The organism is Xenorhabdus budapestensis (assembly GCF_002632465.1).
GTDB lineage: Bacteria > Pseudomonadota > Gammaproteobacteria > Enterobacterales > Enterobacteriaceae > Xenorhabdus > Xenorhabdus budapestensis.
Genome location: NZ_NIBS01000007.1, coordinates 57,672 through 173,014 on the forward strand (window position 1 = coordinate 57,672; position 115,343 = coordinate 173,014).

The following is a 115,343-nucleotide window of genomic DNA, read 5'->3' on the forward strand; positions in this document are numbered from 1 at the left end:
AGGAGAGGCATAAACACGTAAATATCAAACCCGATGCAGGCACCGAGCGCCGGGAAAGACGGCTGAACTGTTTTGGTGCATCCCCTTCTTTTGCCAAACCAAATAACATCCGGCTAGTGGAGAAAACCCCACTGTTTGCCGAGGAAGCAGCAGAAGTCAGAACCACAAAATTCACAATACTGGCTGCTGCCGGTAATCCAATCAGAACGAATAATTCCACAAATGGGCTTTTATCTGCCACAATCGCGCGCCACGGTGTAACCGACATAATAACAGTCAAGGCTAACACGTAAAATGTGATAATTCGGATCGGAATGGCATTAATTGCTTTTGGCAGGGATTGCATTGGATTTTTGGTTTCCGCAGCAGCGGTTCCTACCAATTCAATTCCAACAAAAGCAAATATAGCGATTTGAAAGCCCGCAAAGAAACCACTCAGCCCCATTGGAAACATACCTCCGTCATTCCAAACGTTGGTAAGGGAGGCAATGTGCCCCGCAGGTGATTGGAAATGGATGCCAATCAGTACTCCCCCTGTCACAATCAGGGCAACAATGGCAACAATCTTAATCATCGCAAACCAAAACTCCAATTCTCCGAACAATTTTACTGTCGCGAGATTCAGAGTCAGCAATACCAAAACACATAGAAGTGAAGTGGCCCATTCAGGAAAATCAGGTGTCCAATATCCGACATAAGAGGTAATAGCGACAACATCAGCGATACCGGTAATCACCCAGCAGAACCAATAAGTCCAGCCTACAAAAAAACCGGCCCATGGCCCAAGTAGATCTGCGGCAAAGTCACTGAATGACTTATAATGCAAGTTGGAAAGTAATAACTCTCCCATTGCACGCATCACAAAAAACAGCATAAATCCAATGATCATATAGACAAAAATGATCGATGGCCCCGCCAGAGAGATAGTTTTACCTGATCCCATAAACAGACCAGTTCCGATAGCTCCTCCAATAGCAATAAGCTGTATATGTCGGTTAGTCAGACTTCGCTGAAGGTGCGAGCCCTCAGTTTCAGGTGGGTGTGTGAGTTGTATTTTTTCTTCCATAGTTGTATCCAGTTTATTCTCACAGCATGACCTCAATAGCAGCAAGCTGTGTTTAAGGAGCCATTGTGACATAGACAACTACAGTATTAACAGAAGGAATTTACACGAAAAACCAATAGGTTGTATTTTACGCTACTCACAAAATTAGATGTTGTATTTATTTTATTCATTTACTGAAAGTGTATATAGAGATAGAGCATTGACTAATTAATTGCCAGGGGACGATAATCAATATATTGGGTCGTTAGCTCAGTTGGTAGAGCAGTTGACTCTTAGACCCACCAGAATTATCAAGGAATTGCGTTAATTTTGTGAGTCCTTTGTTTTTTCTAGGATACCTCTAGGGAGTAATAGAAAGTATAAATGATTAACTTTTTTCCATTAAATGACTTACGGCGCTGCTGTTGCTCTTCACTTAATACCACAACTACAGACAAAGTAAGGACAAAGCAGCTTGTCCCTAATACCGACAGAAGGCGGGAGAGTTATTTTGAGTAGAAAATAACAAAAGGGGCGTTAAAAACCGCCCCAATGAAGTGCCTCGAAAATTAGGTATCTAGCAAATGCAATTTTTTTATTCTAATCTATACCATCCCATCAGAATAATATAACTATTGGTAATATTGATTACTTCCCTGTACCCAGTACTTGATGTTGTTCCAGAAACAGTATGGTTATGGGCACCAATATTTACAGAATGAGAATGATTGCCCTGAGTATCTGTATATGCAACTTTATAATTATCTGTATATTTAGCTCCGATAATTGATACTCCTTTCTGAACATATCCACCCCATATAGGTTCCCGACTTTGATCATATGATAATGCCGTAGCATGCTGATGATCACCCGCAACACTGGTTGATTTTATTCCATAATCAAATGAATCTGTTGTAGCTGAAAATGAGTGATTATGAGGAGGGAGTTGTGAAGCTTTCAATGTGATAGTGTCATTTCCTCCTATTGATAAAATGTCGGAACCATCTAAAGCTCCTAGTCTGATAGTTTTATTTTCGCCAATATATTCCCAGACTGTGTCAGGGAATAGGATGTTTGGATTTTTACTTTGAGCAAAAAATGTAACAATCCCAACAGGATATAATATATCAATGGTTACAGCATGTTTTTCCCGTTCTAACGCTAATTCATCTTCAGTTAACGTTTTTATTGTGCGCTTCTTATTTTGAATGCTCATATTGATTCCTCATGTATTAACAACGTACATTGCTAGTTAATTAAGCCAAAGAGGTTTAATTGAAAATATCTTTGGCAATATGAGGCGGTAGGATACTTCTCCGCCTGTGAACATCAATAAAATCAGTTCATCAATACTGGAGAGTACGGCTTGGATAAATTCAGCTGGTTAATATTTGGTAAATTGTATGCTTTGATGGCAGAATGGCACAAAATAACAAATAGTAAATAATAAAATTTATCAAATAACTGATAACACTTGGTACTATAAAAATGAGATACTCCATAAAGATGGTTGAAATAGCGACCATCATAGTTCATTGATTATTAATAATTTCTTCTCATTGATAGAAGCAAGTAAAGTCCATTAATTAACTAAACGCTGTCAAAGTTAGCCAATCGCTGCTGTTGTTTATAACTCAAAGTAAACGCAAATTCTTCATGCTCAATCTGCCATGTACCAAACTCTTAACCGTTAACAAAAGTCATTTAATAAAAAATCTTACCTCAAGTAAATTTATACCATCGTTTCTTCTGCAAAAAGGATAAAGTACATAATTGACAATTAAATAAATTGGCTAAATATCCGAGGTGATTATGGAAAATATTTCTTCTCAGGAATTAAAGCAAAGAAATACTATCAAAAAAGATAAAATAAAATCAGGTAATATACAGGTACAGGATGTCATTAATATAGATAAAATATTAGAAGATGTGAAGCGATTTAATTTAAACACCGTAAATGTTCCTGTTGAAATAGATATTCCAGAGGTAACATCTTCTAAATTTACTGTGAACCAATATCAAAAACAGCATGCTATTAATCTGATTAAAGAATTATTAAAGCATGATATAAAAATTATCGTTGAACCGTTCCCATTCATCCAGCAAGGTTCCATCGGTGAAACGGAATGGAACCCAAACGATATTAATGAATTTTTCTGGAATTGGAAAACAGTTGTATTACAAGATATTTTTGATTCAATAACTAATAAATATAATATTTATGGATTAAAAATTGCTTCTAATTTTATTTATATGGAGTATGCAGAAGGGTATTGGAATGATGTTATCGATTTTACCCGTAAGCAATATGATGGTAACGTTATATATCAGATGAATTCGTGGATAACGGCGGTTTGGGATCCTTCCTATGAAGCTAAATTTATACAGAGGATAAACCGACCTTATTTAAAGAAGGTGGATTTTGTTGGCATCGACTGCTGGTTTGAACTTTCAGACAAGAAAATTCCATCTTATGAAGAAGTAATAGAATGTTTGTTTTCAACGACTATTTATAGTCGTGCTCAAGAAGTTATCTACCAAATTGAACGGTTACATCGTTCAACTAAAAAAATGGTATATTTTGGTGGGTTTAATATTCCTGCATGTGAATATGGACTGCGAACTCCGTGGAATCCTCATACATCAGATACATTCTCAGCAGAAATACAAATTAATGGATGGCGTGCTTATAGAGAAATAATGGAGCCAAAATCCTATTTTAAAGGTTTCTCCATATGGTTTATTGGATCTTGTGATAAAAAACATCCATATCAAATCCATAGTAAAGAAGCGGAAATAATTATTAATGAGTGGTACAAGGAATAGTTTTAGTTATTCGACATTAAAATATAATGGTTAAAGAAAATACCGTAGTTTAAAAAACATGGGTAGTTTAAGAAAAATAAGTAGTTCAAGCTTGCTATTTTCTTCTGTTAATTACCAGAAAGAGCTTGAACTACGTTATAGGGCTGAAGATTATGGAATTATTGCAAACGAACGTACTGGAAATCCCGCAGCCTTTTCTGGTTTAGCAACAATATTAAAAATAACCGCTCCACGAGTTGGCACTTGATCTAAATTGGTCATTACTTCTATTTGATAAGTATCTTGTGCCAATACATAATTCTCGCTGAGTAACGCACTATTCTTTCTGGAGTCTTTGGCTGAATCAGTATCAAAAGTCTCGTGCCCGATAGCTTTTATTTTTCTTTCTTCAAAGAGAAAATTGAGAGCATCTAATCCCCAGCCGGGTGTCTGGTTATTTCCGTTGATATCTTTATTATCCATTTTTTCCTGAGATGGCCAGCGTTTACTCCAGTCTGTTCTTAGTGCGACAAAAGTGCCTGCTTCAATAATGCCATGTGTGGCTTCAAACTGGAGAATATCATCTTTAGACAGTGAGAAATTAGGCTCTTGTTTTGCCCGTTCTGACTGGTCAATGACAATTAATGGTAACACTAGTTCTTTTAATTCCAATTCATTCAAGAAACGAGCATCAGGTATAAAATGGCAAGGGGCATCAATGTGAGTACCATATTGACCAACAAAGGTAAATTGTTGGGCGAAAAATCCATCTGGATAACTAAACAGTGTTTTAATTTGAGCAGGGTTAAACATAAAAAAATGGGGTGAGTCTTGATCAAAACTATGTGTCAAATCGATCCATTTTTTGGATTTTAATAAAGTGAGTGCCTGTAAGATATCGTTTGTCATAACAGCCTCATCTTGTTTAATTGTAGGGGCGTTTTTGAGAAAGACAGGGTACATTTTCAATGTAGGTGACTGCTTAAGCAGTCACCAAGACCTGTCTGTTTGTGAATATTAATATCTTCCAAGAGTGATATCAATATAGGTGAGATTGGTAAATGAACACTCCTACTCTGAGATAATTAATGAGGTAATAATAACCATTGGAGATTTGTCATTATCGATAAAAGGGTTAGTAACTGCTATTGTTTGGTAATAAAGTGGTTCCCATTCTGAATAGGTTATTGGTAACTTATTTTTTACCAGTGGATGCCTGCCGATTAATAGCATAAAATTAAAAAAAATTTTCATATCATTCCGTTGAATATCTGGTTTTTAATTAATAATAAATTTTTATTATTCTTCCATCTGCTTATTGTCTGAAAAATCCATTATCATCATCCATGAGTTAATTTTTTGTTTTGAAAATGTTTGTGTTTTTATATTTATTGTTTGCAGGTTATGCATACAATATAATGCCGAATTAGACTACCCGAAAAAGGGATGGTGACTAAATGACACCACCTGAAATGAATATGAATAAACGATACCGCTAATTAATATTATATTAATAAAATATCATGGTGTTGTTGTTATATTTATGTCTTATCTGTTGTAGATGTCAGCTCCATTTCATAATCACTGATAGGGAATTGCCCATAAGTATCATGTAATAATTGCTTACAGCTTTCCTGTTTAATCAGGTCGCTAAGTTCATCTAATCGTTTTTGCAATAATCTCCTAGTTTCTTTTTCATTATCTAAGACAGTCTGCAAAATTTTGGTTAATTTCTGCTGCAATGAAATAGGAGCATCTGAATCTTTTGATAATAAAGTAACCACTTCCACTGCTTTCAGGTAGGTGATTTCCATATCAACAAGTGCATCCCACTTTTCATTTCTAGCTAAATCAAGCATCTGCTCACTTAAATTAAGGATCTGCTGGTAAGCTGACAAAAGATCCAGATCATTTTTCATCAAACAATATCCTGACTGGCGTTGTAATGAGGACCTATTTGCCGCCAAGAATCTGAAATCTCGGAAAGTAAATCAATCACTTCGGTAATAGCCTTCTCATCGTTGCGTAAATTAGCATGGAGTAAACGACGACTCATATAATCATATAAAGCAAAAAGATTCTGGGCAATCTCTCCGCCTTTTTCGAAATCAAGTCCCTCTTTGAGACCATTATCAATGATATTTATCGCCTTTGAAATAGCTAAACCTTTTTCCGGAATATTCCCCTGCTGCATCAGAATAATTGCACGACGCAGGGCGCTGAGCGCCCCATTGAACAATATCTGAATCAACTGGTAAGGAGAGGCATTCATAATTTCGCTCTCAAGATCTACCTGAGCGTATAACTGGCTTGCCGAACGTTGATACATAATATCCTTTATTATTTTAAAAGCTGGGCCAAGGATAAACCTGATTGGTTCATTGAACTGATAAGCTTATCCAGTGCTGTAAATTGTTTTTTATAACGCGCCATCGTAGCATCAATATTTCTGTTGGTCTGTTCTACTTGCCTTTCTAGTGTTTTCAGACTTTTATTGATACCTTCGGTTACTGTTGCGATAGTTCCTTCATGGCTATCCAACGTTTTTTTCAATAAATTATAGGTCTGGGTTGCAAAACCAGTTTTTTCTCCATCCCCCATAAAGAAAGCTTTAACGTTGGCAGGTTTTTCTTTCAGGTTTTTTTCCAGTTTTTCGTTGCTGATTTCCAACGTACCATCCAATTTCTGTTTGATGCCCAATTTATTCAGGGTAGCAATATCAACGACTTTTTGTGCTGCAAACAATTGTTGCCTTAGTTGGCTTTGAATACCTTTTAAAGTACCGTCACCCAATAAGGGACCATTGTCTTTCGAAGCCGCTTCACCTTTTCCAACCTTTTTAAATTTGGTCAGTGAATCAAAAGTGGTTTGTACTTCATTATAAGCATCAACCCACTTTTTGATCGCCTCTTTCATTGGTTCGATATCACGGGATATAACCAAAGTTTCTGGTTTAACCACTTCTTGAGTTTCGTCACTTTTTCCCGGGACTTTTTCTGTGACTTTTTCCGAGACTTTTTTCAGGCTTAGGGTAATGCCTTCCGGGGCATCTTTTATCTCATTAGTTTGGCGTTCAATTTCAATGCCATTGACTGTTAATTTCGCATTGGTCGCTTTCACTGTTTGTGTCATTGCACTAGTGCCGCCACCTTTGCCGCCAGATGTATAGTTCAGCAAATTACCCAACTGATCATCACCTTCAACTTTGATGGTCATGACGGATTTTGTGCCGGCTTTTTTCGAAGTCAGGATCAGATAGTTTTTATTATCTTCTGCTTTGATGATGCTGGCATTAACGTTACCCTCTTTTTTATTGATGACATCACGGATTTCAACCAGAGAAGTTTCATTATCTTTCAGGGAAATAGAAATGCGCATTGGCTCTTTTTTACTTGGTTCACCTGGCTGATCGATAATAATGGTACGAGTACCTTTACCTTGTTCTCCTTGCAGGGCTTTTACATCAGCAACTTCCGTAGAGCGCAGAGACTGGGCCTTCGCAAGTTGTTTTATTTCAATAACATAGTTACCCGGACTGGCTTTAGAATCCGTACTGGGCGTAAATGTTTTATGATCTTCGCTGGTTTTGGTCGTATTGAGTTTATCGAATTTTTTGAGTTCTTCGGATGCGCTCTTTAACTTTTCCAAACTACCTTTTAATGTGCCAAAACCGGTTAGCTTAGCTTTATAGCTGCTTTGTTGTTGTGTTAATGGTTGTAAACGTTTTCTTTCATTTGCTTCAAGTTTATCCAGTAAGTTTTGATCCATCATCCCAGATCCGATTCCTACTGAGGAAATGCTAGCCATATTGACTCCTTTTAATAAAAAGCATCACTGGACTTGTTATCGGATTAATTTGTGAAAAGTTTACTGACAAAATGATTTTTTTGATTGACAGAATAATTGATGAGAACAGGCGCTGTTTGGGTTATCGGGGAAAAGGGAGAAAAAAATAAAAAAGTTTTTTCAAGAAATATTAAAGGTTCTTTTTAAGGGGCCGATAAAACTGTTGGCGGTGATGAACACCGTGAGCGAATAGGCTCAAACTAATTATATCGACTTGATTTTAAAAGGAACTCTACTATGGCATCAGTCATTAATACTAACTATTCATCTCTGCTGGCTCAGAACAACTTGACCAGATCTAAAGGCGTTTTAGGCTCTGCTATTGAGCGTCTGTCTTCTGGTTTACGTATTAACAGCGCGAAGGATGATGCTGCTGGTCAAGCGATCGCTAACCGTTTCACTGCTAATGTTAAAGGCTTGACTCAGGCTGCTCGTAACGCAAACGACGGTATCTCCATTGCTCAGACTACCGAAGGTGCTCTGAACGAAATCAACAACAACCTGCAACGTATCCGTGAACTGACTGTTCAGTCTCAAAACGGTAGTAATTCTAAAAGTGATATCAAATCAATTCAGGACGAAGTTAAACAGCGTTTGGACGAAATTGACCGTATCTCTGAACAAACTCAGTTTAACGGCGTGAAAGTACTGAGCAAAGATAGCAAAATGACTGTTCAGGTTGGTGCAAACGATAATGAAACTATCACCATCGATTTGAAAAAAATCGACAGTACTGTTCTGAAACTGGATAAGTTCGATGCAACTAAAGCTTCTACTTTTGGTGAGCAATTAACCGAAGTTAAAGGTAAAGTAGATGATGGTACTGGTAAAAAAGTTGACGGCAAAGTGAAAGTTGATACTTCTGCTCTTAAAGATATCTCTGAAGCTAAGGTCTTTCAGAAAATGAAAGAAGATGGCAAAGCTGACGGAGATAATCTCCTGATGTCTTACAAAGATGATAAAACAGGTGAGACTAAGTATGCTGAAGTAAAAGCCGATGAAAATGGAAAAATAACTATTAGTAAAGAATACCCTCCAAAAGTTAACGATCGCCCTCTGGATGCTCTGGACAGCGCTCTGGCAACAGTCGATGGCCTGCGTAGCTCCCTGGGTGCAGTTCAAAACCGTCTGGAATCCACTGTTAACAACCTGAACAACACTGTTAACAACCTGAGCGCTGCTCGTAGCCGTATCGAAGACGCTGACTACGCAGTTGAAGTTTCTAACATGAGCCGTGGTCAGATCCTGCAACAGGCTGGTACTTCTGTTTTGGCTCAGGCGAACCAGATTCCACAAACTGTTATGTCTCTGCTGCGTTAATTTTTATTTTCCAGCTAAGGATTTATGCAGGGCAACCTACATAGCTCCCGCTTATAAAATAAGGATCGGCTTGCCGATCCTTATTTTTTAGCCTCTGTTTTACAGAAACTGTTTAATAAAAACGATTTTAACGTTCGTCAGGGACAGCCTGAAACTTGCGATGCATTCGGGCGGACAACAAAAATTTCGCATAGGTGAAAAAGAAGCGCTTTTACTTCATTGTTCAAACGATTGTACCGATTAGGTGATTGGATAATGGTATCCAGTCTCTTATCCAAAGGTGTCTGTTGTTGTGAGCGATTTGTATACCGCCGAAGGCGTGATGGACAAAAATAGCCTCTGGAAGCGCTATGTACCACTGGTTCGCCATGAAGCACTGAGGCTACAGGTAAGATTGCCTGCCAGTGTAGAGCTTGATGACCTGCTTCAGGCCGGTGGCATAGGGTTACTGAATGCGGTGGAACGTTATGATTCCTTACAAGGAACGGCGTTTACCACCTATGCGGTGCAGCGCATCAGAGGTGCAATGCTGGATGAGTTGAGGAGCCGTGATTGGGCGCCGCGTAGTGTTCGACGCAATGCACGGGAAGTCACGCAAACCATCCGTAAACTTGAGCAAGAGTTAGGCCGTCCAGCCAGTGAGCAGGAAGTTGCTAAAGAATTAAAGATTAATCTGATAGAATATCGGCAAATACTGTTAGAAACCAATAACAGTCAACTATTTTCTTATGACGAATGGCACGAAATTCATGGTGAAAGCTGTGAGCCGGTAATTGAGGAAGAGCATGAGACAAACCCTCTCCAACAGTTACTGGAAGGTGACCTCCGTCAACGGGTTATCGATGTCATTGAGTCGTTGCCTGAAAGGGAAAAAATGGTTCTTACGCTGTATTATCAGGAAGAACTTAATCTTAAAGAGATTGGCGCGGTACTTAATGTGGGGGAATCTCGCGTGAGTCAGCTCCACAGCCAGGCAATAAAAAGGCTGCGGGCGCGTTTGAATCCAGAGAAGTAACTTTTTGCTTATTTGTTTTTTGTTAAGACTACACACAGGGCTTTATCTCTTATGTCTGTTACAACACAAAAGAAACGGCCTCTTAGCCGTTATATTAAGGATTATAAACATAGTCAGACTCATTGTTTGCATTGTCATAAGACTCTTGACCGTATTTCCCTTGTTTTTAACGGTCAGGTCATCAATAAAGAAGCAATTTCTGAGATGACTGAACTGGTTGATGACAAAACATGGAATGAGTTACAGGGTAAATTTGTAGCGCTGTGCCGCTTCTGTAGTGAAATTTATTGCAATAGCCAAACTGATTACTTCGACATAATGTCATTTAAACAGTATCTGTTTGAACAAACAGAGATGAGCCATAGCACAGTACGTGAATATGTGGTTCGTTTGCGGAGACTGGATGAGTTACTGACATCAAGTAATTATCCTGAAGAAGAGTTCACACCAGAAAAAATTCAGGAAAAATTGAGTGAGAAATTGTCTCAGTCCGCTTTCAGTAACTACAATATCGCGCTGCGTAAATATGAACAATATCTGAGCTGGCAACAGAACGGACATTGTTAATTAGACAAAGACATAACGTCTGTTGGGCTGAACAATTTAAGAGGGGAATGTGATAATAACGCATTTCCCTCTGCTTTTTTAACCCGTCTTTTTTAACCCATCTTTTTTAACCAATAGTCATTAAGCTGGCATTACCACCTGCCGCCGCAGTATTAATGCTTAAAGAACGCTCGTGCAATAAACGCTCCAGTAGCAGATTAGTTTCACCACGGGCAAAGCCTTGTACAGAAATAATCGGCCCTTTACGTTGCGCGACAGTTTCACAAACATAGCGAAGTTGATCACAATCACCATGATAAATGACCGCTTCCATTGCTGTGTCTTCATTCTGCCAGTCATTGACCAAATGAATAGAATAACGAATTTCATCCGGTAACTGTTGCAGCAACTGTTGGTGCAGATCATCTTTTTCCCAAATAGCTTGGCAGCCGACAGAAAGCACCGCCGCCAATTGGATCAGCGCATCCTGCTCATTATCCGCAAGACAAAGGACTTGACCACGCGGTAACAGGGTATAGGTATTACGTTCTCCCGTAGGTCCCGGTAATACACGCGTTGTTCCTCCCTGAGCCAGTAAACTATATTCCTGAATAACCTTGTTCAGTTCTGAATGATTACATACTGTTGCCCATTCAGCCAGTGTGTTGAAAGGAGAATGTAGGGCAGTTCGGGCTTTGGCATCCAGTGAATACTCTTCATCCTGTCGCGCCAGTGTTTGAGTAGCAGCATTGACTGGACGTTGGGACAACAGACGATAAAGATAGAGTGGCCCGCCTGCTTTTGGCCCTGTTCCCGATAATCCTTCACCACCGAATGGCTGTACGCCGACGACAGCCCCTACCATATTGCGGTTGACATATAAATTTCCGACTTTCGCTTTACTGGTAACTTGAGCGATGGTTTCATCGATACGAGTGTGAATACCCAATGTTAAACCGTAGCCGGAGGCGTTAATCTGATCCAACAACTTATCCAATTCATCCCGTTTAAAGCGCACAACATGCAGAACCGGGCCGAAAATTTCTTTTTTTAATTCATCAAAGCTGTCCAGTTCGATAAGTGTTGGTTTGATGAACGTACCTTGTGACCATTCTTGGCTGTCTGATGCATTTTTAGCCTGATAAATCGTTCTGCCTTTGGTACGCATGGTTTGAATGTGGCGTTCGATATTTGCTTTCGCTTCAGCATCAATCACCGGGCCGATATCTGTAGCCAAGTGTTCCGGGTTGCCCATCCGGCATTCAGTCATAGCCCCTTTCAACATAGTGAGTGTTCTGTCGGCTACGTCATCTTGTACACAGAGAATGCGCAAGGCAGAGCAGCGTTGACCAGCACTGTCAAAGGCAGACGCAATAACATCGGTAACAACCTGTTCTGTCAGGGCAGAAGAATCGACAATCATCGCATTCATGCCGCCTGTTTCTGCAATCAATGGCGTTGGACGCCCTTGTGCATCAAGGTGACCGGCTATATTGCGTTGTAACAGGCTGGCAACTTCGGTAGAGCCGGTGAACATCACACCACGTACGCGCTCATCACCTACCAGCATTGCGCCGACGGTTTCCCCTTGTCCCGGTAGCAATTGCAGGACGTCGCGGGGAATGCCTGCCTGATGTAGCATTTTAACGGCAACTGCTGCAATCAACGGTGTTTGCTCTGCTGGTTTTGCCAATACACTGTTACCAGCGGCTAATGCTGCGGCAATCTGACCGGTGAAAATTGCCAGAGGGAAGTTCCATGGACTGATACAAACCACAGGTCCCAGCGGGCGATGTGTATCATTGGCGAAATCCTGACGAACTTGATCCGCATAATAATAGAGGAAATCCACCGCTTCACGGACTTCTGCAATAGCATTGTTAAACGTTTTACCCGCTTCACGCACCAGAATACCAAGCAGGGATTGCAGGTTGTTTTCTATCAACTCCGCAGCACGCACTAAGATAGCCGCTCGCTCTGATGGTGGTGTTGCAAACCAGATTGCTCCTGCATTAGTGGAAACTTCCAGCGCATGGTTGACTTCCTGCTCAGTGGTTTCACGAACATAACCAACGGTATCAGAAGATTTGGCCGGGTTATTGACAGGTTTGGCTACAGGTAACTCTCCGGTATGGGTGTAATCACCACCCAACAGCGGTTCACTATTCCATGTTTCCATTGAAGAACTCAGCAGGGCGCTGGAAAGTGAAGCCAGACGGTGTTCATTGGAAAGATCAAGCCCCGATGAATTGACGCGGGTTTTACCATACAAATCAATTGGCAATGGGATTTTCGGATGCGGCAGGCCGATTTGCCCTTCGGATTTAGCCAACTCTTGTACCACTTTCACCGGATCGGCAACCAATTCATCAATCGGCAGGGATGTATCTGCTATGCGGTTGACAAACGATGTATTAGCCCCATTTTCTAGCAAGCGGCGCACCAGATAGGCTAATAACGTCTCATGTGTTCCGACTGGCGCATAAATGCGACATGGTCGATTGAGCTTACCATCAGCAATTTTGCCAACCACTTGTTCATAAAGCGGCTCACCCATACCATGCAGGCACTGGAATTCATATTGACCAGGATAGTAATTTTGCCCGGCGAGATGGTAGATAGCAGACAGAGTATGAGCATTATGAGTAGCAAATTGTGGGTAAATAAGATTAGGAACGAAAAGTAACTTGCGGGCGCAGGCAAGGTAAGAAACATCGGTATACACTTTGCGGGTATAGACCGGATATCCTTCCAGCCCATCGATTTGGGCACGTTTGATTTCGCTGTCCCAATATGCGCCTTTTACCAAACGGATCATCAACCTGTGACGGCTACGTTGTGCCAAATCGATAATACTGTCAATCACGAAAGGACAGCGTTTCTGGTAAGCCTGAATCACAAAGCCAATTCCGTTCCAGCCTTCCAGTTGTGGTTCAAAACAGAGTCTTTCCAGCAAATCGAGAGAAATTTCCAGGCGATCAGCTTCTTCTGCGTCGATATTGATACCAACATCATACTGGCGAGCCTGTAAGGTCAGCGCAAGTAAGCGCGGATAGAGTTCATCTATAACACGCTCATACTGGGCACGGCTAAAACGGGGATGTAGGGCAGAGAGTTTGATGGAAATTCCCGGCCCTTCATAAATGCCACGCCCGTTTGATGCCTTACCAATCGCATGGATAGCTTGTTGATAAGAAACCATATAAGCCTGTGCATCTTCTTCAGTCAGAGCGGCTTCACCAAGCATGTCATAAGAGTAACGGAATCCTTTTTCTTCCAGCTTGCGCGCATTGGCGAGAGCCTGAGCAATAGTTTCCCCTGTCACAAACTGTTCGCCCATCAGACGCATTGCCATATCTACGCCTTTGCGTACTAATGGTTCACCGCTCTTGCTGATGATCCGATTTAAGGATTTAGAGAGTTTGGCTTCATTGTGGGTAGAGACCAGTTTACCTGTAAACAACAATCCCCACGTAGCAGCGTTAACGAACATGGACGGGCTTTGACCAAGATGTGAATACCAATTGCCGTTACTGATCTTGTCACGGATCAGGGCGTCACGGGTTGCTTTATCGGGAATGCGTAGCAGCGCTTCGGCAAGGCACATTAATGCAACACCTTCCTGTGAAGAAAGTGAAAACTCTTGCAATAACCCCTGAACCAGACCGGAACGACCAATACCATGTTTCTGTTGGCGTAATTTCTCTGCGATGGAATAAGCAAGTTTATGGGTTGCCTTAGTTTGTTCTTCTGATAATTGAGCCCGTTGCAGCAACATAGGAACTGCTTGTGTTTCAGGCAGACGATACGCAGCAGTAATTGCGGAACGTTTCACCGATTGGGGTAAAATATGTTCGGCAAAATCCAGAAATGGTTGATAAGGGGCCTCAATCTGTGATTCTTCTTCGGAAATCTTTTCTTCTTTGTTATTCTGGGCGGCTGATATTTCTGGGATCTTTTCCTCATTTTCCAGACGTTCGAGATAATTAAAGATGGCTTGCTTAATCAGCCAGTGTGGTGTGCGTTCAATTCGTTGTGCAGCAGTTTTAATACGATCACGCGTTGCTTCATCGAGCTTCACGCCCATAGTGGTACTACCCATTCTCACTCCTTAATAGGTAAGACTAATCAAGTTACAGAACAATATCTTCCATGTTGCAACTTTGTGCAACCATGTTAAAAGCTGTTGTTTGGAATTTGTGAAATTAATCTGATTTTGATGAATGTAGTTGGTGAGCTTATTATTAATGAATTATCTATATGATACATAATATATTTTTATCATATTTATGAATCAAATCATAATCGACCGTTTTATAAAAGGTACAACTTCTGGAGCATAAATGTGACTTGGCAAGCGTTTCTTGTAAAAAATACCGTTAATAAGTTGTTAAAAATGTTTTAGCTAATCTAGGATAGAGAGTGATTTAAAAACAATTACAAATATAAACTATACATACCGGAATAACTCCACCTTCAGTAAAATTATCTTCGGGTACAACTCTGGTATAACCGGACAAGTGGATACTTGCTTTGAAGATATATTGGGCTGATAGGGGAATTTTAAATACAGATAACATCATTGACGCAAATCAGACCGTCTGAATAAACAGGATTTGCAAAAAAATACTATGGAGAAGAACCTGCATGACAGTAAATTCACCAATGCTAATTACCTTTATTGTCTATATTGCTGCGATGCTGCTAATAGGCTTCATGGCTTACCGTGCCACCAAAAATTTCGATGATTATATTCTAGGTGGCCGGCGATTAGGCAGTGTGGTAACAGCATTATCTGCTGGCGCTTCTGATATGAGTGGCTGGTTATTAATGGGGCTACCGGGTGCGATTTTTTTAGCGGGTATTTCCAAAGCTTGGATTGCATTAGGTTGTCTGCTTGGTGCATATCTGAACTGGCGATGGGTTGCAGGGAGATTGCGTGTACATACTGAAGCTAATAATAACGCCTTAACATTACCGGATTATTTTACCAATCGTTTTGAAGATAAAAGTAAACTTCTGCGCATTATTTCCGCATTAGTCATTTTGATTTTCTTCACAATTTATTGCGCATCTGCTGTTGTGGCTGGCGGATTGTTGTTCGAAAACACATTCGGTATGAGTTATGAAAAAGCGATTTGGATTGGTGCATTAGCTACCATCGCTTATACCTTTCTCGGTGGTTTTCTGGCTGTAAGCTGGACCGATACAGTTCAGGCATCTTTAATGATTTTTGCTTTGATTCTGGTGCCTGTTTTGATCCTTTTTAAACTTGGTGGATTTGAATCAGCTATTGATATTATCAAAGCAAAAGATCCTGCTTATCTGGATATGTTTCAGGGTGTACAGACCATCACTATTATCTCCTTATTAGGGTGGGGATTCGGTTATTTTGGTCAACCACATATTCTGGCTCGCTTTATGGCGGCTGATTCTCATCAGACTATCCATAAAGCCCGTCGTATCAGTATGACCTGGATGTTTTTATGTCTCGCAGGAACAGTTGCCGTTGGCTTCTTCGGTATTGCCTATTTTGAGCAAAATCCAGCACAAGCTGGGAATGTTATGCAAAATAGTGAACGTATTTTCATGGAGTTGGGGGTCATTTTATTCAATCCGTGGATTACTGGGGTATTACTGTCTGCTGTTCTGGCTGCGATTATGAGTACCTTGAGTTGTCAATTGCTGGTTTGTTCCAGTGCATTGACAGAAGATCTTTACAAAGCATTTATACGGACTAAAGCAAGTCAAAAAGAACTGGTGTGGATTGGTCGTTTGATGGTTCTGGTGGTCGCAGCTATCGCGATAGCGATAGCGACCAACCCGAACAACAAAGTATTGGCTTTGGTCAGTAATGCCTGGGCTGGCTTTGGCGCTGCATTTGGCCCGGTAGTGTTAATTTCAGTGCTCTGGAAACGGATGACACGTGATGGGGCATTGGCTGGTATGGTGGTGGGTGCAATCACGGTACTGGTATGGATGGAATACCAATGGTTTGGTTTGTATGAAATCATCCCAGGGTTTATTTTTGCTTCTTTTGCGATTGTGGTAGTGAGTTTGTTGGGTAAAGCTCCAAACCAGACTATTCAGCAGCGTTTTACTGAAGCAGAAGCTCTGTATAAGACTAAATAAATTCTACTAAAAAGCCTCTGATATTTCGGAGGTTCATTCATTCATTAATTATCCCCTGTATCTTTCAAATTACAGTTTTGTTGAATGCAACTTGAAAGGTGGAGGGGTTATTATCAATTAATCCCTTCATGTCCAATTTCAATCAAACAAAGCTGGTCTCCAAAAATTTATTGGAGAACCAGCTTGCCTAAGTTTTAATTAGGACTCTGATGCAGATCCAGACATGGATGCAGGATAAAGATAAGCAGACCACTCATTATACTGACAAACAAATATAGAAGCATGTTTTGATGACAATGGATTAGCTAAATTAAAAACTTTGTTTCTTAAATCAGTAGCAGAACTTAGTGATTTTCCAATATAAGTTCCGGCAGGTAAAACCATAATTTCGCCATTGTTGTATCTGACTGTTCTATGAAAATCAATTATTTTCATAGATTCATTAAGAGCATTATGTTCTCTTGGACCTGCACCAAAAATTTCAATACGAATCAGATAATTATTCATATATCGTCTCTCTTTTATTTAAGAAAATATCAGTTATCCACTTTTTTTGACCACAGAACGTTATAATTACATCCAATCTCTTTCCGAGGCTGGTGTGCCGGTGAATTTAACAGGTATTAATGATATTTTGCCATATCAATAATTCACAGTTATTTGAGGAAATAGTCATGTAATCGGAAATAGCAAAGTATAGGAAAGGAAATAGTATTTTTTGCGGATTTTAATATTCTGAAAAATGAATATTTAATTATAGAGTTAAGAAGTAAAGTAGCTTTGTAATAATGAGAAAATAAAAGTTATGAAATTATTTGTTGTCTGATAACGTTTGTAAGAGTACAGTTTTCAAATTGGGGTAATGACTTTTATTTATTGATAGTGATGAATATTTAAATAATGACGACACTGTTTCAAGTCATGTATTAAATAGTTAGTTGTTGTGATATGCTTCCCGCCTTTTAAGGGTAAAGCATGGTCAAAGTTGACGTCTATTGCCGTTATTGTCACAAATCAGAACAGGTCAAAGGACATGGAATACACTTATCAAGCCTGCAAACCCGGCGTTAAAGAGCAGATTGTCGACATAGCGATGAATAACGGGGGAATTCGTGACACCGCTCGAATCCTGAAAGTCGCAACAGCCACCGTCATGAAAACGTTAAAAACCTCACGCCCCGAAACGTAACGACGCTGCCCCTTGATGGAAATAACATTCAGCTTATCGGTGAAATAGACGAGCAATGGTCATTTGTGGGGAACAAGAAAAATCAACGCTGGCTTTGGTATGCTTGGGAATCCCGCCTAAAACGAATAGTGGCCCATGTTTTTGGCGATCGCAGTAGAAAAACGTTAGACAAGCTACTTGCTCTCTTATCGCCCTTTAATATTCGGTTTTACTGCACAGATGATTATGTTGTTTATGATAACCTTCCCGAGTAAGATCACCTGACTGGAAAGACGTTTACTCAGCGTATAGAGAGAACGAATTTAACTCAGCGTACTCGAGTAAAAAGACTGAATAGAAAAACTATCAGTTATTCAAAATCCGAAGAAATGCACGATAAGGTGATAGGGACTTTTATTGAGCGTGAGTACTATTTTTGATATTCAATCTAACTATTTAACACATGACCTCCCCCCGAACTGAATAATTACCCGCAGGCTGATAACTTCCAGCAGGTTGATAATTCCAGCGCGGCTGATATTTATCGTCCGATTCCGGTTTGGTGTAACTTTCTCCCTTTGAGGCATAATTGCCAGCTGGTGCATAGTTGCCCTTTAGTTGATACTGTCCGTCACTCTCCTCTTTGGAATAGCAGTAACCGGCAGTCAGATAATTTCCCATCGGCTGATATTTAGCATCGGATTCAGGTTTGGTATAACTCTCCCCTTTCAATGCATAATTCCCGGCAGGCGCATAGTTGCCTTTTGGCTGAAAACGTTGATTGGCCTCTTCTTTGTTGTATGCCCCCACTTCACCGGCAGTCAGGTCGGCTTTTAACTCTATTCAGGCATTGCCTGCGGCGGGGGCTTCCTTATTGTTCTCAATGCGGGATTGCCAGAGCTTTTGGTTGTGGTACACCAACGCCCGCAACGGGTACGGTTGTACATCGGTTAACCATTGCGCCGCGCCGAACGTCTAGATTTCCCCCACAGCTTCCGTGATATCGTGGAAAATCCCGCTCATTTTCTCGCGTTCGATATCTTTCGCTGCCGGATCGATGTTCTGGTCACGCTCGTAATCGTAGCCATAGCCCTGCGTATAAGATACTGCGCCATCTGGCTGGACTTCATTAGGAATAGCCACTCTGTCCCCTTACGCGGCAAAGGGCGTTTTAAAGATTTTAGTCATGGATTTAAGTTCCGAAATTACTGCTTAAGTAATTGGTGTGTTTTTTGCCCAGTGGTCAGTTGCAGGATGTAATCACTGTTACGCCGGAAGTTGCCTTTAAAGTTTCGTTTCTTGTCAAAACCAATGCCTGTCTTAGTCTTGTCACTGGGGGCAACGTCGATCCCCAGCGACACATCCAGAATGCGTGCCCAGACTGCTAGCCCAAAATCATTAGCAGTGTCGATATTGAACACGTCTCGATACCAGTGGTGCCAGAATGCCACATTGCTGTGCTCAAAATCGGCAGCTTTGCGATGTGCTAGCGTATTCAGCTTCGGGGCGTTTTCGTACTGCCAGAGAATGGCGCGCAGCAGGTCAGAATGAAAATCAAACGCTTGTATTTTCATGTCATCACCACCTGCACTGAGCCGCGATGCAGCCGGGCGACTTCGTTAAGTTTGATGGGGATCGTGCCCATCAGCCAATTCTGACCATCCCTTGACAGCTCCACTTTGGTGATAAACAATCGGGCCTCAATGCTGTTAATCGCTGCTGAGATTTCAAACGGTGACACTTCCCGCCCGACCACCAGACCGCTGTCGCCGTCCAGTTCCCCGCGTACCCACTGTTCAATGGCAGCAGGGATCAGGCTTTGGGCGTCCATCGTGGATTTTTTCACCGTTACGCGACAGAAGATGATTTTTTCACTAGGGCGATCAAAGCGAATTTCATATTCCTGCCCGTTCAGTGACGGTCACCACTTCTTGCCCATTATAGGCCGCACCGATGGTTTTACCCTCCTTGCCGATAATCAGGGTGCTGATAGTTTCAAACCGCGCCCCAGTTACTGACTCGGCCTGTGCACCTTTCGGGATTATCGTATCGGGCACACCGCCGAATTCGACATTGCTGAGGTAAGAACGCGTGGCGGCAAAGCGGCTGCCGCCCATCAGCTTTGAGATGGTTGAGTGTTTTTTTTGAAGGTGATCTTAAACCGTTTCAACGCGTCATGAATAGCAGACTGTGAGACACCTAAGCGTTTTGCTCTTTCCCATTGATAGTCATCAGGGAAATGTTGAACATCCGCGATAAGTGCTTGGTGGGCGGTTTATCACGAGTCATACAAGGCGCTATTTTATGACTCCAGCGAAATAAGGTACGCATAGAAATGTCAAAATGGGCCCTCGTTTGTTCGAAATTCAACGAATGCTTGTCTTTGTACGCCAGTATTCTCTTTCGAAAATCCAAACTGTAGCCCATCTTACTTTATCCCTTGCTATTTGAATCCAGATATTATGCCATATTAATATGATTCTGCTATATAAAATGCACAATACACAAGAAAGTGTGATTTGTGCGGAAGAAGGAGAACGGAAATGTCAATCTTCCGTAGAGGTGAGCATTGGTACGCCAGTTACTCATTCAATGGTAAAAGAATTAAGGAATCGCTTGGGACAACGGACAAAAAGCAAGCGCAGGAGTTGCACGATAAGCGAAGGGCAGAACTGTGGCGTATAAGTGCTTTGGGCGAAACACCAAAAGTGACGTTCGAAGTGGCTTGCACAAGATGGCTGGAAGAAAAGGCAAATAAAAAATCCCTTGATGACGACAAAACCAAAATTCTTTTTTGGTTGGATCACTTCGAGGGGGTCTATTTGTCAGAGATAGATGAAACCAGTATTTATAATGCCGTCAGTAAACTAACTAACCAGAAACAGGCCGAGAACTGGGAAAAGCATGTTTCTGGTAAAAAGCGCAGGCAGGTAACGCAAAAAATCGCGCCGGTCTCTGTTGCAACTAAGGCTGCGTACTTGGCGTTTATCAAATCGCTGTTGCGTTCGGCCGAACGTGACTGGAAGTATTTGGATAAAGCACCGAATATCAAAGTACCGAAGCCAAAGAATAACAGGATCCGCTGGCTTGAACCACATGAAGCGAAGCGATTAATAGAGGAATGCAGTGAGCCGTTAAAATCTGTTGTGACTTTTGCCTTGGCTACTGGCCTTTGTCGGTCAAACATTGTGAACATGGAATGGTCACAGATAGACATGCAAAGAAAAGTTGCCTGGATACATCCCGATCAGACCAAATCAGGGAAGGCATTGGGTGTAGCATTGAACGATATGGATTGTCGTGTGTTAAGACAGCAGATAGGTAATCATCACAAATATGTGTTTGTTCACACTAAGGCAAAGAACCGCTCGGATGGAACTATAACGCCAACAGTGAGGAAAATGCGAGTGGACTCTAATACGTCATTCAGAACAGCATTGAAAAAGGCAGGGATAGACAATTTTCGCTTTCATGATCTGCGTCATACATGGGCGAGTTAGTTGATTCAAAGGGGAGTGCCGCTTTCGGTGTTAAAGGAAATGGGAGGCTGGGAATCAATTGAGATGGTCCATCAATATGCGCATCTGGCACCTTCTCACTTGACATAGCATGCACAACAAATTGATGCTCTATTTCACGATGAAGTCTCAAATATGTCCCACTCACATCTCTCAGTGGTGGGACATACTGAGTAACTCATTGTTTTATATGGTGCCGGCTACCGGATTCGAACTGGTGACCTACTGATTACAAGTCAGTTGCTCTACCAACTGAGCTAAGCCGGCGAAATTTGGCGGAAGGATAGAGATTCGAACTCTAGGATGGTTTCCCATCGGCGGTTTTCAAGACCGCTGCCTTCGACCGCTCGGCCATCCTTCCATGGCGCGAAATTATGCCTATATCTCCGGGATGTGTCTAGCCCCTAAAAAGGAAAAATTGTGATTTTTTTACTGCTTGCTCAATCTTCAAACGCTAATGACCTTTTTATCCGCTAACCTGCTAGTATTATCACAGTTCAATGAAATATTTAACTTCGAATTGATTTAAAATTAACCACAAATATATCCACATTTAAGGCAGCTATCCAAAGAATGTATAAACAAGCACCTATTAAGCCATCTGTCGTTCCCCGTTTTTACGCGCTGTTTATTATTTTGCTTTTTACGTCTCTATTTTTATTCGGGTATAACTATTTTAATAGTTGGCTGACGGAGAAAAAATATGCTATCAGTAGTGTAACGGCCAAGATGCGATTGCAGATTGAAGATTATCGCTATCATGCCGGTCGTATCTTCGAGCAGTCTAATATTCAGTCATCTTCCTCGCAGGAGGTTGCTGCATCATCGTTAGAATTGCGCCCCAATATTTATTGGCTGGAAAGTCATAATAAAAATATCGATGCAATTATCTTTGGCCGCTACAACGATTCAAGTGTTCAACTGGCTCAGAGGTTATCTAACTATCTCGAAATTCTCTGGGGATCACGTAATGAATATGAATCTATGTATTATCTCAATGGCAAGGATAACAATTTACTACTGGTGACTACACATCCTATTTTAAAACCGGAAATCAGGTTCAAAGAGAGTTATCTGACTCTAACTTCTGACGCTAAGCGTTCTGAAATGTTGGCACAATCAATAACATTGGATGAAAAGGAAAGTATTTCATCCATTCACGTATTACGTGGTGAGAATATTTATTATTACACTTATAAAGCTGTGTTCAATTCACCAGGGCAATTAACTACAGTTATTGCCTTCGATTTACCTATTAATAATTTTTTGTCGGTTGATATGTTGCCAGCAAATTTTCGGTTATATCCGAATAATGAATATGAGCTTGAGAAGACAGATAAGGTTGATGTTTCTTTAATCGGTTTTTGGCTGGAGTTTTCTCAACCACTTAAGAATATGCAGTATAAATTGATATATCAGGTTCCTGTAAAAACACTTATTGTGGATTTATTGATCAGAAATATTTGGTTATTGTTTTCGATGTTGCTTTTCTTACTATTTTCATTTAGTGGATTACTTTATATCCGTCGTCGATATATCACTCCTAATGCATCAATGGATCAGGAGCTGAAAATCAAAGATTCTCTGGGAAATGATATTATTTCTAATATTCCTATCGGATTATTGGTTTATGACTTTATGTCAAATCGGTTGATCAGTAGCAATAAGATTGCAGAGAAACTGATGCCTTATCTTGACTTAGGTAAAGTTAAGATCATGGCAGAACAACATAATGGCGTCATTCAGACATCCATTGAGGATGCGGTTTATGAAGTAAAAATGTATAGAAGTAATTTATTACCAGAGACTTATCTATTCTTATTGCAGGGTAGAGATCAAGACGTGATGGTCAGTAAGCGATTACAGCTTGCTCAACGAGAATATGATAAAAATGTGTACGCCAGACGTTCAATGTTGCAGAATATTAATTATGAAATAAAAAAACCGATTCAGGAGTTGAGTGATATAGCTATCCAATTGAAAAATATATCACAAGATGAAAATAAGCATGGTTTGTTGGATAAATTATTGCTTAAATCAGAATTCATCATAGAGTGGGTTGAAAATATTTCTTTGCTCAGTGAGTTAGAGTCTGGTGATTGGCAACCAGTCAATGAGGCATTTTCTTTATCTTCACAATTGGAGAATATATTGAAATTATCGTTGCCGACACTAAATTCTAAAGGATTGAGGATCTATTATCATTTTAATATTTCTCATGAATCGGTATTTTCTGGTGACGGAGCAGCATTAAATAAAATAGTTTTGCTATTGTTAAATTATGCTATCACAACAACCAGTTATGGTAAAATATCCCTGAGTGTCAGTAGCTCTGGTAAATATGACAATCATATACAGATTGAGTTGATTGACAGTGGTTCAGGTCTCAGTGATAAAGATCTTGCTAGTTTAAATTATCCTTTCTTGAATAAATTAGCAGAAGACAAATATTATACAAATTCTGGACTGGTCTTTTATTTATGTAACCAATTGTGTAAAAAAATGGAGGGGAGCTTTGAAATTAAAAGTAAGCAGGGATTGGGGACTCATTATATTGTCAGTTTACCTTTTCCTCAATATGGTGAACATGTTGAAACCCCTCAGTTATTGGAAGGTATTATAGTACTAATAGATATCAGTAACCCCGAAATAAAAAAAATAATCCATAATCACCTTGATAATTATGGAGCAATATATTTTGACAAGAGTACGGAGAGTGTTACGGAAGAATACGATATCATTCTTACTGATAAACAGTGCAAAGCAGAAAAGCCAACTATATTATTAGTAGGTAATTTGGTAGGGTTTAAGAAGATGAAACCTAATTTGGTTCAATGTAATTACAACTTTGCTGGTGCTGTTATCAATGCGATATCGTTGCTGATTGAAGAAAATTTCAGTTTAGTTGAATCCGATGAAGTTGACTGGTGTTCGAAACAAGAATGTGATTCTGTTGAGAATGTCGATAGTAATATTTGTAATACCCTCAAAAGTTATCAAACACAGTTAGTAGACAGTAATTATGGGAAATTATTTGTAGAGACAGTACCGATGGATATTACTAAACTGTATACTGATATGGAACGATATGACTTGATATCACTTTCGCAAACGATACACCGTCTTAAGGGTGCGTTTGCTATGTTAGACTTTAAATTGCTCAAATCATTATGTGAGGCATTGGAACAACACATAGCAGACAATAATGAAGTAGAAATTAAAAGTAGCATCAGCCGTATTGATTTCTTTGTCACAAAGCTGTTGCAGCCAAGGTAACCAATAATATGAATAACCTTAATGTCATTATTGCTGATGACCATCCCATTGTTTTATTTGGCATCCGCAAGTCACTTGAGCAAATTGAGTGGATTAATGTTGTCGGTGAGTTTGAAAATTCGACTACACTGATTAATAGTTTGCCACATATAGAAGCGGATGTTCTCATAACAGATTTGTCAATGCCCGGTGACAAATATGGTGATGGCATCACCCTGATAAAATATATTAAACGCCATTTTCCGACACTAGCTGTCATCGTTCTTACGATGAACAATAATCCGGCTATTTTAAGTGCAGTACTTGAACTTGATATTGAGGGAATTGTGTTAAAGCAGGGAGCACCAACAGATTTACCTAAGGCTCTTTCTGCACTGCAAAAAGGGAAGAAATTTACACCTGAAAGTGTTTCTAAATTGTTGGAGAAAGTTAATGCTAACGGTTATGGAGATAAACGTTTATCTCCGAAAGAGAGTGAAGTACTGCGTTTATTTGCTGAAGGTCTTCCCGTTACAGATATTGCTAAGAAGCTTAATCGTAGTATAAAAACCATTAGTAGCCAGAAAAAATCAGCGATGATCAAACTGGGAGTTGATAACGACATTGCATTACTTAATTATTTATCTTCAGTCACTATTGACAATGATATGATTAAATAACCAATAATTATCTTTCCTGAGTGTAAGATCGGTGATTAAGATTACCGATCTTATATTATAAAAATGGTAATTATAGTTGCTTTTGAATACATATTCCTATTATTCTCAGTTATCATTTGTCTTAGGCACTATCATCTAACTCATAGTAATTATGCTTTTAGAGATTAGTTTCCTTGTTGCTGACTACAGTCTGGTATCTTTCAGGTAAATACTCTATTAATGTATCCTTCAATTTTGTTAGTGACACAGGTTTCAATAGACAATAATCCATGCCGATATCGACACAACGTTGTCTTTCTTCTGCCATTGCATTAGCTGTGATACCAATAATTGGTTTATTATAGCCTTTATTTCTTAAGTATTTTGTGAATTCATACCCATCCATATTTGGCATATTAACATCTGTTAGAATAATATCAGTTTTATTATTTTCCAGATGTTCAATAGCATCAATACCATCGTTAGCCATTTCTGTCTTGAATCCTAACGAATTTAACTGTTCGACCAATAAATGACGATTGATAGGGTGATCATCAACAACTAAAACTTTAATTGAATTTAATCTATCATCTGTTTTGATAGAGCTTTTCGAAACAGGAGGTTGGAGTGTATTATTATTAGACAGCAGATCATCAATGAAATAAATAATATCACTGATTTGGTAAGTGTTATGTACCCAATAATTATTTTGAGTTTTTTCTGGTGAACCAATATGGCTCTCTGATATTTCAATATAATAACGAACGGCAATATCCAGTTCAATAGGCTGGTCACTGACTAACAATTCAGTACCGTCGATTTGACTCTCATTATATGAAGTAATTTGAAAATGTGCTTTTGTCAAAAGATTATATAGATATTCTTCTAAATAATCATTACGAACAGCTAATATAATTTTCTGTTGAGTATGGTTCGGAGAAAACGTGTTAGCGCGATGTTTTTCCTTATCGTATTTTGCATTATATAAAGGAAGCCGGATAGAAAAAATGCTACCAACATATTGTTGTGATACAAACTCAATATCACCATCCATCAGGTTGATTAGTTTTTCACAAATCGCTAAACCTAGCCCTGTACCTTGTGATGCATTCTCTTTATTGGCACTGGTCTGAAAAAATGGTTCGAACAACTGCGTTTGTAATTTATGCTCGATTCCTAATCCTGTATCTTTAATGCTGATATACAGGTAGTCATGTCTCACCGTAATGGATATGACAATACAGCCAATTTCTGTAAATTTAATTGCATTATTTAGCAGATTAGAAATAATTTGTTGTAATCTTACCGGGTCGTTATTCATATAGTCAGGAACATCTGGGTTGATGTAACAGTAGAATCCCAGGTTTTTTTTCGTTATAAGAGGAAGATAGTTTGAAATTACATGCGATATGACTTCTTTACAGCTAAATTGTTTAACATCAATTTTAAGTTGGTTAGATTCTATTTTGGAAAAATCGAGAATATCGCTAATGATTTTCAATAATAGCGATGAGGAGTTATTCATTGTTGATAATAACCGCGCAGCTTCTGATTCTAATGGGTAAGATTGCAATAATTCCAGATTTCCAATGATGCCATATAGTGGTGTCCTCAACTCATGGCTAACGGTTGCCAGAAACATTGATTTCGCCTGGTTGGCTTGTTCTGCGGCTGAAGCCATATCTTGTAATGATTTCTCCATTTTAGCCCGGGTACTAATATCAACCAGAACACAGATTGCCACTTCCTCATTGCGATAACGTGAATGTACGAAGCTAATTTGTAGATGATTATTATTACTAGTAACAATATCAATATAGCTGCTGGTTTTATCACAAATGATATCGATGATACGTTTTTGATCTTCGAACGTTAGCATTCGAGTATAGTTATGTGCAAGTTCATTACTCAGTATATTAGCACCATCACTGATCCGTAAAATGCTAATGCCAACAGGAGCAGAGGCAACGATTTTATGATTGAATTGTTCATGTTCTTCAAGGCGGAAAGCATTATTTTCAGCAGGGGAAAACATTTTACGTTCGAACAGCCAAACGAAAGAAATGATCAAAATTGCAGAGATAATATTTAAGACGAGACTGTTAATGATTTTTAACTTGAATCCATCAAAAATATTTTTTAGAGGCAAGGCATATATAACACTGAATGATGATGGAGCCAAACGCCTCTTTAACACTAAGTGACTATAATCTTCATTATAGCCAAAGTAAGGGATCTGTATATTATAACCTACGGGATAAGACTTATTATCATTTCTTAACGGATAATGTAACACAGGCTTATTATGCTGATTAAGTAACGTTAGCGTTGCATCTGTATTAGGTCTTTGTAAAAAATTTTCCAGCCTGATAGGTTGTTCGACACCTATTATTGCGACCATTTTTCCATTGTTATAAATAGGGGAAAGAATATAAAAGCTACCACTGTCTGGAGTTGTACCCACCGCAAGCCAATAGATATTCTGTTCTTTTCCTTGTTGCTGCACGAATACTAACTGGCGGTAATTTTCATAGACCATCTTTTTCAGCGTATCAGGCTCTGTTATTGCACCACGAATTGGAAAATTCACCATACACATGCTTTGGACATCAGCCAAAAAAATTTGGTTTACTCCCTGTGGCATTACAACATTATCTTTCCAGAAAAAGATGAGATTATTTAAGGCATGTAAATAATTATAAGGTTCATTACGTAATAGTTCACAATTTGAATTCATATTCAGAGGAGTATACAAAAATTGTGAGTTATTATATGGCGGGTTAATAGTCAGAGTTTTTTTATTCTCTTGTGATAAATATTTCTCTACCATATATTGAAGGTCGTGTAAGGTATTAGTAGTTTCTCGCACATAAGAGAACATTATATCGTAGTCAGAATTATATTCTTGACGGATGTCTGATCTCGCTTTATTAAAAAGATTTGCCAGATAAAAACTGGTTAATAAGGCACCTAATGCCCATAACATAAAACCAAGCACCCGAAAAAGGTAGCGGGATATCTTTAGTGATGTTCGGAATGAAGATAGATATCTCAAGAGGTCGCCTGATAAAAAATGTGATTAATAATAACTGTTAACAGCATATACTAGTGTAGCAGGGAATACAAAGCAGCATTTTGTACCTGGCATTCTTTGAAAAAAATGGCACAAAAAAGCAGGCATTTTAATGCCTGCTTTTTTAATACTTTGTGGGTTTTTCAGATTTGCAGCTTTATTAGCTGCAATCCGAAATTCATTAAGTATAATTTTATGGATGAATCAGGAAAAGACGGATATTATTCCTGACCTTCTGATTCATTACTTCCTTCATCGGCGGAAGAGGCTGCTGTATTGCCATCCTCTTCATCATCAGGTTCAGCAACACGCTGCAAACCCACAACTTTTTCATCATCTGCTGTGCGGATCAAGGTGACACCTTGGGTATTACGTCCGACAGTACTGACTTCAGAAACACGGGTACGAACCAATGTTCCCGCATCAGTAATCATCATGATCTGGTCAGTTGGTTCAACCTGAATTGCACCAATCACGTTGCCGTTACGTTCACTGACTTTGATGGAGATAACGCCTTGGGTTGCACGAGACTTCGTTGGGTATTCTTTCTGGGCAGTACGTTTTCCATAACCATTTTCAGTGACTGTCAGGATTTGACCTTCTCCACGAGGAATGATCAAGGAAACAACTTTATCTCCTTCCGCCAGTTTGATACCACGGACTCCGGTCGCAGTACGCCCCATAGCGCGGACGCCTTTCACGCGAACTGTACCATCTTCCAGTGTCTCTTCTTCCTCTTCGAGGAAGCGGACGACTTTACCCTGTGCAGAGAATAGCATAACTTCGTTGCTGCCATCAGTGAGGTCAACGCCGATCAGTTCATCTCCTTCATTCAGGTTAACTGCAATGATACCGGCACTACGCGGACGACTGAACTCGCTGAGTTTCGTCTTCTTAACGACCCCACTTGCTGTCGCCATGAATATGTTCAATCCTTCTTCATATTCACGAACAGGCAGAATGGCCGTAATACGTTCGTCTTGTTCCAATGGCAGCAGGTTAACTATAGGTCGGCCACGGGCACCACGACTCGCTTCTGGCAATTGATAAACTTTCAGCCAGTACATCTGACCTTTGTTGGAGAAGCAAAGAATAGTGTCGTGGGTATTGGCTACCAACAGACGTTCAATGAAATCCTCTTCTTTGATACGTGCTGCTGATTTACCTTTACCGCCACGGCGTTGTGCTTCGTAATCAGACAAAGGTTGGTATTTCACGTAACCTTGATGGGATAGTGTTACCACAATATCTTCCTGATTGATCAGGTCTTCAATATTGATATCTGCGGAATTTTCAGTCAATTCAGTACGACGTTTATCATTGTACTGTTCTTTGATAGCAAGTAACTCTTCCCGAATGACTTCCAGCAAGCGTTCCGGGCTTTCCAGAATGAACATCAGTTCAGCAATGACTTTCAACAGTTCACGATATTCGTCGAGCAGTTTTTCATGCTCCAGCCCTGTTAATTTCTGTAAACGCAGATCCAAAATGGCCTGTGCTTGCTGCTCGGTCAGGTAATACTTACCGTCACGAATACCAAATTCTGGTTCCAGCCATTCAGGGCGTGCAGCATTATTACCAGCCTGTGCCAGCATTGCTGCAACATTGCCTAATTCCCATGCTTGAGAAATGAGGCTTGCTTTAGCTTCAGCAGGCGTTGGAGCTTGGCGGATCAGTTCGATCACAGGATCGATATTCGCCAGTGCAATAGCTAGTGCCTCAAGGATATGAGCGCGGTCACGAGCTTTACGCAGTTCAAAAATTGTTCTGCGAGTGACAACTTCACGGCGGTGGCTGACAAATGCAGAAAGAATATCCTTCAGGTTAAGTAGCTTAGGTTGCCCTTGATGTAGAGCAACCATATTGATACCGAATGAAACCTGCAACTGGGTGAGTGAATATAAGTTATTCAGGACAACCTCACCAACAGCATCGCGTTTCACTTCGATAACGATACGCATACCATCTTTATCGGATTCGTCACGTAATGCACTGATCCCTTCAATACGCTTTTCCTTCACCAATTCAGCAATTTTCTCGATCAGGCGCGCTTTATTTACTTGATAAGGGATTTCACTGACGATAATGGTTTCACGGCCCTTTTTTTCGTCAGTCTCGATTTCTGCACGGGCACGGATATAAATTTTACCGCGGCCAGTACGATAAGCCTCCTGAATACCGCGACGCCCATTAATAATGGCCGCTGTTGGGAAATCAGGCCCCGGGATATATTCCATTAGGCCTTCAATACTGATGTTTTCATCATCAATATAGGCCAGACAGCCATCAATCACCTCAGATATATTATGAGGTGGGATGTTAGTCGCCATGCCGACCGCTATCCCTGATGAACCGTTCACCAGTAAGTTAGGAATACGGGTTGGCATTACATCGGGAATTTGCTCTGTACCATCATAGTTAGGCACAAAATCGACAGTTTCTTTTTCTAAGTCCGCCAGCAATTCATGGGCTACTTTTGCCATGCGTACTTCGGTATAACGCATTGCAGCCGCAGAATCGCCATCGACTGACCCGAAGTTCCCCTGGCCGTCAACCAGCATGTAACGCATGGAGAATGGCTGTGCCAGACGTACAATCGTGTCATAAACAGCGGTGTCACCATGTGGATGGTATTTACCAATCACATCCCCAACAACGCGGGCAGATTTTTTATAGGGTTTATTCCAATCATTTCCCAATACATTCATCGCAAAAAGTACACGGCGATGTACTGGCTTTAGTCCATCTCGAACATCTGGCAGTGCACGTCCAACAATAACGGACATCGCATAATCCAGATATGAGCTTTTCAGCTCTTCTTCGATATTGACCGGGGTGATTTCTCTGGCAATGTCGCTCATGGAGCCACTGTCCCTCATACTCCGAATTCAAAGGCTTAGAATTATACCACAAATTGACGGTTTTATAAAAACCAGATGCGGGTATTTCAAGATTAAGATGTGTATAATATTTTCTTATCACACATCCCCATAATACTGTTACATTTTCTGTGAATCAGTTTTCTGTGAACCAGTTTTCTGTGAAACAGCCTCTAGGAGCGATATTACTGATGAACGCTAAAACCCCCGATTCACTCATTCAATCACACACTAATGTGGATCAACAGGAAATCGAAAAATTTGAAGCCGTTGCTTCCCGATGGTGGGATCTTGAAGGTGAATTCAAACCATTGCATCGCATTAATCCATTGCGTTTAAACTACATCCTGCAACGGGCTGAGGGTCTTTTCAATAAGAAAGTATTAGATGTTGGATGTGGTGGTGGGATCCTATCAGAAAGTATGGCTTGTGAAGGGGCGGATGTGACCGGTTTGGACATGGGTTTTGAGCCACTACAAGTTGCCCGGCTGCATGCGTTGGAATCTGGTATATCAGTTAAATATGTGCAGGAAACGGTAGAAAGCCATGCTGAGCAACATCCACATTCCTATGATGTAGTAACCTGCATGGAAATGCTTGAACATGTACCGGATCCAGAATCCGTCATTCGTGCGTGCGCCAAATTAGTTAAGCCTGGTGGTCATGTCTTTTTTTCAACTATTAATCGCAATCGAAAAGCATGGTTAATCGCTGTCATCGGTGCAGAATATATTTTAAACATGGTGCCAAAAGGGACACACGATGCGAAAAAATTTATTCGCCCTTCAGAGCTGATTGGCTGGCTGGATAAAACCTCACTGAAAGATCAACATATTATCGGTTTACATTACAATCCGTTAACAGATAAATTCCGACTTGGACACAATGTGGATGTGAACTACATGCTTCATACCCGATCAGCCTAACAGAAGCAATTAAAGGATTAATAAAGCAACAAATAGATCTTATTTTTAAGATTTTATTTTTAGGTTTTCGCCGATAGGTTTGCGAAAGTAACATCAAGTAACTACGCAGGTTATCGGCTTTTCGGCAAAATTAATCCTCAAGTTATCCACAAAACTTCCTGATCTTGTACACTTGATAAAACGCGAAATTAACATTATCTTGTTATTACAGTTTTATTCACCCCCTATATATTGTGTTTCTGGACGTTTCACTACTACTAGTTCCCAACTGATTTTCAGTCATCTTGGGGGCATCGTGCCGTCAATGGTCAGGAAAGGCAATTATAGGCGAAATACGAAAAGAGAAGGTGTATTTCCTCATGAACCAGAGTCTGCTAGTAACCAAGCGTGATGGACATAAAGAACAAATTGATCTTGATAAAATTCACCGGGTTGTTACCTGGGCTGCTGAAGGTCTGAAAAATGTCTCAGTGTCACAAGTAGAACTGCGTTCTCAAATTCAATTTTATGATGGCATTAAAACATCTGATATCCATGAGACCATGATCAAAGCAGCGGCTGACTTGATTTCAAGTGATGCTCCGGATTATCAGTATCTGGCCGCTCGTTTAGCCATCTTTAACCTGCGCAAAAAGGCTTACGGTCAGTTTGAACCGCCTGCGTTATATGACCATGTTGCACGTATGGTCGAATTAGGTAAATACGACAAACATTTGCTTGCAGACTACTCTAAAGAAGAATTCAAGCAAATGGACAGTTTTATTGACCATCTGCGTGATATGAATTTTTCTTATGCAGCGGTTAAACAGCTTGAAGGAAAATATCTGGTACAGAACCGTGTAACTGGCGAACTTTATGAAAGCGCTCAGTTTCTGTACATTTTGGTTGCGGCATGTCTGTTTTCCACTTATCCGAAAGAAACGCGCCTGGATTACATTCGCCGTTTCTATGATGTGGTTTCTACTTTTAAAATTTCGTTGCCAACACCAATCATGGCCGGGGTTCGCACACCAACCCGTCAATTCAGTTCCTGTGTTCTGATTGAATGTGGCGATAGCCTTGATTCTATCAATGCAACATCCAGTGCGATTGTCAAATATGTTTCCCAACGTGCAGGTATTGGTGTAAATGCTGGCCGTATTCGCGCAGTGGGTAGTCCAATCCGTGGTGGTGAAGCTTTCCATACTGGTTGTATTCCATTTTATAAGCATTTCCAGACAGCAGTGAAATCCTGCTCTCAGGGGGGGGTGCGTGGTGGTGCTGCGACGTTGTTCTATCCACTGTGGCACCTGGAAGTAGAAAGCCTGTTGGTACTGAAGAACAACCGTGGTGTTGAAGGTAATCGTGTTCGCCATATGGATTATGGTGTACAGATCAACAAACTCATGTATGAACGTTTGATCAAAGGGCAAGAAATTTCTTTGTTCAGCCCATCTGATGTGCCTGGTTTGTATGACGCTTTCTTTGCTGATCAGGATGAATTTGAGCGTCTGTATACTCTGTATGAAAATGACAACGATATTCGAAAACAGCGCATCAAGGCAGTAGATCTGTTCTCTTTGATGATGCAGGAACGTGCTTCAACCGGACGTATTTATATCCAAAACGTTGACCATTGTAATACACATAGCCCGTTTGATCCGGTTATTGCACCTGTTCGCCAATCTAATCTGTGTCTGGAAATTGCACTGCCAACCAAGCCATTGAACGATATTAACGATGAAAACGGCGAAATTGCGCTGTGTACGTTGTCTGCTTTCAACCTTGGGGTTATTAAAAATCTGGATGAGTTGGAAGAACTGGCAGATTTGGCTGTCCGCGCACTGGACTCTCTGCTGGATTATCAGGACTATCCGATTGTTGCTGCCAAGCAGGGTTCAATGGGGCGTCGTACACTAGGCATTGGCGTAATTAACTTCGCTTACTATCTGGCGAAAAACGGTGTTCGTTATTCTGACGGTAGTGCCAATAATCTGACTCACAAAACATTTGAAGCCATTCAGTACTATTTGCTGAAAGCCTCTAATAAGCTGGCTAAAGAGCAGGGAGCATGTCCATGGTTTGGTGAAACCACTTATTCGCAGGGCATCCTGCCTATTGATACGTATAAAAAATCACTGGATGCATTAACCAGCGAACCGTTGCATATGGATTGGGAAGCACTACGTAGCGATATTTTGCAATATGGTCTGCGTAACTCGACTTTATCAGCACTGATGCCTTCAGAAACATCCTCGCAGATTTCCAATGCGACCAATGGCATTGAGCCACCGCGAGGTTACGTCAGTGTTAAGGCATCAAAAGACGGTATCTTGCGCCAGGTTGTACCGGAATATGATCGCCTGAAAAGGTCTTATGAATTGCTGTGGCAAATGCCTGGCATTGATGGTTATCTACAATTGGTGGGAATTATGCAAAAATTTATCGATCAATCAATTTCTGCCAATACTAATTATGATCCGGCGCGTTTCCCTAATGGCAAAGTTCCGATGAACCAATTGCTGAAAGATTTACTGCTCGCTTATAAATATGGTGTGAAGACACTGTATTACCACAACACCCGTGATGGTGCGGAAGATGTTCAGGATGATCTGGAAGAGGTTGTTGAATCTGTTGATTCCGATTGTGAAGGCGGCGCGTGTAAAATTTGATTTGAGGAAACTATGTCTTATACCACTTTTTCACAAGTAAAAAATGATCAATTGCAGGAGCCGATGTTTTTCGGCCAATCTGTGAACGTAGCGCGTTATGATCAGCAAAAATATCCTATTTTCGAAAAATTGATCGAAAAACAGCTCTCGTTTTTCTGGCGTCCAGAAGAAGTTGATGTTTCCCGTGATCGCATTGACTTCAATGGGTTACCAGATCATGAAAAGCATATTTTTATCAGTAACCTAAAATACCAGACATTACTGGATTCTATTCAAGGACGTAGTCCGAATGTAGCATTTCTACCATTAATTTCGATTCCTGAATTAGAAACGTGGGTTGAAACATGGTCATTTTCAGAGACAATCCATTCGCGCTCTTATACGCATATTATCCGTAATATCGTTAATGATCCTGCGGTTATATTTGACGATATCGTGGCAAATGAGCAGATCTTGAAGCGTGCGAAAGACATTTCGAAGTATTACGACGATTTGATCGAAATGACCAACTATTACCACCAGTTGGGTGAAGGTACATACAGCGTTGCTGGTCAAGAAATAACAGTTAGTCTGCGTGCACTGAAAAAGCAGCTTTATTTATGTTTGATGAGTGTTAATGCACTGGAAGCAATCCGTTTCTATGTCAGCTTTGCATGTTCATTTGCCTTTGCTGAACGTGAATTGATGGAAGGAAATGCGAAGATAATCAAATTAATCGCCCGTGATGAAGCTTTGCATTTGACAGGTACTCAGCACATGTTGAACTTGCTGCGTTCTGGTCAGGATGATCCTGAAATGGCAGAAATTGCCCAAGAATGTGAACAGCAATGTTATGACCTGTTTGTACAGGCGGCAGAGCAAGAGAAAGAGTGGGCGGATTATCTTTTCAAAGATGGTTCCATGATTGGTCTGAACAAAGATATTTTGTGCCAGTATGTTGAATATATTACCAATATTCGTATGCAGGCGGTGGGCTTGAAGTTGCCATTTGAAACACGCTCTAATCCAATTCCTTGGATTAATTCGTGGTTGGTTTCTGATAATGTTCAGGTGGCTCCACAGGAAGTCGAAGTCAGCTCTTACTTGGTCGGTCAGATTGATTCGGAAGTCAATACTGAGGATCTCAGCGGTTTCGAACTCTGATATGGCTGATTACAAAGTTACCCTGCCTTCCGGGCAGGGATTATCTCTCTATTATTCTTCCAGTTTGCACAGTAACCTGTTGGAAGCTTTAGAACAAGGTAAAGTACAGACTGAATATCAATGCCGTGAGGGGTATTGTGGTTCCTGCCGGGTAAGGCTAGTGAAAGGGAAGGTAGGGTATCCTTGTAAGCCGTTAGCATTTGTTAATGATGGTGAAATCTTACCTTGCAGCTGCTATCCCCTTTCTGATATCGAAATTGAGCTGTAGTTTTTTCATCGTTGATGATGACAATTGTTATCCTAACAGAAAGGATTAATAATCCTTTCTGTCTTGCAATATCAAGCTTGCCTTTAATTGTGAACATATCAGAGTCATAAGTTGATATGTTCACTTATTTTTTTATCTTTCTGATTTAACAAGAAAAAAATTGTGTGGTTACATACACCGATCATCAATTTTTTCATAATTTTAATTTAATCTGCTTATTTATTGATTCTTCCTATCTGATCTGGTATCAAGTATATAATTATCTATATGCCTTTGGGTTCATCCATTTGCTATTGTATTACCTTTTGAATCCCCTGTTGTATATATCAGAAAAGCGATTTTAGCTATTTCAGTAAATATTGACTGAATATAAGTATGTTATAGATTTCAAATAACTGTTTATAGAAATTCTGGGAAATAAAAGATAAATATAATTTACTCAATATAATCTATAAGCTAAGAAAAATGTAAGGAGCATAACTATGTATAAAATTGATTATAATTCGTACCGTTCAATTAAAGGTTTTAACCGACGTCCTCGATTTTTAGTGATGCATTATACTGCTTTAAATTTCGAGAAATCTATTGAGGCATTAACAGGAGAATCAGTTAGTGTGCATTATTTAGTACCTAACCCAGATGATCAAACATATAAGGAAGCAGGGTTCAAGGGAGTACGTATATTTAATTTGGTTGATGAAATTGAAAGAGCCTGGCATGCGGGAATCAGTATTTGGTCAGGCCGAAACAATTTGAATGATACAGCTATTGGTATTGAAGTTGTTAATGAAGCCAGTGATGATTGCGGGGTCATGACCTTCCCTCCGTATCATCCGGATCAGGTTAATGCAATTAAAGAGTTGGCAATTAATATACTACAACGATATCCAGATATTACTCCAACTCACGTTATCGGGCATTCTGATATTGTTGTGGGTAGGAAAAGTGATCCAGGCCCTGCTTTTCCCTGGAAAGAATTATATGAAGCAGGGGTTGGTGCATGGTACGACGAAGAGACTAAACAAAAATATATTGAAGAGTTTGAGCAATCTTTTCCTGATAAAGATAAGATTTTAAAGAAATTCAGCCAGTATGGTTATGATATTTCTGGTGCAAATGAAAACGATGGATATCAAGGCTTGGTTAAAGCATTTCAAATGCACTTCCGTCAATCAAACTATGACGGGATCCCAGATATAGAAACTATCGCAATTATATATTCTCTAGTTGAGAAATATTTCCATAAAGTATAATCACTTATGTCATCATACTGAGGAGTAAGACTATATCTAATCAGCTAAAATATAAATAATAACTATAATTAACACCCTGATAATTACCTTGTATTAAACACATTCTTGATGGGTTTTAAGGTGCAGCGTAATGGCAAAGGAATGGCTCTGAAGGAATATAGATAATTATATGACCGAGGAAGAGTGGTAAAGAGTAGTGAAGCCAGTAAAGCGACAACTTGGAAGATGGAGAGGATTAGTGTTTTGCAATGTAATATCAGGGGATCTTTTTTGTTGGCATTTATTAATTGAGAAAAGTTACATTTTTTGTAGGAAATTAAACTGAATAGTGATATTCAAGATGATAAAATTTCCATTTAGATTATGGAATCTCGATAAGTTTAATATTTTTACTAAAAAACATAGCGATTTTTAAGATAAGATTTATCTCAAGTAAAATTTTCTACCTGAATCACATATATTGCTGTATTTTATTGTTTAAAAGTGGAAGTTGGAATATTTTATGAAAGATAATTAATTGTATTATTGGGTTTTTTGATTGGTTGTTTTAATTTAATGTCTAATTTCAATAGACAGGGAGATAATTTCACCATTTTGTTTCTTCTCGGTTTTCTTGAAACAAAAATTATTTGTTTTTAGTCTGTTATATTTTTCTGATTATTTGGTTTCTACCTTGCTCTTTGATGAATGTTCATCTAATCTGAATAATTCCCTCTAGGGAACTTATATTTGATTAATTATATAAGCTTGTTTTATCTGTTTTTTACTATTCGTTACAAGGGCTGTTCAGTACAAAAATTGTCAGGAGCTTAAAATGGGGAGACTGTTGGCTGTCATCGTTGTGGCGATGGGGGGAGTAGCTATGATATGTAATATTGCGGAAGCAAAATCACCTCATGATGGTGAATATTTGTGTAGGATAAATAAAGAATTAAATAATGCCACTGTCAAAAATGATGGGATGTACTTCTTTCAAACTAATCAGGATACTGTCAGAGTTTCCTATAAAAATGCAAGCTTTACTATTCATGAAATAAAACCAGAAATCTTTGTTAGCCCTAAATTAATGCCTATAACCCAATTTGGGATATTAAATAACAAAGAACTTTCTGAGATAGGCGAGAATACCTTAATATATGGTGGAAAAGGTCATGGATTGGGGTATTTTAGGCCAGGTAAAAATGAATTTTTTATTTCCAAAATAAGTATTCCTGGTATAAAAGGTGCTTATATCTTATCTTTGGAATATTGTGTCAAACAGTCATAAGCAATATCAAGAAGATTTATATTATAATCTTTCCTCAAAAGAGGTTATCAAGTCTATCAACTAATTATTTTTATTCTATATTAATTATACTGATCTGAGTCCGCTTAACAATTATATCTCTTAAAGGAATATATTCATTTATTGTTGTATAGATCAGATTATTTGGGGAGTGCCAAATAATGAAAAGTTCTGCACAATTGAATAGTATCCAAACGAGGTTAATAAAAAAGCCAGTTATTGTGTTTGAACTGGCTTGCTTTCTCTGTGTTAACACAGTTTTTATATAAAGCGTTTTGTTGACAAACGAATGACGACACAATGTACATTAGAGAGGAAAGATTTTACAGATTGCATGATGATTTCCCTTGAGAATGACAAATTGTGATTTACTTCACGAAAATCTAGAGTCTGTGAAGCATTTTATGCTCAAAATGAAAAGAGTCAAGGTATTTATTAAATTTTTTTTAAAATTTAAAATTTTTCTTCAATTTAATTTAATCATTTGAAAATAAATAATTTTTTATTAATTTAGAAAGAAGTATTCAATCTATCTTGTTGTTTTTTATTGTTCATATTGTGATATGACCGTAGGAATTTTTTTGCTGTCTATACTTTATCCATAGGGTGGATCTTAACCTGATGATAAGCCAGACTATTGGAGATAGCTTATGGAAATAAGTGAAAATGGCATCAATAAGATAAAAAGTCATGAGGGTTTGAGACTAAAAGCATACCCTGATCCTGCTACTGGGGCTGAGCCTTGGACAATTGGTTATGGACACACAAAAGGAGTAGTGCCCGGACAAGTAATCACAAAACAACAAGCTGAGGCATTTTTGCGTGAAGATTTAAATCCTATTTATGCTGTATTACGACAATTTGTTAAAGTGCCTTTAACACAAGGGCAATTTGATGCGCTATGTTCGCTTATTTTTAACGTGGGAATTGGAAACTTTATTCACTCGACATTACTGAAAAAATTGAATCATGGTAATTATCAAGAAGCTGCACAGGAATTTCTGAAATGGGATAAAGTTGACGGGAATCAACTACCAGCCTTACTTGCTCGTAGAAAATCTGAACAAGAAATGTTTTTGTCGTGAGTTTATTACCAAGAATGCCAGACGAGATAAATAGCGATGTGGACTTTGCAATATGCCATTTTATTAACCAACATAATTTATCAATGAACTAACCTGATACTCACACCAGTCACTAGTATGTGCTGGTGATATACCAGCACATAATTACTATTTGCCAATATTATTTTATATCAGTATCAATAACTTGATAGAAAGCATTAACTGTATCAGCGATTGTCCAAACGCCAAGAATAACATGGTATCCTGAGCGCTTTGGTACTTCACACGTTATATTAACTTCTTGTGATGGTCGTTTTCCATTATCCTCTTGCGAACAGAAAGGAGTGAGATCAAATTGTGCACGAGTAAGAGGCTTATTAGGATCCCAATTAGGTTTAGTAATAAAGAACTGCCATGAAGTTGTACTATGTTGTGCAGTTAAATGCCATTTAAATACATTTTGGCCTTTGTTGATAGGGACATGATGCCAACGATTTTCACTTTGTTCATTGAGTTGTTTAAACTGTCCAACGCCTGCACTGGCAATTTGACCATCAGGAGGCCCAGCTTCAGGAAAGCCCTTAGGACCTTCAACAGATTGGGGTTCATACATGACAGGCCCACAATTTTTATTGATACCTTTTTTACATAGAAGAGCCCTACTTGGAGGATTCTCTATATATCCATGGCGACTGTGGGTTTCAGCATTAGCAGATAATGGGATTGTATATAAAGCTGTCAATCCCACTAAAAATAATGACTTTTTAATGTTCATGATTAAATTTCCTGTTTTTCCGTACTTGACTGTAAAGTGAGTAAATTTACTAATATTTATTATATTAAGTAGATTTTATGAATTTAATTAATCTGACATAATAATTCATACAAATGTTTATAATAAAATTATTAAGTTATAAATACATAATTTATGATAGAAGTATAATAGAAAGAACTCCAATTGGCCTGATGAGAATCATATGGGAAGAGTTTTCATTTATCTATAATAGATTTTAATGCGGAGGGATAAAATTCTTCCCTGGAACAGAGAGAGGAATGAGCGAAATAAGAGTGTGTAGAAAATAAGTAAAAGTTTAAGTACGCACCAGTAAAATTAAATCGGAATAGTAAAACACACAATTTATGTCATTGCCTGTTTTTGATATTTGGATTTTATGATTGCTCAAAGTGTAATTTTATATATGTTTTGAGCATCATGGAGTGAATTTGGACTAATGCCCATAAAATAGGGAGATGATTTTTTATTATTAATGTGATGGTTTTCATTATGATAATAAGTATCACGCTTGGATTCGCCTAATAAGTACATTTTCTTTCGGGAAAACTGCATCAATTAAACTCATTATTTATAGGTGAAATATGATAAATAACAATGAAGAAAAAGAGGATATGATCGTTCAATCAGATACTGAAGTTGTTGTTACAAGTGTACATGGCAGTTTTTTTAAAGTGCATCCGGCACTCGCTGAGGTTTTTCCCTGCCGATGTTGTTGGGGAAGAAAATGACTCAATCCTCTGATAGTGTAGTTCGTAATGGACAGAGAAAACCACTGCCAAAACGCAGGTAAATCTCTGAAAGAAATCACTCGCAGGACCAATCGATCAGAGGTATTGGATCTGATTTGTCGACGGAATGGCTTCGATTTTTTAAATTCTATTTTCAATATAATTGGCGATAATATTATTTTCATTATTTTTAAAACATTCATTATTAAAATTTGTTTTTGATTTTTCTTTTTTTAAGAAAATATTGATCATATCTATGGATCGTTGTCGTTCCTTTGAATTACTTATGAATAAATTTTGACACTCTTGTATTAATCGTATTCCTTCTTTTTCAGGTATATCGGCTGGAATATCAGGATAACCATATTCACGACTCCATAAAAAGCCGTATTCATTTGAGTAATAATTTTTAAGATAAATCTCTAATTGCAACTGCTGGCTATAGTTCTGTGGAGGCAAAAAAAAGACATCTTTATTAAGTATTGTGCATTCATAAAAAGTTGTTAACCCAGGGTTTGCCAAAACCTTACGGGCATGATGTAGTCTTTGCAGAAAATCCTGCCGTTCAAGGCAGCTAATTTTAATATGCGGATGTGTTTTGGCGAATAAATTTGCCAGTTTGTTAATAGTATTTCCACCACCGGCAATAGTGATATTGGGCTCCTGATTTAGATTGGAAATAGTCAGTAAATCTTGAAGAAAATGGAAATAGAAGTCAGAGGTGTCAGCATAAACAGTATCAATACCGCCTAGTGTGATTAGGATGCCGTCAGATTCGGAGGGATCCATCATATATTGGTACACAGAGCTATGAATAATGGGAGGAACTACCTGATAATTTCCCAGCTTACTATGAAACTTTGCGATTTTAAACTCCACTCCATGGAAATTTTGAATAAATGTTTTCTCTATATGGCGTAGATCAACAGGTAGCGAATCCCACATCCAAAATAAAGTATCAATATAGATAATAGGTGTTCCTAAATTAGAAACAAAATTAATTGAGTTTGGATTAGTATTGGTGATATACAGTTTGGCTCCTGCAATGATTTCAGTATAGTGGGAGAGAGCAGTACAAGAAGTCGTATCGCACTCATAAATTTGATCAAAAAGGTTGGATTTATGGCTCAATTGTGTGGAGGTAAGAGTGCCTAATAAAATGATTTTAGTTCCTGATCTTAATCTTTTTCTGGTTCTTAATTGTTCTACTATATTAAGTGTGGTGGATATAGGGCCAAAACAAAATGGGTCAGCATCAAAAATGATATATGGATTATTTTGTAACATATCATTACCTCATAAAGGAATATTCACAAATAAAAACAGGTCATTATCACATTGTGAAGTACGCTGTTCGAGCATGGTGGCGGTTTGAAATCTTACGAAAGCTGCCTTGGCTGAGACAGGATTCGTTTTATGTTTGTTAAACAAAGGCGTAACAATTGAATAAATAACTCTATCATTTAATATTTTTCCTGTTTATTAATTTGTTTTTTTAATGTAACAATTTCCGGTAATAATTCAATCAATAACCCCACCTGCTGTAATACAAGTTGGATTTTATTGTTATCAGAGGTCAGCTGATTACTTCTTTTGATCAAATGCTCTGAAATATCCTGAAGAGGCTCAATATCGATTCTGTTCTGTTGTAATGCAAATTCAACATGACAGATTGCGCCATTAAGTCACACCTGAAATCACGATCAAAAATAGTTGTCCTTCAATAGAAGGCACAAGGTAGAGAATGGGTAACCCAATCAAAATGCCTGCCAGCGTGCCAATAACACGGAAAGCAAGACGACGGAGGGTTGCACTATAGTTAGGTTGGCAAACAAATAGGCTGGTCAGCAAGATCCAATAGCCCCGTTGTAAATCAAACAGTTGAATAATCGCATAACCAGTACATAGCAGAGCAGATATACGAATAGCATGGCGGAACAGGGTTGATTTTGGTGTCAGATTGCTGCGGAGCCGAAACCAAATATCACGCCAACCCGTTAAGGTTTCATCGGATAATTGTGTATCTTCTTGTTTATCATGGTTTTGATTCTCATTGCTTTGCTTATTACTGCCTTGCTTATCAATGTAAGAGAATCCTGGGGAAATGAAATATTGGTCAGAACTGAGCCCTGCTAATTGAGTATCAATTGCTCGTAAGTTATTCAGTAAATTATTGAATATGTTTATCTTAGCGTCAGCTATTTGCTTGTTTTTTTAATCTCTCCAGCGAGTTTTCAAGATAGTTGAAAGCATTCTTGAAACGTGAGCTATGCTGATACTGTTTACGCAGGATAATGGATTGTGAAACTTGCTCACAGGCGTGTGCTTGCATGGATAATAATCGTTGGAAACGAAATAGAATATCGCTGTGACGCAACGTTTCCCGTAGCTTTTGATATTGAATGTAGGATGAACTGGCCCGTTCATGGATATCCTGAATAACAAAATAATAGTGGAGAGTCTTACGGGTTCCCTGTTGTCCTCGATCCCCTTTCAGACGACTTAATAAAGCTATTTTGGCCTGATTGAGTGCTGTAACTAATGTGCTGTTAGCCATAACAACATCAAATACAGCTTGTTTATATTCTTCGGCTTCAGAATCGGGGTCAAACAGATTCGTTTTGGTGTAAAGGTATGCAGAAAGCTGGTGGTAACAACGGGCCAGATTTTCTTGTAATGGGCGAATAGGAAACAGTAAATGCCCCGCCAATGTCAGCAAGTTATACCAAATTGCACCAGTGAGTAATAATAAAGGTTGCTGATACCAGACAGGAAATATGGATGCACCGAGCATGGTATAAATAGCAATCAATAAAGCGCCGAAGGCAATAGTAACATAGCGTTGCCCCAAAGCGCCGAGCAGGATAAAACTACAGGTAGAGATTGCCAGACCAAAAAAGAAAAGCCAGGGATAAGGAAAAAGCAGAGTGATGGATACAGAGGCAGCAAAGAAGGAGATTAAAGTGATAACAAGGTTGCGTAAACGGCCGACTAAGCGATCATCCAAATCTGTTAATGCTGCGGGCAACGACGCCTAAAGTGAATGGGATCGTGATTTTGGGTTCTTCCTGCAATAACCAGGGAACGAGAGTTGTTCCTGTTAGCGCAATGAATATACGAATATAATAGAGAACGTGATTGTTATACAGAAAATGGCGGGCGCTGGAAAAAACCGTTAGCACAAAATACTCCTAATAACATTTATATGAGCGGGGCGCTCAACAATTTTCAGGTACGGTGCTATTACAATGGAACTAAAATCAACACAAATTGGTCAACGACTTGCCCGGCATCCATATAATCGGGTGCGTTTGCTTAATGCTGGCATTGAAGTCAGTGGTGACAAGCATCAGTACCTAATTCCATTTAATCAATTAATTAATGTTCAGTGTAAGCGAGGGATTGTCTGGGGGGAACTGGAATTTGAATTACCTGAAGGAAAAGTTGTCCGGTTACATGGGACTGAATGGCAGCAAACACAGCATTTTTATCATTATTTACTGAAAAAATGGCAGGCATGGAGCCTTGATATGAGTGATGTCAGTGCTGATGTATTGGCTGCCCAGGTAAATCAAATTGATAAAATCAGGCAACTGAACCGTTGGATTAAAATAGCAGATTTGTCTTTATTGCAGCAACAAATCCAGGAAACATTTCAATCCCTCCCTTTACCCTTACAAAGAGTTAAACAATTTGAGAATTGCTGTGATAACTATCAGATTTGTTTGGACTGGTTGAATGAAGGAGAAAGAAAATTAAAGCTCATAAACCAGCAGTGGGTTGAGCGCATGTTGGAACAATATGGTGAGTTTTTCCAGTCCATAGAAAATTTGTCATTTAATCATTCTCAGTGCCGGGCCGTAGTTAACGGTGAAAAATCCATATTAGTTTTGGGAAGTGCTGGGAGTGGGAAAACCTCTGTTTTAGTTGCGCGTGCTGGATGGTTATTGTTACGCCAACAGGCACGTCCTGAACAGATTTTATTACTCTCTTGCGAGCGTCAGTCGGCTGATGAGATAAATAAACGTATTCAGTTACGTTTGGAAACAAAAGAGATAAAAGCGCAAACATTCCATGAACTGGCACTCAATATTATTCGGCAAGCCGGTAATCATGTTACCAAAATCAGCGAATTAGAAACTAATGCTCAAAAGCGCCGTGATTTTCTCATTCGGGAATGGCAAAAACAGTGCAATGAAAAAAAAGCGCAGGCAAAAGGTTGGCGAGAATGGTTGGAAGAAGAGCTGGACTGGCAATTACCGTATGGAGAATACTGGCATGATAAACAAGTGCAGACTTGTTTATCCAGTCGTCTGGAACACTGGCTGGGGCTAATAAGAATGCACGGTGGCAGCCAGAAAGAGATGATTGAGCAGGCTTTGCCTGAACATGCTGGCCTGTTTCAAAAACGCATACGTCTTATGGCACCATTACTGAAGGCCTGGAAATCAGCATTAAAGACAGAAGGGACGATGGATTTCTCTGGTTTGATCTATCAGGCAATAAATGTTCTGGGAAAAGGGCGTTTCATTAGCCCGTGGAAACATATTTTGCTGGATGATTTTCAGAATATCTCTCCATTAAGCGTCAGGTTATTGGCAGCACTGAGAGTACAGAATAAACAAAGTAATATATTTGCTGTTGCAGATGATTGGCAGGGAATTTATCAAATTAATGATACAAACCCGACTTTTTATTTTGCTGAAGAGGTTTTCGGTAAAAGTATTTCTGATGAGAGTATTTCTGACGAGGTTACTGAGTGTATTTTGGATACCACTTATCGTTTTAATGATCACATTGGTGAAATTGCTAATGGATTTATCCGGCAATATCCCCATCAAGTGAGCCATTCATGCAGTAAACTAACCACTCATAATTTAAGAAAAGGGAATAAAAAATCAGTTGTAATCTTGCCGGAAGAGCAACTGGAAGCATTACTGAACAAAATGAGTGGTTATGTCACTAACGAAGAGACCATCTTGTTATTGGCTCGTTACCATCACCTTAAGCCTGATCTAATGAAAAAATCTTCTACCCGTTGGCCGAATTTGAATATTAAATTCATGACGATCCATGAATCCCAGGGACAACAGGCAGATTACGTAATTGTCTTGGGATTACGGCAAGGTAGAGATGGTTTTCCTGCATCAGAGAAAGGTTCTGTATTAGAACAGGTGTTATTGCCACAACCTGAAAAATTTTCTGATGCAGAAGAGAGTTACCTTTTGTATGTTGCACTGACAAGGGCAAAAAAACAGGTATGGTTGATGCAGGAGTCGAAGAACCCATCGGTCTTTATTCACCAACTCTCTCAATTGGGTGTTCCAATCCAGCGTAAACCTTAGGTTTTCGGGAGAGGGCAGACTCTATCCTTATTGATGGCTGAAACTATTTTAATTTTTCATGCAGATAACCTTGATAGTCCGGTACAAGAATATCGACTTTTTCTGTAAAAAGGGGAGAGTTGATAATGAAAGGCATAAAGGAGGATTAAATGAGTGATCAGTACATAGAAAATATTCTGAAAAAGGTCAAAACCATCGCGTTAGTCGGGGCGAGTGAGAAACAGGAACGGCCGAGTTATAAAGTCATGGAATATCTACTCAATCAGGGATATTGCGTTATTCCGGTCAGCCCTAAATTAGTGGGAAAAACATTATTGGGACAGATGGTAGTGGGGCAATTATCTGATATCGGACAATCAGTTGATATGGTTGAAGTATTCCGCAATGCAACTGCTGCTTATGGTGTTGCTGAGGAAACTATTACTATTGGGGCAAAAGTGCTTTGGCTACAAAAAGGGGTAATTAATGATGAAGCAAAATTACTGGCAGAAAATAAGGGATTAAACGTTGTCATGGATCGCTGCCCAAAAATTGAAATTCCCCGTTTAGGATTGGAAAAATAAAGAAGGCGATGTTCGTTTTTGTTTCACCGCCTTTCTTTACCAGAATTGTTAAAATTATTTTCAGTAAAGAGAAGAGATTTGTTTAATTTCTTAACCTTGGGGCTAACAATTGGCTGCGGATAGACTCAGCTAACTCATCCAAAGAAGGATGTTCTGGGTGGTCATCTGATATCTCGTAAGTCAATTGTGCCTCTGCCAAATAGGTGTGAACGGGTTGCCCATCATCACCTTCCATCACAACGTGATACCACGGAGCTGAACGTAAAGTAGCATTAGATGCAATATCATTTTCCTGCGGTTGTTCTAAAGAATATTCAGCATCAATATCTACAACAACACCCAAATAGCCTAGCAACTTATGCCTAACTTGCTGGCCGATACCGAATTTGCTGGCGATCATCATAGTCACCTCCAGAGAAACCTTGCAATCACTCTTATATAAGGGCAAAAAGGTAAATTTCAAGCGCACACCCGGTAACCGGAATCTTGCATTCAGGATGGTATGTGATCACCATCTCATAATTCAGGTTAGCTGTTGTGTATATAAAATACAATACTAAAAGTGGTCTTAGTATGCCAAAGTTATTATACCCAACAAATTTCGAACGGTTACACAAGGAAAAAGAAACGCACTTTCGGCAACATGTCCTATTAGGTGACTGAGGATATTTCTCCAATTTTGCTTGTGGGGAGACAAAAGATGACTACTCAAAGTATCACTATTTATGTATATGGACGAGTACAGGGAGTTGGCTTTCGTTATCAAACATATCACTGGGCAAAACAGAATAAACTGTTGGGATATGTTCGCAATATGAATGATGGTAGTGTCAAAATAGTTGCTTGTGGTAATGAGGGGCAAATCAAAAAATTAATCCATTGGTTAGAGCAGGGAGGGCCTTCGGGGTCAAAGATTGAACATTTTCAATCGCAGTTTTGTGAGGTGAAAGAAATGGACGATTTCAGCATCCGCCATTAAAGACGGATGTCTGATTCAGATACATTTTACTGGTTTTGGAAGACCTGCAATTTTAGTTGCTTGTTTTGCTGGCCCTTTGGGAAATAAGCGATAAAGATAGCGACTATTTCCTTTTTCTTCGCCATATTTCTGTGAAATTGCTTTGACTAACATTCGGATAGCAGGAGAAGTGTTGAACTCCTCATAAAATTCGCGCACAAAACGAACCACTTCCCAATGTTGTTCGGTCAAAGTGATATCTTCCTGCCCAGCAAGCAATGGTGCCATAGCTTCTTTCCAGTCACTGCTGTTTTTCAGATAACCTTGTGCATCAGTTTCGATCTCACGACCTTCAAATACCAACATAACTTTTTAACCAATCTATAATGATGGCGGCAATTTAGCAAAAATCACCTTTGTTCCCAAGAAAGATCATCATAAATGCTGAATAAATGATCCAATAAACAATAATATGAACAATTTGACATCAATTGAACATATAAATACTTTACATTGGGAACAGTGATGTTTATAGTGCTCGACATCGCGGAGGGGTGGCCGAGCGGCTGAAGGCAGCGGTCTTGAAAACCGCCGATGGGAAACCATCCGAGAGTTCGAATCTCTCCTCCTCCGCCATCTACACTTCTAGCAGCATCTCTTAAAGTCTACTTTTCCCAGTAAAATCAACGAAAACTCCCAAATAAAGCTCTACTAACGTCTACTGGCATCTATTGCAATGTACCCCAGTCAGGGGGTATATATAGGGGTAACTTTCTGTACCCCCTAAAAAAATACCCCCGTTACTGTGAGGGGCAAGGATGCTAGAAATATGAAACTAACAGCCCGACAAGTTGAAACAGTAAAACCCCAAAATAAAGATTTTAAGCTATCGGATGGCGGCGGTTTATATCTGCTGGTAAAGACAACCGGTTCTAAATACTGGCGACTGAAATACAGAATTGCAGGAAAAGAAAAGTTACTCGCTATTGGTACTTTTCCGCTTATTACGTTGGCAGAGGCCAGAAGAAAACGTGATGAAGCCAAGAAACTGATAGCCGAAGGTATTGATCCCAACCAAGATAAAAAACAAAAGAAATTGGCAGCTCAGGGAGAAATCAGTAATACCTTTGAAAGCATTGCGCGTGAATGGTACGAGGGAAGAAAAGACAGGTGGTCTGTTGGTTATCGTGAAGATATGATGGACGCATTCGAAAAAGACGTTTTCCCTTATATTGGTCATCGCCCGATTGCTGAAATAAAACCCCTCGAATTATTAGACCTCCTTTCTATTATGGAAAAGAGAGGCGTCACCGATAAATTAAAGAAAGTTCGCCAACGCTGTGGTGAAGTTTGGACATATGCAATTATTACTGGCAGGGCAGAATATAACCCAGCTCCAGATTTAGCGAGTGCTTTTATCCCTCATCAACGCGAACATTACGCTCACCTTTCAGTAGATGAATTACCTGAATTTCTCCGTTCCATTGATAAATATATGGGAAGTCAGATAGTCAGAACGTCTTTGCGAATGCTGATATTAACGGGTGTTCGTCCGGGAGAACTTCGTAAAGCTGAATGGTCAGAGATTAATTTAGATAAGGCTGTTTGGACAATTCCAGCCGAAAAAATGAAAATGCGCCGCACTCATGTAGTGCCACTATCAGAGCAAGTTATCGATTTATTGAAGCAGATTCAGCCTATCAGCGGCAGTTATCAGTATGTTTTCCCAAGCCGGACAGATTACAGAAAGCATATATCAGATATGGCAATCAATACCATGATCCGCCGTATAGGATATTCAGGACGAGCCACAGGCCACGGGTTCCGCCATACCATGAGTACCATTCTGCATGATCAAGATTTCAACACTGCATGGGTTGAAAAACAGCTAGCTCACGTCGATAAAAACAGCATCCGAGGCACTTACAACCACGCTCAATATCTGGATGGTCGTCGGGAAATGCTGCAATGGTATGCGGATTATATGGAGATGCTGGAACGAGGCGAAAATGTGCTGATCGGAAAATTTGGCAAAAGGGCATAAAGATAGAGATTTTTTAAGAAAAATAACATAAAAAGCAACGCCCCAGTGTGCGCTAACACATCTGAGGCGTCTGACCAATAACCGTTAATTGGAGTAACGATGATGGCTGATACACAGTCTAACCAAACTCATCCTAAATTTACATCTTCAGATAAAACAGACGAACAAAAACCACTCGATTTTATCCAAACAGTAAAAAAATCCGCCATGTATCACTGGGAAAATCTGCTACCTGCCTGTGGTATTGATATTCCCGAAAAGGGTAAACATGGCGCTTGCTCTGTCTGTGGTGGCACTGACCGTTTCCACTTTATCGACGATCACCATCACGGCAACTGGCATTGCCGCCAGTGTGACGCTCCGAACTATGGTGATGGATTGGATTTAGTGGCTAAAACCAACCGGATCTCGATTTTTGAGGCTGCAAAAATTGTTGCAGATGCGCTGGCATTGCCTTTGCCAGAACCCAAACCAGCCAAAACGCTGACTAGGAACGCTAAACCAATTGCTGAACGTATCGCGGCACTGGTTGCCACTGCTGTTACGGGTGAATCTCAATATCTGGTGAAAAAGGGACTGCAATGCCCCAATCAGCGGTTATTAAAAGATGGTTCTTTGTTGCTGATCACTCAAATGCTGGATGGCACAATCACAGGCGCACAGACCATCAAGCCAAACGGCGAAAAACGTCTTGTTTCCGGTACACATAAAAAAGGCAGTTTTATCCCGGTAACTGAGATAATCGGAATGCCGGACACAATCATCATTACTGAAGGTTACGCTACAGCTTTAACTGTCAGCCTATTATGTGAAGGAATGGTACTGGCAGCGATTGATGAAAGTAACCTATTGATTGTTGCCGAGCAGATTAGAGAGCAGTACCCAAATTCCAGAATCATAATTGCCGCCGATAACGACTGGCACGAACCGGAAGAACGAGACAAAAATGGCAGGCTAAAAAAGAATGTTGGCAAAATAGCAGCAGAGAAGACCGCTATAGCGATTAGCAGCTGGATAACGCTACCGCCTACGGAATTAAAAGCTGATTGGGACGATTATCGCCAGCAACACGGTGTGGAAATAGCACAGCAAGCCTTTGCTCAGGAGCTTTATCAACCAGCATTAATCAAGAAAAAAGAAGCTATTCAGTCCAATGATGCTGAGTCATCTAAGTTGACATTATGCCAAATGGGAGCCAGCCAACGCGGAGAAGTATTGTTGGCACGTTATAACGGTGATTTGGCACTGGATGGTGCTTCGGAAACTGTACATCACTATGACGGTATTGTTTGGTGTCTGGTCAGTGACCGTGATTTAAGACGGGAAATGGTGGCTGCTTTTATGGAAGGAAAATTGCCGTACTCACCACATGGTATTAGCTCTGCTGTGGATGCCCTGAAATTACAGCTTCCCATGATGCAACCACCAGAACGCCACTTAATCGGGTTTAGTAATGGCGTGTTTGACTTGAAAGCCGGTCAGTTCCGGCCTCACCGCAAAAATGACTGGCTATTGCTTGCCAATGACGTTGAATTCAATTCTCCTGTTTCGGGGGAAACCCTGCAAGATCACGCGCCACAGTTCTGGCGCTGGCTCAATCAGGTAACAGCCAACTGTGAAAATAAAACAAACAGAGTGCTGGCAGCACTGTTTATGGTGCTGGCGAACCGTTATGACTGGCAACTTTTTCTGGAAGTCACCGGAGCAGGAGGTAGTGGCAAAAGTATCTTTGCCGAAATTTGTTCCATGCTGGCAGGTAAAGGCAATACCGTTTCCGCAAGTATGGCCGCACTGGAAAATCCACGGGAAAGGGCGTTGATTGCCGGTTATTCGCTGATTATCCTGCCAGACCAAACCCGTTATGCGGGCGATGGTTCTGGTATCAAGGCGATTACAGGCGGAGATGAAGTTGCCATCGATCCGAAGCACAAACAACCCTATTCAACCCGTATTCCCGCCGTTGTACTGGCAGTAAACAATAATGCCATGAGTTTCAGTGATCGCAGTGGTGGTGTGTCACGGCGTCGCGTGATTTTCAACTTTTCGGAAGTCGTGCCGGAAAATGAACGTGATCCGCTCCTGCGGGATAAAATTGCGGCAGAATTGCCTGTGATTATCCGGCATTTGCTTCACAGATTCCTTGATCCGCAAACTGCAAGGTGTTTACTGGCAGAGCAACAGAAATCAGAAGAAGCACTGGATATCAAACGCGGTACAGATCCACTGGTCGATTTTTGCGGTTATCTCATTGCTTCCCATGAAGTTGACGGCCTATTAATCGGTAATGCGGAAATTATGCCGTTCAATCCCCGCAAATACCTTTATCACGCCTATCTTGCTTATATGAAAGGCAATAACCTGAATAAACCTGTTTCCGTGACTCGTTTCGGCATGGATATGTCAGGCGCACTGGCAGAGTACAGCCAGCAATATTTACGCAAGAAAAGCAAACAGGGCATTCGTAGCAATCTGAGCCTGAACCTTGATACTGCTATCGAATGGATGCCGAAATTGACAAGGGATAGCCTGCCAGAAGAATAATTTTTTTCTGATTTCAAGCATTTTTCAAAGAAATATAAAAAAGTATTCACCACTGTTCACCCTATAATTTAAACCAAATATATCAATGTATTATAGGGTGAATAGTTATTTTAAAACTGTTCACAACTATTCATCACTGTTCACCTTTTTTTTGGTTGGAGGTGAACGGTTGGGTGAAGAGTAATGAAGAGTTTAATTTCAACTCATCACCCTTTAATGGTTTGAATTTAAATAGAATTATTCAAAGGTGAACAGGGTGAACAGTTTTATTACTAATTCTTTAATAGGGAGGGGTAGATAAAAATGTTTTCTCTGGCAGGTGTTTTTTTCAGCTCTCCGAGTTACTGGGTTAATGTATTAGCCCGGTAACACGGAGAAGACAAGCGCAGCGCGTCAGTAGGGGTTGAACTATTACATCTAAATCATTGGAAATTACTTTTAGCCTGATTTTGGACAAGAAGAGTTAGTTGTACCAATGTGATTACCAAATAAGACTCAAGCTGACACTATTGATGATCTAAATGAAACCTAACCAGATAGGCGGCTTTGTGCCAAGTGGACATAAACCCATGACGCTCTATTTACAGTTTCAATCGCATTAAGTTCGGTTTATAGATATCTGGAATCCAAACTACGGTTAACGTCTATCCAGAGGACAAGGCAACCTTAATCTTTTCTCTGACCAGTTTCATAAATGCCTCGGACATAATGCTCCAGTTCTCGGGAACAAAAGTTCTTTGATAATGCGCTCTGAAATCAGTGATTAGGTCGTCGATTTGCGTAGTAAGAGGCAATATCACCGATAACCGCATACTGCATTCCTTTATGAGAAGCGGCTAGAAACGCCTTATTTTCGGTTCGATCTTTTCATTGTCATCAAAAAGATCGTAATCCTGCCCAAAATAAATACCAATCAAATTATCCTGTGCGCTGATATTAATCATATCCATCGTCAACGCTCCGGAAATGTAATAGAACTTTCAATAATATGGCGGAATTCCAGTGTTACCTGCCCTAACTATAATCTACTCTCCATTATTCAACACAACCCCCAAAAATAAAATTGGGAGCTTATGCTAAATTATTTTTAACATAGCTCCCAATAATAGATATGTTAATGTTTGTAAATCACATCGTCAATTAATCCAACGGGTAATCCATTTTCTCGGTTTGTGCTGAAATGTGCGGCGGTAATAGCCTTTAGTCTCTCTGAGAGCTTGTCTGGTACATCATTATCAACCACTATTATCTGGCATGGTGATTTTTTTCTCTGTGCATAATTACATATTTCAATGAGTTCATTGTAAATGTTTTCATATTTTTCAGGATCTGAAATTCCTTCATCAATATCTTCTTTTATATTTGTTTGTGCAGCATATTTTGGCTTTAGGTTTTTACCCAGATATTTACCTATCGTATCAAGCATTAAAAGGCGGGGATGATTAATATCAGCATCAATTGAGCTTTTCAATATTGCTGCCATATATCCTATGGAAATTATCGTTCTTAATCCGCCAGATGTTATATTGAAATAATCTCTTTCTCTTACGACAGGGGAAAAGTGTTTCTTATTAATACTTATGCCAGTTCTATTTTTTATTTTCACACCAGTTAAGAAAGCCATTAAATCATCACCCAAAGAAGATAATACTCCCTCAATGCTTGGAGCCTTACCTTTTAAATCATCAAGTTTTTCTATTAAAGTTTCAATATTATCAGAAATAGTTTTTTGCTTAGTTAAAAGTTCATCTTGATGATTTCTAACTCTCAAGCTCGAAACCAAGCTTTCTCTCTTTTTACTTACAGAAGTCATCTCCTTTAACAAGGCATCGCGTTGCGTGAGAAAAGGTGTGATAAACTGTTTTGCTTCAGTATCTATCATTTCACTAACTTTGATTAAATCACCCTCAAGTTTAACCTTATTACCTAAGAGATTCCTTTGTTCGTTAGTCAGGATTATAATAAGCTCTTCAATAGATTTTTCTCTCTTTAGTAAAGAAAGTAATTCTTCGTCCAAAGATTCAGGTTTAGATTTAATGAAACCTCCATCGCCTTTTTCGATAGTGATTATATTATCACAGATCGGGCAGTTACATTTCATATCTTGGGCTACACCAATTTTCTTATTCACTAAATGGATTGCTTTTATTTTCTTTATATCATTTGCATAATCATTTTTAAGTCTAATATACTGTTCTTTCTTAGATGTAATATCTTCGATGTTTTTAGTGATTACTTTTATTTTAAGGCTAAATTCAGAATGGTAGGTCTTAAGTTGATTGTAATTGTCTGAATTTGCCATCATGTTGTTATTTAGTTTAGAAAGTTCATCATTGAATGATTCATAAATTACCTCACACTCTCCTATTGCATCATCAATTGATGGTATACTCTCGTATCCGGTCTCTCTAAGAAAATCAGAAACATGTTCATATTTTTTCCTTAAATTATTTAGCTCTATACGCTTGTTAGATATTTGTTGTTCTATATCTAAGATGTCAGTGTCTAGAACATTATATATATACTTGAATACCTCTTTGGTATAGGTGTATTTTGCCCAATCTGTGAGTCCCAAAAGAGACTTGCTACCCATGTCATCTTGATTTACATAAACATACTTAATAATATTTCTAAAGCTTAATCTTTTGAACTGGCTGGTCGATTGAGTCGGGGAGACTTTTAATTTAAGTTTTGGGAAGTTTAATGCATCCATTAAAAAATCGGAGTAGAATCCATCTGGAGCATTATTATTTGAAAAGTTTGGGGCATACTTTCTGGAGATAAAACCTTCTCTTTTTTCGAAAGAACAAAGGTAAACTTCTATAAAATCCTGTGGCTTGTAAATATCCCGAACAATAGTATGAGGTGTATCATTAATGATGATTTCTAAGGCGGCAAAATTAATGGAAGTAATTATTTCATCAGCTAATTCTATTTTGCTTGCTCCTAGCAAATAATTAATGAATTCTAGAATACTAGATTTTCCTGTGTCTGAATCACCATGTATTATATTTAATCCTTCTTCAAATCTTACAATGTAGTTTTTACGAACACCTGCAAGTATTAATCGTTCAATTCTTAGATAGGATTTCATTTTGAGACCTTAAATACTTCATTAAGTATAGAGTTTAGCTTTCTTGAAGATAATGATTTTATTTTCTCTAAAGATTTAGTGTAATTTTTTATTGAGTTAAAATATTCCCCATCAAGTTCATTATAGAAATTTTCACCAAGATAAGAAAGGCTGAAATAAGTTACATTACCAATTTTTTTTACACTAAGAAATCCCATTGCAGCTATTTTTTTAAAAGTGTTTTTATCTTGGATGTTTCAAATAATATATCAACATTTAATGAAAAGCTCTTTATTGTATATGTTTCAGACATGTCGATGGATACATTTTTTTTGCCTGTGAGAGTCATTACCTCTTCAAGCTTGGATGGGTTTTTAATTAAATACATAAATATTTGAGCTTTGTTTTTATTCAATATCCAAACATCATTTTTATTCTTGCTTAAAGTATGAATTAAAATAATAAGCAAAGAAATATTCAAGTTTAATTCTTCATCGAGAGGAATATATGGCAAAGTATTCATTTCTGACCTCTTAAATTATGCAAAGAGTCAAGAGATGTGTCGGGAGACCAGATTACATCCCTGTCTAATTTGTTGGCAAGCTGATGTAACATTCCTTTTTTATGTACGCTACCAAGAGAATTAAGAAGAGATAAAAGTTTTACCTTATCCTCGTCCTCTATCTTTTTGTGTATCGCGGCCAAAAGCTGATTTGATGTATTGTGATTTGCAATAGAGTCATGATATTGAGTTTGATATATCTCTCTAATTTTTCTATATAAACTGCCCAATATCTCTCTATCGTGATCGCTGGTAAAAACGTTCCTAGCTAATTCTGCATTATAGTAATATTCTTTAGCATGCTTTGCTATATCACTATGGACATCTGCTATTATCATTTTCAAGAAGAAAAACTCTTTGTCATATTGACTATTATCTTTGAATTCAGTTGGAGATAAAATGAGGACCATTTTTTTATTTATTTCTAAAGCGAATCTTTTAACAATTAAATAAACATTGGATTCTCTATCTTTAGGCTTGCAAATAGTCATATGGTCTTCTTGAATTGCAATTGATTCTTTTGCGGGAACTTGGATAGGAATTGCGCTTTGTTTAACAACAAAATTATCATAGCTACCATATAAAAATTTTAATTCTGGAAGTTTGGGTAATCTTATCCATTTGCGGTTTAAATCATCAGTCTCTCTACTAAATACACTTAAGTCACCCAGTTGAACATTTGAGGAAACCATACTACCCCATGACGCAGTTTCTGAACCTGAATGCGGAACTGCAAGCGAAATGAAACCAGAAATATTATGAGAAATATCTCTTTCACTCATTTTTATTATGCATGATTTTGCTATCAATCCACCCATACTATGAGCAACAAAAATTATATTATTATAATTTGAAAGGTTGATCTGACACTCTCCAACCAATAGTTCAGAAAGTTCATCAACTGGAAGGTTAACTTCTCTTTTTGGCAGCGTGGTAAATAATCTTGAGAATAAATTTTTAGCTTTGCCATAGCTATTTGTGAATTTGGTGAAATATTCAAAGCAGGCTATATCAAAACAGTCATTTAAATCATCATCATCAGATATTAATTGAGGGAAAGATATATCCTTATTAAAAGACCATGTAGAAGATCCACCTTTTAATCCGTGGATAAACAATATTATATTTTTAAAATTATTTCTTTTCTTCCAAATTAGCATGCTCATTATTATCTCTTTTAATCTCTTTGGGTTGAACTCCCCGTCGCTTGCGACGTATAAAATTAAGCTGAACGATGCGAAGCGGGTGATTTCATATCAATACCCCGCGCTTGCGGCGGGGTTATTTATTAATAAGATATACTCCGTATATGGTTACATTTTCTAACCAATTGATTAACTGATCAATTGAAAATTATGTTGATAATTTAAATGTATATTAATCAATGTATTATTCTATATTAGGGAGTCGCTAACTGTATTCCTCATATTAAAGAGACTTGAAAGCTTTTTCACTACTACTGAGCAAGGGGCACTACGTTCTGTATGCAAAAACTAATTTTTTCTCCTATGTGCTTTCCATTTCCATATCTGCTTCCGGTTAATGGTTTCCCAACACAATCCGTTCCACAAGGAGTGGCACGCATTCTGCTCCCGTGTGGGATGGAGCGATACAGGGAAAGCGAACTGTCAGGCACACGAAGACGAAAATCACACCACTGACGGAGAAAAAACTATGACTATTTTCCTGCATATCCAAGCTAGCGCTCCTAACACCGTAGCGGCGATTGTGTACCCTCGCTGGATCTGTCAGACTCCTTAAAAACGAAATTTTCTAAAATCCGAACTGATATTTACCAGTCCGTAACTGACAACATTATTGTGGCACTGTTAGCAGGAATTAAGCCGTGGTCGTACCCGTGATAGCGAGTTCTAGCATGGCAGTATTAAATGTCTACCTCACGCCCTGAGACATTCGACAAGATTTTATGCTTTAAGCAAAGGAGAATTTCGAACTTTTAGTGCCAGTAAGTATTTTGCTTCGTAATAACAAATTGTTATGGTGCAAATTTACGTTGTGTTTCGGTTATGTACCATAAAGTCAATTAGTCGAGTCCTTCTTATTAACTCTTTTAATTGGTCATTAGATTTTCTAGGTGGCCCATCCAGTTTAACTTTTTTAATAGGAGTAGTGTACAACATGTTTTGGGGCATAAATGAGTTAAAGCAAACTGTCAAAATTAGTCATTTTATGAAATTATATTTGACAGATTAAATTCCAATTAACCCATAACATAAGCTGTTGACCCTACTCACCATAGCCGCTAATATTCCACTTACACTAATGATCCATCGCCTGTCAGGATCGCCTTCGGGTGGCGAAACAAAACTCTCGTAGCCTGAAAGAGAGAGCAAGAATTGCGGTACATCTGCCCATCTTTGGGAGCAGATATTGTCAAGACACCTAAAACATCGTCTGGCAATGAAGGTCTCTTAAACTAATAGATAACCCAAAAGGATATCTTTATCTTGTTACCGAAGTGTATTGAACGTGGGTTCATACACTGGCGTTTCAAATCAACATAAATCCTATTTGTCTTCAATGAACAACAGGATAGCCTTTGCGCATCTGTTCATACTTTTACCTATCCCTGTTTGAATTATTCAATAGACAATTTTTCTACAGCTAATCCATTAACATGACTACCGTTTGATATTTAACCTTACGGCATTTTGCTGTGCCTGATGGTACTTCAACGTTCGCACGATTTTTGCTGACTGTTTACAGAACTCAAGGTGTCACTTTTTGCAGGTTTACCGCTGAAAGTGACGCCGCAGCCATAGCATCACTCAACCCTGACAGACTCTGGCCTGATTAACCACGCAGTGAATCTGACACTGCTTTTTATAGATTGAAAAAGGAGAGATTGACGATATCGAGGCTGGCTTTATGCCGGTGGGGATGACCTGTTCATACAGGCGGCAGTACCGTGTACTCAACCGATGCCCCGCAATACCTCAACTTGCGTTCACTCTGGCGCACAGATATCGATCAAGGGCAAAGCAGGTATTTTTTGTTTTGTCCGAACTGTCGCGCGCCAGAGATTGCATGTTGTCAGGTATAAGTAAGAAAATTAATGAACTGGTTGATTGGGGAATTAAGTATTTGGATCGCTGTCCGTTATGTTGAGTGAGTTTATAGTCGTTAAACTTAGCCGTTCGGTTATTGATTCAGATAAAACAATCAGTTAAAGTTTCCCCGCCATTGGCACAATCCAGTGGTAAGGTTTCGCAGCCTTGTAATGAACTATCCACTGGTAGGAAGTTTCTACCAGTGTGTCTGCTATCGCCTTTTCAATGGCGGTTCAGGTGGGGGAGGCTTAGGCCTCGCCGGTTGATAGTTCCCGGTACTGCGAACCCTGTCTGAATCGCCACCATCAATATTAATTAATGGAAGGGGTAGCAGGAATGAATAACAATGTTAAAAATGACTGGCATCAGGCCGATATTATTGCTGCATTACGCAAACGAGGTACAACTTTAGCGGCTGTCTCTCGTGAGTCGGGACTCAGTTCATCTACACTGGCAAATACTCTCAGCAGACCGTGGCCGAAAGGCGAATGGATTATCGCTAACTATCTCGAAATACACCCATCTGAAATCTGGCCGAGTCGCTATTTTGATTCGTATGGTCGACTAATTGAACGTAAGGTTCGCGATAAACCACAGGAATAACCCGTTTTAATTTGTGATCTAGTTCGTAAAAATGATAAATGTTTATATGAAGCCCTGAGCGTGAAATGGCAGCAAAATTTGACCATTTCCAAATCTCATGGCTTTTTTGCTTTAACGTGATGATTAAACAGTTATAAACCTAATTTTCACGTAAAAACTACCAGACTTGATGTAGCAAAATAATGTGGGGGTACAACTGGGGGTATGTGACTTTTTTAATAAAATTAATTTATTAAATATTAATGTGTTAATATGCCAGTATTGAGATCTCCTCCCTCCTTTCATCCAAATCATGCGCTCACAAATAATGATAAGAAATTATCCATTTTCATTGTTTTCTTTCCACTGGTATATAATGTAATTATTTATTTACACTGTATGTACTATAAATTTGACAGCCATAAATCAATCCTTTACCCTGCCTGTCTTATAACTATTTTTCCAACATATTCAGAGACGAGGATCGCGTGAAGAATCGCACTATTGGCAGTATTTTTATCGTCGCCGGGACAACGATTGGAGCCGGGATGCTGGCAATGCCATTGGCTGCGGCAGGTGTAGGTTTTGGAACAACACTAGCCATGTTAATCACTTTATGGACATTGATGAGTTACACTGCACTTCTGCTGGTAGAAGTTTATCAACATAATCAAGCCAATACAGGCTTGAGTACCATTGCCAAACGCTATCTGGGGATCGGCGGACAGGTATTAACGGGTTTCAGTATGTTATTTCTGATGTATGCCCTGACAACAGCCTATATCAGTGGCGCAGGTGAATTGCTGGCTGCCAGCCTTTCCGCTTGGATGGATAAAACAATTACTGTCTCTACCGGGATCATCGTGTTTACGATAGTTGCCGGAGGTGTAGTCTGTATCAGCACACAATCCGTTGATTTAATTAATCGCCTACTGTTTACCGCCAAAATCATTTTTCTGATAGTCGTACTCGGTGTGATGATGCCTCATGTTGATAAAATCAACTTGATATCTATGCCAATAGAAAAAGGGCTGGTACTGTCTGCTATTCCGGTGATTTTTACTTCGTTCGGGTTTCACGGAAGTGTGCCAAGTATTGTTTCCTATATGAAAGGAGATACAAATAAGCTACGGAAGATATTTATCATCGGTAGTGCTATCCCGTTGGGCGCTTACATCCTGTGGCAATTGGTTACTCTTGGAGCCATTTCTTCCAATACCTTTGTCGGTATTCTTGCACAACAATCTGGTTTGAACGGTTTACTGCAAGCAGTCAGAGAAGTTGTTGCCTCACCAAAAGTAGAACTTGCTGTCCACCTGTTTGCTGACCTTGCACTGGCAACATCATTCCTTGGGGTCTCACTCGGTCTGTTTGATTATCTTGCTGACTTGCTAAAACGCCGTAACCACGCCAGAGGACGTTTGCAAACTGGTTTGATGACTTTTATTCCCCCCATGCTTTGCGCCCTGTTCTACCCTAACTTTGTTATGGCGCTGACATTCGCTGCTGTTGCTCTGTCTATTCTGGCACTGTTGCTTCCTTGCCTGCTGGTTTGGCGCAGCCGTGAAGAAAATCAGGGTGGATATCGTGTTAAAGGCGGCAAATCAGCATTGATATTGGTTTTCCTTTGTGGCCTTGCTGTAATTGCCATTCAGATTGGGATTGTCACAGGTATGCTGCCAGAAGTGGGGTAAATCATTATCCGCATCTTTAATGATGCGGATCGGATAACCCTAATTTAGAATATGTTAGAAACTCGCACCCACTCCGATGTAAAAACCGTCTGACACTTTATTGTTGCGGTTTCCATTTTTTCCTTTCAAATCAATAACCCGATAACCAGCATTAATGGTTATTGGTTTAAATAGAGTGTAACGAGCTCCGCCTGCTGCCTCAGTATAAGAATCAATGCCAGAAGTTAAACCCGATGGAGCACCATAAGCCTCACCGTATAGTGACAAAGAAGGCATTACTTCCCAACTGAGACCAACACCACCAGCCAATGCAGCACCATCTTTCCCCACTTTTGGTGACAAGTAGAGAGCCTTACCACCAACACTTGCTGTTATCGGACCAATCGGCAAAGCAAAAGCAGCCCCCAAGCTCCCTAACTGACCATTATGATCACTGCGAGTCCAATTTCCATTGAGGGACAAACCCGCATTTTTATCACCAATCCCCGCAGATGTGCTGGTATAGTGTTTTCCTGCTTCTACATTCACAGAAATTGCGTTTGCAGTACCCGCCACAAAGAGCAAACTGGCCGCACTGACAGCAATAAAACCTTTCATATATCTCTCTCTTCTCAATCAGTAATTATGTAGTTGCTAATATTCGTGAGCCATTTTACTGGAATCCAATAAACACTATAGATTATGAATGTAATAAACTATTTAGATTCACCAAGATATGTAAGCACTATATTGTTTTAGCACCCATTCTTTGACCTGTTGACGCGAAGTTTTTATCCCGCCATTTTTCAAATGTTCCGGTAACAAATAACAAGCTACAGGTCGTTGGAATGTAGCAAGTTTATCGGAAAGCCAATTAACAAGTGTTTTTGTAAGTTGAGGATCGTTTGTTTCGATCACTACAACAGGCCGATGCCCAAATTCAGTATCAGGCACTGGAACAACAAAACTTTGTTGGATTTGGGGATGCAGATTAATAATACGCTCAATATTTTCCGGCTGAATACCTTCACCAGCGCTGAAAAATTGATTATCAAGGCGTCCCAAAATACACAATTCGCCCTGTTTAAAAACGCCCCGGTCACGGGTCGGAAACCAACCTTCCTCTTTGGCTAATGGTTTTAATTTCCCATCAAACCAATAACCCATAGCAATACTATCTGCCCGGATCTGTATTTCCTCATCCAACAAACGGATCTCTTTTCCCGGTAGCGGCGTTCCTACTCCCGATAAGCCATCTGCGCGTTTTGCACAGACGGTTGATGCCATTTCAGTCAAACCATAACCGCACCAACAGCTTATCCCGAGCTGCTCAGCTTGTTGAATAAGCTCCAACGGTATCATTGCCCCGCCTAATAACACATCTTTCAAAGTCAGATCGTGTTCACGAGGTTGGGAGAGCCAGCGCCACAGTTGAGTCGGTACTAATGAAGCATGCGTGCAACCCGATAGGGCTTTATCCAGAGAATACATATCTTGCAACACCAGTTCTGCACCTTTCAATAGCCAGCGCCAAAGTATTCCCTGACCAGAGACATGAAATAGTGGCAACGACAGTAACCAACGATCATCTGGCTGGAAATCTATGCGTGAAAGGATGCCCTGTGCGCTGGTAAGGTGAGCACCAATAGAATGCACCACTGCTTTGGGCAACCCGGAAGATCCTGAAGTCAGGATCATGCTTGCCGGGCGATTGATATCCCATGAAACACATTTACCTGACATGCTTTCACCTGACATAACTGTAAACTCAGCTTGCCAGTCGAGTTCAGTTGCCTGAATGATCGATAGAGGTAAATCGGTAAAATCAGCCACAAATGCCAGATTCAGGTGAGGAAGTAATTCTATCAACAACGATTCCGGAAGCTGAGGATTGAGCGGTAACGCTCTTGCACCACATTGCAGAGCAGCAAGATAACACAACAAGAGATCTGCACTGTTCTTGCCTCTTAGGATCACACCATCACCTTGTGATACCCCCTGTAGCCGGAAGTAATCTGCGATAATGTTAATTTTTGTTGCCAATTCCTGCCAGGTTACTGCTTTGTCATACAGCCAAATTGCCTGTTTTTCTGGATAACAAACCGCCCAATGATGCCATGGCCATTGATTAAACGCCACTAATGACATTCATAACTCCACATCACTTCCAGTTCTTCTAATTCCATACAAGGAATATCACTGTCTGGCCAGCAACGGACAAGTTGCGATTGAATCAGATCAAGCGTATCCAGCCCCGGTAGTGTCTCTGGTGTTAGCCAATATGCTAAACGAGCCAGTTGTGTCAGACCAAAACTGGTTTCAACACTTGAACTTATCACTGCTTCCAATCCGGCTTGATGAGCCTCGGTGACCAATTGACGACAACGAGCAATACTACCTACCAACGTTGGTTTGATGATGATAGCTGTAACACCTTCCTGAGCTTCTACCATGAAACCTGCTTCACGAACACTTTCATCCCATGCAATGGCAATACCTGTCTCACGGGCAAACGCCAGTGAGTCTTCACGGGTTTTACAAGGTTCTTCCAGGAAAGCAATGCGCTGCCGATAATCAGGATTGACATACTTCGCAAATCTATCTGCTTTCGATCGCGCCCAACTGCGGTTGGCATCCAACCTCAGTTGTAGATCGGGTACTGCTTCCAATAAGAGATTAACTAGCATGCCATCCCGTACCGCTTCATAAAGCCCCACTTTCACCTTAGCAATTTTCCGCCCCGCTATTTTTCCCAGGCGCAAGATCACATCATCAGGATCTCCCGTACATAATGGTGCTTTGTGATAATTGGCCTCTGTGGGAAGTTCGCCCTGTAATTCAGCAAGGGCACAACTGATACCAAATGCAACAGAAGGTAATTCACTCTGCTCTGGTTCTTTATTTTGCCCTGTTTGGTTTTGGCACCAGTGTGTTAACCATTCCAGCGCAGCATGTCGGGCTTGTTCAAGCGTTTCGTGACTGAATTCCGGCAATGGGGCAATTTCTCCCCAACCATGGTTACCTCTTTCCTGCACATGCACTAAAAAACCATCACGGGTTTTCAGACGTTGGTAACGTAAAATAACACCTGCCTCCATAGGCAAGCTGTATTGATATAAGGTTGCTTTACGCATTATGGATTACGTTTAAATTTACTGAAATCAGGGTGACGTTTTTCATTGAACGCATTACGTCCTTCCTGCCCTTCTTCAGTCATATAGAACAACATGGTGGCATTTCCCGCTAACTCCTGCAAACCAGCCTGGCCATCACAATCCGCATTCAATGCAGCTTTCAGACAACGCAACGCCGTTGGGCTGTTTTCCAACATTTCACGGCACCAGCGGATTGTTTCTTTTTCCAGCTCAGCATGAGGAACAACAGTATTGACCAGCCCCATATCAAGCGCTTCCTGCGCACTGTATTGGCGGCACAGGAACCAGATTTCACGGGCTTTTTTCTGCCCCACAATCCGCGCCATATAAGATGCTCCCCAGCCACCATCAAATGAACCCACTTTGGGGCCTGTCTGACCAAAAATTGCATTGTCTGCTGCAATGGTCAGATCACACATCAGATGTAATACATGTCCTCCACCGATAGAATATCCGGCAACCATAGCAACGACTGGTTTTGGGCAGGTACGGATTTGGCGTTGAAAATCCAATACGTTCAAATGATGTGTTCCGCCTTCATCTCTATAACCACCATAATCGCCACGGATCTTCTGATCTCCTCCCGCACAGAATGCTTTTTCTCCCATCCCTGTCAGAATAATTGTACCAATACTATCGTCATAACGGGCATCAGCCAGTGTCTGAATCATCTCTTTAACGGTCAGAGGACGGAAAGCATTACGCACTTGCGGACGATTAATGGTGATTTTGGCAATACCATCTGGAGATTTATGATAAAGAATATCCTCAAACCCGCTGGAACAATCTTGCCATTCAACCGGGGCATATAATTTTTCTTCGCTTGGATAGAGCATTATTGAACTTCCTTAACCGAAAAGTGATAAAAAATGGTTCACTGCGGCAGAAAAACCCGCAGGATTGCTACTGTGAGCATTATGTCCAGCCTGGGGAATTATTTTTGATGGCAGTGCATATTGCTTCACTATTTCTTTAAATTTCTGATCGTGTTCACCACATAAATAAACAAAAGGCACTGCCAGTTTTTGTAAGGCAGGCACTAACCATGGCTGGTGCCCAAGTGAGGTATTTTCTAACATGCCGGCAATGCTGCTGCCTCTGTTTTGTCTGCGGAGATGAATAAAACGGAGGCGCTGTTCCGGTGACAAATCTGCAAATACAGGTTGTTGATACCAGTCAGCCAAAACTTCTAACATGGGTTCTTCACGAAAACGTTGTACCCATCGCCTGTCATGCAACAATCTGGCATCGCGCTCCTGCTGAGAAAACAGCCCCGGATTTCCCCCTTCCACCAGTATCCCTCTTAATCTTTGCTGGTTATTGTGGTTTTGAGTTGCATGGTACATAGCAATCCGTCCGCCAAGTGAGTAGCCGATTAACCAATAATCATGGATCTGATGTACGAGTAAGGTTTCGTTCAGCAATTTACTCATCTCAGCAAAACCACCTGTAATCGTAATATCGGCAGAATTGCCATGACCGGGAAAGTCAATCACCAAAGAGGTATATTGGTTACAAGCGTTCACAATCGGCAGCCAGTCGTTGCCACTCCCTAGCAGTCCATGCAACCAAACCAGCCATGTGCTCTTTCTATCTACATTAACTGCCTCTACATTAACTGCTTCTGCATTGAATATCTGACAGGCCAATTTCATAGTTCAGTCACCTGTTTCAGCAACTCTTGCAGACATACTGCACCTTCGCTATCTGTCACGATTAGTTCAATGATTGTCGCTGTTTTTTGCTGCCATGCCTGCTCAACAGACTGTTTTAATTCAGACCAGTTTTGTGGCGCGCTATAATTCAAGTCAAACATGGTAGCAGCATGGTTAAAATGGATATTTTGCGGCATACAGTAAAAACGCTGGCGTGTTTCCGGCGGTGTGGGCAGTAATGAAAAAATTTGTCCGCCATTATTATTTACGATAAGCAGCACCATGGGTGAAGTGCTCTCCCGTAGTAAAGCTAAGCTATTCAAATCATAAAGTGCAGAAATATCGCCGATAATCGCTAAAGTCGGTTTACCGGTTGCCCGTTGCACCCCGACAGAAGTTGCTATTAACCCATCAATACCACTTGCACCACGATTGCTGTAAACCGGATAACCCTCAGGGAGTTGTCCTAACGCATCAATCAAACGGACAAGCAAACTATTGCCGACAAATAACTGCCCTTGCTGCGGTAATACTTGATGTAGCTGATGAGCAACCGCAGCCTCACTGAATTTTCCATCCAGTTGTGCGCTAACACAGCCGAATGCTTTTTCAGACCAAATCCACAGTTCATTCGCCCAAGAAACATTCGTCCCAAAAACCTTCGTCTCAGAAACATTAGGCATCTCTGTTTGAGCAGGGTGATCCCGTAACCAATCAGCCACATGACAGGTAAACTTGCGTCCCTGATGATTAGCAGGATCAAGCCTTCCCATAATAGGATCAATAATCCAATACTCTTCTGGCTGACATTTAGCCTGCCACTGCAATAATCTTTTTCCGGTCAGACTGGAGCCAAACTGAATAACCAACTGCCCTTTTGCCAGGATTTTCTGCGCACGGGGATGGTTCAGCCATAAATCAGCGCAAGGCAAAGGCTGACCTGTTTGAGACAACACATCTCCAATCAATGGCCAGCCTATTTCTTTCGCCCACTGTAAAACAAGTTTCCCTTCTTCGGCTCCCATTCTTCCTGCCAGTATGACACCGCGTTTTTTCCGCCAGCAATCCCAATCCGCTACTTTGGCAATAACATGTGTTACCGATTGTTTAAGCCACGGCTGGTGGCCTTGCCACCAATTCCCCAGCGTTTGCTGCCATGTCTGATATTTTTCATCGTCACCATATAAAGGCTCAGCAAAAGGACAATTAATATGTAACCCTCCTTGCTTCAGATTTGACATCGCATTATCAATGACAGAAACCAGCCAACTGGCTGAAATATCGGTGGTCGGTCGTGGTAGAGCAAGTGTTTGAGCCGGATGTGAGGCAAAAATATCACTCTGGCGAATAGCCTGATTCGCACCACAACCAATTAATTCCGGTGGCCTGTCCGCAGTGAGAAAAACCAACCGCTCGCCGGTTAGCCCGGCCTCAATCAGGGAAGGATACAGGTTAGCCACTGCGGTTCCTGACGTCACAATAACAGCAACGGGTTCCTGACTCGCTTTGGCCAATCCCAGCGCCAGATGGCCCAGCCCTCTTTCATCAAAGTGGGTATGACATATCAGTTTACCGTTCTCTGCGGCAGCTTTCTTTACAACGGAAAGTGTCAACGGTGTGGAACGAGAACCGGGAGCGATACAGACATGACGCAAACCATGACGAGTCAGTGCTTCCAGTAAAAGTTCCGCCCAACGACGGTTCAGTGCGCTGTTTGACATAGAGTGTTCGAAAACTTATTTAAAAATAGAATGGATTATATAAGACATTCTTCACGCTTATTCTCTTAAAAACGCCTTCTTTGTCATAGCTCAAAGAAATGCCATGTAATTAACGTTATTTCCATGAACTTATTCATTTGCCAAGCTACCTAACAATGAACGTAGTCCTGCGGCCTTATTCTCGATTTCTATCCATTCCTGCTCAGGATCAGAACCAGAAACAATGCCTGCCCCCGCATACAATGATAATAAATCACCATTTATATAGGCGCATCGCAACGAAACAGCAAATTCACTCTGCTCCAAACATAAATACCCCGCAGATCCGGCATACCAGCCGCGGTGAAATGGTTCATTTTCTGCCAAAAATTGTCGAGCGGCTTCTCTCGGTAAACCTGCGACGGCAGCTGTCGGTTGTAAACGGTGTAAACAATCACTGTCACATACCTGATTTAAGACACCGTGAATATGCCTGCGTAAATGTTGCACTTTACGTAAACGGATTACGTCAGGAGGAGCAACATCAATAGATTCGACTCCACCTTGCAAACGTTGACAAATATCATTCACAACAATCAAATTTTCATGTTGGTTCTTTTTATCTTCCAATAACCATTGCCCCAGTTCTTTTGCTTTTTGATCATCCTCAGAATTTTCCGTTGTTCCTGCTAATGCTTCAGTAAATACCTGTAACTGATAACGGTAATAAAGTCGTTCTGGGGTCGAAGCAAGAAAAGCCTGATTATCATTGAACGCCAGCATAAAATGATAACAACGATGGTTTACTCCACGGCTGGAAGCCATAAATTGCGCAGCTTGCAAGGGCATATTCAGCGTAAGTTCTGTTTTCCGCGCCATTACAACCTTTTCCATCTTTTTCTGGGTAATAGCATTCAATGCTTGCTTCAGCAAAATATTCCATTGTTCACTTTCAGGCATATGAGTTGCATTTAATACTGCTGCATACGATGTCTGGAATGGTTGATGCGGGACAATTTGCCTAAGAAATAAGTGAATATTATCGATATCAGCCTGTCCATTAATATTCAAATATAAACGGGTTGCACCATGACAACGACGTATTTCCATTCTTGGCAAGAACAAGTAACTTTCTTCATCACCTGTATTTTTCTCGTTCTCCTGCAATTGCTCTTTATTCTGATTATTCCTGATATGGCAAACATCCGTCTTTTCCCAGGCATTTAATCCCCAAATACGCATTTGGGGAAATTGAATGTGTTGATGTAAAAACGTCTCTGCCTTAATTGCATTACTGAAAAGACGAATTTGCCCACAGGCGGCAACTTCCTCATGCCCATCCCGATGTTGCCAGTAAAACTGTGGATAATGGGGTTGAGCTGCCAGCCATTCCAGCCAATCAGTTTCACTGGTTGCCGGAAGTGAAAAACAGAACGACTGGATACCAACTTCGCTAACATTTTCGGTATTAAGAATTTCGCATACATCAGCGATGATATTAGCAATCTTATCCACAAACATCCCCACTAATAACATGATAAAATGCAAAATTATACGAGTCGGCAGGAATTATTAAAGTACTTATTGTTTGTATGGTTGTTTATGTGATTGGTTTTGATCTGAGTATCTAGTGATAACTTCACCTTTTTTACTGATTAATTGCCTATTTTTATTAGAAAAATCAATCATTAAACATTTTATTTAAAAAATCAGTATGATAGATGATATATCATATTATTGACACCGATAGAACTTTATTTCTAAAAATAAACAACACAAGACTAACATGCCAAACTTAGTTATCAAAAAAATGACTAATTTCATTTTATGAATTTCACTCTACTAAAACCTAAAATATAATTCTCATTCGCAAAAATGATAATAAAATCACTCGTAAAACTCAAAAGTAAGATTGAAAAAAACAAATTACTCACCGCTAATAATTACCAAAAACATCAGCAATGAAAAATATTCATACTTATAATTAACATTTTTTATTGTGGTTAATTTCATTCATAAACATTAAATTAAAAATACTATAAGAAAATTCCCAAAGAATAATTAAAAACAAAGAGTTAAATACAATGGCTTTATTTTATGTAGAAAAATAACAACAAGGTATTACTTATTAATCCCATAATAATATCAAGAAATAATATTACCTGAAGTTACGTCTCATGTTTTTCATAAAATACCCATTGATATAAAGTCACACAATACGTATTATTTTGCCTCTTCTAAAATGAAGAAACAAAATGCTTTTCTTAATCAAAATCCAATTTTATTTCGTCTGATTCTGCTGTTTTTTAAATAAATAAGCAGTATAAAAAGGGGACGCCGTGTTATATCTTTATTTTAGGCCGATAGGCTTTCTTAGATATCGGTATAGACTGTTTTCATTATTTATATCACTAGGTTGCCTAATAACAACAGAGACCGCGGCAGCGGATTATGATGTATTAATTCAACAAGCCAGAAATGGTAATACCATCCCCATACTTGAATATATTCGTCAAGAAGAAAAACGGCGGAAACTCTCTCCTTCTCAGGTTGCTGATTGGTTACAGGTTGCTAGCTGGGCAGGCCGTGACAATGAAGTGATTAATCTTTGGCAACGCTATCATGATATGGAATTACCTGCCAGAGGGATCGCCGCTGTCGCACGCGCTTATCGCAATCAGCGCCAGTGGAGTCAAGCCATTCAATTATGGCACCTGGCTTCGATTCTTGAAAAACACAATCACGATATAAAAGCGGGCTTGATTATGACATTGGCAGATGCCAAACGAGACAGTGAAGCCCGTCGCTTGGCAAAAAACTTACTATCTCATCAACCCAGTGCCGCTAATTACCGTTTAATGGCCTATGTGGATCAAGCCACCGGACGCTCATGGGATGCCATGCAGATGCTCACTATCGCCCACGAACGCTTCCCCAAAGATAAAGCTACAACCCACGATTATCTGTTCAGTCTGAAAAACAATCGGGTGAATGGTCCGGCCTGGCTGCTGGAACAAAAACACACCACACAATTACAGTTATCTCCCGGCCAACAACGCAAACTGGAAGCTGACGCTGCGGCAGAGTTAGTCCGCCTTGCAATGATCCCCAACCGTAGCGAAAAAGAACGATTTAATATCGCTGACAGAGCACTTGCCCGTTATGAACATATGCTCAATCAATGGCGGGAACAACCGGGTGCCCAGCAAGACTACCGACGTGCCCGTATTGATCGCCTCGGCGCACTACTTGCCCGTTTCCGTACTCAGGAACTCATTGAAGAGTATTTGCGCCTGCAACAACTTTCCCTGACAGAAAAAAACGTCGTTATACCGGATTACGCGCATAAATGGGCTGCCTCTGCCTATCTGAACCTTCGACAGCCCGATAAAACAAGGGATATCCTGCGTCCACTGAATTATCCAAATGGAAAATATCCAGATAAAAAAACACCAATGCGCCATATCACACAAGAAGATGATAGTGTCCTTTTTTATGCCGATGTGGAGAGTGAACACCTTAATGAAGCTCAACAACTGGCGATGAATATCAAGCAACGTAATGCTTATATGACCAATGTTTATGGTTCTCCAATCCGTGTGCCTAACGATGACTGGTTGCAAGGGCAACAATTTTTGGCTGAATCAGCTCAATTGCATGAAGATCTTCCCGAAGCAGAAAGACGTTTTACACATTTGGCTCGTACCGCTCCCGGTAATCAGAAATTACGTATTGATCTGGCAGCCGTCTGGCTGGATCGTGGCTGGCCACGTCAGGCAGAAAGTGAACTGAAACAAGTCGAGGGTCTTGATCACCGTAATTTGTCACTGGAAATTCAGCAAGGCTATACCGCTTTAGCATTACAAGAATGGCGACAAGTCGATCTGCTGTCTGATGATGTCATCACCCGTGTCCCTGAAAATATGCTGGCCAAACGTTTTAATCGTCTGCGCAATATTCATCATATGTCAGAACTGCGTATCAGAGTTAATCAGGGTATTGATTCGGACAATCCCACGAGTGGTAAAAGCAGTTCAAACTTTGATCTTGCCATTTATAGCCCTCCTATTAATGATAACTGGCGCCTGTTTGCTGGCGGTGCTTATAATCGTAGCCAATTCAGTGAAGGCCGTGGCTTAAACCGCGATTTACGCGGTGGTATCGAATGGCGGGTACGGGATATTTGGCTGGAAGGAGAAGTTTCTGGCCGTAATTATCGTCATGGCAATAAGGTCGGTCTGCGTTTTGCCGGATGGTATGATCTTAATGACCAATGGCGTCTGGGAGGTTCAGCAGAGCGACTGGCTCGTAATACTCCTCTGCGAGCATTAACCAATAATATCTACGCCAATGGCGGGCAACTTTATACCCGCTGGAGACACAGTGAGCGCAGTCAGTGGACAGCTCGTTTTGCTCCTTCATTTTTTTCTGATGGCAATAATCGCTTTGCATATGCTATTGACGGTATGCAACGTATCTACACGGCACCTTACCTGAAACTTGATGCCACACTGGAAATCAGTACGACACATAACAGCAAACAAAATACCCCCTACTTCAATCCAAAAAATGATTTTACCTTCCTGCCGGCATTGGAAGCCGACCACATCATGTATCGGCATTACCAAACCGTTTGGAGTCAGCAGTTCGCGGCTGGTATCGGTGAGTACTGGCAGAACGGGTATGGAAGAGGTCTGATAACGACTGTGAGTTATGGACAACGTATTAAGTGGAATGATGTTGTGGATGCAGGCGTGAGGATCACGCTGGATAAACGCCCTTATGACGGTAAACGTGAAAAAAACCTACAAGCTGCTTTTGATTTGATCTATAGGTTCTAAAGGATTTTTTATGACTTTCAACGTAATTCGCTATTGGTTAATGATTTCAGCCTTGCTGGTTAGCCTGTTTATTCCGCAACTTAGCATAATGGCCTACGCTGAAAAACCAGAGTTCGTCCCACCAACAGAGCGCCCTTTGTCCATGAATGAGCGCCCCTGGCCCCGTAATGGTTTCGTCGTACTGGCTTACCATGATGTTGAAGATGACGGAGCCGATCAACGATTTATGTCAGTTCGTACCAGTGCTCTGAACGAACAATTTGCCTGGTTGCGCGCAAATGGCTATCAACCTATTACCGTTGATCAGATCCTCGCTGCCAATCAGGGAGGAACTCCATTACCCTCAAAAGCTGTGCTACTCACTTTTGATGACGGTTACAGCAGCTTCTATCACCGTGTTTTTCCCTTGCTGAAAGCCTATAACTGGCCTGCAATTCTGGCACCAGTCGGCGTTTGGATTGACGTTCCCGCAGGAAAACCGGTGAATTTTGGTGGCTTGAAGGTATCACGGGAGCGCTTTACGACCTGGGAACAAATTGCAGAGATGTCCCGTTCTGGTTTGGTGGAGATTGCTTCTCATACCTATCAACACCACTATGGTGCTATCGGTAATCCACAAGGAAATACCGAGCCTGCCGCCGCTATCCGGATCTATGATCCCAAAACAGGTAAATATGAAAGTGACCAGAAATTCCGCCAACGCATGGAACAGGATATCGCTACAATCACCCAGCGAATCGTTTCTGCCACAGGCAAAAAACCACGCGTCTGGGTCTGGCCTTACGGCATTGATAGCGGTGTTACTCTGGATATTGCCAAACGTCATGGCTACAAAATGGCACTGACACTCGGCAATGGGCTGGCCAAGGCAGAAAACTTAAATAACATCCCGCGAATATTGCTCACTAATAACCCAACGTTAAAAGAGTTCGCTGAGCAGGTTATTCAGGTTCAGAATAAACGCATCCTACGTATTGCCCATATTGATCTGGATTATTTGTATGATCCTAACCCTATTCAGCAGGCGCGTAATCTCGATCAGCTAGTACAACGTATTGCTGATCTCCGTGTTAATGCTGTTTTTCTGCAAGCATTTGCCGATCCTAAAGGCGATGGCAATATCCATGAGCTTTATTTCCCTAGCCGCTGGTTACCGATGCGGGCAGATTTATTTAACCGGGTTTCCTGGCAACTACACAGCCGGTTGAATATTGATGTTTATGCGTGGATGCCAGTTCTGGCATTTGAATTAGAACCTTCACTACCTCGCGTAACGAACTATAACGAAAATAACGGCGAGTTATCCGTGAGTAAAACACAATATCGTCGTTTATCCCCTTATAACCCGGAAAACCGCCGGAGGATTAAAGAGATTTATCAGGATTTAGCTGCCCATTCCATATTCCAGGGTGTGCTGTATCACGATGATGCTGTTATGTCAGACTTTGAAGATGCCAGCCCGGATGCAATTAAAGTTTATCAACAGGCTGGTTTTCCGGCATCTGTTGCCGAAATTCGTCAGGATCCGAAACAGTTTGCCCGCTGGAGCCGTTTCAAGAGCCAATATCTGACTGAGTTCACCCAAGAATTGACTCAAACCGTTAAATCAGTCCGTGGTTATCAGGTAAAAACGGCACGTAATATTTTCGCCCTGCCTATTCTGGAGGCGGATAGTGAAGAGTGGTTTGCTCAAAATCTGGATGATTTTCTGGCCCATTATGATTGGGTTGCCCCAATGGCAATGCCATTAATGGAAAAAATACCGCTATCAGAAAGTAATCAGTGGCTATCCCGTTTAGTGAAAGCTGTCGCTCAACGCCCGGAAGCGCTGGATAAAACGGTTTTTGAACTTCAGGCTGTTGACTGGCGAAAACCATTGAATAAAAGAGCAATATCAGGCGAACAAATGGCTGAATGGATGCGTCAATTACAACTGAATGGCGCACAAAATTTTGGTTACTACCCTGATGACTTTCTTAATAATCAACCGGAAATGAACAAAATCCGTCCTGTTCTTTCTTCAGAATGGTATCCACTTAATGATTGATCGTATTCTTGCTTTTATTGTGCTCTGCATTGTATTGAGCATTCCGATCGGTATCGCCATCACCTTTACAGGTGAGGTTATGCTGCACTTTGTGTTTTTCTGGCCATTATTCATGTCTGCTATCTGGATCTCAGGAGGAATTTATTTCTGGTTCTACCGTGAAAGACACTGGAGAAAAAACGATGTCCCTCCCCACCTGGAAGGTAAACCTCTGATATCTATTTTGATCCCTTGCTATAACGAAGGGCCAAATGTGCGCGAAACATTACAAGCAGCATTAACCCAGCGTTATCCTCACATTGAAGTGATTGCAATCAATGATGGTTCAACTGACAGCACGGCCTATGAACTTGATGAGATGGCCAAACAGCATAGTGCCTTGAAAGTAATACACTTAGAACAAAATCAGGGGAAAGCTACAGCGCTTCAGGCAGGAGCTGCCGCTGCCAACAGTGATTATCTGGTCTGTATTGACGGCGATGCTCTGCTAGATCGCGACGCAGCAGTTTGGATGGTAAAACCCATGATCGATCACCCTCGTGTTGGTGCAGTCACAGGCAACCCCCGTGTCCGTACCCGCTCCACCTTGATTGGACGAATTCAAGTGGGTGAGTTTTCTTCTATCATTGGCCTAATCAAGCGGACCCAACGGGTTTATGGTCAGGTATTTACCGTTTCTGGAGTTGTTGCCGCCTTCAACCGTCGTGCCCTCGCTGATGTCGGCTATTGGAGCAATGATATGATTACCGAAGATATTGACGTCAGCTGGAAGCTACAATTACACCACTGGTCTATCTTCTTCGAGCCTCGCGCCATCTGTTGGATCCTGATGCCCGAAACTCTCCGGGGGCTATGGAAACAGAGGCTACGCTGGGCACAGGGTGGAGCTGAAGTCTTCCTCAAAAATCTGCGTAAACTCTGGTCATGGGAATATCGTCGCATGTGGGTATTATTTATGGAATTCTGCTGTTCCGTAATCTGGTCATTTACCTTTGCCCTCTCAATTACTTTGTTTTTCCTCGGCATGTTTATCACATTACCCGAAAATATCCGCGTCTATACCCTTTTCCCGCCTGGGTATACAGGGTTGGTATTAGCCGTAACCTGCCTGATCCAATTTATTATCAGTCTGGTCATTGAGCGACGTTATGAGAAACACGTTGCATCATCACTTTTCTGGGTGATTTGGTATCCAGTAGTGTACTGGATGCTGAACCTGTTCACTACACTCGTATCTTTCCCCAAAGTCATGCTTAAAGTACGCCAGAAACGTGCCCGTTGGGAAAGCCCTGATCGTGGAATAGAGAGAATAGAATAATGAAAGATCCGTTGATATTTACAGAACAGAGATTATTACCTCGTCTTATTGATATTATACTCACCATTATAGCCTGGGTTGGATTTGCCTATTTATTCATTGTGGGGCTATTTAATTCGTCCCATCATGGCCCCAAACCTGTTACATTTGTATTTACCTCAGAAGTAAGTTCAATTGTGCTTTATATTATCATCGCTATATTTAATGCACTCCTGTTGATCGGGTGGGCGAGATACAATCAAGTCCGCTTTCGTATAGAACGCCGCCGCCATCGACCTGCATTAAATAATGAAGAAGTGGCAAAGAGTTTTTCTATAGAACAGAAATTAATAAACAGACTAAATCAAGGCAAAGTTTCCAGTATCACTTATAACGACCATGGACATATAATAGGAATAACTGAAAAATTAAATCAATTATCTAGCAAATAATTAGCAAGGAAATTAAATCCTCCTATCGCTTAAATATTTTACAACCTATCTCAGCCAATGCTACTTGTGTCTGGTAATTAATAACACTTGCAAAAACATCATTATGAGATAGGTTCTAATTGAGGATATATTCCATCAATAATTTTGTTATCTGGATTAAATGAAAGGCAAATACTGGAACTTGTTATGTGCTTGATTGAATGGACTCATTGTATTGTTAGACGTTACGTTTCCAAAGTATTTCTACGGGTACTAACGATTTTCAGCTTAACCATTGTGATATGTAATTCAATAGTAACAGCCATGCCTGATGCTAAAGAAAAAATAAAACTCAATGAAAACGTTGTACGTGTCGTTTCTGGTATTATCAGTTATACACACTGGCCAGCCACACGTTCAACGCTACATTTGTGTCTGGTAGCACCATCTAATTACATTGATGTCTTAGCCAACATCAATATGCTCACTGACGATACAAAATTACAAGTAGAAATTCTGAACTTTAACGCAGAAAAATTATTAGAGAAATGTGATATTGTTTACTATGGTCAAATTGACCCCATACTTCAACATCAAGTGATTAGTCAAAAAAATGGCAAACCACTTCTCACAATTGCTGAACAGAATCAACATTGTGAAATCGGTAGTGCATTTTGTCTTAATATTGACAGTACACAAACAACTTTTAACCTTAATCTCGATATTTTGACACGCAGTGGTGTACGCGTAAATCCAAATGTCCTGCAATTGGCTCGCAAGGCGGAATAACTGTATGAAAAAGCGTTATTCACTAATGCCATCACGCCCAACCTTACGTCAAGCTGTTCATCGTATTCATTTGATTATTACTTTTGTCACATTATCCGTTGTCGGCCTATTTCTTTCATTACTGGCGCTAATTGCCATGCAGAAATATGCCGAAAATAACTTAAAGCAGACCTCATCAACAATAGCCCATACCGTTCAGGCTGCGGTTGTATTTAATGATAAGACAGCCGCGAACGAAATATTGGAAATGATTGCGGTTCATAATAATTTTACAGAAGCGAAAATTTTCAATGCCAAAAATCAAATTCTGGCTAGCTGGCAAGCCAATCAAACAACCCGAACCGGTAATTTCAAGAAACTAGTCGAATATTGGATTTTCCCTGAACCGGTCACTTTTCCCATATATCACCATCAACAACAGGTGGGTTCGGTTTGGTTAATCGGCAATAGTGAACACATCATCAAATTCATCTATCAAGCCTTATTGGTACTATTCGTTTGTTTACTGATTAGCGCCATACTTTCACTCTATCTTTCCCTGCGTATGCACGATGGTATTGTCAGGACATTACAAAACATTGCTAGTGTTGCCCATGATGTCCGGCAACGACGTGCTTTTTCACAGCGTGTTCCTTCCTCCAAAATTGCAGAGCTACATGAATTAAGTCAGGTTTTTAATCATCTGCTTGAAGAATTGGAAGAGTGGCAACACCATTTACAAACTGAAAAAGCAGCATTGGCATGGCAGGCTCAACATGACTCCCTTACAGGATTACCCAATAGATCCACTTTTGAACGCGTATTATCGGCTGTGATGAATGATAAATTCATGCGTGAAAGCGCAGTGATCTTATTTATTGATGGCAACCGGCTGAAATATGTCAATGACGTCTATGGACATGCAGCAGGCGATCACGTCCTGATCACAATAGCTGATACCTTAAAAATGAAAGTACGAAAAACTGATACTGTCGCTCGTCTTGGTGGCGATGAGTTCGCTATTTTATTACCTTCAGCCAATTTGGAAGATGCAGAAAGAATCGCAAAAAACATTATCCACGCCATGGACACCCCAATTCAGCTCCCCAGCGGTCAACACCTGCGTATCACACTCAGTATTGGTATCGCTCTGTCAAATGGTGATTTAACAGCAGAACAACTACTCTCTGAAGCTGATGCTGCCATGTATCACATCAAACAACGAGGTGGTGGCTGGTACTCCGTTGATACCACAAAAATAAACTACTTATCCAGGAATTCATCATGATAAAAAACCGTGTTTTTATATTTGTGATTGCATTTATTACCCCTCTTCTCCTGAGTGCCTGCCAGAATAAAGGGAACCTAACGGCAGAACAGATCACAATCCTTAAACAGCAGGGATTTCATCAGACCGATGAAGGATGGCTGTTTGGCATGTCAGAAAAAGTGCTGTTCGGTAATAATCAATATCATTTACGTCCTGAAGGTGAAGCAAAGCTGAAAGAATTGGCTGCGACTTTATCCAAAGTCAGCATTCATCACGCACGCCTGGATGGTCATACAGACAATTATGGTGAATTAAACTATAACAACCAGCTCTCACTAAAACGGGCTAACACTGTTGCGGATGCTTTGACACGTGGAGGAATGCAAAGATCCAACCTGAAAACCCGTGGTTTGGGGCCAAGCCAACCTATTGCAGATAACCGCAGCTCAAAAGGCCGGGCAGAAAACCGTCGTGTAGCGATTGTGATTACTGCACAGTAAATAACTCATATACCTTATGGATTTCAAGATGCAGCCAACAAAGCGACGACTTGAAAAACAACGAATATAAATAAAGTAAGGAATAATCTGATAAAAGATTGGCATTAATCAATAAAATAATTTAATTATTTCGCCAAGGATGGCAATAATAATCGATTTATTCTAATTACCACCATCGATTACGTAATTTATTAGCCGATCCCCGCCATACAGCTATATATATTTCCTGTATTCAATATCTTCCTGTAAGATAACCGACGTTGTTTTTTCAAACAGAAAACCATTTTTCATAAACAACAAGCTCACAGAATTTTACAAAATTAGACGGTAGGTCTACTGTTGGGTAATGGGCTTTATCAAAAAGGAGAAATGATGGGGCTGGATTTTAAATCATACCGAATGTTATATCGGGTATTTGTGGTATTATTCGTCGTCATCACCTTAAGTGTTGGTAATATATTATGGAAAGTATTTTCCAATTATCAGAATAATATCAAACCTGATATGGAACTGGTAGGAGTTTTGCCTTCATTGGCAATACTCATGCTCTTATCCGCCATCTTTTTATATCAATACACTAAAACTGTTATTGTTCCAACATATCAATTTAAAAAATCCATTAAAAATAAACAATTTATCCCTTATATACAGCCTATTATTTGTAGCAAAAGTAACACCATCATCGGGTGTGAGATCCTTGTACGCTGGCAACATCCAATACAAGGGTTATTGACGCCAAAAGATTTTATCGCGCAAATTGAGAAATCAGATCTGATTGTTCCTTTAACACGTAACTTAATCACGCAAGTACGGGATTTCTTCACTCCGCTTACCCATCAGCTACCTAAGAACTTTCATTTTAGCTTCAATATCAGCGCAAGACATTATAAAGAAGCCAGTTTATTAGGTGATTGTCGTGATTTTCTGCGGGCATTCCCTGAGGATTCTGTCCGGTTGATATTAGAAATTACAGAAAGAGAATTACTGGAGCCAGATGAGTACTCAATTAAACTATTTAATAAATTAAATGAATTAGGTGTATTAATCGCTTTAGATGATTTCGGCACAGGTTATTCAAACCACACATATTTACAAAAATTTAATGTTAATATGGTGAAAATAGGTCATAACTTTGTCAGTAAAATGAATACAGATATGATTTCTAAGCATATTGTTGAAAATATCATTGACTTAGCATTGCGACTAAATTTAGAAATTGTGGCAGAAGGCATTGAAAACCAAAAACAGGTGAATCAACTAAGAAGCTATTCCGTAAATTATTTGCAGGGGTATTACTTTGATTGTCCTGTGTCGCTGGAAGAATTTGTTAATAAATGGTTGAAGTAAATAATACAACTATTCTTAAGTCTTAAGTATTTTTAAGCACCTCGGCAATTGTCATTAGTTCTTGCACACGCTCTTTAGTTAACTCATGGAGTGAAGATAGCTCACCAATCACTTCCATTAACATTAAAAACTGTTGCAGGGAAATGTTACCTGTACGCTCAAATTTCCTGATTGTGCTATATGGCACACCAGAACGTTTGGATAACATTTCAACGGTGATTTTTTGTTGTTTACGCTGCTGCTTGATAAAATCTTTTAATTCATACTGCCCATAAAAAGCTGTGTAGAATGAAAGCAGGATAACCTCTTTTGTCACTATAATAGCAACTATATGGAAAATATAGTACTAAATTGTCATAATAGTCACACATTAATCCAAACCGGATTTTTTATCACACCTTTCTTGCTATTACCCTTTTTCCATGCTCATTTATCACAATTGGTAATCTATGTGAAAATATATACCCATCATGTTGAAATTCAATTAAAGATTTCGTTGAAGGCGAGATAAAGAAAGTATCACCATTAAAAAAACATTCTGAATTTTTATTTAAATAACTATTAACAAATGGTTCAATATGACTGATATCCATGAAATAAACTTCGTCTTTTATATAAGAGTGATCAGTTATTATAAATACATCATTTGCAAGATATTTTTTGAAGTGAGTATGTTCTAATATTTCAGCATCACCCCGATTTTCCCAATCATCTATTTTTTTCCAAGAACTCAAATCTATCTTCTTGTGAAAGCCCTATATAACTTAATAATATTAACTCGCCACCAATAGCAGGTTGTAACATTCGATCGGCCTTATCCATAGTATATTTTTTATAGTTTTCCATTCGTCCAACCTTTATTCCATATTGTTTAATATCAATTAACAATACATAAAATTATTCTACCCTTCCACCTCGTTTAAAGGCATTTTTGGCTTTATTTAAACCCATAGAATTAGCACCTCCGGTAAGATCAGGATTTGCGGATTGAACAGGATCATCTTCCCAATTACAAATATCGCAAATAAATATTCACCAAGTGAGTCTAAAACTCTATTTTAGCAACATGGACAAGGGTATTTTGATTCAAAGTTAAAAAATTAACGAACAATCATCCCCAATAAAATTCCTATTACGCTAAAATCTGCATCACTGAATGTGGTATTGGCAATACCAATACTTCCCAGAACAGGCAACAGGAATACGGGCAGGAATGTAATCAATAACCCTTGAGCAAACGCTCCAAGGATAGCCCCGCGTCTTCCTCCCATTGCATTGCCGAAAACACCCGCGGTTGCACCAACAAAAAAATGAGGGACAACACCGGGAATAATCACAGTCATGTTCAGCAAGTAGAGAATAAACATACCAACAACACCGGCAATAAAGCTACTCAGGAAGCCAATCAGGACGGCATTTGGTGCATAGGGAAAGACCACCGGACAATCCAGTGCAGGCTTGGCATTCGGTACTAATTTGTCAGAAATGCCCTTAAATGCAGGCACGATCTCAGCAATCACCATTCTAACGCCTTGCAAAATGATATAAACACCTGCTGCAAATGTGATTGATTGCATCAGTGAATACATAACCCTGTTTTTTCCACCGCTGACTTGTCGGACTAATTCCTGATCAGCAAATAAGCAGGTGATAATAAAAATAATCGCCATAGTTAAAGCGATGGCGACAGAAGTATCGCGCAGAAATAATAAACTTTTGGGCACGTTCATCTCTTCCGTAGAATGTGCTTTATTACCCAATTTACTGCCAACAAACCCCGCCAAGACGTAAGAGAGTGTCGAGAAATGACCAAGTGCCACATCATCAGAGCCTGTCACTTTTTTCATATAAGGATGAGCAATCGCTGGAAAAAATACCATTGAAATACCAACAACAATTGAACCGATCACAACCAGCATCGTGCCATTTATTCCTGCTACAGAAAGAATAACCGCCACCATCATCGACATAAATAAAGTGTGATGTCCGGTCAAGAATATGAATTTCCATGGTGTAAAACGGGCAATTAGAATGTTAATCACCATAGCAAAGAACATAATCATCGCCATCTCTTTGCCAAAGCTTTTCTGCGCTATCGATACGATAGCTTCATTATTTGGTACAACCCCCTGAATACCAAAAGTATCTTGAAAGATAGTGGCAAATCCACCTAATGAAGTAACTATCAGGCCCGCTCCTGCACCTAAGATAACGAATCCGAGTATAGTTTTTACTGTTCCTTTGATGCACTCCGTCACCGGCTGTTTCTGCATTACCAAACCAATTAATGAAATTAGCCCGACTAAAATCGCAGGCTCTGCCAGTACGTCGTTCATCAAAAAGCGGAAGAAATCCATATTTTTCTCCAATTATAATCTGCCGAGTTCTTGCAATACCGCAGATAAACGCACTTTCATTGCAGATTTATCCAACATATTTTCCAATACAATGATTTTTCCAGCTATCTGCTGTTTAATCAGTTGTTCTGCAATATCTTTTGTAGCAATGAAAATATCGCTCTTAATTCCTTTTGCTGAACCTAAATCTGTATGTTCAACACTGGCTTCAACGCCTAATTCCTGCAAAATATTTTTAATACTTATCTCCATTATCAGGCTGGTCCCTAAACCATGACCACAAACAACTGTAATTTTCATCTTATTTTCCTGTTAAATAAAAATATTAGTTAATATCCTTGAACAATAGAAAAAATCTCGTCTTGGTTTTTAGCCTGCATTAATTGATTGATTTTTGGCTGATCATCAAATAATCCTGCAAGTTCAGCGATCACTTCTATATGGCTATCACTGCTTGTTGTAGCAAATACGAACAGTAACTTGACCGGATCATTTTCCACAGAGCCAAACATGACCCCCTGTTTTATAAATGTCAGGCTCAGGGCAAGACGATTAGCTCCTTGCTCCGGTCTCGCATGAGGGATCGCGAGACCTGAACCAATCACGTAGTAAGGGCCGAATGTTTCATGGGAATGATAAATAGCCTCGACATAACTCGGTTGGATCGCACCATTATTAATAAGCGGCTGACAGGCGACTTCAATGGCCTCTTTCCAATCTTTAACTCCAGGAATCCATTGAATAACATTACGATTCAGTAGGGTTTTTAACATTGAATTCTCCTGATTTAACGTGTTTCCACCAACAATACATCTATAAAATGCTTTCAAAAGTTCGTCACTGAGTAAAAGCATAGTCACTGCAAATCAAACATACCGATGGAAAAAGAGAAAAAGCACAATAATACGGGGTAAGTCACATTACAGACTGAGATGAAGAGATACACATTTATATAAAATTATGCGCATAAAAAAATCCCTGGATTGTTAAATCCAGGGATTGGCAGTTTCTGTTAACAGGCCATATTGGTTAACGAACCAAATGCAAAAAGTGAATGTGCTTTTCATATTGATCCAAAATATCGTGGATAATCTGTTCCTGAGTCCATCCCATCAGATCGTAATCCTGTCCACCCTCTTTAAGATAAACTTCAGCACGATAATATTTTTGTTCCTCACTTCTTTCATCATCTTCCAGACCTACAATAGCAAATGCTGGTTGAATATAACCTCGCAGACGAACTTCATAGACAAAGTTAAGATTTTCGCCAAAATCCACTTCCAGATGAATTCGGTCGTCCATCTCATCATTGATGACAACAACTTTATTCTGCTTTGCCAATTCTCCAGCCACCATACTCATTGCCTGCTGGATAACCTCGCTCATAAAGCGTTTTACCTGCGAACTTTTAGGGTAATAAACGATATTTCTTAATCTCCGCTGCCACGGGATCGGGTTACGGCTGGCCGGAGGCGCTATTGTGGTCATCTGCTGACTGTCTTTCTTATAAGCGTCAATCCGTAATGCCTTAAGCAAACCATATATCGATATCAACAAAATTATCGAGAAAGGAAGCGCACTGGCGATCGTTACTGTTTGCAAAGCAGATAAGCCTCCTGCAATCAATAAAGCAATGGCAACCGCTCCCATCAAACCTGCCCAGAAGATCCGCTGCCAGATAGGTGTATGATGAGCGCCACCAGAAGCCAGTGTATCAACCACCATGGCACCAGAATCAGCAGAAGTGACAAAGAACATCACGACCATGATCATTGCAATGAACGACAAAACGGCAGGCAGTGGAAAATGTTCCAGAAAATTAAACAGTGCCAGAGAAACATCTGTCTGTACGATGTTGGCTAATTCTTTATCTCCCTGATTGGCAATCATGTTAATCGCACTATTACCAAATGCCGTCATCCACATCAGAGTAAAACCACTGGGTACGAACAAAACACCAGTTACAAATTCCCTGATTGTCCGGCCCCGGGAAACTCTGGCAATAAACATACCAACGAATGGAGACCAGGATAACCACCATCCCCAATACAGTAATGTCCATCCCCCTAACCAATTACTAGATTTAGGTTCATAGGCATACAGGTTAAATGTTTTGCTGACTATTTCCGAAAGATAGCCACCTGTATTTTCCACGAATGACTTCAATAGCAACACCGTTGGCCCCAAAGCAACAACCAGAATCAACAATAAAAATGCCAGCCCTAAATTCAATTCAGATAGAACGCGGATACCTTTATCTAAACCAGAAATAACCGAAATGGTTGCCAGAGCGGTGATTGCAATGATCAATACAACCTGCACCGTCCCATTGATAGGCAAATCGAATAGATGGTTAAGACCAGCATTCACTTGAAGAACGCCGTAGCCCAAAGATGTGGCTACGCCAAATACTGTACCAATAACCGCAAAGATATCGACTGCGTGACCAATCGGCCCATGAATTTTATCACCAATAATCGGGTACAGCGCAGAGCGCAGTGTTAAAGGCAAACCATGCCGATAGCTAAAAAATGCCAGAATCAAAGCCACAATGGCATAAATTGCCCAGGCGTGAAGCCCCCAATGAAAGAAAGTTAACTTCATAGCCTGTTTAGCCGCAGCAATGCTTTCAGGTGTGCCCACCGGTGGTGACAGATAGTGCATGACAGGCTCAGCTACACCAAAGAACATCAATCCAATACCCATCCCCGCAGAAAAAAGCATAGCAAACCAGGAAAAATAACTGAAATCAGGTTCAGCATGGTCAGGGCCAAGCTTTATATTGCCGTATCTGGATAAACCCAGATAGGTAACTGAAAGTAAAATCAACGCAACGGCGAGGATATAAAACCAACTAGCATTAACAAACAAATCTTGCTGCAAAGATTTAAACCATCTATCGGCAAGCTCCGGTTTCAAACCAGCAAATGCGACCAGTGCAATGATCAAAAATGCCGAGAAGAAAAAGACTGGTGGATTAATGTAAGTTTTCGTCTTTACCTGTCCAGTATTATCTTGACTCATACTCATCCTTCAAAATTAGTGTCCGACACTCTCTCCTATATCATTCCAAAATAATATTTTGCCGAATTTTCAATAAAATAAATATAACCCCAATTAAGGGTTACCCATCCCGCAGATATTTTGTGTTCATAACTTACTCAGTCTACGTTCATGATCACCTTAACATAAAAATCAGAGCAACTGTACTCATAGAGAGGTATACAATCAGTATTATTAACAAATAAGAAACATCAATTGTTAATAAATTAACAATAAAAAACATTAACCTCATTTTCCCGTGTAATTTATTAATAGCATATGACCAATAGTACAATCATCTCTCACTCAGGTTAATAACTGACGCAAGGAAGTTAACACTATGTTAAATAAATTAAATAAGTTAGATGGATTAACAGGTAAACGAGTTGTGGTAACAGGCGGAGGCCGTGATTTTGGGCAGGCTATTTCTGTCTGGTTAGCACGGGAAGGTGCGCATGTTGGCCTCTGTGCTCGTCAATTGGAAAGTGCTGAAGCGACTCGAGAAATTATTCAGGGTGAAGGTGGGATTGCAAGGAGTTATCAATGTGATATCAGTGACGCACAATCAGTTCGCAACTTTGCCAATCAATTACTACAAGACAGTAAACCTATCGATATTCTAATACTGAGTGCAGCCCAATGGCTGGAAGGCAATCTGAGTGATGATGACAGTGATGAAGATATTATCAGCACGATGAATTCCGGTGCGACGGGTTCCATGCTATTGACCAAAATGTTATTACCAAGCCTGCGTAAGTCTCAAGGAGCCGATATTATTGCGATGGTGTCAGTCTGCGGCATTCCAAACTTTATCCGCTCTGTCGCTCATCCGGTATTTTTTGCTGCCAAACATGCGATGAGTGGCTTTTGCCAGACTATTTCCCATCAATTGAGCAAAGACAATATTCGCGTAACCGGAATCTATCCCCCTGATTTTGAAGTTAATGGTTTTGATGAAGATCTAGATGATCACAAAACAATGGGTAAACAAGTACTGAACGGGCGCTCAGTCTGGGAATCCATACGATTTGTTCTGACTCAACCTCGCAGTTGCCATATTAGTGCAATTTATTTTCAGGGCCCAACTTTTGAGGATATGAAACAGCTATAGTCACTCTGAATAGCCTATGGCTCTATAATTAGCAAAATCATTGCAACCATCACCAGAAATAATGGAGGGAATACAACGAATGACCAATCAAATCAATGCAATTGCAAATTCACCAGAGGTTCAACAACTGGAAAGGAAGGCTTGTGATGCGATTCACTATATAAATTCCAACTCTGAGGCTTTTAAAAAGGCTTTGTCGCATACCCAAGCAAAACATGCAGATATCATTAAAGCACTGGAAGATAAATAATGGATATTCGATTTCTTTCGACAGAGGAAGTTATTGAAATCCAGAGATCAACCCTTCCCAATAGTGGCGAACCTGATGTGAACAAACTTGAAGGGGCTTTTTGAGGATTTTATCTAATTACCGGAATGATCTTCTGGAGGATACTATCACTGGCTATAGTCCATAATTTTGAACAAGTTAATTGCAAGCCAATAAACTCAAAAAGCCCCGTCAATCACGATCGGGGCTTTTATAATGTTGGTTTATATTATCCTTACATAACACTTTTCGCCTGTTGGACAATATCAATCAATGGCTGTGGCCAAACACCGAGGAGCAATACCAGTAACGCGGTGAGCAGCACAACAATACCGCCGGAGGTTAACGCCCAGTTTCTTGGCGTATCGCGGTTCAGTGTTTTCGGTGCTGGCAGGTATAAACTCACCATCACACGCAGGTAGTAATAAAGGCCAATCGCACTTCCCACTACCACTGCTCCGGTCAGCCACCACAATCTGGCCTCAACACCTGTTGCAATAACATAGAATTTACCGATGAAACCGAATGTCAACGGTATTCCCGCCAGTGACAACATCATGATCGTCATAACAGCCGACAGAATTGGTTTATGCCAGAACAAGCCACGATAGGAGAATAGTGATTCAGCATCAGGGCCTCTGTACGGGCTGGACATCAGGCTGACTACACCAAATGCACCAATACTGGCAAGCAGATAGCCCGCCAGATAAAGACCCGCGGTCTCTTCTGCCAGGGTATGGTCTTTAATGGCGATTAATACCACCAGCAAATAACCCAGATGTGCAATAGATGAATAACCGAGCAGTCGTTTGATATTGCTCTGCGTCAATGCCAACAAGTTACCAAACAGGATAGAGGCGATTGCAATCACAGTTAACACAGTGCGCAGAGTCTCGCTGTCGGTCACTGGTGCTTCAATAAACAGACGCATTACCACGGCAAAGATAGCGACTTTACTTGCCGTTGCCAGAAAGGTCGATACTGGTGCCGGCGCGCCCTGATAAACATCAGGTGTCCAAAGCTGGAAAGGAACGAGGGAAAGCTTGAAACCCAGCCCCACAATCATCATCCCCAATCCAGCCAGAACCAGTGGTTCATGAAGTTTACTGTCACTCAGGCTTCTGCCCAGTGATGCAAAGGACAGATCACCTGATTCAGCATACAGCAGTGCAATACCGAATAACAGGAACGAGGATGCCGCCGCAGACAGCAGCATATATTTGATACTCGCTTCCAGTGAACGGTTTTGGCGGAATGCGTAACCGATCAAGCCAAACAGTGGCAGAGTAATCAGCTCAATACCGATAAACAGCGATGCCATGTGGTTAGCAGAAGAAAGCAAAACTCCTCCGACAGCCGCAATCAACACCAGCAGATAAAACTCTTCTTTGTTATCGGGATAATTTTCCAACCATGAGTAGGCGAATGTCGTCGTTGCGAGGCTCGCAATCAGCACCAGTGCAGTATAGAACATTGCAAAACGATCCACATGGATCAGTGGCGTGACATCCATCGGCTCCTGCAATCCAACAAAATAGAGAGAAAGCAGGGCTAGGTTTAAACCAATTACCGTCAAGGTAACATTGGTGAAATGATCGCGTCGCCATGCAATGGACAGCATCACAACCACCACCGTCAATCCGACGATCAATAGCGGCAACAGTGCGATCAATTGTTCAGAAGTTATTGTCATGGCGAATTACGGCCCTGTAGTTAAAAGTGAAGCTGAATACCAATTCTGGATGTTGCTCATCGCCGCAGCCGAGGTATCAAGGATTGGTTGCGGGTAAACACCAAGAATAACTAGCAAGACAACCAGCAGCAGCAAAATAGAAATCTCGCGCGCATCCATCCGTGGTAATGGTTCATCTGATTTCGGCGTTCCGTAATAAGCCTTCTGCATCAGGTATAAGGCGTACACGGAAGCAAAAACTAAACCAAACACGGATACGGTAGTAACTAAAGTGAATTTACTGAAGCTGCCGAACAGGATCATGAATTCACCAACAAAGTTACCGGTTCCCGGCATACCCAATGTCGCCACAGCGAAGAACAGAGATATCGCTGGCAACAATTGAATTCTTCCCCACAGACCACCCATCTGACGCATATCACGGGTATGCAGACGCTCATATATCTGCCCACACAGGATGAATAGCCCCGCAGCGGACAAACCATGTGCAATCATCTGGATCACTGCCCCCTGATAAGCTAATTGGCTGCCAGTATAAATAGCAATCAGGACAAAACCCATGTGTGAAACACTGGTATAGGCAATCAGACGTTTAATATCGGTCTGGCTGAAAGCCATCCATGCTCCGTAGAATATGCCGAAAACACCCAGCCACATCGCAATCGGTGCAAATTCCGCAGAGGCTTGTGGAAACAATGGCAGACTGAAACGCAGCAGACCATATGCCGCCGTTTTCAGCAAGATCCCCGCGAGGTCAACAGAACCCGCAGTCGGAGCCTGACTATGAGCATCCGGTAACCACCCGTGCAAAGGCACAACCGGCATTTTCACGGCAAATGCGATGAAGAATCCCAACATCAACAGATATTGGACGGTATGCGACATCGGGGTATCCAGCAATTTTTCATAGTTGAATGACCATTCTCCGGTTGCATCGTGGTAGATGAAAGCCAATGCCAAAATCGAAATCAACATCACCAGACCACTGGCCTGAGTATAAATGAAGAATTTCGTCGCGGCCGTAATACGGGTTTTGCCTTGTGAACCTCTGTGCCCCCATAGTGCGATCAGGAAGTACATCGGCACCAGCATCACTTCCCAGAAGAAGAAGAACAGGAACAGGTCAATGGCAAGGAATACTCCCATCACACCGCCGAGGATCCACAATAGGTTAAGATGGAAGAAACCCTGATACGGTTGATTTTCATTCCACGAACAGAGGATTGCCATTAAACCCAACAATGCAGTTAAGACCACCATCAACAATGACAGGCCATCCAGAGCCAAATGAATGGAAATGCCAAAACGTGGTATCCACGGCAACAGGAACTCTGATTGCCACTGTGGAATGCCTTGTGGGTTAGTCAGCGTATAGCCTCCCTGCAACCAGAGGTACAGAGAAAGCAGCAGAGTCAATCCCATCGCCAGAAGCGCTATCCAACGCGGCATACGGGTGCCGAAGCGCTCTGCCTGCCAACATAGCAGGCCTCCAATGAAGGGCAGAAGAATTAGCCAAGGTAATAGCATGGCGCAATGTGTCCCTTAATTAAATCAAAAGCAGCAGAGCTAAAACCAGCACTGCACCCAACCCCATAGAGGTAACGTACCAACGGATTTGTCCGTTCTCACTTAAACCAAGCCCTTTATTGCCCCAACGTGACAATACGGCAGGGATATTCATCAATGAATTCAAAGGATCATTCCGCAGCAGTTGTGTAATACCTTTGAATGGTTTTACAAATACCCAGTCATACAGAGCATCAAATCCCCAGGCATGGAACCACCATGTGGAGAAAAAACGCCCCAGAGCACTGTTTGCTGTCGCATTAACCAAACTACGTTTGCCAAGATACAAGGCTGCGGCCAGCAAAATGCCAAGCACGGCAACCACACCGGAAACAATTTCTAGTGTCATTTTGCCATCATGTCCTGCGATACTGTTTTCCGACGGCAGAACACCCGCTAAAGGAGGCACAATCTGCGCACCCACAAAAGTAGACAGCACTAACAGCACTGACAGTGGCAAGGTATGAGTAATTCCTTTAACTGCATGTGCCTTGGTATTTTCTTTCCCATGGAACACGATAAAGATCATGCGGAAGGTATACAGTGAGGTCATTAGTGCACCAATCAGCCCAGCAAGCATCAGATTCATGTGACCATTTGCCAGTGCACCCCACAGAATTTCATCTTTACTGTAGAAACCTGCTGTCAGCAAAGGCAGAGCAGATAACGCCGAGCCCCCCACCAGGAAGCAGAGATACACAAATGGAATACGTTTACTCAATCCCCCCATTTTGAAGATGTTCTGCTCATGGTGACAAGCCAGAATCACCGAACCAGAGGCAAGGAACAACAGTGCCTTGAAGAACGCATGGGTCATCAAATGGAAGATAGCCGCATCCCATGCCTGTACGCCCAATGCCAAAAACATATAACCAATCTGACTCATAGTGGAATAGGCAAGTACACGTTTGATATCAGTCTGAACCAGTGCTGCAAAGCCAGCCAACAGCAAGGTAACCGCACCAATAATGCCAACCAGATGCAAAATATCAGGTGCCATTAAGAACAGAACATGGCTGCGCGCAATCAGATAGACACCTGCGGTAACCATGGTAGCCGCATGGATCAAAGCAGAAACCGGTGTTGGGCCTGCCATCGCATCTGCCAACCATGTTTGCAATGGTAACTGAGCCGATTTACCTACAGCACCGCCCAAAATCATCAAGGTTGCCCATGTGATTGCAGTAGAGCCAGCTGCGATATGTTGTGGTGCCAGTACTGCCAGTTCGCGGAAACTCAACGTACCGAGCTGGTCGTAGAGGATAAACATTCCAATAGCGAGGAAGACGTCACCCACTCGTGTCACGATAAAAGCTTTCATCGCCGCAGCGCCATTGGCAGGTGTTTTATAGTAAAAACCGATCAACAGGTAACTACACAGCCCCACCCCTTCCCAACCGAGGTACATTAGCAGCATGTTATCCGCCAGAACCAAGACCACCATGCTGGCGATAAACAGGTTGGTATAGGCGAAGAAACGAGAGTAACCTTCTTCACCACGCATATACCATGAAGCATAAATGTGGATCAGGAAACCGACACCGGTTACTACACTCAACATGGTTAATGACAGCCCATCCAATACCAGATTGACTGGAATGCTGAAACTATCTACGCTCATCCAGTTCCACAATGTCTGGCTGTAAACAAACCCACCTGTTTCATTTTGAACCATGCTGTTTTGGGAAAGAAAGTCCATCCCGACCCAAAGTGTGACCAGTGCTGCCAGCCCGACAGAACCTATTCCAATGGTTGCTGATAGATTTTCAGACCAGCGGCCACGGGAGAATGCCAACAGCAAAAATCCCAACAGTGGCAATAGAATTGTTAAATAGAGTAAGTTCATCCGCGCATCTCACTGACTATATCAATATTCAGGTTCTGGCGACGACGGTACAACTGTAGTAACAGTGCCAGACCGATACTCGCCTCGGCTGCTGCCAAAGTAATGGCCAGAATGTACATCACCTGACCATCAGGCTGGAGCCAATAGCTACCAGCAACGACAAACGCCAGCGCTGAAGCATTGATCATGATTTCCAGACCTATCAGCATAAATAACAGATTGCGGCGGATAATCAGGCAAGTGAAGCCCAATACAAATAGAATAGCCGCCAGAATCAGACCATGTTCCAAAGGTATCATTGTTGGTCCTCCACACGATTGCTGAGCATTTCACCCTGGCGGCTTTCACGACCAACGTGGTAAGCCACTACAAGTCCGGCCAGTAATAGCAGGGATGCCAGTTCTACTGCCAGTACATAAGGCCCGAATAAGCTGATGCCCACTTCTTTGGCACTGACTACTTCACCACTAATTTCAGCCTCCGGCAGACTCTGGATGGCAAAGATCAAGACAATCAGTAATATGGTTGAAAGAATAGACGGGCCAATCCAGACTCTCGGTTTCAACCATCCCCTTTCTTGTTCAATAACAGATTTACCAAGGTTCAGCATCATCACGACAAAGACGAACAACACCATGATCGCCCCGGCATAAACGATGATTTCCAATGCACCGGCAAAGTAAGCACCCAGTGAAAAGAACACGACTGAAAGTGCCAGCAGGGAGATAACCAGGTACAGCAACGCATGTACTGGATTGGTATGCGTTATTACCCTGAGTGTTGCGAGGATGGCAACCAACCCTGCGATATAAAATGTGAATTCCATGAATATCGCTCCTTATGGCAACAGACTTTTAACGTCGATAGGTTTGGCTTCATTGTCGGCTTCACCTTTATCTTTGCCATCAATCGCCATACCTGTCTTACGGTAAAAGTTATAATCAGGGTATTTACCCGGCCCGGAAATCATCAGGTCTTCTTTCTCATACACCAGATCCTGACGTTTAAATTCACCCAACTCAAAATCCGGCGTCAATTGGATAGCGGTAGTCGGGCAGGCTTCTTCACACAATCCGCAGAAGATACAACGCGAGAAATTGACGCGGAAAAACTCAGGATACCAGCGGCCATCTTTATGTTCGGCTTTTTGCAGGGAGATACATCCCACCGGACACACTGCCGCACACAGGTTACAGGCGACACAACGCTCTTCACCGTCAGGATCACGCGTCAGAACGATGCGCCCACGGTAACGGGGTGGCACATAAACCGGTTCTTCGGGATACATTTTTGTTTCGCGTTTATGGAAGGCATGAAGCCCTATCATCCAAATACTGCGTACCTGGGTGGCAAAACCAACCAATAACTCTTTTAATGTCATGGTTCAATCACCCCTTTATTGAGCGTTGTATAAAATCACTGCGGCAGTCGCCAGCAGGTTGAGTAAAGTTAACGGCAAACAGATTTTCCAGCCGAATGACATCACCTGGTCATAACGCGGGCGCGGTAACGAAGCACGGATCAAGATGAACATCATCATGAAGAATGCTGTTTTCAGCGCAAACCAGACGAATGGAGGCAGAAAAGGCCCATGCCAGCCACCAAAGAACATTGTGACGATTAAAGCGGATACCGTCACGATACCGATATATTCCCCGACAAAGAACATACCGAACTTCATGCCGGAATATTCGATATGATAACCATCCGCCAGCTCTTGCTCTGCTTCCGGTTGGTCAAAGGGATGACGGTGACACACCGCAACACCAGCGATAGCAAAGGTCAAGAAACCAAAGAACTGGGGAATGATATTCCACAAATGTTGCTGTGAATTAACGATGTCCACCATGTTGAAAGAGCCAGCCTGGGCCACTACTCCCATCATGGACAGCCCGATGAACACTTCATAGCTCAGTGTCTGTGCTGATGCACGCATGGCTCCCAACAAGGAATATTTGTTATTACTTGACCAGCCAGCAAATAACACGGCGTAAACAGCCAGACCTGCCATCATCATGAAAAACAGGATACCGATGTTCAGATCTGCTGCCATCCACGTCGGACTTACCGGTACAATGGCAAAGGCCAGTAACAGGGAACAGAACCCGATGACAGGCGCCAAAGTAAAGATCATCCGATCAGAGAAACGTGGTGCCCAGTCCTCTTTGAAAAACATTTTTATCATGTCAGCAACAAGCTGCAATGACCCGCCCCACCCTACACGGTTTGGTCCGTAGCGGTTCTGAAACAACCCAAGCAAACGACGTTCAGCAAAACTCATAAACGCCCCGCAGCCAACTACGACCAGCAAAATGACAACCGCTTTCAGGACAGAAATCAAAATCTCAATTAATTCGGGAGTAATCCAATTCATTATGCGACCTCCCGTAAGTTATTAACTGATTTACCTGCCAGAACGGGTGGAATGCCCGGCATTCCCAACGGCAGGCCAATCTGACCCTGAGCAAGATTGCCGCTTAAACGTACAGCTAAACATAATTGCTGCCCCGCACAATCAAATGCCATCATGGAACCTTCCTTCACATTCAGCTTTTCAGCATCCTGACGATTTATCATCACATATGGCTCAGGCATACGTTCCTGAATGACATCTGCCCGCTGAGACAATTCCTCACTACCGAACAGATGGAAATAAGGTGCGATGTACCATTCATTCTTCTGCGCAGTAAAAGCGGCCGGAATACTATCGAAGTAGTTCAATCCTCCATCAACCGTCTCAATCAGGCGTACTCCAGGATCACCGAAACGCAGTTTACCGCCCACTTCTGCCTGGAATTTATTCCATGCCTGTGGTGAGTTCCAACCCGGAGCCCATGCAAATGGAATTTGCTGACGTTCAGCAAATGGGTTGTTGTTACCTTCCATTGAGAAAGCAAATGCGGTGTCGATATCCTGTGGCTGACGCTGTTCATGAACACTGATATTGGCGAGCATCGCAGTACGACCACTGTAGCGATGAGGTGAACGAGCCAGTTTCTGACCACGGATACGGAATGTGGCATCCGGTGCTGCATTAACGATGCCTTTGAATTGCGGCATCTCTTTGACACACGCTTCAATTACATGGTCAAGCTGAGTCCAGTCCGTCTGGCGTTGTGTATAGGTAGTATACAAAGAGTGCATCCAGCGCCAACTTTCCAGCATGACAACAGATTTGTCATAGAATGCAGGCTCATACACCTGGAAGTAACGCTGAGCACGACCTTCCTGATTAACCAGAGTGCCGTCGCTTTCAGCGAAACTGGAAGCTGACAGGATCAAGTGTGCCTTATCCATAATAGCAGTGCGTTGATGATCAACAACAATCAGGTTTTTCAGACTATCCAGAGCATTATCAATTTTATCGGCCGGAGCATGGCGGTAGAGATCATTTTCCATCACAATAGCAGTATCTGAATCTCCTTTGGCAATGCGCTGCAAGGCTACATCCAGCGATTGTGCTTCCATCATCGCCAGACCAAGACTATTCGCATACGCTGCAACGTAGGAAAGACCGACATTAGCGCCATTATCTTTCAGCGCCCAGGCAATATTAGCGGCTGCCTGAATCAGGATATCACTGCCTGCATTGCTGCCACTGATAATCAATGGTTTTTTCGCTTCACGCAGGGCTTGAGCAACGAGTTCTACTTTCGCTTTTAGCTCATCCGACAAGTCGTTGACGGCAGGAGCTATCTTGTTCAGGGCATGTGCCACAGCAAAACCGAAGCGGGCTTGATCATCAACCGGCGCATGGTAATTCCATGCCGCGACGTCATCCAGCCGGGTATTATCGACGCTGGTTAAGAACAGAGGATATTTGGCATGTTGGCCGATATTCATTACAGCCGCAATTTGCCAGTCTGCCACTTTCTGAGCTGCTGCCATCTCACGTGCTTTGCCCTTGACTGCCTGACGTACTGACAATGCCATACGGGCTGCTGTTTGGGTCAGATCTTCACCCAGAACTAACACTGCGTCATAATCTTCAATTTCACGCAGAGATGGAGTATAAACACCACCTTGTTGCAGAATTTCCAGCATCATATCAAGACGATGTTGCTCTTCCGCTGAAATGCCACTGTAAAAATTCTCTGCACCAACCAATTCACGCAGTGCAAAATTACTTTCGATACTGGCACGTGGTGAACCGATACCAATAGCGTTTTTCGCCTGACGCAGAATATCCGCCCCACCCTGCATAACTTGCTCAGCATTTAGCGAGATCCATTGATCGCCGCGAAGCTGTTGTGGTTGGCGAGGACGATCTTTACGGTTGACATACCCGTAACCAAAACGACCGCGGTCACACATGAAATAGTGGTTAACCGTACCGTTATAACGGTTCTCGATCCGGCGCAATTCTCCGTAACGTTCCCCTGGACTGGTGTTACAACCAATACTGCACTGTTGACAAATACTTGGAGCAAACTGCATGTCCCATTTACGGTTATAACGCTCTGAGTGAGTTTTATCAGTGAAGACACCTGTCGGACAGATTTCAACCAGATTACCGGAAAATTCACTTTCCAGTGTGCCATCTTCGGGGCGACCAAAATAGACGTTGTCATGAGCACCATAAACGCCCAAATCCGTTCCATCCGCATAATCTTTGTAGTAGCGGACACAGCGGTAACAAGCGATACAACGGTTCATTTCATGAGCAATGAATGGCCCCAGTTCCTGATTTCTGTGAGTACGTTTGGTAAAACGATACTTACGGAACGAGTGTCCCGTCATCACTGTCATATCCTGCAAATGGCAGTTTCCGCCTTCTTCACAGACAGGACAGTCATGGGGATGATTAGTCATCAACCATTCCACGACACTTGCGCGGAACTGTTTTGCTTCTTCATCATCAATGGAGATATATGTGCCATCTGAAGCCGGTGTCATACAAGACATTACCAGACGACCACGTGTATCTTCTGCGTTTTGATATTGCTTAACCGCACACTGGCGGCAAGCGCCAACGCTTCCCAGCGCTGGATGCCAGCAAAAATAAGGTATATCAAGCCCCAATGAAAGGCAGGCTTGTAACAGGTTATCAGCCCCGTTTACATCATAATCTTTGCCGTCTACATGTATCGTAGCCATAGTCAGCATGCTTCCCAATGGCCTGCCGTGGCAGGCGTTAATCAAAAATTCTGCTTTAACAAACCGTTCTTGCGCGACACTCTTACAGGTTATTCCTGTAAACCCGTCTTACCAACGCTGCTTGAGCAGGTTCGGCTGAATGCCCGCAATCAGGCTGGTATTTCCGTAATCTTTGGTGACAATTCCTGCTTCAAATTCTTCGCGGAAATATTTGATCGCACTCTGCAAAGGTTCTACGGCACCGGGTGCATGAGCACAGAAAGTTTTGCCGGGGCCGAGGAAACGGCAGAGTTGTTCCAAAGTTTCGATATCACCAGGCTGACCTTTCCCCTCTTCGATGGCGCGGAGGATTTTTACACTCCAAGGCAGACCATCACGGCATGGTGTACACCAGCCACAGGATTCACGGGAGAAGAACTCTTCAAGGTTACGGGTCAGGGAAACTATGTTGATCTCATGATCAACTGCCATTGCAAGAGCTGTTCCCAAACGGCTGCCAGCTTTGGCGATATTTTCGAAATCCATCGGCAAATCAAGGTGATCTGCTGTCAGAAAATCGGTTCCCGCCCCACCTGGCTGCCAAGCCTTGAATTTCAGCCCATCACGCATACCACCAGCATAATCTTCAAGAATTTCACGGGCCGCGGTGCCAAAAGGCAGCTCCCAAAGGCCCGGATTTTTGACCCGGCCAGAGAACCCCATCAGTTTAGTGCCAGCATCTTTACTTTTGCCTTCACTTAGACCGATGTACCACTCTTTACCATGTTCGAGGATGGCAGGAACGTTACACAGCGTTTCAACGTTATTGACACAGGTCGGTTTTCCCCAAACACCAGAGGTTGCCGGGAATGGAGGTTTGGAACGAGGGTTCGCACGACGCCCTTCAAGGGAGTTAATCAGTGCAGTTTCTTCACCACAGATATAACGTCCCGCGCCGGTATGAACAAATAACTCAAAATCAAAACCGCTGCCCAGAATATTTTTGCCAAGCAACCCCGCCGCTTTCGCTTCTTCAATTGCTTTACGCAGGTGAACCGCAGATTCAACATATTCACCACGCAGGAAAATATAGCCACGGTATGCTTTCAAGGCAAAAGCACTGATCAGCATTCCTTCCACCAGCAAGTGCGGTAGTTGCTCCATCAACAAGCGGTCTTTATAAGTGCCCGGTTCCATTTCGTCAGCATTACACAACAGGTAGCGGATGTTCATGCTTTCATCTTTCGGCATCAGGCTCCACTTCAACCCTGTGGAGAAACCTGCGCCACCGCGCCCCTTCAAACCGGCATCTTTTACTAATGTGGTAACTTCATCAGGCACCATGCCTTTCAGTGCTCTTTCGGCTCCCTTGTAGCCATTCTTGCTAAGGTATTCATCCAGCCAGACAGGTTGTTGGTCATCACGCAACCGCCATGTCAGGGGATGAGTTTCCGCCGTGCGGATAATTTCTTTCACTCCTGAATGCGTTGTCATTGATATTGCTCCAGCAATTTTTCAATTTCTTCGGGTTTCACATAACTGTGGGTATCATCATCAATCATCATGGTTGGCCCTTTATCACAGTTACCCAGACAGCAGGTTGGCAATAATGTGAAACGCCCATCTGTTGTGGTTTGACCTGGACGAATGTTCAGGTGTTTTTCTATTGCTGCCTGAACCCCCTGATAGCCCGTGATGTGACAAACAACACTGTCACAATAACGAATAATGTGACGCCCTACTGGCTGACGGTAAATCTGGCTGTAAAATGTCGCCACACCTTCTACATCACTGGCAGGAATACCTAAAACTTCAGCAATGGCTGAGATCGCACCATCCGGCACCCAACCACGCTGTTTTTGCACAATTTTCAGTGCCTCAATTGACGCTGCACGCGGATCTTCGTAGTGGTGTTTTTCCTGCTCAATGGCATCACGTTCTCCGATACTCAGCACAAACTTATCCGGTGTCTGAGCGTCCGTTACGTTAACCACATCAAGGCGTGCTTGCTTGTTTGCGTTAAATTCACTTTGCATCGTTAGCGATCCACATCAGACATAACAAAATCGATACTACCCAGATAAACGATCAGGTCAGAAACCAGACTGCCGCGGATCACCGATGGGATCTGCTGTAGATGAGCAAAACTCGGTGTGCGGATACGGGTGCGGTAACTCATGGTGTTACCATCACTGGTCAGGTAATAACTGTTGATTCCTTTAGTCGCTTCAATCATCTGGAATGATTCATTGGCAGGCATAACCGGCCCCCATGACACTTGAAGGAAGTGGTTAATCATGGTTTCGATATGTTGCAGGGTACGCTCTCTGGGTGGTGGCGTGGTCAGTGGATGATCAGCCTTGAACGGGCCTTCCGGCATGTGTTTAAGGCACTGTTCAAGGATGCGCATACTCTGACGGATCTCTTCCACTTTCAGCATCACACGGTCATAACAGTCGCCGTTATATCCCGTCGGTACTTCAAAGTCGAAGTTTTCATAACCGGAATAAGGACGCCATTTACGTACATCGAAGCTAATACCTGTTGCGCGCAAACCCGCCCCTGTTACGCCCCAATCCAGTGCCTGTTTAGCATTGTAAGCAGCCACTCCGACAGAACGTGCCTTCAGGACACTATTTTTCAATGCCGCTTTAACATAGGAATTCAAACGTTTCGGTAGCCAGTCCAGCAACTCACGCAGGAGTTTATCCCAGCCTCGCGGCAAGTCATGGGCAACACCACCAATACGGAACCAGGCCGGGTGCATACGGAATCCGGTAATGGCTTCAACAATATCGTAAACTTTCTGGCGGTCAGTAAAGGCGAAGAACACCGGGGTCATTGCACCAACGTCTTGAATAAAGGTACTGATGTAGAGCAAGTGGCTATTGATGCGGAACAGCTCAGACAACATGACGCGGATAGCTTTCACGCGCTCAGGCACCTCAATGCCAGCCAGTTTCTCAACGGCAAGCACATAAGGCATTTCATTGACACATCCCCCCAAATATTCGATCCGGTCGGTATAAGGGATATAACTGTGCCATGACTGACGTTCCCCCATTTTTTCCGCGCCGCGGTGGTGATAACCAATATCAGGAACACAATCAACAATCTCTTCACCATCAAGCTGAAGAACAATGCGGAATGCACCGTGAGCCGAGGGGTGATTTGGCCCAAGGTTAAGGAACATAAAGTCCTCATTTTCAGTGCCGCGTTTCATCCCCCACTCTTCTGGTTTGAAAGTCAGCGCTTCCATTTCCAGATCTTCTTTCTGCTTGGTCAATATGAAAGGATCAAATTCTGTGGCGCGCGCAGAATATTCCTTACGCAGCGGATGACCTTCCCAAGTTGGTGGCATCAGGATACGACGTAAATTCGGATGACCATTAAATGTAATGCCAAACATTTCCCACGTTTCACGTTCATACCAATTGGCATTCGGGAAAATTGATGTGATGGTCGGGATATTCAGGTCTTTTTCATTGAGCGCAACTTTCAGCATGATGTCACGATTACGCTCAATGGAAATCAAGTGATAAAACACCGAAAAGTCCGCCGATGGCAGACTTTGTCGGTGAGAGCGCTGACGCTCATCAACACCATGCAAGTCAAACAGCATGACATAGGGTTTGGGCAACTTCTTCAGGAACGTAATTACTTCCAGCAATTGTTCCCGCTTTACCCAGACAACCGGCATACCGGTTCGGGTAGGCTGGACGGTAAACGCATCAGGGCCAAATTGGCGATTAAGCTCACTTACGACCGGATCATCTGTGTGATCCCTTGTTTCCCAAGCAGGCCGTACGCTTTCTTGCGCTATCTGATCTGTCATCATTCTTCACCACAACGCTTGATCAGGGTTTAATGTGATCGCAACACATTTTTGGGTTACGACATTGCTCTGGTTATTCTTAATGGCTAAAAGCCTTAAATTTCATCTGGGGTACGCAGGTTTGTCACTGCAATACGTTCACCGCGCTTCCGTTCTCTTTCTGATTGCATATTTGCGCGGTAAACCCCCTGATCACCAACAACCCATGACAGTGGGCGACGTTCTTTGCCAATAGATTCCTGCAATAACAACAGTGCCTGCATATAAGCTTCAGGGCGGGGTGGACAGCCCGGAATGTAGACATCAACAGGAATGAACTTATCAACTCCCTGAACGACGGAGTAGATATCATACATACCGCCTGAGTTTGCACAGGCTCCCATCGAAATAATCCACTTTGGTTCCAGCATTTGGTCATATAAACGCTGGATCACAGGAGCCATCTTGACGAAACAAGTGCCTGAGATCACCATGAAATCAGCTTGACGGGGAGATGCCCTCAGTACTTCTGCACCAAAGCGGGCTACGTCATGAACGGCGGTAAAAGACGTCACCATTTCTACATAACAACAAGAAAGACCAAAGTTATAAGGCCATAAGGAATTCTTTCTTCCCCAATTCACCATGTCATGCAGAGCATGTTCTAATTTACCCATATAGACACTACGGTGGACGTGTTGCTCAAGGGGATCGCTGACAAGCTCCTGTTTTTGCAGGGGATAACGGTCATTCTCACCGTTCGGATCTATGCGGGTGAGCGTATAATCCATCTTTATGCCTCGCTATTACTGCATGTGACTGTTGTTGGTATTAACATTAGCGGTATGAGCATCAACACTGGGTTTACTGACCTGACGCCTTGAACGTGCGGGTGTCCAATTCAATGCCCCGATACGTGCCAGATAAACCAAACCTGCCAATAACACCAAAATGAAAATGCTTGCTTCGGCAAAGCCCAACCAGCCACTCTCTTTGATAGAGACTGACCATGCATATAAGTAAAGGGCTTCAACGTCGAAGATGACAAAGAACATGGCAACCAGATAAAACTTTGCCGACAGACGGAGACGGGCACTGCCGACAGAATCAATACCCGATTCATAAGGTATATGTTTTGCTCTGGCTTTCGCTCTGCCCCCAAGAAAGTACGCACCCAGTAACATGAGTGCACACAAACCAAGAGCACCTATCAGGAAAATCGCAAACGCCCAGTGATGGGCCAAAACTCCAGTAGATAAAACTCCAGTAGATGTAGACATACTCGTTGCTTACTCATCAAAAGTGGTGTCAAGGGTCTGCTCTTTTTGCCGGCAGTATTGCACCACATCGATTCATGGGAAGGGATAACAACCAAATCTGAAACAGTGCTAATCAATTTTTTTGATGGCATGGATCGTCTTGGTTTTTATTCCTCTCAACACTTTTATCTGTCATGACAAAAGCACCTGCTTATTTATTTACAAAGCACACACCTTTGATTAACAGTTTGTGCTTATATATCGCTAAAACGTGTCAGTAGAATAAAAAACTATCAACACATTATAACTAGTTTAACCGATAACTCGACTTTACTACACTATTATCTCAGGAAAAACCTGTCTTTCCACTGTACCGATTGGGATATTTTTATGATCAAGTGCACAGTTTCATTGAAAAACATTAAACAGAAGAACATATCTTATTCAATTCTTAATGGATTGTTTCAAAAAGAAACGATTGAAGTTCAATAGCACAACTATTTCTGAAAATAGATTTATTTTATCAATTTAAAAAACGAAAGTTGTTAACAAAACAACATTGTTTTAACTAAAATTCGAAAGGGATAAGAAAATTAATAGGGGATATTTTTAGTGGTAAATATCAGAAATGGGAATGGAAACATGAAAGAATTATTAATAGCAACTTAGAAACAGGCTAATATTTCCACAAATAAAATGGAAATATTAGCCTATAAAACACACGTAATATTACTCGCTTATATTTTCTATCGAAGACTCTTCAGTAGATTCAACAGATTCATCAATGCCGTCTGTTTCATCCGATTCAACTGATGTCACGGTATAAGGTGTTTTCTTATTTTCTATAGCATCGAAAACAGTCAGGACAGATTCATTTTGTTCGTTACTGTTGCGATACAAAAAGAATTGTATTTCAGGTAAACGTGGTAGCCCTTCACTTTCTCCCAAAATTCTTAAATCTGCGTTCTGCATTTCCAAAGGACGAGCAGTGATACCAACCTCTGCGTTGACAGCAGAACGAACAGCAGATATAGACGCGGCTTCATAGGCGATACGCCATGGAATACCACTCATATCAAGTGTTTCAAGAGCAATCTGACGGAACGTGTTGGTTTCGTCCATTACGACTAAAGGTACAGGCTCATTCATCTGTAACTGGAAATCTGGTGCACAGTGCCACAGTACAGGCGAAGAACGTAATACAGTACTAGGATGGTGATTAATTTTTGCTGTGGTTAATGCTAAATCAATTTCATGGTTATCCAGCATACTTTCAATAAACTGACTACGTTTAATACGCACATCAACAGCTATACGCGGATAGACAGAAGCAATACGGTTCAACAGGAAAGGCAGGAGAGTATCAACTGTGTCATCAGACGCTCCTATCCTGAGTTCACCGTCTGCATCATTGTATGTTAATGACGCGGTAGCATCGTCATTAGCACGCAGGATTTGGCGCGCATAACCAAGAAGTTGAAGCCCGTGCTCGGTAAGAAGCTTATTACGCCCGTGGCGAGCAAATAACTCTCTCCCCACAAGGTGCTCTAAACGTTGCATTTGCTGACTGACAGCCGACTGCGTTCTACAAACTGCTGCTGCTGCTGCTGCAAAAGTATTTAAGTCAGCAACGGCAACGAAAGTTCTTAGCAGATCGAGATCGAGGTTTATTATCTGACGATTTGCATTTATCATTGTTTATTCATCACTTTTTTTTGATTTTAATTACTAACTAACCTGGTGTTTTTACTTCAGCAGTATCAAATAAAATAATACCGATTCTGACATTACTCTACTCTATTAAAGAGGGCAAAGGTTTACTGCATTTTTTTACTATTTATATCATCATGGGTTTTATTTTCTCCTTTATTTAACAAAATTTATGCAATCTTTAAATTAATACACAAACAAAAACCTATTTACCTCACATAATCACTAATTTCCAGTACAAATAGTCTTTTTCTGACTTACCGCAAAGAATAACATAACTTCAATTCGGAAAACTTAACCAAACTAAACAATATTAGTATTTTTAATGAATTAATACTTTTCTCGAAAAGTCATGAAAATGTTACAGGTAAAAATTCAAAAACATTGCCAAAGTATCTATGATAAAACCCTTAATTAATTTTATGTCGGCAAAGATAAATTATAAGAATACATTATACAAATTATCTTACTTTTATTGACAATTCAGCTTGCATTTCTGCTTTAGGTTAAAGAATCAGTGCCAGATGCTTTCTCATCTCAGTCAGCCAACTAAAAACAGCTCATTATGCAGAATTAAATTCCAACATAATAAAAAAAATTGAAACTATAATCCAATAAAGCTGATGTTTTCAGATAGCAGACTTATGCATTAGACTTTAAAACAATCATTTTCACCAAAGATATCAGAGGCTCTTCAAAAGATTGACAGAGAGGAGTACATTGAACATCACATTTTGTAGGCCGGATCAGATCCACTTTTGCCCAGAGAAAAGGTTAAGGCATCGTATGTTTTCCATTAATAAATCCAGCAAATTAGATAATGTCTGTTATGACATTCGAGGTAATACACTCAAAGAAGCCAAACGGCTTGAAGAGGAAGGGAATAAGGTACTGAAATTAAACATTGGTAATCCGGCACCATTTGGTTTCGAAGCACCTGATGAAATTTTAGTTGATGTCATCCGCAATTTGTCAACAGCCCAGGGCTATTCTGACTCAAAAGGTCTGTACTCTGCGCGCAAGGCAGTCATGCAACATTATCAGGCCCGAAATATGCTGGATGTTACCGTTGAAGATATCTTTATTGGTAACGGTGTTTCTGAACTTATTGTTCAGTCTATGCAGGCCTTGCTCGATACTGGCGATGAAATGCTGGTTCCAGCTCCCGATTATCCACTCTGGACAGCCGCCGTTTCTCTCTCCAGCGGCAAATCTGTCCACTATTTATGTGATGAACAACAAGGCTGGTTCCCTGATTTAGATGATATCCGCCGTAAAATCACACCACGTACCCGCGGTATTGTCATTATTAACCCGAACAACCCGACAGGGGCGGTATACAGTAAAGAAATCCTGCTGGAAATTGTGGAAATTGCCCGCCAGCATAATCTGATTATTTTTGCTGACGAAATTTACGACAAGATCCTATACGATGACGCTCAACATCATTCCATCGCCACACTGGCACCAGATCTTTTTACCGTCACCTTTAACGGCCTGTCAAAAACCTATCGTGTTGCGGGATTCCGTCAGGGTTGGATGGTACTGAATGGCCCGAAAAAACAGGCAAAAGGCTATATTGAAGGATTGGAAATGTTGGCATCTATGCGTCTTTGTGCCAACGTCCCGATGCAACATGCAATTCAAACTGCATTAGGTGGCTATCAAAGCATCAGTGAGTTCATTTTTCCGGGAGGACGCCTCTATGAACAACGCAATCACGCCTGGGAACTGATTAATCAGATCCCCGGAATTTCCTGTGTGAAACCCATGGGTGCTTTATACATGTTCCCTAAAATTGATACCAAGCGTTTCAATATTTATGATGACCAGAAAATGGTCTTGGATCTTTTACTACAGGAAAAAGTGTTGTTGGTTCAGGGAACTGCATTTAACTGGCCAGAACCAGATCACTTCCGCATTGTTACCCTGCCACATATCGCGGATCTGCAAATGGCTATTGAGAAATTTGCCCGTTTTATCGGTAAATATCACCAATAAACATCAAAAAAATGACTAAACGCTATTCGATTAGATAAGCATCAAGATATTAGTCAACTTCAAGATGCAGCCAACAAAGCTGCAACTTGAAGCATAAAACATGTAATACTGTCTTTTTCAACCGCAAATGGTTTACTTCCGTCCAGCCAACGCCCACAATCATAATCATAATCACGTTGTCCCATAGCAAGAGAAGATTATGAGCCATTTTTTCGCCCAATTATCCCGCCTAAAATTGATTAATCGTTGGCCTCTTATGCGAAACGTACGTAAGGAAAATGTTTCAGAACACAGTTTACAGGTTGCATTTGTCGCACATGCACTGGCGATAATAAAAAACCGTAAATTTGGTGGCAATATTAATGCTGAACGGATCGCAATATTAGCAATGTATCATGATGCCAGTGAGGTTATTACTGGTGATTTACCAACGCCAATAAAATACTACAATCCTCAAATTGCCCATGAATATAAAAAAATAGAAAAGATCGCCCAACATAAATTATTAGATATGTTACCAATTGAATTACAAAATGATTTTCGCCCTATTTTAGACGATCAATATTATACTGAAGAAGAAACTAATATTATTAAACAAGCTGATGCGTTATGTGCTTATTTAAAATGTTTGGAAGAATTATCGGCTGGCAATTCTGAATTCAATCAAGCAAAAATCAGGTTAGAAAAAACATTAGAAAAACGTCACAGCCAGGAAATGGATTATTTCATAACCGTATTTGTTCCAAGCTTCAGCCTCTCTCTTGATGAAATTAGCCTATAAAATCAGTCTATAAAAACAATCGGGCAGCTTCACGTTTTCGCGAAGCTGCCCGTTATAGCATCAGAACGGAAAAAGAACGGGAATAATTGCCACACTGATCCCCAATACAATGAATGTAAAAGGCACGCCCAGTTTCAGGAAATCAGCAAATCGATATCCTCCCGGCCCTAATATCAGAGTATTGACGGGAGAAGAAACCGGAGTCATAAACGCCGCTGAAGCCGCTACCCCAATTATCATCGCAAAAGGCAGTGGAGATACCGACATCTCTTTGGCGGCAGCAATGGCAATAGGTGCCATCAACACGGCTGTTGCGGTGTTGGAAATAAATAATCCAATAACGGCACAAAGCACAAACAGGCATATCAACATGGCTCGTGGCCCCATATTACCAGCGATATCCATTAATCCACTGACAATTAAATCAATCCCACCGGTTTTTTGTAATGCCAGTGCAAACGGCATCATACCAACAATCAGAATGAGACTTGGCCAATGAATGGCACGATAAGCACTTTCCATATCAATACAGCGAAATTTTCCCATCAACAGGCAGGCAATCAGAGCGGCGATAAAATTGGGAATTTCATTGGTCAACATCATTGCCACCATTAAAGCAAGACAAAACAACGCATGAGGTGCCTGAGATGCTGCCGGTGCGGCACTTTCCACTTCAATGGGCAAATTCAGCACGATAAAATCAGGCGCTTTGGTTTTCAATTCCCGTACTAACTTCCAGTCACCAATGACCAGCAACATATCACCAAGCAGCAGAGGTTCATCAACCAACTTACCGACCAATGCTTTACCACTGCGTCGGATACCTACTACGTTAAGCCCATAGCGTGTACGGAATTTCATACTGCGCAACGATTGTCCCAACAAATCCGATTCAGGGAGCACAGATATTTCCGCCATGCCGACATCACGGGATTGATCAGAGAAATATTCCCCGCGTAATATCATAGGTTCTAACTGTTGTTCGCTACAGAATTGCCGCAAATCCACATCACTGTCAGACATATCTACCAGCAGAACATCTTGTTGCCGGAATTCCGTTTCGCCGGTTGCAGCGACCATCACACGCCGGAATTTTCGCCAACGCTCAATACCGATAACATTAGCCCCATAACGTGCACGCAATCCCAACTCATCCAGAGAGTGACCAATCAATGGCGAATTTTGCCGGATAGCAAGACGACGGGCGCGCCCGGATAATTTATAGTCACGGATAAGATCACGAAATGAACGATGGTAACGCTCATCAGTTTTCTGGGGAGTTTTGCTTCCCAGCCAATGGCGGACAATCAGCATATAAACAATCCCCGCCAACAAAACTAAAATACCAATAGGTGTAATGGAGAAAAAACCAAAGCCGTGTAACCCTTCACGGACTAACTCACTATTCACCACCATATTGGGAGGAGTCGCAACCAGTGTCATCATGCCACTGATCAGGCCGGCAAACCCTAATGGCATCATTAACCGCCCCGGTGAAGTCTGCATTCTGGTCGCCACACTTAAAACAACAGGGATGAAAATAGCAACAACCCCTGTGGAGCTCATAAAAGCCCCTAGTCCGGCAACCGACAACATCAGCAAAGCCAGCATTCTGGTTTCGCTATTACCTGCAACCCGCACCAGCCAATCTCCCATCTGATAAGCAACACCTGTCCTCACCAGCCCTTCGCCGATAACAAACAGTGCTGCAATCAACAAGACATTGGGATCGCTGAAACCGATTGTAGCTTCATTTAAGGAGAGCGTACCGCTCAGGACAAAAGCAATAATCACCAGTAAAGCCACTACATCCATTCTGACTTTATTGGTCGTGAAAAGAACAATGGCTATCAATAACAGGGTTAATACCCACAACAGTTCGCTATTCAATACGGCCTCTATCAGAAAAGCCGGTCTGTCAACAGGCAGGCCGGGTATTATCAACAAAAACCTAATTGCCATAGGGCATGAATAGAGTAAGTAGACCAATTTTGTCAGAAAAAATCTTCGGCGTAGATCAACAAACTGCCTGATTCATAGCATAAATTGTTACATAGCCACCAGATTTAACAATTTCGATATCTTCCAGATTCGTGATAGTCATATGAATTTCATCTCTGCGTGGAATATCCGGTGAGTCATGAACGACAACGACCTGACAGCCTGCATCCAGCCCGGCATGAATTCCCGCCGCTGCATCTTCAAAGACCACACACTCTTCTGGCAACAATCCCAATTTTTGCGCGCCCAACAAATAAGGTTCAGGATTTGGTTTACCGTTTTTGACAGATTCAGCCGTTACCCAATGAGCAGGTTCCGGTAACTCCGCCACTTTATGGCGGGCAGAAGCAAGAGGAACAGTCCCCGATGTCACAATTGCCCACGGAATATCCAGCGCATTCAGTTTATCAATCAGAGCAATGGCACCGGGTAAAGCGGCAATACCTTCCGTATCTTCCGTTTCAAGTTTTTCAATCCACTTGAAAATGCTGTCAATCTCTTCTTCCGTGGCATCAGGCATAAAATGGCGTAATGATAATATCGCCGGAGTACCGTGAACATAGTTCAGAACCTCATCACGGTCGATACCCATTTTATCAGCGAACTTAATCCATGCCCGCTCAACCGCAGGCAGTGAATCAATCAGAGTACCATCCAAATCAAATAAAAAACCTCTACATTTCAGTACCAAAACCCAACTCCTTCAAATGCAGTCGTGTGTTAATAATCTGGCATATCTCAACAATATTCATTCAGGTGGCATTAGCCGAGAGTAAAAAACCTGAATGAAAATCTACATAGGCAAGATAGCGTAAAAAGTTCTGAATGGGGAATTTATCAGTCAACTGATTCAAAAACCGTCAGAATGGACTCTGACGGTTTAAATATCATCAAGGAAAGAGTTATCCAACTGTTTGAACGCCCGTTTCAGCAATTCAGCCAGTGATAAGTAAGTCGGCGTGCTTTCTACTGGCATCATTGCGATCCCGGCTTTAGCAAATTTCTCACGAATTTCATAAAACCATTTCAGCAGACTTTCAGGCAAAGGCGTTGCTGCCCGTTTTCCCAGCCACCATAACCCCTGCAACGGCAGACTACAGGCAAACAGTGCTGTCGCAACAGATGGCCCTAACTGCCCGCCCAATGCGATTTGCCAGGTTAAGGTAAAGATCGCCAATGGCGGCATAAAGCGAATGCCAAAGCGAGTCGCTTTAATAACACGGTTTTCTGGAAACACAGGCGCAAGCTGTTTTTCCAGTGGCCATATTTTCAGATATTGTTGCCCTAACTGGACTTTTTTAAACCAACCCTGGTTGACAGGTGGCGTCATATTCATCATGACCTCAATCAATTAAAAGCATAGTTTTTAAAAAATCCCTACAAAAGATAAAATCTTTTTTGTAGTATTAAGTATATTTTGTCTTTATTACTGGCAAACGGTATCCTACACAGACTTTTGTGTTGTTGCAGCAACAAAACAGAAAAACCGCCTGTTTCCGCAACATTTTGGTTCGTTTGTTAATAAATTGCTTCATTTTTTTAACACTTTTCTTATTTAAGATTAGATCACAACAAGATAATAGGTAATTCCATGTCAAGTAAGCTGGTACTGGTTCTTAATTGCGGTAGCTCCTCTCTGAAATTCGCTATCATCGATCCTGCCAATGGTGAAGAATATCTGTCTGGTTTGGCTGAATGTTTTGGTCTGCCAGAAGCCCGTATTAAATGGAAAATAGATGGCGCGAAAAACGAAGCTGCTTTAGGTGCCGGCGCAGCACACAGTGAAGCTTTGAACTTCATTGTTAATACGATTTTGTCTGAAAAGCCAGAACTTTCTGAGCAAATTTCAGCCATCGGTCACCGTATCGTTCACGGCGGTGAAAAATTCACTTCTTCTGTGATTATCACTGATGAAGTTATCAAAGGTATTGAAGCGGCGATCCCATTCGCACCACTGCACAACCCTGCACACCTGATCGGTATCGCAGAAGCGAAAAAAGCCTTCCCTCATCTGGTTGAGAAAAACATTGCAGTATTTGATACCGCATTCCACCAGTCTATGCCTGAAGAAGCGTACCTGTATGCACTGCCATACAATTTGTACAAAGAACATGGCATCCGCCGTTACGGTGCACACGGTACTAGCCATTTCTATGTTTCCCGTGAAGCAGCTAAGATGCTGAACAAACCCGTTGAAGAACTGAACATTATCACTTGCCACTTGGGTAACGGTGGCTCTGTTTCTGCCATTGTTAACGGTAAGTGTGTTGATACTTCTATGGGTCTGACCCCACTGGAAGGCCTGGTTATGGGTACTCGCAGCGGTGACATCGACCCAGCTATCGTATTCCACCTGCATGATGCAATGGGCATGAGCATTGACCAGATCAATACTTTACTGACCAAAGAATCCGGTTTCCTAGGTCTGACTGAAGTGACCAGCGACTGCCGTTATGTAGAAGATAACTACGAAACCAAAGCAGATGCAAAACGTGCAATGGACGTTTACTGCCACCGTCTGGCGAAATATATCGGTGCTTACGGTGCATTGATGGAAGGTCGTCTGGATGCAGTCATCTTCACTGGCGGCATCGGTGAAAACTCTGCTCTGGTTCGTGAGCTGACTCTGAAAAAAGTTGCTCTGCTAGGCTTTGAATACGATCACGAGCGTAACCTTGCCGCGCGTTTCGGTAAAGATGGCGTGATCACAACTGACAACAGCCGTCCTGCTCTGGTGATCCCAACCAATGAAGAATTGGTGATCGCTCAGGACTCAGCGCGCCTGACTGCATAAGTAATATAACTTCTGATAACCGCCAGCATTGCTGGCGGTTATTTATCACATTAAAGTAACGTTGATTGACTGACGAGCAACCGTTAAAGAGGTTTCCGTGTCCCGTACAATTATGTTGATCCCTACTGGCACCAGCGTTGGTTTAACCAGTGTCAGCCTGGGTGTAATCCGCTCCATGGAGCAAAAAGGCGTTCGTCTGAGTGTCTTCAAACCTATCGCGCAACAACGTAACAGTGGCTCCCAAGACAGAACCACAACGATTATCCGCTCTCACTCCAGCATTCCTGCTACTGATCCACTGGATATGGCTTATGTGGAATCTCTTCTGACCACCAACAAAAAAGATATGTTGATGGAAGAGATCGTGGCTCGCTACCACGCTAACACCAAAGACGCAGAAGTGGTTCTGATCGAAGGTTTGGTTCCGACTCGTAAACATCCATTTGCGCAGTCTCTGAACTATGAAATCGCCAAGACACTGAATGCTGAAATCGTGTTCGTTACTGCATTGGGTACTCACTCCCCGGAACAATTAAAAGAACAGATTGAACTGAGCCGCGCAGAATACGGTGGAAGCAAGAACAAGAACATCATCGGTGTCATTGTCAACAAACTAAATGCTCCGGTTGATGAGCAAGGTCGCACTCGTCCTGACCTGTCCGAAATCTTCGACGAAGCAACAAAAGCCACCATTACTAATGTTGATCCGGAAACTGCATTCAAAAACAGCCCACTGCCAATTCTCGGCTGCATTCCATGGAATTTCGATCTGATCGCCACCCGTGCGATTGACATGGCAAAACACCTGAAAGCAGACATTATCAATGAAGGTGCTATCCAAACCCGCCGTATCAAGTCTGTGACTTTCTGTGCCCGCAGCATTCCAAACATGCTGGAATACTTCCGTCCTGGCTCTCTGCTGGTGACTTCAGCAGACCGTCCTGATGTTCTGATCACTGCTTGTCTGGCAGCCATGAACGGCGTTGAAGTTGGTGCGGTCCTGTTGACTGGTGGTTATAAGATTGATGACTCCATCCGTGAACTGTGTGAACGTGCATTCAGCACCGGTTTGCCTGTATTCACTGTGAAAACCAATACCTGGCAAACTTCCCTGAACCTGCAAAGTTTCAGTCTGGAAGTTCCTGCGGATGACCACGAGCGTATCGAAAAACTGCAAAACTACGTTGCACAGCACATCAGCAACGAGTGGATTGATTCCCTGGCAGCCGCTTCTGAGCGTCCGAATCGCCTGTCTCCACCAGCATTCCGTTACCAGCTGACCGAACTGGCACGTCAGGCTGGCAAACGTATCGTTCTGCCGGAAGGTGATGAGCCACGTACTGTTAAAGCAGCGTCTATCTGTGCTGAGCGTGGTATCGCTGAATGTATTCTGCTCGGTGATCCAGAAGAAATCCGCCGTGTGGCAGCCGCTCAGGGTGTTGAACTGGGTGCTGGCGTTGAAATCGTTAACCCGGCTTCTGTACGTGAACATTATGTTCCACGTCTGGTTGAACTACGTAAAAACAAAGGCATGACCGAAGTTGTTGCCCGTGAACAACTGGAAGACAACGTTGTTCTGGGCACAATGATGCTGGAACAAAGCGAAGTTGATGGTCTGGTTTCCGGTGCTGTTCACACAACGGCAAACACTATCCGTCCACCATTGCAGTTAATTAAAACTGCACCAAACAGCTCTCTGGTCTCTTCTGTATTCTTCATGTTGCTGCCAGAACAAGTGCTGGTTTACGGTGACTGTGCAATCAACCCGGATCCAACCGCTGAGCAACTGTCTGAAATCGCGATTCAGTCCGCAGATTCTGCAAAAGCATTTGGTATCGAACCTCGTGTTGCCATGATCTCCTACTCCACCGGCAACTCTGGTGCCGGCAGCGATGTAGAGAAAGTTCGCGAAGCAACCCGCCTGGCACAGGAAAAACGCCCGGATCTGATCATTGACGGCCCATTGCAGTACGATGCGGCTATCATGGCAGACGTAGCAAAATCCAAAGCACCAAACTCTCCGGTTGCTGGTCAGGCTACTGTGTTCATCTTCCCGGATCTGAACACCGGTAACACCACTTATAAAGCAGTACAGCGCTCTGCGGATCTGGTTTCTATCGGGCCAATGCTGCAAGGTATGCGTAAACCTGTTAACGACCTGTCCCGTGGCGCACTGGTTGACGACATCGTTTATACCGTTGCACTGACTGCTATTCAGGCAACTCAGCAGGAAAACGAGTAATTTTTACGTGAGCTTGTCTTCTACAATCCCGGCTTTTAGCCGGGATTGAGTAAAACGGAATTTGGTATCACAATCACAAAGAGTTGCAAAGATATTTCAGCTTCCATCTGGTATAACAATATAAATAAAGGAATAATATTTATCCGATTAATATTTTTCCACAATCTATCTATAATAGAATTTAAATAATATTTATTTAACTCAATAAACTTAAAATATTATTAATTAATAAACTATCAGAAATAACTTCTAATAACAGTAATAGATTGAAAATTAACTGACAGTTATTTATTTTCTGATATTCAAATTCTATTAATTAATCATCTCTATAATCGTTTTCTGCTGCTTTTTCCGCATACGCCATAAAATTTCCAATATCACAAACCAGATAGGTGTGCCAAATAATGCAATACGCGTATCATAATCAAAGATCATAATCACTACTGTGAAAGCAAAAAATATCAGGGTACACCATGTCATCGGAATGCCCATTGGCATTTTATATGCAGAAACCTGATGTAAATCAGGCCGTTTCTTACGGTACGCCAGATAAGCAAGCAATATCATGCACCAACTATAAACAACCATGATGGCTGCCACAGTTGAAACAATGGTAAATAACTTCATAACATCGGGAATAATAAACAGCAGAAGGACACCACTTGCCATACAGACAACAGAGAATATCAGGCTGAAAATTGGGATTGCATTACCCACCGAAAGCAACCCAAATTTACCATGTGCCAGCTTTTCCGTGGACAAGCCATACAACATGCGGGTACAGGCGTATAATCCACTGTTTGCTGAGGACATAGCTGAGGTCAGTGCCACAAAATTGATGACTGCGGCGGCGGCCGGTAATCCGGCTAATGCAAACAACGTAACAAATGGGCTGACTTCAGGAGAGATGTGCGGCCATGAAGTGACGGCAATAATGCACATCATGGAAAATACATAGAAAATAATGATACGGATAGGAATACT

The 115,343-nt window shown here is 41.4% G+C and carries 88 protein-coding genes, 3 tRNA genes and 7 pseudogenes (2 of these 98 cut by a window edge); 40 read left to right on the forward strand and 58 right to left on the reverse strand.

Annotated features, from left to right (window positions below):
- Together cycA and Xbud_RS08600 are read right to left on the reverse strand one after the other, a co-directional pair.
- On the reverse strand, positions 1–1,066 hold the 5' portion of the coding sequence (cycA, locus tag Xbud_RS08595) for a D-serine/D-alanine/glycine transporter (RefSeq protein ID WP_099135681.1). 335 nt of this gene lie to the left of the window's left edge; only the first 1,066 of its 1,401 coding nucleotides appear in the window; it begins with the start codon at positions 1,064–1,066; the stop codon falls past the left edge of the window.
- A gap of 574 nt (positions 1,067–1,640) precedes the next feature.
- Entirely contained in the window at positions 1,641–2,261 is a 621-nt protein-coding gene (locus Xbud_RS08600) for a phage baseplate protein (RefSeq protein ID WP_244589890.1), read from the reverse strand.
- A 596-nt stretch (positions 2,262–2,857) separates the two neighbouring features.
- On the opposite strand from Xbud_RS08600, the gene Xbud_RS08605 reads away from it, so the two are divergent.
- Positions 2,858–3,871: a glycoside hydrolase family 113 protein gene (locus Xbud_RS08605; protein WP_099135682.1), complete on the forward strand. Its 1,014-nt coding sequence runs from the start codon at positions 2,858–2,860 to the stop codon at positions 3,869–3,871.
- Between the two features lie 150 nt (positions 3,872–4,021).
- Here Xbud_RS08605 and Xbud_RS08610 read toward each other — a convergent pair whose 3' ends face one another.
- From Xbud_RS08610 to fliD, 4 genes are all read right to left on the reverse strand, one after another.
- Positions 4,022–4,759 (reverse strand): cyclase family protein, encoded by a 738-nt coding sequence (locus Xbud_RS08610; RefSeq protein WP_099135765.1) that lies wholly within the window; start codon positions 4,757–4,759, stop codon positions 4,022–4,024.
- Between the two features lie 632 nt (positions 4,760–5,391).
- The gene (gene fliT, locus Xbud_RS08620) at positions 5,392–5,769 is read right to left on the reverse strand and encodes a flagella biosynthesis regulatory protein FliT (RefSeq protein WP_099135684.1); all 378 of its coding nucleotides are present in this window, start codon (positions 5,767–5,769) and stop codon (positions 5,392–5,394) included.
- A complete protein-coding gene (fliS, locus tag Xbud_RS08625; protein WP_099135685.1) occupies positions 5,769–6,179 on the reverse strand; it encodes a flagellar export chaperone FliS in 411 nt (136 codons plus the stop codon). Before fliS ends, fliT begins: the two co-directional genes overlap by 1 nt.
- Positions 6,180–6,190: 11 nt before the next feature.
- Positions 6,191–7,657: a flagellar filament capping protein FliD gene (fliD, locus tag Xbud_RS08630; RefSeq protein WP_099135686.1), complete on the reverse strand. Its 1,467-nt coding sequence runs from the start codon at positions 7,655–7,657 to the stop codon at positions 6,191–6,193.
- Positions 7,658–7,933: 276 nt separating this feature from the next.
- Here fliD and Xbud_RS08635 point away from each other — a divergent pair, with 276 nt between their 5' ends.
- The 3 genes from Xbud_RS08635 to fliZ all read left to right on the forward strand — a co-directional run bounded on the left by Xbud_RS08635 (position 7,934) and on the right by fliZ (position 10,598).
- Entirely contained in the window at positions 7,934–9,016 is a 1,083-nt protein-coding gene (locus tag Xbud_RS08635; protein WP_099135687.1) for a FliC/FljB family flagellin, read from the forward strand.
- A 292-nt stretch (positions 9,017–9,308) separates the two neighbouring features.
- The gene (locus Xbud_RS08640) at positions 9,309–10,031 is read left to right on the forward strand and encodes an RNA polymerase sigma factor FliA (protein WP_047680173.1); all 723 of its coding nucleotides are present in this window, start codon (positions 9,309–9,311) and stop codon (positions 10,029–10,031) included.
- Positions 10,032–10,082: 51 nt separating this feature from the next.
- The gene (gene fliZ, locus Xbud_RS08645; protein ID WP_099135688.1) at positions 10,083–10,598 is read left to right on the forward strand and encodes a flagella biosynthesis regulatory protein FliZ; all 516 of its coding nucleotides are present in this window, start codon (positions 10,083–10,085) and stop codon (positions 10,596–10,598) included.
- Between the two features lie 106 nt (positions 10,599–10,704).
- Here the strand turns inward: fliZ and putA are convergent, their stop codons facing one another.
- Positions 10,705–14,679 carry a trifunctional transcriptional regulator/proline dehydrogenase/L-glutamate gamma-semialdehyde dehydrogenase gene (putA, locus tag Xbud_RS08650; protein ID WP_099135689.1) on the reverse strand — a complete coding sequence of 1,325 codons (3,975 nt, stop codon included), beginning with the start codon at positions 14,677–14,679 and terminating at the stop codon, positions 10,705–10,707.
- A gap of 545 nt (positions 14,680–15,224) precedes the next feature.
- Between putA and putP the strand changes: the two genes are divergently transcribed.
- The gene (gene putP / locus Xbud_RS08655) at positions 15,225–16,709 is read left to right on the forward strand and encodes a sodium/proline symporter PutP (protein WP_099135690.1); all 1,485 of its coding nucleotides are present in this window, start codon (positions 15,225–15,227) and stop codon (positions 16,707–16,709) included.
- Positions 16,710–16,907: 198 nt separating this feature from the next.
- Here putP and Xbud_RS08660 read toward each other — a convergent pair whose 3' ends face one another.
- The gene (locus tag Xbud_RS08660; RefSeq protein ID WP_099135691.1) at positions 16,908–17,216 is read right to left on the reverse strand and encodes a hypothetical protein; all 309 of its coding nucleotides are present in this window, start codon (positions 17,214–17,216) and stop codon (positions 16,908–16,910) included.
- A gap of 468 nt (positions 17,217–17,684) precedes the next feature.
- Between Xbud_RS08660 and Xbud_RS08665 the strand changes: the two are divergent.
- A pseudogene (locus Xbud_RS08665) lies at positions 17,685–18,317 on the forward strand (IS1 family transposase).
- 307 nt (positions 18,318–18,624) lie between these two features.
- Here the strand turns inward: Xbud_RS08665 and Xbud_RS21320 are convergent.
- The 5 genes and pseudogenes from Xbud_RS21320 to Xbud_RS08690 form a co-directional block, all read right to left on the reverse strand.
- Positions 18,625–19,020, reverse strand: a pseudogene (locus tag Xbud_RS21320) (phage baseplate protein); the annotation flags it as partial.
- An 86-nt stretch (positions 19,021–19,106) separates the two neighbouring features.
- Positions 19,107–19,451 (reverse strand): annotated as a pseudogene (locus Xbud_RS08675) (baseplate wedge 1 family protein); the annotation flags it as partial.
- Entirely contained in the window at positions 19,448–19,708 is a 261-nt protein-coding gene (locus tag Xbud_RS08680; RefSeq protein WP_099135693.1) for a hypothetical protein, read from the reverse strand. The pseudogene Xbud_RS08675 and the gene Xbud_RS08680, both read right to left, overlap by 4 nt.
- A 64-nt stretch (positions 19,709–19,772) precedes the next feature.
- The gene (locus Xbud_RS19795) at positions 19,773–19,934 is read right to left on the reverse strand and encodes a hypothetical protein (RefSeq protein WP_169923047.1); all 162 of its coding nucleotides are present in this window, start codon (positions 19,932–19,934) and stop codon (positions 19,773–19,775) included.
- Between the two features lie 59 nt (positions 19,935–19,993).
- Positions 19,994–20,304, reverse strand: a pseudogene (locus tag Xbud_RS08690) (IS630 transposase-related protein).
- Between the two features lie 116 nt (positions 20,305–20,420).
- Here Xbud_RS08690 and Xbud_RS08695 point away from each other — a divergent pair.
- Positions 20,421–21,482 (forward strand): annotated as a pseudogene (locus tag Xbud_RS08695) (tyrosine-type recombinase/integrase); the annotation flags it as partial.
- 104 nt (positions 21,483–21,586) lie between these two features.
- On the opposite strand, the gene Xbud_RS08700 reads toward Xbud_RS08695, so the two are convergent.
- Together Xbud_RS08700 and Xbud_RS08705 are read right to left on the reverse strand one after the other, a co-directional pair.
- Positions 21,587–21,662: transfer RNA gene (locus Xbud_RS08700), tRNA-Thr, on the reverse strand.
- A 6-nt stretch (positions 21,663–21,668) separates the two neighbouring features.
- A tRNA-Ser gene (locus tag Xbud_RS08705) sits at positions 21,669–21,756 on the reverse strand.
- 212 nt (positions 21,757–21,968) lie between these two features.
- Here Xbud_RS08705 and rcsD point away from each other — a divergent pair.
- A complete protein-coding gene (gene rcsD / locus Xbud_RS08710; protein WP_099135695.1) occupies positions 21,969–24,671 on the forward strand; it encodes a phosphotransferase RcsD in 2,703 nt (900 codons plus the stop codon).
- Between the two features lie 8 nt (positions 24,672–24,679).
- Complete coding sequence (gene rcsB, locus Xbud_RS08715; protein ID WP_099135696.1) at positions 24,680–25,330, forward strand: response regulator transcription factor RcsB; 651 nt, start codon at positions 24,680–24,682, stop codon at positions 25,328–25,330.
- 157 nt (positions 25,331–25,487) lie between these two features.
- On the opposite strand, the gene rcsC is transcribed toward rcsB, so the two are convergent.
- Together rcsC and gyrA are read right to left on the reverse strand one after the other, a co-directional pair.
- Complete coding sequence (rcsC, locus tag Xbud_RS08720; protein ID WP_099135697.1) at positions 25,488–28,364, reverse strand: two-component system sensor histidine kinase RcsC; 2,877 nt, start codon at positions 28,362–28,364, stop codon at positions 25,488–25,490.
- 239 nt (positions 28,365–28,603) lie between these two features.
- On the reverse strand, positions 28,604–31,243 hold the full coding sequence (gyrA, locus tag Xbud_RS08725; protein ID WP_099135698.1) for a DNA topoisomerase (ATP-hydrolyzing) subunit A: 2,640 nt from the start codon (positions 31,241–31,243) through the stop codon (positions 28,604–28,606).
- Positions 31,244–31,452: 209 nt separating this feature from the next.
- On the opposite strand from gyrA, the gene ubiG reads away from it, so the two are divergent.
- The 7 genes from ubiG (at position 31,453) to Xbud_RS08760 (ending at position 39,872) form a co-directional block, all read left to right on the forward strand.
- Entirely contained in the window at positions 31,453–32,187 is a 735-nt protein-coding gene (gene ubiG, locus Xbud_RS08730; RefSeq protein WP_099135699.1) for a bifunctional 2-polyprenyl-6-hydroxyphenol methylase/3-demethylubiquinol 3-O-methyltransferase UbiG, read from the forward strand.
- Between the two features lie 359 nt (positions 32,188–32,546).
- Positions 32,547–34,838, forward strand: a complete 2,292-nt coding sequence (gene nrdA / locus Xbud_RS08735) for a class 1a ribonucleoside-diphosphate reductase subunit alpha (RefSeq protein ID WP_099135700.1) — start codon at positions 32,547–32,549, stop codon at positions 34,836–34,838.
- Between the two features lie 12 nt (positions 34,839–34,850).
- Positions 34,851–35,981, forward strand: coding sequence for a class Ia ribonucleoside-diphosphate reductase subunit beta (gene nrdB / locus Xbud_RS08740; RefSeq protein ID WP_099135701.1), 1,131 nt, complete (start codon positions 34,851–34,853; stop codon positions 35,979–35,981).
- Between the two features lies 1 nt (position 35,982).
- Positions 35,983–36,249 carry a class I ribonucleotide reductase maintenance protein YfaE gene (gene yfaE / locus Xbud_RS08745; protein ID WP_099135702.1) on the forward strand — a complete coding sequence of 89 codons (267 nt, stop codon included), beginning with the start codon at positions 35,983–35,985 and terminating at the stop codon, positions 36,247–36,249.
- A 482-nt stretch (positions 36,250–36,731) separates the two neighbouring features.
- Positions 36,732–37,502, forward strand: coding sequence for an N-acetylmuramoyl-L-alanine amidase (locus tag Xbud_RS08750; RefSeq protein WP_099135703.1), 771 nt, complete (start codon positions 36,732–36,734; stop codon positions 37,500–37,502).
- Between the two features lie 826 nt (positions 37,503–38,328).
- Entirely contained in the window at positions 38,329–38,769 is a 441-nt protein-coding gene (locus Xbud_RS08755) for a hypothetical protein (RefSeq protein WP_145956618.1), read from the forward strand.
- Between the two features lie 668 nt (positions 38,770–39,437).
- A complete protein-coding gene (locus Xbud_RS08760) occupies positions 39,438–39,872 on the forward strand; it encodes a lysozyme (RefSeq protein ID WP_099135705.1) in 435 nt (144 codons plus the stop codon).
- Between the two features lie 160 nt (positions 39,873–40,032).
- Here Xbud_RS08760 and Xbud_RS08765 read toward each other — a convergent pair whose 3' ends face one another.
- The gene (locus tag Xbud_RS08765; RefSeq protein WP_099135706.1) at positions 40,033–40,626 is read right to left on the reverse strand and encodes a lytic polysaccharide monooxygenase; all 594 of its coding nucleotides are present in this window, start codon (positions 40,624–40,626) and stop codon (positions 40,033–40,035) included.
- A 602-nt stretch (positions 40,627–41,228) separates the two neighbouring features.
- Here Xbud_RS08765 and Xbud_RS19800 point away from each other — a divergent pair.
- Positions 41,229–41,375 carry a hypothetical protein gene (locus Xbud_RS19800; RefSeq protein ID WP_169923048.1) on the forward strand — a complete coding sequence of 49 codons (147 nt, stop codon included), beginning with the start codon at positions 41,229–41,231 and terminating at the stop codon, positions 41,373–41,375.
- A 141-nt stretch (positions 41,376–41,516) separates the two neighbouring features.
- Here Xbud_RS19800 and Xbud_RS08770 read toward each other — a convergent pair whose 3' ends face one another.
- Together Xbud_RS08770 and yccS are read right to left on the reverse strand one after the other, a co-directional pair.
- Entirely contained in the window at positions 41,517–42,662 is a 1,146-nt protein-coding gene (locus Xbud_RS08770) for a hypothetical protein (protein ID WP_099135707.1), read from the reverse strand.
- A gap of 399 nt (positions 42,663–43,061) precedes the next feature.
- Positions 43,062–44,557: pseudogene (gene yccS / locus Xbud_RS20175) on the reverse strand (YccS family putative transporter); the annotation flags it as partial.
- Positions 44,558–44,623: 66 nt separating this feature from the next.
- Between yccS and helD the strand changes: the two are divergent.
- Positions 44,624–46,720 carry a DNA helicase IV gene (gene helD / locus Xbud_RS08785; RefSeq protein ID WP_099135710.1) on the forward strand — a complete coding sequence of 699 codons (2,097 nt, stop codon included), beginning with the start codon at positions 44,624–44,626 and terminating at the stop codon, positions 46,718–46,720.
- A gap of 149 nt (positions 46,721–46,869) precedes the next feature.
- On the forward strand, positions 46,870–47,283 hold the full coding sequence (locus Xbud_RS08790; RefSeq protein WP_099135711.1) for a CoA-binding protein: 414 nt from the start codon (positions 46,870–46,872) through the stop codon (positions 47,281–47,283).
- 82 nt (positions 47,284–47,365) lie between these two features.
- Here the strand turns inward: Xbud_RS08790 and hspQ are convergent, their stop codons facing one another.
- Positions 47,366–47,686, reverse strand: coding sequence for a heat shock protein HspQ (gene hspQ / locus Xbud_RS08795; RefSeq protein WP_176551317.1), 321 nt, complete (start codon positions 47,684–47,686; stop codon positions 47,366–47,368).
- Positions 47,687–47,983: 297 nt separating this feature from the next.
- Here hspQ and yccX point away from each other — a divergent pair, with 297 nt between their 5' ends.
- Positions 47,984–48,262 carry an acylphosphatase gene (gene yccX / locus Xbud_RS08800; RefSeq protein WP_099135712.1) on the forward strand — a complete coding sequence of 93 codons (279 nt, stop codon included), beginning with the start codon at positions 47,984–47,986 and terminating at the stop codon, positions 48,260–48,262.
- 15 nt (positions 48,263–48,277) lie between these two features.
- On the opposite strand, the gene tusE is transcribed toward yccX, so the two are convergent.
- Entirely contained in the window at positions 48,278–48,607 is a 330-nt protein-coding gene (gene tusE, locus Xbud_RS08805; protein WP_099135713.1) for a sulfurtransferase TusE, read from the reverse strand.
- Positions 48,608–48,789: 182 nt separating this feature from the next.
- On the opposite strand from tusE, the gene Xbud_RS08810 reads away from it, so the two are divergent.
- From Xbud_RS08810 to Xbud_RS08820, 3 genes are all read left to right on the forward strand, one after another.
- Positions 48,790–48,877: transfer RNA gene (locus Xbud_RS08810), tRNA-Ser, on the forward strand.
- 193 nt (positions 48,878–49,070) lie between these two features.
- Positions 49,071–50,285, forward strand: a complete 1,215-nt coding sequence (locus Xbud_RS08815; RefSeq protein ID WP_099135714.1) for a tyrosine-type recombinase/integrase — start codon at positions 49,071–49,073, stop codon at positions 50,283–50,285.
- Between the two features lie 102 nt (positions 50,286–50,387).
- Positions 50,388–52,826, forward strand: coding sequence for a DUF5906 domain-containing protein (locus Xbud_RS08820; protein WP_244589895.1), 2,439 nt, complete (start codon positions 50,388–50,390; stop codon positions 52,824–52,826).
- A gap of 1,114 nt (positions 52,827–53,940) precedes the next feature.
- Here Xbud_RS08820 and Xbud_RS08830 read toward each other — a convergent pair.
- The 3 genes from Xbud_RS08830 to Xbud_RS08840 all read right to left on the reverse strand — a co-directional run bounded on the left by Xbud_RS08830 (position 53,941) and on the right by Xbud_RS08840 (position 57,627).
- Complete coding sequence (locus Xbud_RS08830) at positions 53,941–55,920, reverse strand: AAA family ATPase (RefSeq protein WP_099135715.1); 1,980 nt, start codon at positions 55,918–55,920, stop codon at positions 53,941–53,943.
- Positions 55,921–56,122: 202 nt separating this feature from the next.
- Positions 56,123–56,422, reverse strand: a complete 300-nt coding sequence (locus tag Xbud_RS08835; protein ID WP_099135716.1) for an ABC-three component system middle component 4 — start codon at positions 56,420–56,422, stop codon at positions 56,123–56,125.
- Positions 56,419–57,627 (reverse strand): ABC-three component system protein, encoded by a 1,209-nt coding sequence (locus tag Xbud_RS08840; RefSeq protein WP_099135717.1) that lies wholly within the window; start codon positions 57,625–57,627, stop codon positions 56,419–56,421. Before Xbud_RS08840 ends, Xbud_RS08835 begins: the two co-directional genes overlap by 4 nt.
- 508 nt (positions 57,628–58,135) lie before the next feature.
- Between Xbud_RS08840 and Xbud_RS20460 the strand changes: the two are divergent.
- From Xbud_RS20460 to tyrP, 3 genes and pseudogenes are all read left to right on the forward strand, one after another.
- A pseudogene (locus Xbud_RS20460) lies at positions 58,136–58,320 on the forward strand (DNA primase); the annotation flags it as partial.
- A gap of 1,548 nt (positions 58,321–59,868) precedes the next feature.
- The gene (locus tag Xbud_RS08850) at positions 59,869–60,135 is read left to right on the forward strand and encodes a helix-turn-helix domain-containing protein (protein WP_099134068.1); all 267 of its coding nucleotides are present in this window, start codon (positions 59,869–59,871) and stop codon (positions 60,133–60,135) included.
- Between the two features lie 527 nt (positions 60,136–60,662).
- Positions 60,663–61,808, forward strand: a complete 1,146-nt coding sequence (gene tyrP, locus Xbud_RS08855) for a tyrosine transporter TyrP (RefSeq protein ID WP_339353681.1) — start codon at positions 60,663–60,665, stop codon at positions 61,806–61,808.
- Between the two features lie 54 nt (positions 61,809–61,862).
- On the opposite strand, the gene Xbud_RS08860 is transcribed toward tyrP, so the two are convergent.
- The 7 genes from Xbud_RS08860 to Xbud_RS08890 all read right to left on the reverse strand — a co-directional run bounded on the left by Xbud_RS08860 (position 61,863) and on the right by Xbud_RS08890 (position 69,818).
- Positions 61,863–62,405 carry a YfaZ family outer membrane protein gene (locus Xbud_RS08860; protein WP_099135719.1) on the reverse strand — a complete coding sequence of 181 codons (543 nt, stop codon included), beginning with the start codon at positions 62,403–62,405 and terminating at the stop codon, positions 61,863–61,865.
- Between the two features lie 108 nt (positions 62,406–62,513).
- The gene (menE, locus tag Xbud_RS08865) at positions 62,514–63,935 is read right to left on the reverse strand and encodes an o-succinylbenzoate--CoA ligase (protein WP_099135720.1); all 1,422 of its coding nucleotides are present in this window, start codon (positions 63,933–63,935) and stop codon (positions 62,514–62,516) included.
- Positions 63,926–64,921 (reverse strand): o-succinylbenzoate synthase, encoded by a 996-nt coding sequence (gene menC / locus Xbud_RS08870; RefSeq protein WP_099135721.1) that lies wholly within the window; start codon positions 64,919–64,921, stop codon positions 63,926–63,928. The genes menE and menC overlap by 10 nt, the downstream gene beginning before the upstream one ends.
- A complete protein-coding gene (gene menB, locus Xbud_RS08875) occupies positions 64,921–65,778 on the reverse strand; it encodes a 1,4-dihydroxy-2-naphthoyl-CoA synthase (RefSeq protein ID WP_099135722.1) in 858 nt (285 codons plus the stop codon). Before menB ends, menC begins: the two co-directional genes overlap by 1 nt.
- Before the next feature lie 12 nt (positions 65,779–65,790).
- Positions 65,791–66,597, reverse strand: coding sequence for a 2-succinyl-6-hydroxy-2,4-cyclohexadiene-1-carboxylate synthase (menH, locus tag Xbud_RS08880; RefSeq protein ID WP_099135723.1), 807 nt, complete (start codon positions 66,595–66,597; stop codon positions 65,791–65,793).
- A complete protein-coding gene (gene menD, locus Xbud_RS08885) occupies positions 66,594–68,318 on the reverse strand; it encodes a 2-succinyl-5-enolpyruvyl-6-hydroxy-3-cyclohexene-1-carboxylic-acid synthase (RefSeq protein ID WP_099135724.1) in 1,725 nt (574 codons plus the stop codon). The genes menH and menD overlap by 4 nt, the downstream gene beginning before the upstream one ends.
- 129 nt (positions 68,319–68,447) lie before the next feature.
- Positions 68,448–69,818 carry an isochorismate synthase gene (locus Xbud_RS08890; protein ID WP_244589896.1) on the reverse strand — a complete coding sequence of 457 codons (1,371 nt, stop codon included), beginning with the start codon at positions 69,816–69,818 and terminating at the stop codon, positions 68,448–68,450.
- An 818-nt stretch (positions 69,819–70,636) separates the two neighbouring features.
- Here Xbud_RS08890 and pgaA point away from each other — a divergent pair.
- The 8 genes from pgaA (at position 70,637) to Xbud_RS08930 (ending at position 80,798) form a co-directional block, all read left to right on the forward strand.
- Entirely contained in the window at positions 70,637–73,138 is a 2,502-nt protein-coding gene (gene pgaA / locus Xbud_RS08895; protein WP_211283510.1) for a poly-beta-1,6 N-acetyl-D-glucosamine export porin PgaA, read from the forward strand.
- Positions 73,139–73,148: 10 nt separating this feature from the next.
- A complete protein-coding gene (pgaB, locus tag Xbud_RS08900; protein ID WP_099135726.1) occupies positions 73,149–75,185 on the forward strand; it encodes a poly-beta-1,6-N-acetyl-D-glucosamine N-deacetylase PgaB in 2,037 nt (678 codons plus the stop codon).
- A complete protein-coding gene (pgaC, locus tag Xbud_RS08905; protein WP_099135727.1) occupies positions 75,178–76,503 on the forward strand; it encodes a poly-beta-1,6-N-acetyl-D-glucosamine synthase in 1,326 nt (441 codons plus the stop codon). The genes pgaB and pgaC overlap by 8 nt, the downstream gene beginning before the upstream one ends.
- Complete coding sequence (gene pgaD / locus Xbud_RS08910) at positions 76,503–76,934, forward strand: poly-beta-1,6-N-acetyl-D-glucosamine biosynthesis protein PgaD (protein WP_099135728.1); 432 nt, start codon at positions 76,503–76,505, stop codon at positions 76,932–76,934. Before pgaC ends, pgaD begins: the two co-directional genes overlap by 1 nt.
- A 186-nt stretch (positions 76,935–77,120) precedes the next feature.
- Complete coding sequence (gene yfiR / locus Xbud_RS08915; protein ID WP_099135729.1) at positions 77,121–77,702, forward strand: regulatory sequestration protein YfiR; 582 nt, start codon at positions 77,121–77,123, stop codon at positions 77,700–77,702.
- A 4-nt stretch (positions 77,703–77,706) separates the two neighbouring features.
- Positions 77,707–78,969, forward strand: a complete 1,263-nt coding sequence (gene dgcN, locus Xbud_RS08920) for a diguanylate cyclase DgcN/YfiN (RefSeq protein WP_099135730.1) — start codon at positions 77,707–77,709, stop codon at positions 78,967–78,969.
- A complete protein-coding gene (gene yfiB, locus Xbud_RS08925) occupies positions 78,966–79,451 on the forward strand; it encodes an outer membrane lipoprotein YfiB (RefSeq protein ID WP_099135731.1) in 486 nt (161 codons plus the stop codon). The genes dgcN and yfiB overlap by 4 nt, the downstream gene beginning before the upstream one ends.
- Positions 79,452–79,790: 339 nt before the next feature.
- Complete coding sequence (locus tag Xbud_RS08930) at positions 79,791–80,798, forward strand: EAL domain-containing protein (protein ID WP_244589891.1); 1,008 nt, start codon at positions 79,791–79,793, stop codon at positions 80,796–80,798.
- A gap of 22 nt (positions 80,799–80,820) precedes the next feature.
- Here the strand turns inward: Xbud_RS08930 and Xbud_RS08935 are convergent, their stop codons facing one another.
- The 8 genes from Xbud_RS08935 to Xbud_RS08965 form a co-directional block, all read right to left on the reverse strand.
- Positions 80,821–81,114, reverse strand: a complete 294-nt coding sequence (locus Xbud_RS08935) for a helix-turn-helix domain-containing protein (RefSeq protein ID WP_244589892.1) — start codon at positions 81,112–81,114, stop codon at positions 80,821–80,823.
- A gap of 76 nt (positions 81,115–81,190) precedes the next feature.
- Positions 81,191–81,532 carry a hypothetical protein gene (locus Xbud_RS08940; RefSeq protein ID WP_099135733.1) on the reverse strand — a complete coding sequence of 114 codons (342 nt, stop codon included), beginning with the start codon at positions 81,530–81,532 and terminating at the stop codon, positions 81,191–81,193.
- Positions 81,507–81,644: a hypothetical protein gene (locus Xbud_RS19805; RefSeq protein WP_169923049.1), complete on the reverse strand. Its 138-nt coding sequence runs from the start codon at positions 81,642–81,644 to the stop codon at positions 81,507–81,509. The genes Xbud_RS08940 and Xbud_RS19805 overlap by 26 nt, the downstream gene beginning before the upstream one ends.
- Before the next feature lie 51 nt (positions 81,645–81,695).
- Complete coding sequence (locus Xbud_RS08945; RefSeq protein ID WP_339353683.1) at positions 81,696–81,830, reverse strand: CPCC family cysteine-rich protein; 135 nt, start codon at positions 81,828–81,830, stop codon at positions 81,696–81,698.
- A gap of 68 nt (positions 81,831–81,898) precedes the next feature.
- Positions 81,899–83,155 (reverse strand): PTS ascorbate transporter subunit IIC, encoded by a 1,257-nt coding sequence (locus Xbud_RS08950; protein WP_099135734.1) that lies wholly within the window; start codon positions 83,153–83,155, stop codon positions 81,899–81,901.
- Positions 83,156–83,167: 12 nt separating this feature from the next.
- Positions 83,168–83,455: a PTS sugar transporter subunit IIB gene (locus Xbud_RS08955; protein WP_099135735.1), complete on the reverse strand. Its 288-nt coding sequence runs from the start codon at positions 83,453–83,455 to the stop codon at positions 83,168–83,170.
- A gap of 29 nt (positions 83,456–83,484) precedes the next feature.
- Complete coding sequence (locus tag Xbud_RS08960) at positions 83,485–83,928, reverse strand: PTS sugar transporter subunit IIA (protein WP_099135736.1); 444 nt, start codon at positions 83,926–83,928, stop codon at positions 83,485–83,487.
- Positions 83,929–84,184: 256 nt separating this feature from the next.
- Entirely contained in the window at positions 84,185–86,179 is a 1,995-nt protein-coding gene (locus Xbud_RS08965; RefSeq protein ID WP_099135737.1) for a BCCT family transporter, read from the reverse strand.
- 358 nt (positions 86,180–86,537) lie between these two features.
- Here Xbud_RS08965 and Xbud_RS08970 point away from each other — a divergent pair, with 358 nt between their 5' ends.
- Both Xbud_RS08970 and Xbud_RS19810 read left to right on the forward strand, forming a co-directional pair.
- Positions 86,538–87,308 carry an SDR family oxidoreductase gene (locus Xbud_RS08970; protein WP_099135738.1) on the forward strand — a complete coding sequence of 257 codons (771 nt, stop codon included), beginning with the start codon at positions 86,538–86,540 and terminating at the stop codon, positions 87,306–87,308.
- A 79-nt stretch (positions 87,309–87,387) separates the two neighbouring features.
- Positions 87,388–87,558, forward strand: coding sequence for a hypothetical protein (locus Xbud_RS19810; protein WP_169923050.1), 171 nt, complete (start codon positions 87,388–87,390; stop codon positions 87,556–87,558).
- Between the two features lie 253 nt (positions 87,559–87,811).
- On the opposite strand, the gene nuoN is transcribed toward Xbud_RS19810, so the two are convergent.
- The 14 genes from nuoN to hexA all read right to left on the reverse strand — a co-directional run bounded on the left by nuoN (position 87,812) and on the right by hexA (position 104,525).
- Positions 87,812–89,269 (reverse strand): NADH-quinone oxidoreductase subunit NuoN, encoded by a 1,458-nt coding sequence (gene nuoN, locus Xbud_RS08980; protein WP_099135739.1) that lies wholly within the window; start codon positions 89,267–89,269, stop codon positions 87,812–87,814.
- Between the two features lie 6 nt (positions 89,270–89,275).
- Positions 89,276–90,796 carry an NADH-quinone oxidoreductase subunit M gene (gene nuoM, locus Xbud_RS08985; protein WP_099135740.1) on the reverse strand — a complete coding sequence of 507 codons (1,521 nt, stop codon included), beginning with the start codon at positions 90,794–90,796 and terminating at the stop codon, positions 89,276–89,278.
- A 19-nt stretch (positions 90,797–90,815) separates the two neighbouring features.
- Positions 90,816–92,681: an NADH-quinone oxidoreductase subunit L gene (nuoL, locus tag Xbud_RS08990; RefSeq protein ID WP_099135741.1), complete on the reverse strand. Its 1,866-nt coding sequence runs from the start codon at positions 92,679–92,681 to the stop codon at positions 90,816–90,818.
- Positions 92,678–92,980, reverse strand: a complete 303-nt coding sequence (nuoK, locus tag Xbud_RS08995) for an NADH-quinone oxidoreductase subunit NuoK (RefSeq protein ID WP_099135742.1) — start codon at positions 92,978–92,980, stop codon at positions 92,678–92,680. The genes nuoL and nuoK overlap by 4 nt, the downstream gene beginning before the upstream one ends.
- On the reverse strand, positions 92,977–93,507 hold the full coding sequence (gene nuoJ, locus Xbud_RS09000; protein ID WP_099135743.1) for an NADH-quinone oxidoreductase subunit J: 531 nt from the start codon (positions 93,505–93,507) through the stop codon (positions 92,977–92,979). The genes nuoK and nuoJ overlap by 4 nt, the downstream gene beginning before the upstream one ends.
- Positions 93,508–93,519: 12 nt before the next feature.
- On the reverse strand, positions 93,520–94,062 hold the full coding sequence (gene nuoI / locus Xbud_RS09005) for an NADH-quinone oxidoreductase subunit NuoI (protein WP_047682329.1): 543 nt from the start codon (positions 94,060–94,062) through the stop codon (positions 93,520–93,522).
- Between the two features lie 15 nt (positions 94,063–94,077).
- A complete protein-coding gene (gene nuoH, locus Xbud_RS09010; protein WP_099135744.1) occupies positions 94,078–95,055 on the reverse strand; it encodes an NADH-quinone oxidoreductase subunit NuoH in 978 nt (325 codons plus the stop codon).
- Positions 95,055–97,778 (reverse strand): NADH-quinone oxidoreductase subunit NuoG, encoded by a 2,724-nt coding sequence (nuoG, locus tag Xbud_RS09015; protein ID WP_099135770.1) that lies wholly within the window; start codon positions 97,776–97,778, stop codon positions 95,055–95,057. The genes nuoH and nuoG overlap by 1 nt, the downstream gene beginning before the upstream one ends.
- Positions 97,779–97,886: 108 nt before the next feature.
- Complete coding sequence (nuoF, locus tag Xbud_RS09020) at positions 97,887–99,251, reverse strand: NADH-quinone oxidoreductase subunit NuoF (protein WP_099135745.1); 1,365 nt, start codon at positions 99,249–99,251, stop codon at positions 97,887–97,889.
- Positions 99,248–99,793, reverse strand: coding sequence for an NADH-quinone oxidoreductase subunit NuoE (nuoE, locus tag Xbud_RS09025; protein ID WP_099135746.1), 546 nt, complete (start codon positions 99,791–99,793; stop codon positions 99,248–99,250). Before nuoE ends, nuoF begins: the two co-directional genes overlap by 4 nt.
- A 2-nt stretch (positions 99,794–99,795) precedes the next feature.
- Complete coding sequence (nuoC, locus tag Xbud_RS09030) at positions 99,796–101,595, reverse strand: NADH-quinone oxidoreductase subunit C/D (protein ID WP_209028477.1); 1,800 nt, start codon at positions 101,593–101,595, stop codon at positions 99,796–99,798.
- 92 nt (positions 101,596–101,687) lie between these two features.
- Positions 101,688–102,362, reverse strand: a complete 675-nt coding sequence (locus Xbud_RS09035) for a NuoB/complex I 20 kDa subunit family protein (protein WP_099135748.1) — start codon at positions 102,360–102,362, stop codon at positions 101,688–101,690.
- Between the two features lie 15 nt (positions 102,363–102,377).
- Positions 102,378–102,851 (reverse strand): NADH-quinone oxidoreductase subunit A, encoded by a 474-nt coding sequence (locus tag Xbud_RS09040; protein ID WP_099135749.1) that lies wholly within the window; start codon positions 102,849–102,851, stop codon positions 102,378–102,380.
- A gap of 708 nt (positions 102,852–103,559) precedes the next feature.
- Complete coding sequence (gene hexA, locus Xbud_RS09045) at positions 103,560–104,525, reverse strand: transcriptional regulator HexA (protein WP_099135750.1); 966 nt, start codon at positions 104,523–104,525, stop codon at positions 103,560–103,562.
- An 801-nt stretch (positions 104,526–105,326) separates the two neighbouring features.
- Here hexA and Xbud_RS09050 point away from each other — a divergent pair.
- Together Xbud_RS09050 and yfbR are read left to right on the forward strand one after the other, a co-directional pair.
- Complete coding sequence (locus Xbud_RS09050; protein WP_099135751.1) at positions 105,327–106,541, forward strand: pyridoxal phosphate-dependent aminotransferase; 1,215 nt, start codon at positions 105,327–105,329, stop codon at positions 106,539–106,541.
- A gap of 199 nt (positions 106,542–106,740) precedes the next feature.
- Positions 106,741–107,322 carry a 5'-deoxynucleotidase gene (gene yfbR / locus Xbud_RS09055; RefSeq protein ID WP_099135752.1) on the forward strand — a complete coding sequence of 194 codons (582 nt, stop codon included), beginning with the start codon at positions 106,741–106,743 and terminating at the stop codon, positions 107,320–107,322.
- Positions 107,323–107,382: 60 nt separating this feature from the next.
- Here yfbR and Xbud_RS09060 read toward each other — a convergent pair whose 3' ends face one another.
- From Xbud_RS09060 to yfbV, 3 genes are all read right to left on the reverse strand, one after another.
- On the reverse strand, positions 107,383–109,212 hold the full coding sequence (locus Xbud_RS09060; protein ID WP_099135771.1) for an SLC13 family permease: 1,830 nt from the start codon (positions 109,210–109,212) through the stop codon (positions 107,383–107,385).
- 127 nt (positions 109,213–109,339) lie between these two features.
- Entirely contained in the window at positions 109,340–110,014 is a 675-nt protein-coding gene (locus Xbud_RS09065) for a sugar phosphatase (protein WP_099135753.1), read from the reverse strand.
- A 189-nt stretch (positions 110,015–110,203) separates the two neighbouring features.
- The gene (gene yfbV, locus Xbud_RS09070; protein ID WP_099135754.1) at positions 110,204–110,659 is read right to left on the reverse strand and encodes a terminus macrodomain insulation protein YfbV; all 456 of its coding nucleotides are present in this window, start codon (positions 110,657–110,659) and stop codon (positions 110,204–110,206) included.
- 255 nt (positions 110,660–110,914) lie between these two features.
- On the opposite strand from yfbV, the gene ackA reads away from it, so the two are divergent.
- Together ackA and pta are read left to right on the forward strand one after the other, a co-directional pair.
- Positions 110,915–112,117 carry an acetate kinase gene (gene ackA / locus Xbud_RS09075; RefSeq protein WP_099135755.1) on the forward strand — a complete coding sequence of 401 codons (1,203 nt, stop codon included), beginning with the start codon at positions 110,915–110,917 and terminating at the stop codon, positions 112,115–112,117.
- A 97-nt stretch (positions 112,118–112,214) separates the two neighbouring features.
- On the forward strand, positions 112,215–114,359 hold the full coding sequence (gene pta / locus Xbud_RS09080) for a phosphate acetyltransferase (protein ID WP_099135756.1): 2,145 nt from the start codon (positions 112,215–112,217) through the stop codon (positions 114,357–114,359).
- A 312-nt stretch (positions 114,360–114,671) separates the two neighbouring features.
- Here the strand turns inward: pta and Xbud_RS09085 are convergent, their stop codons facing one another.
- A protein-coding gene (locus tag Xbud_RS09085) for an amino acid permease (protein ID WP_099135757.1) crosses the window boundary here: on the reverse strand, positions 114,672–115,343 show its 3' end. It continues 747 nt past the right edge of the window; the window shows 672 of its 1,419 coding nt (coding positions 748–1,419); its start codon lies off the right edge, out of view; the stop codon is at positions 114,672–114,674.

Coding starts and splice junctions, on each gene's coding strand:
- Xbud_RS08600 (WP_244589890.1), bottom strand. CDS start 2,261: ATGAGCATTCAAAATAAGAAGCGCACAATAAAAACGTTAACTGAAGAT.
- Xbud_RS08605 (WP_099135682.1), top strand. CDS start 2,858: ATGGAAAATATTTCTTCTCAGGAATTAAAGCAAAGAAATACTATCAAA.
- Xbud_RS08610 (WP_099135765.1), bottom strand. CDS start 4,759: ATGACAAACGATATCTTACAGGCACTCACTTTATTAAAATCCAAAAAA.
- fliT (WP_099135684.1), bottom strand. CDS start 5,769: ATGAAAAATGATCTGGATCTTTTGTCAGCTTACCAGCAGATCCTTAAT.
- fliS (WP_099135685.1), bottom strand. CDS start 6,179: ATGTATCAACGTTCGGCAAGCCAGTTATACGCTCAGGTAGATCTTGAG.
- fliD (WP_099135686.1), bottom strand. CDS start 7,657: ATGGCTAGCATTTCCTCAGTAGGAATCGGATCTGGGATGATGGATCAA.
- Xbud_RS08635 (WP_099135687.1), top strand. CDS start 7,934: ATGGCATCAGTCATTAATACTAACTATTCATCTCTGCTGGCTCAGAAC.
- fliZ (WP_099135688.1), top strand. CDS start 10,083: ATGTCTGTTACAACACAAAAGAAACGGCCTCTTAGCCGTTATATTAAG.
- putA (WP_099135689.1), bottom strand. CDS start 14,679: ATGGGTAGTACCACTATGGGCGTGAAGCTCGATGAAGCAACGCGTGAT.
- putP (WP_099135690.1), top strand. CDS start 15,225: ATGACAGTAAATTCACCAATGCTAATTACCTTTATTGTCTATATTGCT.
- Xbud_RS08660 (WP_099135691.1), bottom strand. CDS start 17,216: ATGAATAATTATCTGATTCGTATTGAAATTTTTGGTGCAGGTCCAAGA.
- Xbud_RS08680 (WP_099135693.1), bottom strand. CDS start 19,708: ATGGACGCCCAAAGCCTGATCCCTGCTGCCATTGAACAGTGGGTACGC.
- rcsD (WP_099135695.1), top strand. CDS start 21,969: ATGTATAAACAAGCACCTATTAAGCCATCTGTCGTTCCCCGTTTTTAC.
- rcsB (WP_099135696.1), top strand. CDS start 24,680: ATGAATAACCTTAATGTCATTATTGCTGATGACCATCCCATTGTTTTA.
- gyrA (WP_099135698.1), bottom strand. CDS start 31,243: ATGAGCGACATTGCCAGAGAAATCACCCCGGTCAATATCGAAGAAGAG.
- ubiG (WP_099135699.1), top strand. CDS start 31,453: ATGAACGCTAAAACCCCCGATTCACTCATTCAATCACACACTAATGTG.
- nrdA (WP_099135700.1), top strand. CDS start 32,547: ATGAACCAGAGTCTGCTAGTAACCAAGCGTGATGGACATAAAGAACAA.
- nrdB (WP_099135701.1), top strand. CDS start 34,851: ATGTCTTATACCACTTTTTCACAAGTAAAAAATGATCAATTGCAGGAG.
- yfaE (WP_099135702.1), top strand. CDS start 35,983: ATGGCTGATTACAAAGTTACCCTGCCTTCCGGGCAGGGATTATCTCTC.
- Xbud_RS08750 (WP_099135703.1), top strand. CDS start 36,732: ATGTATAAAATTGATTATAATTCGTACCGTTCAATTAAAGGTTTTAAC.
- Xbud_RS08760 (WP_099135705.1), top strand. CDS start 39,438: ATGGAAATAAGTGAAAATGGCATCAATAAGATAAAAAGTCATGAGGGT.
- Xbud_RS08765 (WP_099135706.1), bottom strand. CDS start 40,626: ATGAACATTAAAAAGTCATTATTTTTAGTGGGATTGACAGCTTTATAT.
- Xbud_RS19800 (WP_169923048.1), top strand. CDS start 41,229: ATGATAAATAACAATGAAGAAAAAGAGGATATGATCGTTCAATCAGAT.
- Xbud_RS08770 (WP_099135707.1), bottom strand. CDS start 42,662: ATGTTACAAAATAATCCATATATCATTTTTGATGCTGACCCATTTTGT.
- helD (WP_099135710.1), top strand. CDS start 44,624: ATGGAACTAAAATCAACACAAATTGGTCAACGACTTGCCCGGCATCCA.
- Xbud_RS08790 (WP_099135711.1), top strand. CDS start 46,870: ATGAGTGATCAGTACATAGAAAATATTCTGAAAAAGGTCAAAACCATC.
- hspQ (WP_176551317.1), bottom strand. CDS start 47,686: ATGATGATCGCCAGCAAATTCGGTATCGGCCAGCAAGTTAGGCATAAG.
- yccX (WP_099135712.1), top strand. CDS start 47,984: ATGACTACTCAAAGTATCACTATTTATGTATATGGACGAGTACAGGGA.
- tusE (WP_099135713.1), bottom strand. CDS start 48,607: ATGTTGGTATTTGAAGGTCGTGAGATCGAAACTGATGCACAAGGTTAT.
- Xbud_RS08815 (WP_099135714.1), top strand. CDS start 49,071: ATGAAACTAACAGCCCGACAAGTTGAAACAGTAAAACCCCAAAATAAA.
- Xbud_RS08820 (WP_244589895.1), top strand. CDS start 50,388: ATGGCTGATACACAGTCTAACCAAACTCATCCTAAATTTACATCTTCA.
- Xbud_RS08830 (WP_099135715.1), bottom strand. CDS start 55,920: ATGAAATCCTATCTAAGAATTGAACGATTAATACTTGCAGGTGTTCGT.
- Xbud_RS08835 (WP_099135716.1), bottom strand. CDS start 56,422: ATGAATACTTTGCCATATATTCCTCTCGATGAAGAATTAAACTTGAAT.
- Xbud_RS08840 (WP_099135717.1), bottom strand. CDS start 57,627: ATGAGCATGCTAATTTGGAAGAAAAGAAATAATTTTAAAAATATAATA.
- Xbud_RS08850 (WP_099134068.1), top strand. CDS start 59,869: ATGAATAACAATGTTAAAAATGACTGGCATCAGGCCGATATTATTGCT.
- tyrP (WP_339353681.1), top strand. CDS start 60,663: ATGCTGGCAATGCCATTGGCTGCGGCAGGTGTAGGTTTTGGAACAACA.
- Xbud_RS08860 (WP_099135719.1), bottom strand. CDS start 62,405: ATGAAAGGTTTTATTGCTGTCAGTGCGGCCAGTTTGCTCTTTGTGGCG.
- menE (WP_099135720.1), bottom strand. CDS start 63,935: ATGTCATTAGTGGCGTTTAATCAATGGCCATGGCATCATTGGGCGGTT.
- menC (WP_099135721.1), bottom strand. CDS start 64,921: ATGCGTAAAGCAACCTTATATCAATACAGCTTGCCTATGGAGGCAGGT.
- menB (WP_099135722.1), bottom strand. CDS start 65,778: ATGCTCTATCCAAGCGAAGAAAAATTATATGCCCCGGTTGAATGGCAA.
- menH (WP_099135723.1), bottom strand. CDS start 66,597: ATGAAATTGGCCTGTCAGATATTCAATGCAGAAGCAGTTAATGTAGAG.
- menD (WP_099135724.1), bottom strand. CDS start 68,318: ATGTCAAACAGCGCACTGAACCGTCGTTGGGCGGAACTTTTACTGGAA.
- Xbud_RS08890 (WP_244589896.1), bottom strand. CDS start 69,818: ATGTTTGTGGATAAGATTGCTAATATCATCGCTGATGTATGCGAAATT.
- pgaB (WP_099135726.1), top strand. CDS start 73,149: ATGACTTTCAACGTAATTCGCTATTGGTTAATGATTTCAGCCTTGCTG.
- pgaC (WP_099135727.1), top strand. CDS start 75,178: ATGATTGATCGTATTCTTGCTTTTATTGTGCTCTGCATTGTATTGAGC.
- pgaD (WP_099135728.1), top strand. CDS start 76,503: ATGAAAGATCCGTTGATATTTACAGAACAGAGATTATTACCTCGTCTT.
- yfiR (WP_099135729.1), top strand. CDS start 77,121: ATGTGCTTGATTGAATGGACTCATTGTATTGTTAGACGTTACGTTTCC.
- dgcN (WP_099135730.1), top strand. CDS start 77,707: ATGAAAAAGCGTTATTCACTAATGCCATCACGCCCAACCTTACGTCAA.
- yfiB (WP_099135731.1), top strand. CDS start 78,966: ATGATAAAAAACCGTGTTTTTATATTTGTGATTGCATTTATTACCCCT.
- Xbud_RS19805 (WP_169923049.1), bottom strand. CDS start 81,644: ATGGAAAACTATAAAAAATATACTATGGATAAGGCCGATCGAATGTTA.
- Xbud_RS08950 (WP_099135734.1), bottom strand. CDS start 83,155: ATGGATTTCTTCCGCTTTTTGATGAACGACGTACTGGCAGAGCCTGCG.
- Xbud_RS08955 (WP_099135735.1), bottom strand. CDS start 83,455: ATGAAAATTACAGTTGTTTGTGGTCATGGTTTAGGGACCAGCCTGATA.
- Xbud_RS08960 (WP_099135736.1), bottom strand. CDS start 83,928: ATGTTAAAAACCCTACTGAATCGTAATGTTATTCAATGGATTCCTGGA.
- Xbud_RS08965 (WP_099135737.1), bottom strand. CDS start 86,179: ATGAGTCAAGATAATACTGGACAGGTAAAGACGAAAACTTACATTAAT.
- Xbud_RS08970 (WP_099135738.1), top strand. CDS start 86,538: ATGTTAAATAAATTAAATAAGTTAGATGGATTAACAGGTAAACGAGTT.
- Xbud_RS19810 (WP_169923050.1), top strand. CDS start 87,388: ATGACCAATCAAATCAATGCAATTGCAAATTCACCAGAGGTTCAACAA.
- nuoN (WP_099135739.1), bottom strand. CDS start 89,269: ATGACAATAACTTCTGAACAATTGATCGCACTGTTGCCGCTATTGATC.
- nuoM (WP_099135740.1), bottom strand. CDS start 90,796: ATGCTATTACCTTGGCTAATTCTTCTGCCCTTCATTGGAGGCCTGCTA.
- nuoL (WP_099135741.1), bottom strand. CDS start 92,681: ATGAACTTACTCTATTTAACAATTCTATTGCCACTGTTGGGATTTTTG.
- nuoK (WP_099135742.1), bottom strand. CDS start 92,980: ATGATACCTTTGGAACATGGTCTGATTCTGGCGGCTATTCTATTTGTA.
- nuoJ (WP_099135743.1), bottom strand. CDS start 93,507: ATGGAATTCACATTTTATATCGCAGGGTTGGTTGCCATCCTCGCAACA.
- nuoI (WP_047682329.1), bottom strand. CDS start 94,062: ATGACATTAAAAGAGTTATTGGTTGGTTTTGCCACCCAGGTACGCAGT.
- nuoH (WP_099135744.1), bottom strand. CDS start 95,055: ATGAATTGGATTACTCCCGAATTAATTGAGATTTTGATTTCTGTCCTG.
- nuoG (WP_099135770.1), bottom strand. CDS start 97,778: ATGGCTACGATACATGTAGACGGCAAAGATTATGATGTAAACGGGGCT.
- nuoF (WP_099135745.1), bottom strand. CDS start 99,251: ATGACAACGCATTCAGGAGTGAAAGAAATTATCCGCACGGCGGAAACT.
- nuoE (WP_099135746.1), bottom strand. CDS start 99,793: ATGCAAAGTGAATTTAACGCAAACAAGCAAGCACGCCTTGATGTGGTT.
- nuoC (WP_209028477.1), bottom strand. CDS start 101,595: ATGATGACAGATCAGATAGCGCAAGAAAGCGTACGGCCTGCTTGGGAA.
- Xbud_RS09035 (WP_099135748.1), bottom strand. CDS start 102,362: ATGGATTATACGCTCACCCGCATAGATCCGAACGGTGAGAATGACCGT.
- Xbud_RS09040 (WP_099135749.1), bottom strand. CDS start 102,851: ATGTCTACATCTACTGGAGTTTTATCTACTGGAGTTTTGGCCCATCAC.
- hexA (WP_099135750.1), bottom strand. CDS start 104,525: ATGATAAATGCAAATCGTCAGATAATAAACCTCGATCTCGATCTGCTA.
- Xbud_RS09050 (WP_099135751.1), top strand. CDS start 105,327: ATGTTTTCCATTAATAAATCCAGCAAATTAGATAATGTCTGTTATGAC.
- yfbR (WP_099135752.1), top strand. CDS start 106,741: ATGAGCCATTTTTTCGCCCAATTATCCCGCCTAAAATTGATTAATCGT.
- yfbV (WP_099135754.1), bottom strand. CDS start 110,659: ATGAATATGACGCCACCTGTCAACCAGGGTTGGTTTAAAAAAGTCCAG.
- ackA (WP_099135755.1), top strand. CDS start 110,915: ATGTCAAGTAAGCTGGTACTGGTTCTTAATTGCGGTAGCTCCTCTCTG.